At 68.9% G+C, this 110,599-nt stretch carries 106 protein-coding genes (1 of these 106 cut by a window edge); 59 read left to right on the forward strand and 47 right to left on the reverse strand.

Translation table 11 applies throughout. The features are described 5' to 3' along the window. The first annotated feature begins 114 nt into the window (after nt 1–114). Nucleotides 115–1,917: a carboxypeptidase regulatory-like domain-containing protein gene (locus D3H34_RS11330; RefSeq protein WP_286185629.1), complete on the forward strand. Its 1,803-nt coding sequence runs from the start codon at nt 115–117 to the stop codon at nt 1,915–1,917. A 172-nt stretch (nt 1,918–2,089) separates the two neighbouring features. Here the strand turns inward: D3H34_RS11330 and D3H34_RS11335 are convergent, their stop codons facing one another. After that, on the reverse strand, nt 2,090–3,064 hold the full coding sequence (locus D3H34_RS11335) for a tripartite tricarboxylate transporter substrate-binding protein (RefSeq protein ID WP_119553562.1): 975 nt from the start codon (nt 3,062–3,064) through the stop codon (nt 2,090–2,092). A 203-nt stretch (nt 3,065–3,267) separates the two neighbouring features. Here D3H34_RS11335 and D3H34_RS11340 point away from each other — a divergent pair, with 203 nt between their 5' ends. Continuing rightward, the gene (locus tag D3H34_RS11340; RefSeq protein ID WP_119553563.1) at nt 3,268–4,452 is read left to right on the forward strand and encodes a M48 family metalloprotease; all 1,185 of its coding nucleotides are present in this window, start codon (nt 3,268–3,270) and stop codon (nt 4,450–4,452) included. A gap of 59 nt (nt 4,453–4,511) precedes the next feature. Further along, complete coding sequence (locus D3H34_RS11345; protein ID WP_286185631.1) at nt 4,512–5,435, forward strand: hypothetical protein; 924 nt, start codon at nt 4,512–4,514, stop codon at nt 5,433–5,435. Here D3H34_RS11345 and D3H34_RS11350 read toward each other — a convergent pair. The 7 genes from D3H34_RS11350 to D3H34_RS11380 form a co-directional block, all read right to left on the reverse strand. Then, nucleotides 5,426–6,673: a phenylacetate--CoA ligase family protein gene (locus D3H34_RS11350; RefSeq protein WP_119553564.1), complete on the reverse strand. Its 1,248-nt coding sequence runs from the start codon at nt 6,671–6,673 to the stop codon at nt 5,426–5,428. The genes D3H34_RS11345 and D3H34_RS11350 overlap by 10 nt on opposite strands. A gap of 46 nt (nt 6,674–6,719) precedes the next feature. Continuing rightward, the gene (locus tag D3H34_RS11355; RefSeq protein ID WP_119553565.1) at nt 6,720–7,532 is read right to left on the reverse strand and encodes an ABC transporter ATP-binding protein; all 813 of its coding nucleotides are present in this window, start codon (nt 7,530–7,532) and stop codon (nt 6,720–6,722) included. 97 nt (nt 7,533–7,629) lie between these two features. Continuing rightward, complete coding sequence (locus D3H34_RS11360; protein WP_119553566.1) at nt 7,630–8,961, reverse strand: ABC transporter substrate-binding protein; 1,332 nt, start codon at nt 8,959–8,961, stop codon at nt 7,630–7,632. Nucleotides 8,962–9,027: 66 nt separating this feature from the next. Next, nucleotides 9,028–10,092, reverse strand: coding sequence for a branched-chain amino acid ABC transporter permease (locus D3H34_RS11365; protein WP_119553567.1), 1,065 nt, complete (start codon nt 10,090–10,092; stop codon nt 9,028–9,030). A 3-nt stretch (nt 10,093–10,095) separates the two neighbouring features. Beyond that, a complete protein-coding gene (locus D3H34_RS11370) occupies nt 10,096–11,025 on the reverse strand; it encodes a branched-chain amino acid ABC transporter permease (protein WP_119553568.1) in 930 nt (309 codons plus the stop codon). A gap of 15 nt (nt 11,026–11,040) precedes the next feature. Continuing rightward, nucleotides 11,041–11,826 (reverse strand): ABC transporter ATP-binding protein, encoded by a 786-nt coding sequence (locus D3H34_RS11375; RefSeq protein WP_119553569.1) that lies wholly within the window; start codon nt 11,824–11,826, stop codon nt 11,041–11,043. After that, entirely contained in the window at nt 11,823–13,787 is a 1,965-nt protein-coding gene (locus D3H34_RS11380) for an AMP-dependent synthetase/ligase (RefSeq protein ID WP_119553570.1), read from the reverse strand. The genes D3H34_RS11375 and D3H34_RS11380 overlap by 4 nt, the downstream gene beginning before the upstream one ends. A gap of 84 nt (nt 13,788–13,871) precedes the next feature. Between D3H34_RS11380 and D3H34_RS11385 the strand changes: the two genes are divergently transcribed. The 4 genes from D3H34_RS11385 to D3H34_RS11400 all read left to right on the forward strand — a co-directional run bounded on the left by D3H34_RS11385 (nt 13,872) and on the right by D3H34_RS11400 (nt 16,239). After that, nucleotides 13,872–14,636: a Crp/Fnr family transcriptional regulator gene (locus tag D3H34_RS11385; protein ID WP_119553571.1), complete on the forward strand. Its 765-nt coding sequence runs from the start codon at nt 13,872–13,874 to the stop codon at nt 14,634–14,636. 10 nt (nt 14,637–14,646) lie between these two features. Beyond that, nucleotides 14,647–15,120: a hypothetical protein gene (locus tag D3H34_RS11390; protein ID WP_119553572.1), complete on the forward strand. Its 474-nt coding sequence runs from the start codon at nt 14,647–14,649 to the stop codon at nt 15,118–15,120. Between the two features lie 72 nt (nt 15,121–15,192). Next, nucleotides 15,193–15,966 (forward strand): SDR family NAD(P)-dependent oxidoreductase, encoded by a 774-nt coding sequence (locus tag D3H34_RS11395; protein WP_119553573.1) that lies wholly within the window; start codon nt 15,193–15,195, stop codon nt 15,964–15,966. A gap of 15 nt (nt 15,967–15,981) precedes the next feature. Continuing rightward, entirely contained in the window at nt 15,982–16,239 is a 258-nt protein-coding gene (locus D3H34_RS11400) for a hypothetical protein (RefSeq protein ID WP_119553574.1), read from the forward strand. A 110-nt stretch (nt 16,240–16,349) separates the two neighbouring features. Here the strand turns inward: D3H34_RS11400 and D3H34_RS11410 are convergent, their stop codons facing one another. Further along, nucleotides 16,350–17,339: a Bug family tripartite tricarboxylate transporter substrate binding protein gene (locus D3H34_RS11410; RefSeq protein WP_119553575.1), complete on the reverse strand. Its 990-nt coding sequence runs from the start codon at nt 17,337–17,339 to the stop codon at nt 16,350–16,352. Between the two features lie 251 nt (nt 17,340–17,590). Here D3H34_RS11410 and D3H34_RS11415 point away from each other — a divergent pair, with 251 nt between their 5' ends. After that, on the forward strand, nt 17,591–17,968 hold the full coding sequence (locus D3H34_RS11415) for a VOC family protein (RefSeq protein WP_119553576.1): 378 nt from the start codon (nt 17,591–17,593) through the stop codon (nt 17,966–17,968). A 102-nt stretch (nt 17,969–18,070) separates the two neighbouring features. After that, nucleotides 18,071–20,641 (forward strand): hypothetical protein, encoded by a 2,571-nt coding sequence (locus tag D3H34_RS11420; RefSeq protein WP_119553577.1) that lies wholly within the window; start codon nt 18,071–18,073, stop codon nt 20,639–20,641. 56 nt (nt 20,642–20,697) lie between these two features. Here D3H34_RS11420 and D3H34_RS11425 read toward each other — a convergent pair whose 3' ends face one another. The 5 genes from D3H34_RS11425 to D3H34_RS11445 form a co-directional block, all read right to left on the reverse strand. Next, nucleotides 20,698–21,279: a superoxide dismutase gene (locus D3H34_RS11425; protein WP_119553578.1), complete on the reverse strand. Its 582-nt coding sequence runs from the start codon at nt 21,277–21,279 to the stop codon at nt 20,698–20,700. A gap of 62 nt (nt 21,280–21,341) precedes the next feature. Further along, nucleotides 21,342–22,010, reverse strand: coding sequence for a helix-turn-helix transcriptional regulator (locus D3H34_RS11430; RefSeq protein WP_119553687.1), 669 nt, complete (start codon nt 22,008–22,010; stop codon nt 21,342–21,344). Nucleotides 22,011–22,048: 38 nt separating this feature from the next. Continuing rightward, nucleotides 22,049–23,500 (reverse strand): efflux transporter outer membrane subunit, encoded by a 1,452-nt coding sequence (locus tag D3H34_RS11435; RefSeq protein ID WP_119553579.1) that lies wholly within the window; start codon nt 23,498–23,500, stop codon nt 22,049–22,051. A 13-nt stretch (nt 23,501–23,513) separates the two neighbouring features. Then, a complete protein-coding gene (locus D3H34_RS11440) occupies nt 23,514–26,612 on the reverse strand; it encodes a MexW/MexI family multidrug efflux RND transporter permease subunit (RefSeq protein WP_119553580.1) in 3,099 nt (1,032 codons plus the stop codon). Further along, nucleotides 26,609–27,715: an efflux RND transporter periplasmic adaptor subunit gene (locus tag D3H34_RS11445; protein ID WP_119553581.1), complete on the reverse strand. Its 1,107-nt coding sequence runs from the start codon at nt 27,713–27,715 to the stop codon at nt 26,609–26,611. Before D3H34_RS11445 ends, D3H34_RS11440 begins: the two co-directional genes overlap by 4 nt. 286 nt (nt 27,716–28,001) lie before the next feature. Between D3H34_RS11445 and D3H34_RS11450 the strand changes: the two genes are divergently transcribed. Next, nucleotides 28,002–28,328 (forward strand): ArsR/SmtB family transcription factor, encoded by a 327-nt coding sequence (locus D3H34_RS11450; protein ID WP_119553688.1) that lies wholly within the window; start codon nt 28,002–28,004, stop codon nt 28,326–28,328. Between the two features lie 43 nt (nt 28,329–28,371). Here the strand turns inward: D3H34_RS11450 and D3H34_RS11455 are convergent, their stop codons facing one another. After that, nucleotides 28,372–28,785, reverse strand: coding sequence for a DsrE family protein (locus tag D3H34_RS11455; protein ID WP_119553582.1), 414 nt, complete (start codon nt 28,783–28,785; stop codon nt 28,372–28,374). Nucleotides 28,786–28,941: 156 nt separating this feature from the next. Here D3H34_RS11455 and D3H34_RS11460 point away from each other — a divergent pair, with 156 nt between their 5' ends. The 22 genes from D3H34_RS11460 to kdpE all read left to right on the forward strand — a co-directional run bounded on the left by D3H34_RS11460 (nt 28,942) and on the right by kdpE (nt 49,057). Continuing rightward, nucleotides 28,942–29,856, forward strand: a complete 915-nt coding sequence (locus D3H34_RS11460) for an MBL fold metallo-hydrolase (protein ID WP_286185648.1) — start codon at nt 28,942–28,944, stop codon at nt 29,854–29,856. Then, entirely contained in the window at nt 29,853–30,323 is a 471-nt protein-coding gene (locus tag D3H34_RS11465; RefSeq protein WP_119553584.1) for a thioredoxin fold domain-containing protein, read from the forward strand. Before D3H34_RS11460 ends, D3H34_RS11465 begins: the two co-directional genes overlap by 4 nt. 198 nt (nt 30,324–30,521) lie before the next feature. Then, nucleotides 30,522–30,797: a c-type cytochrome gene (locus D3H34_RS11470; RefSeq protein ID WP_286185649.1), complete on the forward strand. Its 276-nt coding sequence runs from the start codon at nt 30,522–30,524 to the stop codon at nt 30,795–30,797. Nucleotides 30,798–30,815: 18 nt separating this feature from the next. Further along, on the forward strand, nt 30,816–32,180 hold the full coding sequence (gene soxC, locus D3H34_RS11475; protein ID WP_119553585.1) for a sulfite dehydrogenase: 1,365 nt from the start codon (nt 30,816–30,818) through the stop codon (nt 32,178–32,180). Next, the gene (locus D3H34_RS11480; RefSeq protein WP_119553586.1) at nt 32,164–33,213 is read left to right on the forward strand and encodes a c-type cytochrome; all 1,050 of its coding nucleotides are present in this window, start codon (nt 32,164–32,166) and stop codon (nt 33,211–33,213) included. The genes soxC and D3H34_RS11480 overlap by 17 nt, the downstream gene beginning before the upstream one ends. A 19-nt stretch (nt 33,214–33,232) precedes the next feature. Beyond that, complete coding sequence (gene soxY / locus D3H34_RS11485) at nt 33,233–33,691, forward strand: thiosulfate oxidation carrier protein SoxY (RefSeq protein WP_119553587.1); 459 nt, start codon at nt 33,233–33,235, stop codon at nt 33,689–33,691. Between the two features lie 52 nt (nt 33,692–33,743). Beyond that, nucleotides 33,744–34,055, forward strand: a complete 312-nt coding sequence (gene soxZ, locus D3H34_RS11490; protein WP_172438442.1) for a thiosulfate oxidation carrier complex protein SoxZ — start codon at nt 33,744–33,746, stop codon at nt 34,053–34,055. Between the two features lie 71 nt (nt 34,056–34,126). After that, nucleotides 34,127–34,936 carry a sulfur oxidation c-type cytochrome SoxA gene (gene soxA, locus D3H34_RS11495; RefSeq protein ID WP_119553588.1) on the forward strand — a complete coding sequence of 270 codons (810 nt, stop codon included), beginning with the start codon at nt 34,127–34,129 and terminating at the stop codon, nt 34,934–34,936. A gap of 168 nt (nt 34,937–35,104) precedes the next feature. Continuing rightward, nucleotides 35,105–35,758 (forward strand): sulfur oxidation c-type cytochrome SoxX, encoded by a 654-nt coding sequence (gene soxX, locus D3H34_RS11500; RefSeq protein ID WP_119553589.1) that lies wholly within the window; start codon nt 35,105–35,107, stop codon nt 35,756–35,758. Between the two features lie 19 nt (nt 35,759–35,777). Continuing rightward, nucleotides 35,778–37,502 (forward strand): thiosulfohydrolase SoxB, encoded by a 1,725-nt coding sequence (soxB, locus tag D3H34_RS11505; RefSeq protein ID WP_119553590.1) that lies wholly within the window; start codon nt 35,778–35,780, stop codon nt 37,500–37,502. A gap of 43 nt (nt 37,503–37,545) precedes the next feature. Continuing rightward, nucleotides 37,546–38,661 carry a YeeE/YedE family protein gene (locus D3H34_RS11510; protein WP_119553591.1) on the forward strand — a complete coding sequence of 372 codons (1,116 nt, stop codon included), beginning with the start codon at nt 37,546–37,548 and terminating at the stop codon, nt 38,659–38,661. A 184-nt stretch (nt 38,662–38,845) separates the two neighbouring features. Beyond that, the gene (locus D3H34_RS11515) at nt 38,846–39,841 is read left to right on the forward strand and encodes a DUF3829 domain-containing protein (RefSeq protein ID WP_167481175.1); all 996 of its coding nucleotides are present in this window, start codon (nt 38,846–38,848) and stop codon (nt 39,839–39,841) included. Nucleotides 39,842–39,849: 8 nt separating this feature from the next. Then, nucleotides 39,850–40,209, forward strand: a complete 360-nt coding sequence (locus tag D3H34_RS11520) for a hypothetical protein (protein WP_119553593.1) — start codon at nt 39,850–39,852, stop codon at nt 40,207–40,209. A 113-nt stretch (nt 40,210–40,322) separates the two neighbouring features. Continuing rightward, on the forward strand, nt 40,323–40,463 hold the full coding sequence (locus D3H34_RS34235) for a hypothetical protein (protein WP_167481176.1): 141 nt from the start codon (nt 40,323–40,325) through the stop codon (nt 40,461–40,463). Further along, nucleotides 40,460–40,558, forward strand: coding sequence for a K(+)-transporting ATPase subunit F (gene kdpF / locus D3H34_RS11525; protein WP_056576794.1), 99 nt, complete (start codon nt 40,460–40,462; stop codon nt 40,556–40,558). The genes D3H34_RS34235 and kdpF overlap by 4 nt, the downstream gene beginning before the upstream one ends. A gap of 1 nt (nt 40,559) precedes the next feature. After that, complete coding sequence (gene kdpA, locus D3H34_RS11530) at nt 40,560–42,359, forward strand: potassium-transporting ATPase subunit KdpA (RefSeq protein ID WP_119553594.1); 1,800 nt, start codon at nt 40,560–40,562, stop codon at nt 42,357–42,359. A gap of 10 nt (nt 42,360–42,369) precedes the next feature. Beyond that, nucleotides 42,370–44,469 (forward strand): potassium-transporting ATPase subunit KdpB, encoded by a 2,100-nt coding sequence (gene kdpB, locus D3H34_RS11535; RefSeq protein WP_119553595.1) that lies wholly within the window; start codon nt 42,370–42,372, stop codon nt 44,467–44,469. A 13-nt stretch (nt 44,470–44,482) separates the two neighbouring features. Further along, on the forward strand, nt 44,483–45,088 hold the full coding sequence (kdpC, locus tag D3H34_RS11540) for a potassium-transporting ATPase subunit KdpC (RefSeq protein WP_119553596.1): 606 nt from the start codon (nt 44,483–44,485) through the stop codon (nt 45,086–45,088). 16 nt (nt 45,089–45,104) lie between these two features. Further along, a complete protein-coding gene (locus D3H34_RS11545; RefSeq protein ID WP_119553597.1) occupies nt 45,105–45,458 on the forward strand; it encodes a hypothetical protein in 354 nt (117 codons plus the stop codon). Beyond that, on the forward strand, nt 45,448–45,582 hold the full coding sequence (locus tag D3H34_RS34655; protein ID WP_286185635.1) for a hypothetical protein: 135 nt from the start codon (nt 45,448–45,450) through the stop codon (nt 45,580–45,582). The genes D3H34_RS11545 and D3H34_RS34655 overlap by 11 nt, the downstream gene beginning before the upstream one ends. A 15-nt stretch (nt 45,583–45,597) precedes the next feature. After that, nucleotides 45,598–48,342, forward strand: a complete 2,745-nt coding sequence (locus D3H34_RS11550; protein ID WP_119553598.1) for a DUF4118 domain-containing protein — start codon at nt 45,598–45,600, stop codon at nt 48,340–48,342. A 13-nt stretch (nt 48,343–48,355) separates the two neighbouring features. After that, on the forward strand, nt 48,356–49,057 hold the full coding sequence (gene kdpE / locus D3H34_RS11555; RefSeq protein WP_119553599.1) for a two-component system response regulator KdpE: 702 nt from the start codon (nt 48,356–48,358) through the stop codon (nt 49,055–49,057). A 252-nt stretch (nt 49,058–49,309) separates the two neighbouring features. Here the strand turns inward: kdpE and D3H34_RS11565 are convergent, their stop codons facing one another. The 5 genes from D3H34_RS11565 to D3H34_RS11585 all read right to left on the reverse strand — a co-directional run bounded on the left by D3H34_RS11565 (nt 49,310) and on the right by D3H34_RS11585 (nt 54,844). Then, complete coding sequence (locus D3H34_RS11565) at nt 49,310–50,431, reverse strand: zinc-binding dehydrogenase (protein WP_119553601.1); 1,122 nt, start codon at nt 50,429–50,431, stop codon at nt 49,310–49,312. Between the two features lie 106 nt (nt 50,432–50,537). Then, nucleotides 50,538–51,032, reverse strand: a complete 495-nt coding sequence (locus D3H34_RS11570; RefSeq protein ID WP_119553602.1) for a hypothetical protein — start codon at nt 51,030–51,032, stop codon at nt 50,538–50,540. Beyond that, nucleotides 51,029–52,171, reverse strand: a complete 1,143-nt coding sequence (locus D3H34_RS11575; protein ID WP_119553603.1) for an MGDG synthase family glycosyltransferase — start codon at nt 52,169–52,171, stop codon at nt 51,029–51,031. The genes D3H34_RS11570 and D3H34_RS11575 overlap by 4 nt, the downstream gene beginning before the upstream one ends. A gap of 91 nt (nt 52,172–52,262) precedes the next feature. Beyond that, a complete protein-coding gene (locus D3H34_RS11580) occupies nt 52,263–53,708 on the reverse strand; it encodes a nicotinate phosphoribosyltransferase (protein WP_119553604.1) in 1,446 nt (481 codons plus the stop codon). Between the two features lie 65 nt (nt 53,709–53,773). Continuing rightward, complete coding sequence (locus D3H34_RS11585) at nt 53,774–54,844, reverse strand: bifunctional nicotinamide-nucleotide adenylyltransferase/Nudix hydroxylase (protein ID WP_119553605.1); 1,071 nt, start codon at nt 54,842–54,844, stop codon at nt 53,774–53,776. 81 nt (nt 54,845–54,925) lie between these two features. Here D3H34_RS11585 and D3H34_RS11590 point away from each other — a divergent pair, with 81 nt between their 5' ends. From D3H34_RS11590 to D3H34_RS11610, 5 genes are all read left to right on the forward strand, one after another. Continuing rightward, nucleotides 54,926–55,759 carry a pseudouridine synthase gene (locus D3H34_RS11590; RefSeq protein ID WP_119553606.1) on the forward strand — a complete coding sequence of 278 codons (834 nt, stop codon included), beginning with the start codon at nt 54,926–54,928 and terminating at the stop codon, nt 55,757–55,759. A gap of 10 nt (nt 55,760–55,769) precedes the next feature. Further along, on the forward strand, nt 55,770–56,879 hold the full coding sequence (locus D3H34_RS11595; protein WP_119553607.1) for a winged helix DNA-binding domain-containing protein: 1,110 nt from the start codon (nt 55,770–55,772) through the stop codon (nt 56,877–56,879). Nucleotides 56,880–56,976: 97 nt separating this feature from the next. Further along, complete coding sequence (locus D3H34_RS11600; protein ID WP_119553608.1) at nt 56,977–57,633, forward strand: response regulator; 657 nt, start codon at nt 56,977–56,979, stop codon at nt 57,631–57,633. Further along, nucleotides 57,630–58,988, forward strand: a complete 1,359-nt coding sequence (locus D3H34_RS11605; RefSeq protein ID WP_119553609.1) for a sensor histidine kinase — start codon at nt 57,630–57,632, stop codon at nt 58,986–58,988. Before D3H34_RS11600 ends, D3H34_RS11605 begins: the two co-directional genes overlap by 4 nt. A gap of 143 nt (nt 58,989–59,131) precedes the next feature. Then, the gene (locus D3H34_RS11610; RefSeq protein WP_119553610.1) at nt 59,132–59,470 is read left to right on the forward strand and encodes a hypothetical protein; all 339 of its coding nucleotides are present in this window, start codon (nt 59,132–59,134) and stop codon (nt 59,468–59,470) included. 22 nt (nt 59,471–59,492) lie between these two features. On the opposite strand, the gene aqpZ is transcribed toward D3H34_RS11610, so the two are convergent. Both aqpZ and D3H34_RS11620 read right to left on the reverse strand, forming a co-directional pair. Further along, nucleotides 59,493–60,197 (reverse strand): aquaporin Z, encoded by a 705-nt coding sequence (aqpZ, locus tag D3H34_RS11615; RefSeq protein ID WP_056576749.1) that lies wholly within the window; start codon nt 60,195–60,197, stop codon nt 59,493–59,495. A 163-nt stretch (nt 60,198–60,360) separates the two neighbouring features. After that, entirely contained in the window at nt 60,361–61,377 is a 1,017-nt protein-coding gene (locus tag D3H34_RS11620) for a zinc-dependent alcohol dehydrogenase family protein (RefSeq protein ID WP_119553611.1), read from the reverse strand. Nucleotides 61,378–61,477: 100 nt separating this feature from the next. On the opposite strand from D3H34_RS11620, the gene D3H34_RS11625 reads away from it, so the two are divergent. The 10 genes from D3H34_RS11625 to D3H34_RS11670 all read left to right on the forward strand — a co-directional run bounded on the left by D3H34_RS11625 (nt 61,478) and on the right by D3H34_RS11670 (nt 74,855). Then, nucleotides 61,478–62,386, forward strand: coding sequence for a LysR family transcriptional regulator (locus tag D3H34_RS11625; protein WP_119553612.1), 909 nt, complete (start codon nt 61,478–61,480; stop codon nt 62,384–62,386). Nucleotides 62,387–62,454: 68 nt separating this feature from the next. Then, complete coding sequence (locus D3H34_RS11630) at nt 62,455–63,504, forward strand: ABC transporter substrate-binding protein (RefSeq protein ID WP_119553613.1); 1,050 nt, start codon at nt 62,455–62,457, stop codon at nt 63,502–63,504. A 167-nt stretch (nt 63,505–63,671) separates the two neighbouring features. Beyond that, nucleotides 63,672–65,708: a molecular chaperone HtpG gene (gene htpG, locus D3H34_RS11635; protein ID WP_119553690.1), complete on the forward strand. Its 2,037-nt coding sequence runs from the start codon at nt 63,672–63,674 to the stop codon at nt 65,706–65,708. Then, entirely contained in the window at nt 65,705–66,244 is a 540-nt protein-coding gene (locus D3H34_RS11640) for a hypothetical protein (RefSeq protein ID WP_119553614.1), read from the forward strand. The genes htpG and D3H34_RS11640 overlap by 4 nt, the downstream gene beginning before the upstream one ends. 58 nt (nt 66,245–66,302) lie before the next feature. Further along, nucleotides 66,303–67,652, forward strand: a complete 1,350-nt coding sequence (locus tag D3H34_RS11645; RefSeq protein ID WP_119553615.1) for an SWIM zinc finger family protein — start codon at nt 66,303–66,305, stop codon at nt 67,650–67,652. Further along, entirely contained in the window at nt 67,649–69,211 is a 1,563-nt protein-coding gene (locus tag D3H34_RS11650) for a DUF5691 domain-containing protein (protein WP_119553616.1), read from the forward strand. The genes D3H34_RS11645 and D3H34_RS11650 overlap by 4 nt, the downstream gene beginning before the upstream one ends. Beyond that, nucleotides 69,208–70,287 (forward strand): AAA family ATPase, encoded by a 1,080-nt coding sequence (locus D3H34_RS11655; RefSeq protein ID WP_119553617.1) that lies wholly within the window; start codon nt 69,208–69,210, stop codon nt 70,285–70,287. The genes D3H34_RS11650 and D3H34_RS11655 overlap by 4 nt, the downstream gene beginning before the upstream one ends. Nucleotides 70,288–70,300: 13 nt before the next feature. Further along, complete coding sequence (locus D3H34_RS11660) at nt 70,301–72,658, forward strand: DUF5682 family protein (protein ID WP_119553618.1); 2,358 nt, start codon at nt 70,301–70,303, stop codon at nt 72,656–72,658. Next, nucleotides 72,655–73,860, forward strand: a complete 1,206-nt coding sequence (locus tag D3H34_RS11665; protein ID WP_119553619.1) for a VWA domain-containing protein — start codon at nt 72,655–72,657, stop codon at nt 73,858–73,860. Before D3H34_RS11660 ends, D3H34_RS11665 begins: the two co-directional genes overlap by 4 nt. An 86-nt stretch (nt 73,861–73,946) precedes the next feature. Next, entirely contained in the window at nt 73,947–74,855 is a 909-nt protein-coding gene (locus tag D3H34_RS11670) for a Bug family tripartite tricarboxylate transporter substrate binding protein (RefSeq protein ID WP_119553691.1), read from the forward strand. A gap of 6 nt (nt 74,856–74,861) precedes the next feature. Here the strand turns inward: D3H34_RS11670 and D3H34_RS11675 are convergent, their stop codons facing one another. The 5 genes from D3H34_RS11675 to D3H34_RS11695 are packed head-to-tail and all read right to left on the reverse strand — an operon-like array spanning nt 74,862 to nt 80,229. After that, entirely contained in the window at nt 74,862–76,013 is a 1,152-nt protein-coding gene (locus tag D3H34_RS11675; protein WP_119553620.1) for a CaiB/BaiF CoA transferase family protein, read from the reverse strand. Then, complete coding sequence (locus D3H34_RS11680) at nt 76,010–76,462, reverse strand: PaaI family thioesterase (protein WP_119553621.1); 453 nt, start codon at nt 76,460–76,462, stop codon at nt 76,010–76,012. The genes D3H34_RS11675 and D3H34_RS11680 overlap by 4 nt, the downstream gene beginning before the upstream one ends. 20 nt (nt 76,463–76,482) lie before the next feature. Next, nucleotides 76,483–77,442 carry a tripartite tricarboxylate transporter substrate binding protein gene (locus tag D3H34_RS11685; protein WP_119553622.1) on the reverse strand — a complete coding sequence of 320 codons (960 nt, stop codon included), beginning with the start codon at nt 77,440–77,442 and terminating at the stop codon, nt 76,483–76,485. Between the two features lie 31 nt (nt 77,443–77,473). After that, nucleotides 77,474–78,472, reverse strand: a complete 999-nt coding sequence (locus tag D3H34_RS11690; protein ID WP_119553623.1) for a Bug family tripartite tricarboxylate transporter substrate binding protein — start codon at nt 78,470–78,472, stop codon at nt 77,474–77,476. 38 nt (nt 78,473–78,510) lie between these two features. Beyond that, on the reverse strand, nt 78,511–80,229 hold the full coding sequence (locus D3H34_RS11695) for an acyl-CoA dehydrogenase family protein (protein WP_119553624.1): 1,719 nt from the start codon (nt 80,227–80,229) through the stop codon (nt 78,511–78,513). A 90-nt stretch (nt 80,230–80,319) separates the two neighbouring features. Here D3H34_RS11695 and D3H34_RS11700 point away from each other — a divergent pair, with 90 nt between their 5' ends. Beyond that, nucleotides 80,320–81,207, forward strand: coding sequence for a LysR family transcriptional regulator (locus tag D3H34_RS11700; RefSeq protein WP_119553625.1), 888 nt, complete (start codon nt 80,320–80,322; stop codon nt 81,205–81,207). A gap of 75 nt (nt 81,208–81,282) precedes the next feature. Beyond that, nucleotides 81,283–81,642, forward strand: a complete 360-nt coding sequence (locus D3H34_RS11705) for an SH3 domain-containing protein (RefSeq protein ID WP_119553626.1) — start codon at nt 81,283–81,285, stop codon at nt 81,640–81,642. An 18-nt stretch (nt 81,643–81,660) separates the two neighbouring features. On the opposite strand, the gene D3H34_RS11710 is transcribed toward D3H34_RS11705, so the two are convergent. From D3H34_RS11710 to D3H34_RS11745, 7 genes are all read right to left on the reverse strand, one after another. Beyond that, on the reverse strand, nt 81,661–82,704 hold the full coding sequence (locus tag D3H34_RS11710) for a serine/threonine protein kinase (protein WP_119553627.1): 1,044 nt from the start codon (nt 82,702–82,704) through the stop codon (nt 81,661–81,663). Between the two features lie 45 nt (nt 82,705–82,749). Further along, nucleotides 82,750–83,868 (reverse strand): DUF2855 family protein, encoded by a 1,119-nt coding sequence (locus D3H34_RS11715; RefSeq protein WP_119553628.1) that lies wholly within the window; start codon nt 83,866–83,868, stop codon nt 82,750–82,752. A 281-nt stretch (nt 83,869–84,149) separates the two neighbouring features. Then, nucleotides 84,150–84,575, reverse strand: coding sequence for an organic hydroperoxide resistance protein (locus tag D3H34_RS11720; RefSeq protein ID WP_119553629.1), 426 nt, complete (start codon nt 84,573–84,575; stop codon nt 84,150–84,152). 86 nt (nt 84,576–84,661) lie between these two features. After that, the gene (locus D3H34_RS11725) at nt 84,662–85,114 is read right to left on the reverse strand and encodes a MarR family winged helix-turn-helix transcriptional regulator (RefSeq protein ID WP_119553630.1); all 453 of its coding nucleotides are present in this window, start codon (nt 85,112–85,114) and stop codon (nt 84,662–84,664) included. Nucleotides 85,115–85,811: 697 nt separating this feature from the next. After that, nucleotides 85,812–86,642: an ABC transporter permease gene (locus D3H34_RS11735; RefSeq protein ID WP_119553631.1), complete on the reverse strand. Its 831-nt coding sequence runs from the start codon at nt 86,640–86,642 to the stop codon at nt 85,812–85,814. Nucleotides 86,643–86,653: 11 nt separating this feature from the next. Beyond that, the gene (locus D3H34_RS11740; protein ID WP_119553632.1) at nt 86,654–87,610 is read right to left on the reverse strand and encodes an ATP-binding cassette domain-containing protein; all 957 of its coding nucleotides are present in this window, start codon (nt 87,608–87,610) and stop codon (nt 86,654–86,656) included. A gap of 38 nt (nt 87,611–87,648) precedes the next feature. Further along, the gene (locus D3H34_RS11745) at nt 87,649–88,548 is read right to left on the reverse strand and encodes a LysR family transcriptional regulator (RefSeq protein ID WP_119553633.1); all 900 of its coding nucleotides are present in this window, start codon (nt 88,546–88,548) and stop codon (nt 87,649–87,651) included. Between the two features lie 105 nt (nt 88,549–88,653). On the opposite strand from D3H34_RS11745, the gene D3H34_RS11750 reads away from it, so the two are divergent. Next, nucleotides 88,654–89,304 carry a glutathione S-transferase family protein gene (locus D3H34_RS11750; protein WP_119553634.1) on the forward strand — a complete coding sequence of 217 codons (651 nt, stop codon included), beginning with the start codon at nt 88,654–88,656 and terminating at the stop codon, nt 89,302–89,304. After that, nucleotides 89,301–90,266, forward strand: a complete 966-nt coding sequence (locus D3H34_RS11755; RefSeq protein WP_119553635.1) for a pyridoxamine 5'-phosphate oxidase family protein — start codon at nt 89,301–89,303, stop codon at nt 90,264–90,266. Before D3H34_RS11750 ends, D3H34_RS11755 begins: the two co-directional genes overlap by 4 nt. Here the strand turns inward: D3H34_RS11755 and D3H34_RS11760 are convergent, their stop codons facing one another. Next, complete coding sequence (locus tag D3H34_RS11760) at nt 90,267–91,445, reverse strand: cytochrome P450 (protein WP_119553636.1); 1,179 nt, start codon at nt 91,443–91,445, stop codon at nt 90,267–90,269. A gap of 83 nt (nt 91,446–91,528) precedes the next feature. Between D3H34_RS11760 and D3H34_RS11765 the strand changes: the two genes are divergently transcribed. Then, complete coding sequence (locus tag D3H34_RS11765; RefSeq protein ID WP_119553637.1) at nt 91,529–92,224, forward strand: ArsR/SmtB family transcription factor; 696 nt, start codon at nt 91,529–91,531, stop codon at nt 92,222–92,224. A gap of 12 nt (nt 92,225–92,236) precedes the next feature. On the opposite strand, the gene D3H34_RS11770 is transcribed toward D3H34_RS11765, so the two are convergent. The 7 genes from D3H34_RS11770 to D3H34_RS11800 form a co-directional block, all read right to left on the reverse strand. Continuing rightward, nucleotides 92,237–93,262: a Bug family tripartite tricarboxylate transporter substrate binding protein gene (locus D3H34_RS11770; RefSeq protein ID WP_205736714.1), complete on the reverse strand. Its 1,026-nt coding sequence runs from the start codon at nt 93,260–93,262 to the stop codon at nt 92,237–92,239. A gap of 121 nt (nt 93,263–93,383) precedes the next feature. Next, the gene (locus tag D3H34_RS11775) at nt 93,384–94,901 is read right to left on the reverse strand and encodes an AMP nucleosidase (protein ID WP_119553638.1); all 1,518 of its coding nucleotides are present in this window, start codon (nt 94,899–94,901) and stop codon (nt 93,384–93,386) included. Nucleotides 94,902–95,061: 160 nt separating this feature from the next. Then, nucleotides 95,062–95,613, reverse strand: coding sequence for a TIGR00725 family protein (locus D3H34_RS11780; RefSeq protein WP_119553639.1), 552 nt, complete (start codon nt 95,611–95,613; stop codon nt 95,062–95,064). Next, nucleotides 95,564–96,385: an ABC transporter permease gene (locus tag D3H34_RS11785; protein WP_119553640.1), complete on the reverse strand. Its 822-nt coding sequence runs from the start codon at nt 96,383–96,385 to the stop codon at nt 95,564–95,566. The genes D3H34_RS11780 and D3H34_RS11785 overlap by 50 nt, the downstream gene beginning before the upstream one ends. A 6-nt stretch (nt 96,386–96,391) precedes the next feature. Next, nucleotides 96,392–97,468: an extracellular solute-binding protein gene (locus D3H34_RS11790; protein WP_119553641.1), complete on the reverse strand. Its 1,077-nt coding sequence runs from the start codon at nt 97,466–97,468 to the stop codon at nt 96,392–96,394. Between the two features lie 26 nt (nt 97,469–97,494). After that, the gene (locus D3H34_RS11795; protein WP_119553642.1) at nt 97,495–98,523 is read right to left on the reverse strand and encodes an ABC transporter ATP-binding protein; all 1,029 of its coding nucleotides are present in this window, start codon (nt 98,521–98,523) and stop codon (nt 97,495–97,497) included. A gap of 5 nt (nt 98,524–98,528) precedes the next feature. Next, nucleotides 98,529–99,329, reverse strand: a complete 801-nt coding sequence (locus D3H34_RS11800) for an ABC transporter permease (protein WP_119553643.1) — start codon at nt 99,327–99,329, stop codon at nt 98,529–98,531. A 153-nt stretch (nt 99,330–99,482) separates the two neighbouring features. Between D3H34_RS11800 and D3H34_RS11805 the strand changes: the two genes are divergently transcribed. After that, nucleotides 99,483–100,397, forward strand: coding sequence for a LysR substrate-binding domain-containing protein (locus D3H34_RS11805; protein WP_119553644.1), 915 nt, complete (start codon nt 99,483–99,485; stop codon nt 100,395–100,397). A gap of 52 nt (nt 100,398–100,449) precedes the next feature. Next, complete coding sequence (locus D3H34_RS11810; RefSeq protein ID WP_119553645.1) at nt 100,450–101,349, forward strand: ketopantoate reductase family protein; 900 nt, start codon at nt 100,450–100,452, stop codon at nt 101,347–101,349. A gap of 11 nt (nt 101,350–101,360) precedes the next feature. Here the strand turns inward: D3H34_RS11810 and gorA are convergent, their stop codons facing one another. Beyond that, entirely contained in the window at nt 101,361–102,719 is a 1,359-nt protein-coding gene (gene gorA, locus D3H34_RS11815; RefSeq protein WP_119553646.1) for a glutathione-disulfide reductase, read from the reverse strand. Nucleotides 102,720–102,942: 223 nt separating this feature from the next. On the opposite strand from gorA, the gene D3H34_RS11820 reads away from it, so the two are divergent. Together D3H34_RS11820 and D3H34_RS11825 are read left to right on the forward strand one after the other, a co-directional pair. Beyond that, nucleotides 102,943–103,236 (forward strand): double zinc ribbon domain-containing protein, encoded by a 294-nt coding sequence (locus tag D3H34_RS11820; RefSeq protein WP_350308477.1) that lies wholly within the window; start codon nt 102,943–102,945, stop codon nt 103,234–103,236. A gap of 63 nt (nt 103,237–103,299) precedes the next feature. Continuing rightward, nucleotides 103,300–105,336, forward strand: coding sequence for a PEP/pyruvate-binding domain-containing protein (locus D3H34_RS11825; RefSeq protein WP_119553648.1), 2,037 nt, complete (start codon nt 103,300–103,302; stop codon nt 105,334–105,336). Nucleotides 105,337–105,364: 28 nt separating this feature from the next. On the opposite strand, the gene D3H34_RS11830 is transcribed toward D3H34_RS11825, so the two are convergent. After that, complete coding sequence (locus tag D3H34_RS11830) at nt 105,365–106,264, reverse strand: MBL fold metallo-hydrolase (protein ID WP_119553649.1); 900 nt, start codon at nt 106,262–106,264, stop codon at nt 105,365–105,367. Between the two features lie 95 nt (nt 106,265–106,359). On the opposite strand from D3H34_RS11830, the gene D3H34_RS11835 reads away from it, so the two are divergent. From D3H34_RS11835 to D3H34_RS11845, 3 genes are read left to right on the forward strand one after another with little or no spacing between them, the layout of a single operon-like run. Next, the gene (locus tag D3H34_RS11835) at nt 106,360–106,683 is read left to right on the forward strand and encodes an ArsR/SmtB family transcription factor (RefSeq protein ID WP_119553650.1); all 324 of its coding nucleotides are present in this window, start codon (nt 106,360–106,362) and stop codon (nt 106,681–106,683) included. A 2-nt stretch (nt 106,684–106,685) separates the two neighbouring features. Further along, nucleotides 106,686–107,123: a YeeE/YedE family protein gene (locus D3H34_RS11840; protein WP_119553651.1), complete on the forward strand. Its 438-nt coding sequence runs from the start codon at nt 106,686–106,688 to the stop codon at nt 107,121–107,123. A gap of 15 nt (nt 107,124–107,138) precedes the next feature. Continuing rightward, nucleotides 107,139–107,555, forward strand: coding sequence for a DUF6691 family protein (locus tag D3H34_RS11845; protein ID WP_119553652.1), 417 nt, complete (start codon nt 107,139–107,141; stop codon nt 107,553–107,555). 22 nt (nt 107,556–107,577) lie between these two features. On the opposite strand, the gene D3H34_RS11850 is transcribed toward D3H34_RS11845, so the two are convergent. The 3 genes from D3H34_RS11850 to D3H34_RS11860 all read right to left on the reverse strand — a co-directional run. Then, nucleotides 107,578–109,560: a TRAP transporter large permease gene (locus D3H34_RS11850; RefSeq protein WP_119553653.1), complete on the reverse strand. Its 1,983-nt coding sequence runs from the start codon at nt 109,558–109,560 to the stop codon at nt 107,578–107,580. Next, a complete protein-coding gene (locus D3H34_RS11855) occupies nt 109,557–110,177 on the reverse strand; it encodes a TRAP transporter small permease subunit (protein WP_119553654.1) in 621 nt (206 codons plus the stop codon). The genes D3H34_RS11850 and D3H34_RS11855 overlap by 4 nt, the downstream gene beginning before the upstream one ends. A gap of 88 nt (nt 110,178–110,265) precedes the next feature. Continuing rightward, nucleotides 110,266–110,599, reverse strand: partial view of a TRAP transporter substrate-binding protein gene (locus D3H34_RS11860; RefSeq protein WP_119553655.1) — the 3' portion only. The gene runs 782 nt beyond the window's last position; the window shows 334 of its 1,116 coding nt (coding positions 783–1,116); its start codon lies beyond the right edge, outside the window; its stop codon occupies nt 110,266–110,268.

Below are 110,599 nucleotides of genomic sequence, written 5' to 3' on the forward strand. Positions count from 1 at the left end.
GCGCCAGGGCGAGGCCTCTCCCATGTCGCGCAGCACGTGCCACGGACCGTGGTGCGAGGGCGCCGCGCCGGGCGCCGGCACGAGGCGTAAAGGCCAGAGCAGCGCCTGCCGGAAATGCTGCACGACGACCTCACGCTCTACAGCACCACCGCGAGCGCCGCCGGCGGCACCACCAACGTCACGCCGCTGACCACCGTCGTCGTGGCGCAGCTCGCCCCGAACGGCGACCCCTCCAAGCTGGCTGCCGCGGTGCAGGCCGACGCGAACGCCGTCACCTCCGGCGCCATCAGCGACAAGGTCGCCCAGCTCGTGGCCGCGCTGAAGCCGCTGCTGGATGCGCTCAACACCAGCATCGACCCGATGAGCGGCGAGTTCCAGGCCAACGGCACCGGCCAGGACCGCATCCTCGACACGTTGAACGTCTCGGTGCGCCCCGACGGCACGGCGGCCAACATCGAGATCACCGTCAAGGCGCAGCCCGCCAGCGAAGACGCGGCGCCGGTGTCCATCGTCTTCCGCACCGACGAGAGCACCATCACGCCGCTGCCCGCGGTCGATGCCGCCGCCCTCGTGCAGCCGCCCACGCCGGCGATGGTGAAGGACCTGCTGGACCGCATCAACGCCTGCTACGCACTGCCGCTGAACCAGCGCGTGGACAGCACCATCGGCTCCGACGGCAATGCCTTCGGCGAAGCCGTCAACGTGATCGCGCCGGCCTGCCGCACGCTGTTCGTGGGGGACGACCCGGCCAACTTCGTCAACGCAGGCCTGCACGTCGGGCGCACCTCGAGTGGTCCGCGCCGCCCCTTCGAGAGCCTGTTCCGCGCGGGTCCCACCAACCTGAAGCACGACCGCGGCAACTTCGAATACTTCTATCCGAGCGGCGACATCGCGCTCACCTACCGCTGGACCGACGTCGTCGGCAACACCGACAACGACGTCTTCAACGCGAAGATCGTCGACGGCGCCCTGAAGCTCACCGGCAACAGCAACGCCTACCGCGCGGCGGTGCGCCCGGTGTCCGAGCAGAAGGACTTCCTGAAGCACGCGAACCTCATGTACAACGCCTCGGGCTACAACGTGTCGGTCGACAACGTGCTCGACGGCAACGGCAACTCGATCTTCTCGAAGGTGGTGGCCACCTCGACCGCGCTGCCGGGCCGCGAGCTGGTGCTGGTGCCGCGGGCCGGGCTGACCACCCTGGTGCTCACCACCGACGGGACGGCCAATGGCGCGGTGAACTCCTCCTTGTGGCGCATGGCCGCACGTTACGTGGACCCGGCGCAAGGCGGCAATCCGAGCAGCATCGAACCCGGCAACCTCTTCGCTTCGCCACAATTCGACGACACGCAACTGCGCGCCATCCCGGACCAGGCCACCTGGAAGCTCGAGTTCTTCCTGGCCGCCGGAGGGGCCAACCCGGTGCAGTACGCGCGCACCTTCTCGCGTGCGCCGACCGTGGCCGAGGCCGCGCAGATGCCGACCGTCGAAATGACGCCGGCCTTGCGTGCCGAGCTGCTGCCCGAAATCCAGGGCGTTCAGCGCGGCATCGTGTTCCCGGCGCCGGTGCCCTCCGACCCCAACGCGAACAACATCGACTTCAGCGCCGAAGGCAACCTCGACGGCTGGGCCGTGCCCAGCGGCGCCTACGCCCCGACCACCTTCCTGGTGGCCGGCCGCGGGCCCAACAACAACCGCTTCACCGACTCGATCACAGTGCGCACCTCGGCACGCAAGGCGGTCATCTATTGCCAGCCGGTGAACACGCCGAGCGACAACCACTGCACGAGCGTGGGCAACAACGCCTACCAGTACGCGCAGGGCTCGTCGGTCAGCAGCTTCATCTTCACGGCACGCACGCCACGCCAGCTCGATGTGCGCAAGAGCTTCGAGGCGTGGACTGTCTCGCTGCCCTGAGTCTTCGCACCGTCACCGCATGAAAAAAGCCGCCGACCCGTGAGGGCCGGCGGCTTTTTCAATGCAATTCCAGGAACACCGAGGAACCGGCTTTGCCGGGCCTCAGGTGTTGCCCCCGGTAGGGGGTTGGCGCAGCGACACGAAGTGCGCGCAGCCTGGGGGCGAGCAACAATCAGTCTGCGTAGACGCCTGCGGCCTTGATGATCGGGCCCCACTTGGCGATTTCGGCCGTGACGAACTTCTTGTGCTCGGCGGGCTCGACGCGCTTGTCGGTGATGATCACGGCGCCCAGGCCTTCCTGGCGCTTGATGAAGGCCGGGTCCTTCATGGCGGCCTTGATGGCCTCGTTGACCTTCTTCAGCACCGGTGCGGGCGTGCCCTTCGGTGCGTACACGCCGTGCCAGATCGACACTTCGAAGCCCTTCAGGCCCGACTCGTCGAGCGTGGGCAGGTCTTTCAGCGCGGGCGTGGTCAGGCGCTTGCTGGTGGTCACGGCGTAGGCCTTGACCTTCTTGGCCTCGATCTGCGACGTGGTGTTGGTGGTCTGGTCGCACAGCAGGTCGATCTGGCCGCCCAGCAGGTCGGCGATGGCCGGCGCGGTGCCCTTGTACGGCACGGGCGTCATCTCGACCTTGAGCGCGCTCTGGAACAGCAGGCCGCACAGGTGCGAGGCAGCGCCCAGTCCGGCGTTGCCCAGGTTGATCTTGCCCTTGTTGGCGTTGATCCAGGTCGCCAGTTCCTTGTAGTTGTTGGCGGGCAGGCCGGGCTTGCCGATCAGCGTCATCGGCACTTCATTGACCATGCCGACGTACTCGAAGTCGTTCTCGACGCTGAACGGCAGCTTGCGGTACAGCGCGGGCATCGTCGACATGCCGATGTGGTTCAGCAGCAGCGTGTAGCCGTCGGGGTTGGCGCGCGCCACCTTGGCGGTGCCGATCGAGCTGCCGGCGCCGGCGGTGTTGTCCACGATGATCGTCGTGCCCAGCGTCTTCTGCAGCGATTCGGCCAGGTCGCGGGCCACGCGGTCGGTCGGGCCACCGGCCGAGAAAGGCACCACCAGCGTCACGGGCTTGCCTGCGGGGAAGTCCTGGGCATGTGCGCCGACGGCGGCAGCGGCAAGCGCCGCGAGGGCGAGCAGTTTCTTCATGATGTCTCCGACTGAGTTGGTAAATGGAAAGGGTCGCGATCTTATCGGCTGACCGGGGGCTGACCCATACCGAATAGCCCTTAGGAATGTCACCGTTTTCGCCCCATGCTGGGGCATGATCGGGCCCGTCCCGCGCACCCGCGCCGGGGCGACCACAACCACAACAGGCCTGCCCGCCGGGCGGCATCGAGGAGAAGAAACCAATGGATCCCTGGGTCTATCCGCGCGAGCGCTGGCTCGGCAAACTCACGCTCGTGCTGGGCCTGCTGGCCTGGGCATTGATCGTCGTGGGCACGGTGGGCATTGCGCTCGTCTATGTGCTGCTGGGCTTCATCGGCTACGTGTTCGCGCAGTCGGCGGTCATTGCCTGGATCAAGGGCACGGGCGTGCGCCTGTCGCCCGAGCAGCTGCCCGAGCTGCACGCGCGCTTCACCGACTGCTGCACCCGCCTGGGCATCGCGCAGCCGCCCGAGGCCTATCTGCTGCACGGCAACGGCATCTTCAATGCCTTCGCCACGCGCTTCTTCGGCCGCAACTTCGTGGTGCTGCTGTCCGACGTGGTCGACGCCATGGAGGCGCAGCCCGACGGCATCCACTTCTACATGGGCCACGAGCTGGGCCACATCCGGCGCGGCCACCTCACGGGCCACATCTGGCGCGCACCGGTGCTCTGGCTGCCGCTGCTGGGCGCGGCCTATGCGCGCGCCAAGGAATACACCTGCGACCTGCACGGCGCCGCCTGCTGCCGCGAGATCGACTCCGCGCCGCGCGCGCTGGTCGCGCTGGCCGCCGGCGCCCAACAGTGGCGCAACGTGAACCTGCAGCGCTACGCTGCCCAGTCGGTCGGCAACCGCGGCTTCTGGGGCTCGTTCCACGAACTGATCGGCGGCTACCCCTGGCTCACCAAGCGCGTCGCACGCGCCATCGACCCGGGCGTCAAGCTGCCCGAGCGCAACCCGGTGGCGTACCTGCTCGCGCTCTTCGTGCCCTATGCCGGCCGGGCCGGCGGCGGCGCGGCGGGGGTGCTGATCGTGGTGGCGGTCATCGGCGTGCTGGCGGCCGTGGCCATTCCGGCCTACCAGGACTACCAGACCCGCGCCGTCGTCGCGCAGGCCTGGGCCCAGGGCGCCCCGGTGCGCAATGCGCTCACGCGCCACTACGAAGAAAAATCCGAGATCCCCGACACCCTGGCTGAAGTCGGACTGCCGGGCACCTTGCCCAACGGTGCGACCCTCACGCTCGACCCCGACAGCATGGCGGTGGACGTGACCACGCCGAAGGGCACGCTGCGCATGGAGCCCTCGTCGACCGATCGGGGCATCGCGTGGCACTGCAGCGCGGGCGAGGGGTTGAAGGACAAGGCGTTGCCGGCCAGCTGCAAGAAGTGAGTGGGCGTTCGTTGGCTTCGGTGACGTCTCCCGCTTCGCCACCTGCCAACGCGTGGCGTTTGCCGCGAGACCTTGCGCTCATCACCGTGGCTGTGGAAGCGGCCATCGTGGTGGCCCACTTCGGCGGGCAGCTGTGGCCCGGCTCGGCGCACGAAGGCTATGCGCTGGAGACGTGGGTGGGCATGGTGGGCAACCTCGCGATGGCCTGGGTGTTGGCGGCGGCGCTGGCCTGGAGCCATGGCCGTCAGGCACTGGAAGTGCGCGGCATCACGAGCCTGTCGCTGTTGCGCCGCCCGCGTGTGCGCTACGCCGGGGTCTATCTCGTCGTGCGGGTGCTGGACTACTTCGTGCTGAGCCCGTGGCTCTACGGCCACGGGCTGCTCCCCATGCCGGGCGGCCGGCTGGTGCAGCTGGCGATGCTGGTGCTAGGCGTGTGGGTCGCGACTTGGGTCGTGCTGAGGCGAGGCGCCCGGTCGCCGGATGCGTCGCCGATCGAGGCGGGCGAGGCGGGCGACGCGGGCGAGGGCGCCACGGCATCGCCGGGCCGCGCCACGATGGCGTGGCTGATCGCAGCCGTGTCCGCCTCGGCGCAGATCTGGTGCGTCATGGCCACGGCCCCTTGGGACGAGGCCATGAGAACCCTGGATCACGTGGCGCCCTTCCTGAGCTGGGTCGTGCCGCCGTTGTGTGTCTTCGCCCTGGTGTTCTGGGGCGCATGGCTCGGCATCGGCCCGGGCCCGCTTCCCGCACGGGTCCGGCCGTTCCGCGCTGTGGCCGCATCGGTGCTGGCCTTCGTGCTCGTGCTGGCGGGCTGCGCAGCCGTCTTCCTCGCGGGGCTCGGAGTGCTGGAGCCGTCCCAGACCAGCATGGCCGGTGTCGGCGACCTGGTCATCCTGCTGATCGTGCTCGTGCCGATCTACCTCGCACTGACGGTGCTGCTCACGCGCACCGTCGTGCGCCGCCTGTACCGCGCCTACTTGTAGCTGCGCGCGTCCTCGATCACCTTGCCGTCGTTCGGCAGGCTGCCCGGTGCCACCAGCTCGATGGTGCCGCGCAGCTTGGTCACTTCGCGCACCGCGTCGGCGATGCGCGCGTCGAGCCCGGCCGGGGCGCCGGCGCACTCGAGCTTGAAGGTCATCTGGTCGTCGCCCATCTCGCCCGACACCACGAGGCGCGCGCGCACGATCTCGGGAAAGCGCCGCACGACCTCGGCGACCTGCGAGGGATGCACGAACATGCCGCGCACCTTGGTGGTCTGGTCGGCGCGGCCGAGCCAGCCCTTGATGCGCTTGTTGGTGCGGCCCGTGGGGCAGGTGCCCGCGAGCACGGCCGAGAGGTCGCCGGTGCCGAAGCGCACCAGCGGGTAGTCGGGATTGAAGGTGGTGACGACGATCTCGCCCACCTCGCCGTCGGGCACCGGGTCACCCGTGCCGGGGCGCACGATCTCGACCAGCACGCCTTCGTCGATCACCAGGCCCTGTCGCGCGCTGGTTTCATAGGCGATGAGGCCCAGGTCGGCGGTCGCGTAGCACTGGATGCCCTGCACGCCGTGCGCGGCGATCCAGTCGTGAAGGCTGGGCGGAAAGGCCTCGCCCGAAACCAGCGCCTTGGTGAACCACGGCAGCTTCTGGCCCTTTTCTTCGGCCTTTTCCAGCAGGATCTTCAGGAAGCTCGGCGTGCCCGCATAGCCGTCGGGCTTGAGGTCGACGATGGCTTCGAGCTGCTGCTCGGTCTGGCCGGTGCCGCCCGCGAAGATGGTGCAGCCCATGGCATGCGCGCCGCTTTCCATGATCGAACCGGCCGGCGTCATGTGGTAGCTGAAGCTGTTGTGGATCAGCTCGCCGCTGCGAAAGCCCGCCGCATGCAAGGCCCGCGCCGTGCGCCAGTAATCGCGTGCCTCGCCCTCGGGTTCGTAGATGGTGCCGGGGCTCGCGAAGATGCGCGGCATGCGCGGCCCGCGCACGATCGACGCAAAGCCGCCGAAGGGGTCGTCGGCGCGGCGCGCCTTCTGCAGCTCGAGCAGTTCCGACTTGCGCGTGACGGGCAGCTTCGCGAGCGCCTCGCGCGTCGTGACGTCGGCCGGCTTCACGCCGTCGAGGATCTTCGTGAACGCAGAGGTGGCGGTCTGGGCCTGGGCGATCTGCTTCGGCAGCGCGGCCAGCAGGTCACGTTCGCGTTCGGCGGGGTCGCGGATTTCTAGCTTGTCGTAGTGGTCGTTCATGTCCGTACCCTTCGTCTATCGATTCAGTCGCTGTGCGGTGGGTACTTCAGGCCAGCCACCTCTTGCGCCGCTTGTAGCTCTTCACATCACGGAAGCTCTTGCGGTCCGCGCCGCCCACGCCGAGGTAGAACTCCTTCACGTCCTCGTTCTCGCGCAGGCTCTTGGCTTCGCCGTCCATCACGATGCGGCCGTTCTCCAGGATGTAGCCGTAGTCGGCGTAGCGCAGCGCCATGTTGGTGTTCTGCTCGGCCAGCAGGAAGGTCACCTTCTCCTTGGTGTTGAGGTCTTTCACGATCTCGAACACCTCTTCCACGATCTGCGGCGCCAGGCCCATCGAGGGCTCGTCGAGCAGCACCATCGTCGGGTTGGCCATCAGCGCGCGGCCGATGGCGCACATCTGCTGCTCGCCGCCCGAGGTGTAGGCCGCCTGCGAGGTGCGACGCGTCTTCAGGCGCGGGAAATACGCGTACACCTTCTCCAGCGTCTCCTGCACCGCGGGCTTGCCGTCGGTGCGCGTGTAGGCGCCGGTCATCAGGTTCTCTTCGATGGTCAGGTGGGCGAAGCAGTGACGGCCTTCCATCACCTGGATCAGCCCGCGCTTGACCAGCTCGGCCGGCGACAGCGCCTCGATGCGCTCGCCGCGCAGCTCGATGGTGCCCTTGGTCACGGCGCCGCGTTCGCCCGCGAGCAGGTTGCTCACGGCGCGCAGCGTGGTCGTCTTGCCGGCGCCGTTGCCGCCGAGCAGCGCCACGATGCCGCTTTCAGGCACGGTCAGCGACACGCCCTTGAGCACGAGGATCACGTGGTTGTAGATGACCTCGATGCCGTTGACGTTGAGAAGGATCTTGGGTTCGCTCATGGTGTGGTCCGAAGCATTCGCAAGAACGGCACATCGCCGTCCTTGCGAATGGCGGCTCTCGCGAGCCGCCACGGCACTTTCGTTTCTTGTCAGTGCATCAGGATTGGCAGTCGGCCGCTTCGCGGCGGGTAATCTTCTTTTCGCCCGCGTACTTGTCGGCGGCAGCCTTCACCATCGGCTTGATGATCTGGCTGTCGGCCTCATACCAGTCGGACATGCCGCCCCACTTGGCGCCGTCCCACGTGTGCACGCGTGCCCAGCTCGAGCCCATGTGGTCCTGGCACGAAGTGCTCACCGGACGCATCACGCCCGAGAAGCCCAGTGCGTCCAGCTTCTTCTGGTCGAGTGCGAGGTTCTCCATGCCCCAGCGCACTTGTTCGCCGGTCATGACCTTGCCCTTGCCGAAGCGCTCCTGTGCGCGCCTGACGGCCTCGATGGTCAGCATCTGGATGATCACGCCGCGCGTGTAGAGCACCGAGCCCACTTCGTCCTTCGGACCCGTGCCCTGGCCCTTGTCGTGCACCTGCTTCAGGATGTCCTGGATCACCTTCGGCTGCGTGCCCGAGGTGTTCAATGCGAGTGCGTTGTAGCCCTTGGCGTTGGCACCGACGTCCTTCACGTCGGGTTCGGCGCCGGCCCACCACACGCCGTACATCTTCTCGCGCGGGTAGCCCGTGGCCACGGCTTCCTTCAGGGCGGTGGAGTTCATGACGCCCCAGCCCCACAGCAGCACGAAGTCAGGACGCGACTGGCGCACCTGCAGCCAGGCCGACTTCTGCTCCACACCGGGCGCGGTCACGGGAATCAGCGACAGCTCGAAGCCGTTCTGCTTGGCGCGTTCCTGCAGCAGCGGGATCGGTTCCTTGCCGAACGGCGAGTCGTGGTACACGAGGGCGATCTTCTTGCCCTTGAGCTTGTCCATGCCGCCTTCCTTCTTCCCGATGTGCTGGATCAGGATGTCGGCCGCGGTCCAGTAGGAGCCCATCAGCGGGAAGTTCCACTTGAACACGCCGCCGTCCTGCGAGGCCGAGAGGCCGTAGCCCAGCGTGATGAGCGGGATCTTGTCGGTGGGCACCTTGTCGGTCAGCGCGAAGGTGATGCCGGTGGCCTGCGGATCGAACAGGGCCACGCCCGGACGGCCCTTCAGGCGCTCGTAGCATTCCACGCCCTTGTCGGTCGCGTAGCCGGTTTCGCATTCCTCATAGGCGATCTTCACGCCGTTGATGCCGCCGGTGGCGTTGACCAGCTTGATGTAGTCCTGCTTGCCGTTGGCCCAGGGCGTGCCGTTGGGCGCGTAGGGGCCGGTGCGGTACACCAGCAGCGGGAAGAACTGTTCCTTGGCCTGGGCTTGCGCGAGCGACGGCGCCAGCGCCGTGCCCAGGGTGGTGGCCACCAGGGCGGCGGTCAGAGCGAGCGATTTCAGTGTCATGCCTGTCTCCTTTTGTGGGCACCTCGGTGCCGGGTTTTTGCGAACGGGAACTTCAAAAAATCGGGGTCAGTGAGGGAAGGGCCACAGCCGCAGTTTTTCCTTCGCCGTGGACCACAGCCGTGCCAGGCCGTGCGGCTCCACGATCAGGAAGAACACGATCAGCGCGCCGAAGATCATGGTCTCCAGGTGCGAGGCCAGTGCGGTCGAGATCGAGAAGCCCAGCCACGCGGGCAGCTGGTTCAGGAAGAGCGGCAGCAGCACGATGAACGCCGCACCGAAGAAGCTGCCCATGATCGAGCCGAGCCCGCCGATGATCACCATGAACAGCAACTGGAACGAGCGGTCGATGCTGAACGCCGCCGGCTCCCACGCGCCCAGGTGAATGAAGCCCCACAGCGCGCCGGCCACGCCGACGATGAAGCTGCTGACCGCAAAGGCCGTGAGCTTGGCGTACACCGGGCGGATGCCGATCACCGCCGCCGCCACGTCCATGTCGCGCATCGCCATCCACTCGCGGCCGATGGCGCTGCGCACCAGGTTCTTCGCGAGCAGCGCGAACACCACCACGAAGATCAGGCAGAACAGGTACTTCTGCACCGGCGATTCGATCGGCACGCCGAACACGTTCAGCCCCGCCACGCTCACCGAGCCCGACGACGAGTTGTTGGTGAACCACGTGATGCGCAGGAATGCCCAGTCGGTGAAGAACTGCGCGGCCAGCGTCGCCACCGCGAGGTACAGGCCCTTGATGCGCAGGCTCGGAATGCCGAAGAGCACGCCGATGACCGTGGCGCACAGCCCGCCCAGCAGCAGCGAGGCGATGAGCGGCATGCCTTCGATGCGCACCTGGAAGTTGTAGGCCGCATACGCACCCACCGCCATGAAGGCACCCGTGCCCAGCGAGATCTGGCCGCAGTAGCCCACCAGGATGTTCAGGCCGAGCGCCGCCAGCGACAGGATGAGGAAGGGCGTGAGGATGGCGCGCATCCAGTAGTCGGACACGCCCATTGGCACGACCACGAAGGCCACGAGCAGCAGCACCAGCATCGCCAGGCGATCCTGCGCGATCGGAAGAATCTGTTGGTCGGCGCGATAGCTCGACTTGAACTGGCCGTTTTCTCTGTAGAACATTGCTCAGACCCGATCGATGATTTTTTCGCCGAACAAGCCCTGGGGCCGCACGAGCAGGAAGACCAATGCCAACACATAGGCAAACCAGATCTCGATGCCGCCACCGAGCATGGGGCCGAGATAGATTTCGGACAGCTTCTCGCCGACCCCGATCAGGAGGCCGCCGATGATGGCGCCGGGGATCGAGGTCAGACCGCCCAGGATCACCACCGGCAGCGCCTTCAGCGCCACCAGCGAGAGCGAGAACTGCACGCCGAGCTTGGAGCCCCAGATGATCCCGGCCACCAGGGCCGAGAAGCCGGCCACCGACCACACGATCACCCAGATGCGCGACAGCGGAATGCCGATGGACTGCGCGGCCTGGTGGTCGTCGGCCACCGCGCGCAGTGCGCGGCCCGTGGCGGTCTTCTGGAAGAAGATGGCCAGCACCACCACCAGCGCGGCCGACACCGCCGCCGCCACCAGGTCTTCCTGGCTCAGCAGCAGGCCGCCCTGGAAGGTGCCTTCGAGCACCATCAGCGGTTCCTTGGGCATGCCGACATCGATCTTGTAGATGTCGTTGCCGAAGATCGTCTGGCCCACGCCATCCAGGAAGTAGGCGATGCCCAGCGTGGCCATCAGCAGCGTGATGCCTTCCTGGTTCACCAGCTTGCTCAGCGCGAGCCGTTCGATGAGCCAGGCCACGACGATCATCACCGCCATGGCGGCAATGAAGGCCAGGATGTTCGCCAGGATCTGGCTCTGGAAGCCGAACCACTGCGGGAACCATTCGGCGAAGCGCGCCATGGCCAGCGCGGCGAACAGCACCATCGCGCCCTGCGCGAAGTTGAAGACGCCGGAGGCCTTGTAGATCAGCACGAAGCCGATCGCGATCAGCGAATACAGCATGCCGACCATGAGGCCGCCGAAAAGGGTTTCGAGGAAAAAGCCCATCGTGTTCTTTCGTGATCAGTGCTCGACGCCAAGGTAGGCGCGGATCACGTCTTCGTTGTTGCGCACTTCGTCCGGCGTGCCGTCGCCGATCTTCTTGCCGTAGTCCAGCACCACGACGCGGTCGGAGATGTCCATCACCACGCCCATGTCGTGCTCGATGAGCACGATGGTGGCGCCGAACTCGTCGTTCACGTCCAGGATGAAGCGGCTCATGTCCTGCTTCTCTTCGACGTTCATGCCGGCCATCGGCTCGTCCAGCAGCAGCACCTGCGGCTCCATGGCCAGCGCGCGACCGAGGTCGACGCGCTTTTGCAGGCCATAGGGCAGGCGGCCCACCGGCGTCTTGCGGTGCGCCTGGATCTCCAGGAAGTCGATGATGTGCTCGACGAACTCGCGGTGCTGCAGTTCTTCGCGTTCGGCCGGGCCCCAGCGCAGCGCCTGTGCGAACAGGCCGCTCTTCATCTTGAGGTTGCGCCCGGTCATGATGTTGTCGAGCACGCTCATGCCCTTGAACAGCGCCAGGTTCTGGAAGGTGCGCGCCACGCCCATCTCGGCCACCTGGCGCGAGTTCATGTGCTTGAAGGTCTGGCCGCGGAAGGTGATGGAACCCTGCTGCGGCCAGTACACGCCGTTGATGCAGTTCAGCATCGAGCTCTTGCCCGCGCCGTTGGGGCCGATGATGGCCCGCACCTCGTGCTCGCGCACGTTGAAGCTGATGTCGGTCAGCGCTTTCACGCCGCCGAAGCTCAAGGAGATGTTCTGGACGTCGAGGATGACGTCGCCGGTCTTGCGATTGCTCATGCAGCGGCCTTCACGATGGGGAAGGTTTTGGCGTCGTTGATCTTCAGCGTGGCGCTGACGGCGCCCGTGCGTCCGTCCTCGAACTTGACCTGGGTCTCGATGAACTGCTCGGTCTTGCCGCCGTAGAGCGCGTCGACCAGCACGGCGTACTTCTCGGCGATGAAGCCGCGGCGCACCTTGCGCGTGCGGGTCAGCTCGTCGTCGTCGGGATCGAGTTCCTTGTGCAGCACGAGGAAGCGCGCGATCTGCGTCTCGCCCATGCCGTCCTCGGCGGCGAGGTCGGCGTTGACCTTGGCGATGCACTCGGCCACCAGCGTCAGCACCTCGGGCTTGCCGGCCAGGTCGACATAGCCGCCATAGGCCAGGCCGCGGCGCTCGGCCCAGTTGCCCACGGCCTCGAAGTCGATGTTGACGAAGGCGCAGACCTCGTCGCGGCCGTTGCCGAAGCACACGGCCTCCTTGATCTGCGGGAAGAACTTGAGCTTGTTCTCGATGTAGTTGGGCGCGAAGATCGCGCCGCTCACGAGGCGGCCCACGTCCTTGGCGCGATCGATGATGCGCAGGTGGCCTTCGCTGTCGAGCACGCCTGCGTCGCCGGTGTGGAAGTAGCCGTTGGCGTCGAGCACCTCGGCGGTGGCGTCGGGGCGCTTGTAGTACTCCTTGAGCACCGACACGCCGCGCACCAGCACCTCGCCGTCTTCGGCGATCTTGAGTTCGATGCCCGGCGCCGCCGTGCCCACGGTCTGCAGCTTGACCTTGCCGTCCTGCTGCAGGCACACGTAGGCACAGGTCTCGGTCTGGCCGTAGAACTGCTTGAGGTTCACGCCGATGGAGCGGTAGAAGCGGAACAGGTCGGGCCCGATGGCCGCGCCGGCCGTGTAGGCCACGCGGATGCGGCTCATGCCCAGCACGTTGCGCAGCGGGCCGTAGATCAGCAGGTTGCCCAGGCTGTACATGAGGCGGTCGCCGGTGCTCACGGATGCGCCGTTGAGGATGTCGGCGCCCACGCGCTGTGCCAGCGCCATGAACTTCGCGTACAGCCAGCGCTTGGGCGCGGCCGCGTCTTCCATGCGGATCGACACGGCCGTGAGCAGGCCTTCGAAGGTGCGCGGCGGGCCGAAGTAGTAGCTCGGGCCGATCTCGCGCATGTCGTTCATCACCGTCTCGGCCGACTCGGGGCAGTTGAGCGTGAAGCCGCCCACCAGCCACTGCGCCACCGAGAACAGGTGGTCGCCCACCCACGCCATCGGCAGGTAGCTCATGATGTTGTCGCCGGGGCCGAGCTTGTCGGTCTCGACGCCGCCGCGGCCTGCCGCGATGAAGCTGGCGTGCGTCTGGCACACGCCCTTGGGGCGGCCGGTGGTGCCCGAGGTGTAGAGGATCACGCCGACGTCGGTGGCCTCGCCGCTGGCGACGGCGCGGTCGTAGTAGCCGGCGTTGGCCTTGTCGAAGGCGCGGCCCAGTTCGCGCAACTGCTCGTAGCTCATGAGCCCCGGCTGGTCGTAGTGGCGCAGGCCCTTGGGGTCGTCGTAGATGATGTGGCGGATGCCTGCTGACTGGCCTTCCTGCCCTTGCTGGAGTTCGCGGCACTCGAGCAGCTTGTCGACCTGCTCCTGGTCTTCGACGATGACGAACTCGATGCCGGCGTCGTTCAGCATGAAGACCATCTCGCCGGCCACCGCATCCTGGTACAGCGGCACGGGCACGCCGCGCAGGCTTTGCGCGGCGAGCACCGCCATGTACAGGTGCGGCCGGTTGGCACCGACGATCGCCAGGTTGTCGAAGGCCTTGAAGCCAAGGCTTGCCAGACCGCAGGCCATCTCGCGCACTTCCTGCGCCACGGCGTGCCAGGTCCAGGTTTGCCAGATGCCAAGGTCTTTTTCGCGCACGGCGGGAGCCTCGGGACGGGCCTCGGCATGCGCGAGCAGCAGACGGGGGAAGGTGGGGGCGGTGGTTTGCACAGTGGCCGGATCGTAGGTCGCACTTTGACGCCCGGTTGTCGTTCCAACGACAATCCTAGGGACACTACTCCCCGGAGTTTCCCGATGCCTGCAGGCAACCTCAACCACCACAGCGTGCTCGGCGGTTCCATCAAGGACCGCGTGCGTCCCGCCAATGCCGCCGAGATGGAGGGCATTCCGTGGCTGCACACGCTCACGCCCACCGAGCGCCGCCGCGCCGAGGCCACGCTGGTGGTCGGCGAGGCCGAGCCGGGCGATCTCGTGTGCCGCGTGGGGCGCTCGCCCACCTACTGGTTCGGCGTGATCGAAGGCCTGCTGAAGATGAGCAACGACAACGCCGACGGCGGCTCGGTCACCTACACCGGCGTGCCGCCCGGCGGCTGGTTCGGCGAAGGCACGGTGATGAAGCGCGAGCCCTACCGCTACAACATCCAGGCGCTGCGCCGCAGCCTCGTGGCGGGGCTGCCGATCGAGAGTTTCCACTGGCTGCTCGACCACTCCATCGGCTTCAACCGCTTCGTGATGAACCAGCTCAACGAGCGGCTGGGCCAGTTCATCGCGGCGCTGGAGATCGACCGCCTGAACAACCCCGACGCGCGCGTGGCGCGCAACCTGGTGTCGCTGTTCAACCCGGTGCTCTACCCCGGCGTGGGCGAGGTCTTGCGCATCACGCAGCAGGAGCTGGCGTATCTTGTCGGCCTGTCGCGCCAGCGCGTGAACGAGGCGCTCAATGCGCTGTCGGCGCAGGGGTTGATCCGCGTCGAATACGGCGGCCTGCGCGTGCTCGACCTGCCGGGCCTGCGCGCCACCGCGATGACGAGCCGCAAGAACAACAACACATCGACCTGAAAGAAGAACCATGGCCCTGTCCGACCACCTGCAGATCGTGCCCGCCGACGCGCAGGCGAGCTTTCTCCCGCCGCCGCAGCAACAGGCCACGCAGGCCCGCAACGAGGAGGACGACGGTCCCACGCTCGAGGAAGCCATCGACCGCAACGAGGCCTTGAGCGCGCAGATCGATGCGCTCAACGAGGTGCTGGCGCGCCCGCTCAGGGACATCCTCGCGGACCGCGAGAAGTCCGAGGAAGCCGCGCTGGCCTGGGACCGCTTCGGCGCGATGTGGATGCTGTCGCAGCGCGCCATGCGCCGCGTCGCGCTCGACCTGGCGGCGCAGCTCGGCGTGAGCGAGGAAGAAGTGGTGGCGCGCGCCATGGCGAACGCCAACGCGGTGCTCAACGGCGCGGACGAGGTCGACCTCGGCGGCAGCGTGGCGCCCGCGCAGTTGCAGCACATCGCGCGTCACCGCAACTTCCTGCGCAAGCAATTCAAGTAGACCCCTGCGGGTTTCGCGAATCGTCTTAAGCTCGCGGCCTTCCCTTCATTCCCTACAAGAGACATCGCCTCCATGACCGCTTCTGCTTCTTCCCACCTCACCGTCATCACCGGCGCTTCGCGCGGCCTGGGCCGTGCCATGGCCGAACAGCTGCTGCAGGCCGGCCACACGGTGCTCGGCATCTCGCGCAAGCAGTCGCCCGAACTGGCCGCAGCTGCCAAGGCCGCTGGCGCCGAGCTGACGCAATGGGAGCAGGACCTGTCCGACCCGGTGGCCGCCGCGACGCGCCTGTCGGCCTGGCTGCACACGCTGGACGGCCAGCGCTTCGACAGCGTCACGCTCATCAACAACGCCGGCACGGTGGGCAACCCCGCGCCGCTGTCGCGCGCCGTGGAAGCCGAGCTGTCGCTGGCACTGCGCATCGGCCTCGAAGCGCCGATGCTGCTCACCGCCGCCTTCCTGGGCGCCACGCGCGAATGGCGCGGTGTGCGCAAGGTGCTGAACATCTCGTCGGGCCTGGGCCGCAACGCGATGGGCAGCCAGGCGCCTTACTGCGGCGCCAAGGCCGGCATGGACCACTTCTCGCGCTCGGTGGCGCTCGAGGAAGCGCAGGCACCGAACGGCGCGCGCATCGTGTCGCTGGCGCCCGGCATCATCGACACCGACATGCAGGTGCAGCTGCGCGGCGCCTCGGCCGACAAGTTCCCGGACCGCGTGCGTTTCGAGAAGATGAAGAGCGACGGCATGCTCGCCAGCCCCGAAGACGCGGCGCAGAAGGTGCTTGCCTACCTGGCGCGCGCGGACTTCGGCACGAACCCCGTGGCCGACGTGCGCGACCCGGCCTGAGGGGGCACGACGATCATGGCCACCGCCAAGTCCATCGACACGCTCGACTACAAGCTCTTCCCGTCGCCGAGGAACGTGCACCGCATCGTCTTCGCGCACCAGGTGTTCGTGCCGTACCCGTACACGCTGATCGTGATGGACGAGTTCTACTTCAAGGGCCGCTACAGCCTGTTCTCGGCCTGCCGCATGAGCGACGGGAAGATGGGGCAGGTGGCGACGTTCGAGGATGCGGGGGACGTGGAGATCTTCAACGCGAAGTTCGTGCCTGATTGAACTCGCCCCCAGGCTTCGCGCACTTCGTGTCGCTTCGCCAACCCCCTGCCGGGGGCAACACCTGCGGCCCGGCAAAGCCGGTTCCGCGGTGTTCCTGGTGAAAACCAGTCTTACTCGATCGTCGCCCCCGAGGCCTGCACGATCCCCTTCCACTTCTCGTAGTCGGTCTTCAGCAGCGCACCGAACTGCTCCGGTGACATGCTCTGCGGCTCGGCGCCCTGGGCGATGATGGCCGCCTTCATCTCAGGCGTGGCCAGCAGCTTGTTGACCGCCGCGTTCAGCGTGGTGACGATGTCCTTGGGCGTGCCGGCCGGCACGAAGACGCCGTACCAGGTGCTCACGTCGAAGTCCTTGTAGCCCAGCTCGGCCACGGTGGGCGTGTCGGGCAGCGAGGTGCTGCGCTTGGCGGAGGTGACGGCCAGCGGGCGCAGCTTGCCGGCCTTGATCTGCGCCATGGCCGAAGGCACCGACGACACCATCAGGTCGACGTTGCCCGCGAGCACGTCCATCATGGCCGCGTTGGAGCCCTTGTAGGGCACGTGGCGCATCTTGATCTTGGCCGCGCCGTTGAAGATTTCGCCGGCCAGGTGGATGGTGGTGCCGTTGCCGGGCGAGCCATAGGTGATGGTGTCGGGCGCGGCGCGCGCGGCCTTCAGCACGTCGTCGAGCGTCTTGAACTTCGAGTTGGCCTGCGTGACGATCACCACGGGCGTGTAGGCCACGTGGGCCACGGCCGTGAGGTCCTTCACCGGGTTGTAGCTCAGGCTCTTGTAGAGCCAGGGCGCGACGACCATGTTGTCCTTCTGGCCCATCACGATGTCGTAGCCCGTGGGTGTGGCGCGCGCGGCCTCGGCGATGCCGATGGTGCCGCCGGCGCCCGCGCGGTTGTCGGGCACCACGGTCCAGTGATTGGCCTCGGTGAGCTTCTGCGCCACCAGGCGCGCCAGGATGTCGGTGCCGCCGCCGGGCGGGAAGGGCACGACCATGCGGATGGGCTTGGCGGGGTAGGCGGCAGTCTGGGCATGCGCCGGGGCGGTGGCCGCCACGGCGGTGAAAGCCAGCGCGAAGGCCAGCGGACGGAGGAGTGTCGATCGGGTCATGGGGTGCATTGTCTCGTTCTGGGGGCAGGGGGGATGCAGTCTGCCGGAAGTGCCGGCGCGGGGTTTTCGCGGTTGGCGATGGCCCTCGTCTCGGCTGGCGGGGGCGGAAGCGGTCGCGGTGTGTACTTTCGAACGCATTGACAGCGCTCGGGGCGAGTCGAATACTCCACCAAATGGTTGAGTATTTCTGGCTCGCCCGGCGCTCGTTTTCCCGGCGCCGTTCCTCTCGTTCCTCTTTATGGGAGGCTCCCATGCTCGGACACATCAATGCAGTGGCCAACCTGGCGGTGAAAGACCTCGCCGCGGCCCGCCGCTTCTATGAAGACACGCTCGGTCTCACGCAGGTCGATGCGGAGGGCGACGAGGTCGTCGTCTACCGCAGCGGCAACACCCGGCTCAACGTCTACCGCTCGGCCTTCGCGGGCACCAACCAGGCCACGGCCGTGACCTGGTCGGTCGATGGCGACATCGAGCGCCTTGTGGCGGCGCTCAAGGCCAAGGGCGTGCGCTTCGAGCACTACGACATGCCCGACACCAGGCTCGAAGGCGACATTCACGTGATGGGCGACATGAAGGTGGCGTGGTTCAAGGACCCGGACGGGAACATCCTGAACCTGATCAACGACTGAGCCCCTGTCCGTCCGGCATCCCCCGTTTGGGGGAAGCCAAGGGCGGCGCGCTGCGGACAATCCCTGCTGCCATGCATCCGCCTGGCATGGAGGAGTCCGGACATGAGCGCACCGTCGTCGCCCGAGCAGCAACCATCCGCCCGTCCCGAGCGCGTCGCGGTCATCGCCATCCACGGCGTGGCCGACCAGAAGGCCGGCGACACGGCTCGCGCCATCGCGTCGCTGATGCTCAACAACCCCGGCAAGGGCGCCACGTATCGGCAGGCCGATTGCGACAGCCATCTCCTGCCGGTGCCGCCGCTGACCTCGATGGTGCAGCAGCGCACGGGGCATCCGAAGAAGTCCGCCGCGAAAGGCACCAACGCGCAGAAGCCGTACGTGCCGCCCGTGCGCAAGGCGATGCAGCAGTCGAAGACCTCCGACTTCAGCGCCGACGACTGGATCTCGACCTCGGAGACCGACGACGCGGGCGTGGTGCGCGCGGCCAAGGGGCGCGGACCGCTCACGCCCCGCGAGCTGAAGAGGAACCACCCCGACATCGCCTTCAGCGACTACCTGCTGTTCAAGTCGCAGCGCGCCGAGCCCGACCACGAGGCCTACGAGGCCACGCGCGTGCGCATGACGCGCGACGCGACCGGTGCCGACGGGCCGTCCGCGCAGCAGCAGATCGACGTGCACGAGATGTACTGGGCCGACCTGTCGCGCCTGCCGGGCTCGGTGGCGCGCATCGTGGCCGAGCTCTTCACCATCGTGTTCCGCCTCTCGCAGCTCGGGCGCGACGCGGTGGACCGGGCGGCCGAGGCGGCCGGCGTGAACCGGAAACCCCGGCCGCCGGGGGCGAAGCGCTGGGCCTGCCTGGCGTCGCTGCAGACCGCGCTCGACTGGGCCTTTGCCAACCTGCTGGCGAACCTCTTCCTGCAGCTGCTGATGGTCGGGCTGGTGATCGCGGGGCTCGGATGTCTGGTGCAACCCGAGCTGCAGCCGCAGGTGCTGTCCCATGCCGAACTGCTGCGCAGGGTGCTGGCCGTGGGCGTGCCGGTGGTGGGCCTGTGGTGGTACAGCTATGAAGGTGCCCCGGGCGTTTCCGGGCGGGTCGCGGTCGGGGCGTACGGCGTGCTGGCGGGCTGGTTGCTGTGGACACAGGTGCCGGCGCACTGGGTGGTCGGCGTGGCGTGGGTCGCGGTGCTGGCCGCACTGAGCGACCGCGCGCTGCGCATCGCGCGCGACCGCTTCCCGGCGGCGCGCACCTGGGGCCTGGCCCTGATGGCGCTGATCGTGGCGGCACTGCTGGTGCATGTGGCGATCAACGCCTCGGCGGCGGGCGGCACGGACGACCTGCGCCACTGGGTGCGCGCCGGCATGCGGGTGGTCGAGTACCTGTTGCTGGGTGTCGTGGCCTGGTGGGGCGTGGCCGGGGTGTTGCTGATCGCCTGGCTGCTGGCCGGGTACATGGTGCCGGGCAAGGACGAGGCCACACGCGCCAGCATCGCCACGGGGCGGCTGGGGCTGTTCGTGTCGGTGGCGGCGTTCGTGGCGTTGTCGATGGCGTTCTGGGCCGTGCTGACGAACCTCGTGGAGCTCGGCGCGAAGAACGTCGACTACGCGCCGTTCTGGTTCGGCAAGGGCATCTACTGGGCCGACGGCGCGAACTTCCTGCACAACCGCTACGAGAAGAGCACGCAGGCCTTCGCGCTGACGGCGGGCCTCACGCTGTCGCTGCTGGTCTACCTTGTCGCGGTGCTGGTGCCCAGCCTGCTCGCCGAGCTCAAGGTGGCCTTTGGCACGTCGCAGCGCCTGGGCCACTGGCTCGGCGCAGGCTACCGGCGGCTCGACCGTTTTGTCACCTTCCTCACCACCGCCAGCGTGATCGCCGCCTGCGCGGTGGCCGTGTTGCTGGTGCTGGCGCAATGCGGTGTGTCGCTCGGAGGCCGGATCGAGAATGCGCACGAGTGGGTGGCCAGGCTGTCCCAGAGCGGCCTCAAGCCGCTGATCTTCAGCGCCGCCACGCTGGGTGCTGCCGTCATGCTGCTCGGCGGCTTCCTGTCGCGCACCGTGCCGGGCCTGCGCATGCCGCTCGACGTGGCGCTGGACGTCGACGGCCACTTCCGCGAGTTTCCGCGCCGCGCCATCCCGCGTGCGCGCATCTTCTCGCGCTATGTGTCGCTGCTGGAGCACGTGGCGGCGCAGGGCTACGACCGCATCGTGATCGTGGCCCACAGCCAGGGCACGGTGATCTCGACGGAGCTGTTGCGCTACCTGCAGTTCCGCGCGGCGCAGAACGTCGATGCGCGGGTGACGCAGCTCTGGGCCGCGCTCAACAGGAGCAGGCTCCTGCTGCTCACGGCCGGCTGCCCGCTGCGCCAGCTCTACGCGGCGCGCTTTCCGCATCTCTATGGCTGGGTGACGGCGGAAGACGCGAACGGCGGCGGGCCCAGCGCCGCCAAGGTCGGCGTGGCCCGCTGGGTCAACCTCTACACCGCGGGCGATTACGTGGGGCGCTGGCTCTGGGGCGCCGACGACAAGGGCTACACGCCGGATCAGGCGCCACCGGCATGGCGCACGGAGGCCGAGCACGAGGAATGCCTCGGCCTCGGCGCCCACACCCACTACTTCGACCTCGACCAAGCGCACGTGGCGCGCTGGATCGACTGGATGGTGACGGCGCCGCGCTGATTCAGCACCCATGAAAAAACCGCCCGAAGGCGGTTCTTTCACGGGGCGATCCGGCTTCAGCCGAAGTTCTTGGCCGCGAAGTCCCAGTTGGCCAGCTTGGCCAGGAAGGTCTCGACGAACTTCGGACGCAGGTTGCGGTAGTCGATGTAGTACGCATGCTCCCACACGTCCACCGTCAGCAGCGCGGTGTCGGCGGTGGTCAGCGGCGTGCCGGCGGCGCCGGTGTTCACGATGTCCACCGAGCCGTCGGCCTTCTTCACGAGCCACGTCCAGCCCGAGCCGAAGTTGCCCACGGCCGACTTCACGAAGGCTTCCTTGAAGGCGTCGAAGCTGCCCCACTTGGCGTCGATGGCCTTGGCCAGTGCGCCCGTCGGTGCGCCGCCGCCTTGCGGCTTCATGCAGTTCCAGAAGAAGGTGTGGTTCCAGATCTGGGCGGCGTTGTTGTAGATGCCGCCGCTGGACTTCTTGACGATCTCTTCGAGCGTCATCGCTTCGAACTCGGTGCCCTTTTGCAGGTTGTTCAGGTTCACCACGTAGGCGTTGTGGTGCTTGCCGTGGTGGTACTCGAGCGTTTCCTTCGAGTACTCGGGGGCCAGTGCGTCGATGGCGTACGGCAGGGGGGGAAGGGTGTGTTCCATGTGGGTCTTTCTTTCTAGGTTGGTGGGGGAAAAGCAAAAAAAACGGAAAACGGTCCGGCACCTCAGGTGCGGGGCTTGGGCACGACGCGGTAGGCGCAGCGCCGCGCCCCCGCGAGCACGTGTTCGACGCGGCTCACGTCGGCCTCGGCGCCGAGCACCTCGTCGAACAGCTGCAGCTCGCTGCGGCAAAAGCCCGTGCAGGCCTGCGCCGCGGTGCAGATGGGGCAATGGTTCTCGATGAAGAGAAAACCCTCGTCCTCGGCCCGGTACTCGGCCATGTAGCCCTCGCGACTGCGGATGTTCGCGAGCCGCTCGAGCCGCGTCTCGAGGTCGTGCGCGCCGCGCATGGCCTCGGTGTAGGTGGCGCGCATGGTGGCTTCGCGCGCGCCGATGAGCTGGTCCATGCCCTTCTCGCCGAACACGCTGATCACGGCGCTGATCATCTGCACCGTCATCTCGGCGTGCGTGTCGGGAAAGCGCTTGTGGCCCTCGCCGGTGAGCCGCCAGATCTGCGTGGGCCGGCCGCGGCCGCTGGGGCGGCTCTCGGCGTCCACCAGCCCTTCGGCCTCGAGCTTGGACATCTGCTGGCGCACCGCCTCGACCGTCACGTTCAGCACCTTGGCGATGTCGGGAATGCCGAGCGCGCCACGGGTCTTCAGCGTGGAGAGGATTCGGTCTGCCGGCTGGTGCGGCAGCCAGGTGGGCTTGGTGGCATCGGGGGCGGCGGACATGGCGGCTTCGGTCGTGGGGAGGGAAAACAGCGTCATTGTCAGGTGGTTGGGCCTCCCCTCGCATCCGTGGGCGCTTCGGAGGGCGCTTGCCACCCGCCGCCGAGCGCTTTGTAAAGCGCCACGAGGCTGGTGAATGAGGCGGTTTCGGCCTCGGCCACGGCGTCCTGCGCGCGCAGCAGGGTGCGCTGCGCGTCGAGCACGCTCAGGTAGGGCGCGGCGCCTTCGCGGTAGCGCACCTGGGCCAGTTCGGCGGCGCGGCCGCTGCGGGCCGAGGCCTCCAGCAGCCGCTGCAGGCGCAGCTGGTTCTGGCCGTAGCCGGTGAGGGCGTTCTCCACATCCTCGATGGCGCGCAGCACGGTCTGTTCGTAGACGGCGCGTTCGCCGTCGGCGCGGGCCTCGGCGCCGCGCAGGCGGGCCTTGACCGAGCCCAGCCGCAGGGCAGGCCAGCTCACGCCGGGCGTGACGCTGAAGGCGCGGCTCGACGAACTGCCCAGGTCCGACCCGCGCAGCGCGATGAAACCCAGGAAGCCGCCGATGTCGAAGCGCGGGTACAGCTCGGCCGTGGCCGCGCCCACGTCGGCGGTGCTGGCGGCCAGGCCGCGCTCGGCGCGCAGCACGTCGGGCCGGCGGCGCAGCAGCTCGCCCAGGTCGCCGATGGGCAGGCGCTTGTCGAGCACCTGCAAGGGTTGCGGCTGCAGCATGGGTTCCAACTCGGCCGGACGCAGGCCGGCCAGCACGGCGACGCGATACGCCGCCTGGCGGCGCGTGGTTTCGAGCGCGGGCAGCTGGCTCTCGGTGCTGGCCAGGTTGGCCTGCGCGCTCGCCAGGTCGCCTTCGAGGCCGCGGCCGGTGCGCACCTGCGCCTCGGTCACGCGCAGGCTCTGGCGCAGGCTGTCGAGGGTGCGGTGCGTCACGGCCATGCGCTGTTCGGCGCCACGCATCTCGTAGTAGTTGCGCGCCAGTTCGGCCACGGCCACGATGCGCACCTGCTCGAGGTCGGCGACGCTGGCCTGGGCGCGCGCGGTGGCGGCCTCGTCCAGGCGCTGCAGGCGGCCGAAGAGGTCGATCTCCCAGCCGGCGTCGAAGCCCGCGCGGCTGCTCTGCGCCAGCGTGCGTGCATCGGCCGGCACGCCGTTGCCCTGGGCGATGCTGCGCGTCTTGCTGGCGCCCAGCGTCACCACGGGCAGGCGGTCGAGCTCGGCTTCGGTCTGCATCGCGCGGGCTTCGAGCAGCCGGGCCTGCGCGATGCGGATGTCGTGGTTGCCGGCCAGCGCGCGGTCGATGAGCGCATCGAGCTGCGGATCGTCGAGCTGGCGCCACCAGTCGCGCTGCACCGCGTCGGGTGCGAACAGCGCGCGCTCGGGCGCGGAGATGGCGACCGGCGCGTCGTTCGGCGCGGTGTAGGTCGGGCCGACCGCGCAACCGGCCAGCACCAGCACGCTGAGGGCGAACGGCGCGGCGTAAGAGAAGAGTCTTCTTGTCATGGTCATGCTCCCGGTGTCGTCAGGCGGGGTCGCCGGCGGGCTCGCGCGCCACGAGCGCTTCGAGTTCGGCGGCGCGCTGCGAGCGGCCCACCGTGCGGTGGTCGCGCGCCAGCAGCGTGTACATCGTGGGCAGCACGAACAGCGTGAACAGCGTGCCCACCAGCATGCCGACCACGATCACCAGGCCGATGCTGAAGCGGCTGTTGGCACCCGCGCCGCTGGCGAACAGCAACGGCACCAGGCCCACCACCATCGCGGCCGTGGTCATCAGGATCGGGCGCAGCCGGATGCGCGCGGCCTGCTCGATGGCGGCGCGGCGCGCCAGGTTCTGGCGTTCCTGGATCTCGTTGGCGAACTCCACCATCAGGATGCCGTGCTTGCTGATGAGCCCGATGAGCGTCACCAGCCCGATCTGCGTGTAGATGTTGATGGTGGCAAAGCCCAGCGCCAGCGGCACCAGCGCACCGCAGATCGACATCGGCACGCTGATCAGGATGATCAGCGGGTCGCGCAGGCTCTCGTATTGCGCGGCCAGCACCAGATAGATCACCACGATCGCGAACACGAAGGCCATCACCAGCGCCGAGCCTTCCTGCGTGAACTGGCGTGCGTCCGACTGCCAGTCGTAGCTGAAGCCGGCCGGCAGCTTCTTGGCCTCTTCGCTCAGGAACGCCACGGCGTCGCCCATGGTCACGCCCGGCATCTGGATGGCCTGGAAGGTCGCGGCGTTGAGCTGGTTGAACTGCGTGAGCTTGTTGGGCCCCACGCTGGTCGACAGCTGCACCAGGTTGCCCAGCGGCACGCTCTGCCCGCTCGCGCTCTTCACGAAGTAGCGCGACAGGGCCTCCGCCGTGAGCCGCTGGTCGCGCGGCGACTGCGGAATCACGTCGTACGAGCGGCCGTCCATGCCGAAGCGGTTGACGTAGTTCTCGCCCACCAACACCGCCAGCGTGTCGCCGATGGCCTTCATGGTCACGCCCATGCTGTTGGCCTTGGCGCGGTCCACGCGCACTTCGGTCACGGGGTTGTTGAACTCCAGGTCGCTGTCGACCACGGCGAACTTGCCGCTGTCGCGCGCCGACTTCTTCAGCGTTTCCATCGCCTCGAACACGCTGCGGTGGTCGCCCGCGCTGCGGATCACCATCTGCACCGGAAGCCCGCCGGTCGAGCCCGGCAGCGACGGCAACTGAAAGGCGAACACGCTGCTGCCCTCGACCTCGTTCATGCCGGCCTGCACCTCGCCCTGGATCTGGTCGGCATTGCGTTGGCGGTCCTTCCAGTCGGACAGCTGCACGCCGCCGATGCTGTTGGACACGCCGTCCGAGCCGTTGATGAGCCAGCGGCCGGTGTTCTCGGGCAACGCGGCCAGCGCCTCGTCCCACTTCTTGCCGAACTTCTCGACGTAGTCGATGTTGGCGTGCTGCGGCGACTTGATGACGGTCATCACCATCGCCTGGTCTTCACCGGGCGCCAGCTCGCGCTGCGCCGCGTTGTAGAGGAAGGGCAGGCTCACGAGCACGGCGGCCGCCAGCAGGCCCGTGACCCAGCGGTGGTGCAGCGACACGTCGAGCAGCCGGCCGTAGGCCGTGGCGAGCTTGTGGAAGAAGGTCTCGGCATAGCGCGCCATGCGGCCCGCCGTGGCGTCCTGCGGCAGCAGGAACGAGCTCATCACCGGCGACAGCGTGAGCGCGATCACGCCCGACACCACCACCGCGCCTGCCAGCGTGAAGGCGAACTCCTTGAAGAGCGAACCCGTGAGCCCGCCCATGAGTCCGATCGGCGCGTACACCGCGGCCAGCGTGAGCGTCATCGCGATCACCGGGCCGGCCACTTCGCGCGCACCGATCAGGGCGGCCTGCACGCGCGACTTGCCTTCCTCGATGTGACGGTGCACGTTCTCGACCACCACGATGGCGTCGTCCACCACCAGGCCGATGGCCAGCACCATCGCGAGCAACGTCAGCAGGTTGATGCTGAAGCCGAACAGCAGCATCAGCGCCGCCGCGCCGAGCATCGACAGCGGAATGGTCACCACCGGAATGAGCACCGCGCGCAGCGAGCCCAGGCACAGGAAAATCACCAGCACCACGATGGCGATGGCTTCGAGCAGCGTCTTCTGCACCTCGTCGATCGAGGCCTCGATGAAGCGCGCGAGTTCGAAGGGCAGTTGCACTTCCACGCCCGGCGGCAGGTTCTGCTTGATGCCGGGCAGCAGGTCGCGGATGCGCTTCACGATCACCAGCGGGTTGCCGTTGGGCGCGGCCTGCAGGCCGAGGTAGATGGCCTTGTCGCCGTCCATGGTGGCGCTGCTGTCGGCGCTGGCCGCGCCCAGTTCCACCGTGGCCACGTCGCCCAGGCGCACGATGGCTTCACCGTCACGCTTGATGACCATGTCGCGGAACTCGGCCACGTTCACCAGGTCGGTGTTCACGCGGATGTTCGACACCACGTACAGGCCCTTCACCTGCCCCGGTGCGGCCTGCACGTTGTTCTGGCGCAGCGCGTCGGCCAGCTCGCCGGCCGAGATGCCGCGCGCGGCCATGCGGTTGGCGTCGAGCCACACGCGCATCGCCAGCGTCTGCCCGCCCGACACCTCGACGCCCGAGACGCCGGGGATCGATGCGAACTGCGGCTGCACCACGCGCGAGAGGTAATCGGTGAGCTGCGGCACCGGCATCGTCTTGCTCGAGAAGCCCACGTACGCCACCGCCGTGGCCTCGCCCGAGGACTTGAGGATCACCGGGTCGAAGGCCTCGGCCGGCAGCCGGTACTTCACCTGGCTGACCTGCGCCATCGCCTGCGTGAGCGCCTGGTTGGCGTCGGCGTTGAGCTTCATGCGCACGCTGATCACGCTGCGGCCCAGCGTGGAGGACGACGAGAGGTAGTCGACGTTCTCGATGGTCGCCACCGCCTGGGCGATCGGTTGCGTGACGAAGCCCTGCATCAGCTCCGGCGAGGCGCCGGGGTACTGCGTGGTGATGGTGAGCGTGGTGCTCTCGGTCAGCGGGTACTGGCGCACCGGCAGGTCGCCCAGGGCACGCGCGCCCAGCAGGAGGATGAGCGTGCTCACCACCAGCGCCAGCACGGGCCGGCGCACGAAGAGGTCGGTGAATTTCATGACTTCGATTCCTGCAGCGCCAGCGTGTCCTTCGCGGCCGGGGCCACGGCCGCGCCGTTGTACAGGCGCTGCTGGCCCGAGGTGACGACCTGCTCGCCGGCCTTCAGGCCCTGCTCGACGACAACCAGGCCGTCTTGCCGCTCGCCGGTCTTCACGAACACCTGCTGCACCGAGAAGCCGTCGCCCTTTTCGCCGGGGCGCATCACGAACACCGAGTCGCCGTGCGTGCTGTAGGTGATGGCGGTTTCAGGCACGGCGATGGCATCGGAACGCGCCGGCAGCGCCACCTTGCCGTTGACGTACATGCCGGGCGTGAGCGCGCCGTCGGTGTTGTCCACCGTGGCCTGCAGCCGTACGGTGCGCGTGTCGCTGCCGATCTGGGGCTCGATGGCGCTGAGCCTGGACTGGAACACGCGGCCCGGGTACGCATCGACCGCGAGCGCCACCGCCTGGTTGCGCCGCAGCGCCGGCAGCGCGGTCTCGGGCAGCGTGAGGTTGGCGAACAGCGTGCGGCTGTCGGTGAGCGAGACCATCGCATCGCCCGCGCGCACGAACTGCCCGAGGTTGACCTTGCGGATGCCCAGCACGCCGTCGAAGGGCGCCTTGATGCGCTTCTGCTCGATGAGCGCCTGCACGCGCCGCAGCTCGCCGCTGGCCTGGTCGAACGCGGCCTGCGCCTGTTCCATCTGCTCCTGCGTGGCGGCCTGCTGCGGCAACAGGCGGCGCGTGCGTTCCAGCGCGGTGCGCGCGTTCGATTGCTGCGCGCGCAGCCGTTCGAGGTCGCCCTGTTCGGGCGCGTCGTTGAGCTGCACCAGCAGCTGGCCGGCCCGCACCTGCGCGCCGGGCGTGAAGAGGATCTGGGCGATGCGGCCCTCCACCTCGGCCGGCACCTCGACCTGACGGTTGGCCTCCAGCGTGCCGATGCCGCTGAGGAAGCGCGCCATCTCCGTCTGCTTTGCGGGAGCCACCGCGACCTTGGCCGGCGGCATGCCGCCGCCCTGTGCATGGGCCGGCTGGAACTTCGCCACGAGCCCGTAGCCCGCCGCGCCCAGCACCGCGACCGTGAGACCGGCGCCGAGCCAGGTCCTTGATTGTTTGTTCATACGCAACCTGCTTTTTTATCAAAGAAAGTGCTTTGATTATTAGATCGCGTCCGAACGCTGTCGAGAAGGACGTGGCAATGGCCCCGATAGGGCAGGGCTATCTTTGGCTGCGCGTGCATGCTGGGTGCTCCGGGTGGTTGAGCGGGGACATCCCCGCACCCCGAAGACGCAGCGGCGGTCGCTTTTGTGACGCGGCGCCTCGTCCAATGGCCGCAAGCCCACCGGGACATCGCTCGCCGCGCCAAGCGCCGATGTACATTGCGACCTGCTCATGAACCTTTTCAGCATGGCCACCAAACCCCGAAAGAAGTCCGCGGCTGTCACCGAGGACGAGGTCTTCGACATTGCCGCCGACCTGTTCCGGGCCATGGCCGCGCCCATGCGGCTGAAGATCGTGAGCCTGCTGTGCAACGGCGAGAAGAACGTGAGCGAGCTGCTGGCCGAGATCGACACCACGCAGCCGAACATGTCCCAGCACCTGAACACGCTCTACCAGGCGGGCGTGCTCGCAAGGCGCCGCGACGGCGTGAGCATCTACTACAGCATCGCGAACGAGACCGTGGTGGCGCTGTGCCGCAGCATCTGCGTGCAGATCGCCATCGAGCAGGAATAAGAAGAGAAGAAGGCCGACATCAGCCAGCCTTTACAGCGGCCCCTCAGGGCTTCAGGTAGACGTAGCCTTCCTTCGCCTGCAACCGCGCCACCTCGGCCACGCCCGAGGGCACCACCTTGGTTTCCATCAGCAGCTTGCCCGCATCGATGTTGCGCGTAGTGAGCGTGTTGTTGCACACCTTGAACTCCACGCCGCGCCCCGCCAGCGCGCTCACCGGGCCGCTGAACTCGCGGCCCCTGCTGTCCTTCGCATCGGTCAGCAGGAAGTCGATGCCGGGGCCGTGCGTGACCACCACGATCTTCGCCTTCGGGTCCGCGTTCAGGTGGTTCGTGATGTTCGCGAGGATCGCCGCGCTGCTCTCCACGCCGGTGTTGACGTGATAGACCACCTTGACGTCCTGCGCGTGCGCGAACGAAGCCACGAGGGCGAACAGGAAAGCGATGAATGCGTGTCTCATGGGGAAACCCTCTGGCTGTTGTCGTTGTGCGCAAAATATCATCTTCTGCTTATATTTACAGCCGGGCAAGCCCGCGGCCCTCGCCGCCGAGCCCGCAGGAGACGACCCACGATGTTCCCGTGCCGGCCCACCGCCGTTCGCGCGAAGGCGCTGTTGATGTGCGCCGCGCTCTGGCTTTGCGCGAACGCCGCATTCGCGGCGCCCGAGATCCGACCGCTGCAGGTCGCGCCCGATATCTACTACGTGCAGGGCATTCCCGCGCTGGGCTCGAAGGACAACCAGAACTTCATCTCCAACGCCGGATTCGTCATCACGCGCGACAGCGTCGTGATGATCGACGCGCTCGGTTCGCCCGCCGTCGCCGAGCGCATGGTGGCCGAGATCCGCAAGCTCACGCCCAAGCCGATCAGCCACGTCATCCTCACGCACTACCACGCGGACCACATCTACGGCCTGCAGGTGTTCAAGGCGCTGGGCGCGCAGATCGTGGCGCACACGCTGGGCAAGGCCTACCTCACCTCCGACACCGCGCGGCTGCGCCTGGAAGCCTCGCGCCAGGAGCTCGCACCGTGGATCGATGCGGGCACGAAGCTGGTGCCGGCCGATGTGTGGATCGATGCGCGCACCGAGCTGACCATCGGTGGCACGCGCTTCGTGATCCAGCCCGCCGGTCCCGCGCACACGCCCGAGGACCTGGCCATCTACCTGCCGAAGGAGAAGGTGCTGTTCACCGGAGACATCGTGTTCCGCAACCGCACGCCTTACGTCGGCTCGGCCGACAGCCGGCACTGGATCGCGGCGCTCGACGCGCTGCTCGCGCTCGATGCGCGCACCATCGTGCCGGGCCACGGCCCCGCCTCGGAAGACCCGGCGCAGGACCTGCGGCAGACGCGCGACTACCTCGTCTTCCTGCGCGAGGCGATGAAGAAGGCCGCCACCGAGATGACCCCCTTCGACGAAGCCTATGCCGCCACCGACTGGTCGCGCTTCGAGGCCTGGCCGCTGTTCAAGGTGGCCAACCGCATGAACGCCTACAACACCTACCTGCTGCTGGAGCAGGAGGCGCGATGAGCGGCGACCGCACGCGCCGGCAGCTCGTCGCAGGCCTTGCCGCGCTGTGCGTCGCACCGATGACCGTGCAGGCGGCTGACGCGCCACTGCCCGCGCCGGCTTCGCTGGCCGGCGCACTCGCCGCGGCGCTGGCGCGGTCGCAGCCGTTGGTCGTCATGGCCAGCCTGCAGGGCTGTCCCTTCTGCCAGATCGTGCGCACGCACTACCTCGTGCCCGAACTCGCCGCCGGCACGCCTGTGGTGCAGATCGACTTTCGCGACGCGCGCAGCGTGCGCGACTTCGACGGCATCGCGCGCACGCACGACGCGCTCATCAAGGCATGGCACGTGAGCGTCGCGCCGACGGTGCTCTTCTTCGGACGTAACGGTCGCGAAGTGGCCGAGCGGCTGACCGGCGGCGATTCGGATTTCTACGGCGCGTACCTCGAACAGCGACTGGCGCAGGCGCGCGCGGCCGTGCGCGCCTGACAACGCACCCTCGTTATGCACGCGCATGACGAGCGGGTTTTTCCCAAGTCCGAGGGTCTTCCCATTCGGACGATCGTTCATAAAATCAATACATAACGATTTACTTATTTAACGATGAAGCCGGGCCGCGTCGCCACGCGTTTCGAGGAGACTGATTTGAAGTTGCTGTTGCCGTCGCTCGCCGTTGCTGTCACCACGATGCTGTTGTCGACCCCGGCCCTTGCGAACAAGGAACTGGCCCAGAAGAACGCCTGCCTCGCCTGCCACGCGGTCGACAAGAAGCTGGTCGGCCCCGCCTACCTCGACGTCGCGAAGAAGTACACCGGCCAGGCCGACGCGCTCGCCGTGCTCACGGCCAGCATCCAGAAGGGCAGCACCGGCAAGTGGGGCGCCGTGCCGATGCCGGCGCAACCCGCGATGAGCGAAGCCGACGCCAAGGCGCTGGCCGCCTGGGTGCTGGGCGGCGCGAAGTAAGACCACGGGCCTGCCGCCATGAGCGCCAGCAACCATCCGACCGGCCAGGTGCGCAAGGCACCCGAGAACTTCCTCGATGCACAAGGTGTGCGCGCCGTCTTCGCCGAAGCCGGCAAGGGGCGGCGCGACTTCATCCGCAACGCCTTCGCCGCCGCCGTCGCCGGCACGGCCGCCACGTCGTCGGCCCTCGCGCAATCGCGCCCGGTTGTCGGCGATGGCGATCCCGCGATCCTGAATCTGCCCGCGCACAGCACGGGCCTCGGCCAGCCGGTCGTCACCGACGGCTACGGCAAGCCTTCGAAATACGAAGCCAACGTGCAGCGCCGCCAGAGCCCGGGGCTCACGCCGACCGCGCAGGCCTCGGTGTCCTTCGCGCCGCTGCAGTCGCTGTTCGGCATCGTCACGCCCAGCGGCCTGCACTTCGAGCGGCACCACCAGGGATGGTGGGACATCGACCCGTCGAAGCACCGGCTGATGGTCAACGGCATGGTGAAGGCGCCGAAGGTCTTCACGCTCGACGAGCTGATGCGGCTGCCGTCGGTGTCGCGCTTTCACTTCATCGAGTGCGGCGCCAACACCGGCATGGAGTGGGGCAACGTCGCGGTGCCTACGGCTCAGTACACGCACGGCATGCTGTCGTGCAGCGAGTTCACCGGCGTGCCGCTGATCACGCTGCTCGAGATGGCAGGTGCTGATTTGAAGGGCGAGCGCTTCGTGCTGGCCGAGGGCGCCGACGGTTCGTCGATGACGCGCACCATCCCCATGAGCCTCATCCGCTCGGGCGAGGTGCTTGTGGCCTACGGCCAGAACGGCGAGATGCTGCGCCCCGAGCAGGGCTACCCGCTGCGCCTCGTGGTGCCGGGTGTGCAGGGTGTGAGCTGGGTCAAGTACCTGCGCCGCATCGAGCTGGGCGACCAGCCCTACGGCACCAAGGACGAGAACGTGCACTACGTCGACCTGATGCCCGACGGCCAGCACCGCCAGTACACCAGCATCCAGGAATGCAAGAGCGTCGTGACCACGCCCTCGGGCGGGCAGATGCTGCTGGACAAGGGCTTCTACAACATCACCGGCCTTGCCTGGTCGGGGCGTGGCAAGGTCAAGCGCGTGGACGTGAGCGTGGACGGCGGGCGCAACTGGCGCACCGCGCGGCTCGAATCGCCGGTGCTCTCGAAGTGCCTCACGCGCTTCAACATCGACTGGGTGTGGGACGGTTCGCCCGCCATCATCCAGAGCCGCGCGATGGACGACACCGGCTACGTGCAGCCCAGCTACAAGCAGCTGCGCGCGGTGCGCGGCACGCGCTCGATCTATCACAACAACGCCATCCAGTCGTGGCAGGTGCAGGCAAACGGGGAGGTGGCGAATGTCCAGCTTTCCTAGTCGCGCGCTGCTCGTTCTGGTGCTCGCCTGCGGCGTGACCGCGGCGGTTGCACAACCGAAGGCGTCAGGCTACGCAGGCATCGGCCGCGACGCCACGCCCAAGGAAGTGGCCGCATGGGACATCGACGTGCGCCCCGACTTCAAGGGCCTGCCGCCCGGCTCGGGCTCGGTCACGCGCGGGCAGGACCTGTGGGAAGGCAAGTGCGCCTCGTGCCACGGCGTGTTCGGCGAATCGAACCAGGTGTTCAGCCCGATCGTCGGCGGCACCACGGCCGAGGACGTCAAGAGCGGCCACGTCGCGCGCCTCAAGGACCCCTCGTTCCCGGGCCGCACCACGCTGATGAAGGTCACGAGCCTGTCGACCGTGTGGGACTACGTGTACCGCGCCATGCCGTGGAACCAGCCCAAGTCGCTGACGCCGGACGACGTGTATGCCGTCACCGCCTACATGCTGAACCTCGGCGGCATCGTGTCCGACGACTTCACGCTGTCGGACAAGAACATCCGCGAGGTGCAGGCCCGCATGCCCAACCGCAACGGCGGCACCACCGCGCACGCGATGTGGCCCGGCAGCGAATTCGGCCGCGCGGCCAGGCCCGACGTGTCGGCCGTGGCCTGCATGCGCGACTGCGTGCCCGCCGCGGCGACGGTGGCTCAACTGCCGCCACATGCGCGTGGCAGCCACGGCAACCTCGCCGACCAGAACCGGCTGGTGGGCGCGCAGCGTGGCGTCGCCACCGCACCGCCCGCCGCCGTGAAGACCACCGCACCGGCCGCGGCCGCACCGAAGGCGCCCGTCGCCTTGCTCGAGAAGAACAGCTGCACCGCCTGCCACGGCATGACGCAGAAGCTCGTAGGCCCTGCGTTCTCCGACATCGCCAAGAAGTACCCCGGCCAGACCGACCACCTGCTGCAGAAGATCAAGGCAGGCAGCACCGGCGTCTGGGGGGCGATCCCGATGCCGCCGCAGACCCTGGGCGACGATGATGCCAAGGCCATCGCGCGCTGGCTCGCCGACAGCGCCGGACCATGATTCGACAGGAGACAACCCCATGAAAAACCGCAGACAGATGCTCACGCAGTCCGCCGCCCTCGCGGGCCTGGCGGCCACCGCCGGCTGGCTCCCCGCCACCGCCCTTGCGTATTCGAAAGACGCCTTCGACGCCAAGAGCGTGGCCGACGCGCTCAAGGCCGTGGGCGTCGCCGGCGCACCCGCCGAGAGCAAGGACGTCACCATCACCGGCCCCGACATCGCCGAGAACGGCGCCGTGGTGCCGTTGAGCGTGGCCACCACCTTGCCCGGCGTGAAGCAGCTCATGCTGCTGGTCGAGAAGAACCCGAACGCCGTGGTCGCGATCTTCAACACCTCGGAATTCGTCGAGCCCAACTTCACCACGCGCGCCAAGCTGGGCCAGTCGTCCGACGTGTACGCCATCGCGGTCATGAACGACGGCAAGGCGCTCTTCGCCAAGAAGGAAGTCAAGGTCACGCTCGGCGGCTGCGGCGGCTGAGCGAACGACGGCTTCACGCAAAAAAGAACACGACGAGAAGAAGGAGACCACCATGGCAGATCCCATGCGCATCCGGGCCCAGGCCGCGGGCGACAAGACGACCGTTCGCATCCTCATGGCGCACGAAATGGAAACCGGCCAGCGCAAGGACGCGGCCGGCAAGACGATTCCCGCCTGGTTCATTCAGGAAGTCACGGCCTCGCTCAACGGCAAGACCGTGCTCACGGCCGACTGGGGCCCGGCGGTGTCGAAGAACCCGTTCATGCAGTTCACGCTGAAGGGCGCGAAGGCCGGCGACAAGATCGCCGTGACCTGGAAGGACAACCGCGGCGACACCCGCACCGACGAAGCCACCGTCAGCTGACGTTTTCTTCGCGCACGTATCCGCCTGCGGATGCGTGCTTGCTGTTCCCCACGAGAAAAAAAGGCGGCCCCATGAGGACAACCACAAGCCTGAGCCTTGGCCTGCTGTTGCTGGCCGGCGGCATCGCGCTGCCCGCCGCGGCGCAGAAGACCACGGCCGAAGGCATCGCCGAGTACCGCGCGCTGCTGCAGGACGGCAACCCGGCCGAGCTGTTCGAGGCCAAGGGCGAAGATCTCTGGAAACAGAAGCGCGGCCCCAAGGCCGCGTCGATGGAGAAGTGCGACCTCGGCAAGGGCCCGGGCGTGGTGAAGGGCGCGTTCGCGGAACTGCCGCGCTACTTCCCAGACACCGGCCGCGTGCAGGACATGGAGTCGCGCCTGCTCACCTGCATGCAGACGCTGCAGGGCTTCGATGCCGCGGCCATCGCCAAGACGCCGTTCGGACAGGGCGAGCAGAAGAACATCGAGGGGCTGGTCGCGTGGATCTCGGCGGAGTCGAAAGGCATGCCGCTGAGCCTGCCGCAGTCGCACGCCACCGAGCGCCGCGCCTATGAAGTGGGCAAGCGCCTGTTCTTCCTGCGCGCGGGCCCGCACGACTTCGCCTGCGCCACCTGCCACGGCGCGGACGACAAGCGCATCCGCCTGCAGGACCTGCCCAACCTCACGAAGAGCCCCGGCGCGGGCGACGGCTTCGGCGCATGGCCGGCGTACCGCGTGTCCTCGGGCGAGCTGTGGGGCATGCAGCGGCGGCTCAACGACTGCTACCGCCAGCAGCGCTTTCCCTACCCGGGCTACGCCAGCGACGCGACCATCGCGCTGGCCGTCTACATGGGTGTCAACGGCAAGGGCGTGAAAACCACCGCCCCCGCCATCAAGCGCTAGTCATGACGCTCACCCCCAGTCTTCGCGCACTTCGTGTCGCTTCGCCAACCCCCTTGCAGGGGGCGATACCAGCGGCCCGGCAAAGCCGGTTCCGCGGTATCCCTGGCCGGGCCAACGCCCGTTTGCTTGCATCGCGCGCCGCGCGGTGAGTCACTGAAGGAAAACGAAATGAAATCCGATCATTTCTTCGGCCTGGTCGCCGTGGCCTGCGCGCTCACCGTGTTCGGCTGCGCGTCCGTCGACAGCGCCGCCGACCTCGACCGCTACACCGCCGAGGCGCTGAAGAGCTCGTTCCGCGACCAGGGCATCGCCAAGGTCGATCGCCTCGTGCAGGACCCGGCCAACCTCGCGTGCAGCGAAGCCGACGCCACCGGCAAGCCGCTGGACGACAAGGTGGCCAAGGAGATCGAGGCCGCCAACCTCAAGACCGTGCGCTGGCCCGCCGACGGCAAGTTCGTCGGCGACTGGCGCGAGGGCGAGAAGATCGCGCAAAACGGACGCGGTCTCACCTGGACCGACGCGGCCAATGCCGCCAACGGCGGCAATTGCTACAACTGCCACCAGATGTCGAAGGAAGAAATCTCCTTCGGCACGCTCGGCCCGAGCCTGTACCACTACGGCAAGCTGCGCGGCGTGGCCGACCCGGCCAGCGCCGCCGCCAAGCCCATCGTCGAATACACCTGGGGCAAGCTGTGGAATGCGCGTGCCTACAACGCCTGCTCCAACATGCCGCGCGTGGGCCACTCCGGCATCCTCAACGAGAAGCAGATCCGCGACGTGATGGGCCTGCTGCTCGACCCCCAGTCTCCCGTCAACCGCTGAACGCCTGGCTTCCTGCTTCATGAACCTTTCCAAGCGCGAGTTCGTCCAGATGCTCGGTGCCGGCGCTGTCGCCGGCCTGGGCCTGGCCCGCCACGGCGGCAGCGTGGCCGCCGGCCTCGACAGCATGTACACCGTGCCAGCCTTCGGCAACGTGTCGATGCTGCACATGACCGACTGCCACGCGCAGCTCAAGCCGCTGTACTTCCGCGAGCCGGGCGTCAACATCGGCGTGGGCGACATGCGCGGCAGGGTGCCGCACCTCGTGGGCGAGCATCTGCTGAAAGCCGCCGGCGTGAAGCCCGGCACGCGCATGGCGCATGCGCTCACCTACCTCGACTTCGACAAGGCCGCGCAGCGCTACGGCAAGGTCGGCGGCTTCGCGCACCTGGCCACGCTGGTCAAGCAACTCAAGGCCAGCCGCCCCGGCGCGCTGCTGCTCGACGGCGGCGACACCTGGCAGGGCTCGGCCACGTCGCTGTGGACCGACGCGCAGGACATGGTCGACGCTTGCAAGCTGCTCGGTGTCGACGTGATGACCGGGCATTGGGAGTTCACCTACGGCATGGCGCGGGTGCAGCAGATCATCGAGAAGGACTTTGCGGGCAAGGTCGAGTTCGTGGCGCAGAACGTCAAGACCGCCGACTTCGGCGACCCGGTGTTCAAGCCCTACGTCATGCGCGAGATCAACGGCGTGCCCTGCGCCATCATCGGCCAGGCCTTTCCTTACACGCCCATCGCCAACCCGCGCTACATGGTGGCCGACTGGACCTTCGGCATCCAGGACGACAACCTGCAGCGCGTGGTGAACGAGGCGCGCGGCAAGGGCGCGCAGGTGGTAGTGGTGCTCTCGCACAACGGCATGGACGTCGACCTCAAGATGGCCGGCCGCGTCACCGGCATCGACGCCATCCTCGGCGGCCACACGCACGACGGCACGCCCATGCCCACGCTGGTGAGCAACGCGGGCGGCAAGACCATCGTGGTCAACGGCGGCTCCAACGGCAAGTTCCTCGGCGTGATCGACTTCGACGTCAAGGGCAAGAAGGTGAGCGACTTCCGCTACCGCCTGCTGCCCGTGTTCTCCGACCTGATCCCGGCCGACAAGGAGATGGACGCGCTCATCACCCGCGTGCGCGCGCCCTACGAAGCCAAGCTCGCTGAAACCCTCGCCCACACCGACGGCGTGCTGTACCGGCGCGGCAACTTCAACGGCACCGGCGACCAGCTGCTGCTCGACGCGCTCATGGAAGTGCAGGACGCGCCCATCGCCTTCTCGCCCGGCTTCCGCTGGGGCACCTCGCTGCTGCCCGGCCAGCCGATCACGCGCGAATGGCTGATGGACATGACGGCTACCACGTACTCGTACGCGACCGTGACGCAGATGACCGGCGAGACGCTCAAGACCGTGCTCGAAGACGTCTGCGACAACCTCTTCAACCCCGACCCCTACTACCAGCAGGGCGGCGACATGGTGCGCGTGGGTGGGCTGCAGTACACCTGCGACCCGACCGCCGCCATGGGCCAGCGCATCCAGGACATGCGCCTGGGCGGCAAGCCCATCGACGCCAGCCGCAGCTACAAGGTGGCCGGCTGGGCGCCCGTGAGTGAGGAAGCGCGCACGGCCGGCAACAAGCCCGTGTGGGAAGTCATCGAGCCGTGGCTGAAGTCGCGCAAGGTGGTGTCCACGCGCCGGCTCGACGAGCCCGTGCTCAAGAACATCGCACCGAACCCCGGTCTGGCCTGAATTGAGTCGGTGCGCGCGCGAGGGCGCTCCCTAGAATCGGGGCATGTCCATCGAGCAGGTTTCCCTTCTCACCACGCTCGCGCTCGTGGCCGCCTTCGTGCTGTCGGCGGTGTTCGGCGCCGTCGCGCGCGCCACGCGCTTTTGCACCATGGGCGCGATCAGCGACGTGGTGGCGCTCGGCGACTGGACGCGCGTGAAGCAGTGGGCCGCGGCCGGCGGCATCGCGCTCATCGGTTTCTCGGCGCTCGTCTTCACGGGGCTCGTCGATGCCGACCGCACGCTCTATGCCTCGCACCAGATCCTCTGGCTGGCCGCGCTGGTCGGTGGACTGCTGTTCGGCGTCGGCATGGTGCTGTCCTCGGGCTGCGGCAACAAGACGCTGGTGCGCCTGGGTGGCGGCAACCTCAAGGCGCTGGTGGTGCTGGTGCTCATGGGCGTGTCGGCCTTCGCCACGCTGAAGGGCATCACCGCGGTGCTGCGCGTGGCGACCGTCGATGCGGTGCATGTCGACCTCGCGATGAACGCGTCGCTGCCTGAAGTGCTGGCCGCGTCTTTCCAACTCAACGCAGCTTCACTGCGCCTCGCGCTCGGCTTGGCGTTCGGCGGCGCGCTGCTCGTGTGGGCCGCATGGGGCCGCGAGACGCGCGACGTGCGCAGCCTTGTCGGCGGCGTGTTGATCGGTGCGCTCGTCGTTGCCGCGTGGTGGCTCAGCGGCCACTGGGCGGTGGTCGAAGAGCATCCGCTCACGCTCGAGCACGTGTTTCTTGCCACCAACTCCGGCCGCGCCGAAGCGTTGAGCTTCGTCACGCCGGTGGCCTACGCGCTCGACTGGCTCATGTTCTACAGCGACGCCAACAAGCGGCTCACGCTCGGCATCGTGTCGGTGGCCGGCGTGGTGGTGGGCGCCGCACTGCATGCGCTGTGGTCGCGCGAATTCCGCTGGGAAGGCTTTGCCGGCACCAGCGACCTGGCGCATCACGCGACGGGCGCGGTGCTCATGGGCATCGGCGGCGTCACTGCGATGGGCTGCACCATCGGGCAAGGCCTGAGCGCGTTGTCGACGCTGAGCATCGCGAGCCTGCCGGCCATCGCGGGCATCGTGATCGGCGCGGTGGTAAGCCTGAAGTACCAAGCTTGGCAGCTCGAGCGCGCGCTCTGATTTTTCAGGCTGTGTCTTGAAGCGAATCCTCACAATTTAGTGGGGTGCGCAGTGTGCTTTTCGTCCGTTCCGAACGGCCGAACACGGGAGCGCTGGCTATGATTTTCCGCACCCGACGCCGCTGCGAGCGATGGCCTTCATCGACGGGCGCGGCACCGAACAACCACAACCCAGGGAGAGCGCCATGACCGCGCACCACAACCGATCGGCGCGCACGCGCCTGTTTGCCTTGAGCCTGTGCTTCTGCGCCGTGCTCGCGGCCTGCAAGGACGACAACAAGCCGGCACCGGCGGCGGCCTCGCATTCGCCTTCCGCATCGGGCAAGACCCAGCCCGCCAAGGACCCGGCCCGCGTGCAGGCCGCGGCCCGCTCTGCGTACAGCAAGGGCTACAACGAACTCATCGACGACAACCGCAGCGTCGCCGCCGTGTACAAGAGCTACGTGCGGATGAACGTGAACGGCAAGTCGCCGAGCGAGTCGGCGTTCTATGGCGCTCCCTCCGACATGCGGTCCACCCTGGACGACCTGCAGAAGGCGCGCACCGACGGTTCAGGCGATGCAGCGCTCGACGCCGCCGTGGACGGTGTGGTGACCACGGGCGAGAAGCTCATCGCCGTCTGGACGCCGATGGACCCGTACTACAAGTCCAAGGGCTTCCTCGAGGACAAGTGGGTCAAGGCCCGCGCGGCCGATGTCGACATGAACGCCGCCTTCAAGGGCATGCTGGTCAGCATCGACAAGCTGGGCGACGAACTGGGTCGCGTGCAGGACGCGGCACGCGCCGAACGCATGGCCAAGCTCAAGGCAGAGGGCGACATGCTCAACTACCACATGCTGGCCTCGATGGCGGTGGCCAAGAAGTTCGTCAACAGTCTCGATCAGATCGACGGACTGAAGAACAAGGAAGCCGTCGCCAAGGTCGATGCATCGGCCAGCGAGCTGCAGGCTTCGCTGGAAGAATTCTCCAAGGCGCTGGAGGAAGCCAAGGCGAAGGCCAAAGCCAAGGGGGCAGACGGCAAAGCACCCCACTACAGCTATGAGTCGCTGCACAGCAGCCTGCTGAGCATGATCGGCCAATGGCGGACGTTCAAGGACAGCAAGTTCCCTTCGACGTTCCAGAACATCGTGAGCCACTACAACTCCGCCGTGGGCTACTACAACGGCGGCTTCGGCCGCTGACCCCCGCCATGGGCGCCGCGCGGCCTGCGCCGGGGACGACCCGGCCCTTTCTGCGCGGCAGCGTCGCGGCCCTGGCGGTCGTGGCGCTTCTCATTGCGGTGGGCTGCGGCACCGCCCGCGAGACACAGCAGATTCCCGTCGCCGAGTTCCGCAACTACGGCGCGTCGCCGCTGCAGCACACCTTCTACATCGGCTCCGACGCGCGGTTCCACCGCTTCCAATGGTCCAACGGCAAGCGCGGCGGCACCTGGCTGATCGCGCGCGGCGAGATGGACATCGTCAACGAAAAATCCATCGACGACCCAGGCGTTGCTCGCGCCGGCTACTTCGTCAGCCGGCGTGACGACGGCCGGTGGATGGTGCGCTGAGCCTGTCGCCGGACGGCGTTTTTACGCTTTCTTTACGCCCCCCCGCCCACTCTTTCCCCCGGTTTTACGCACGCCTGCCGAGACTCATCCCGTCTTGTTTGCAGGAGTGATGAATGGACATCGTCTGGTTGAGCGCCTTGCTGGCGCTATGGGTCGTGGTGGGGGCCATGGTCGTCGGGCTGAACCGGCTCGAAGGGCCGCGCAAGCCGTCCGAGGCTGCGGCAGATGCACGCACGCAGGGAGATGCGTCGTGATCGGTCTTGAAGTGCTCTATGGCTTCGGCGCGCTGGTCGCCGTGGTCCTGTTCGCGTACTTGGTGTTCGCGCTGATCTGCGCCGAGGAGTTCTGACATGGAAACCTCGGCCTGGGTCTTGCTGGCCCTTTTCCTCGGCGCATTGCTGGTGCTGGCCTGGCCGCTCGGCAAGCTGCTGGCCGCGCTGTGCGGCGAACGCATCCCGCGCTGGATGCAGCGCGTCGAAGCACCGCTGTACCGACTGGCGGGCACGAAGCCCGAGCAGTCGATGCACTGGCTGCGCTACGCGCTGGCCTTGCTGGCGTTCAACGCCATCGGCGCGATCTTTCTCTACGTCCTGCAGCGCCTGCAGGGCGCGCTGCCGTTCAACCCGGCCGGCATGGGCGCGGTGTCGCCCGATTCCGCTTTCAACACGGCGGTGAGCTTCGTGGCCAACACCAACTGGCAGGGCTACGGCGGCGAGTCGACGATGAGCTATCTCACGCAGATGCTCGGCCTGGCGGTGCAGAACTTCCTGTCGGCCGCCACGGGCATCGCGGTGGCTTTCGCGCTGGTGCGCGGTTTTGCGCGCCGTGGTGACGGCAAGGGCCTGGTCGGTAATTTCTGGGCCGACGTCACGCGCGTCACGCTGTGGGTGCTGCTGCCGATCTCGTTCGTGCTCGCACTGTGCCTCGCGGGGCAGGGCGTGATCCAGAACTTCGACGCCTACAAGACCGTGCAGACGGTCGAGGCCACGGCCTTCCAGCAGCCGAAGAACGGTGCCGACGGCCAGCCGCTGAAGGACGACAAGGGCGCGCCCGTGATGGAAGACGCCACCACCCAGACGCAGACGCTCGCCATGGGCCCGGTCGCTTCGCAGGAAGCGATCAAGATGCTCGGCACCAACGGCGGCGGCTTCTTCAATGCCAACTCGGCGCATCCGTACGAGAACCCGACGGCCTTCAGCAACCTGCTGGAGATGCTGGCGATCTTCCTGATCCCGGCGGCGCTGTGCTTTGCCTTCGGCCGCGTGGTCGGCGACCTGCGCCAGGGCTGGGCCGTGCTCGCGGCGATGACGGTGCTGTTCGTCGTTGCCGTGATCGCGGTCACGCCCGCCGAGCAGGCCGGCAACCCGCTGCTGGCGCCGCTGGGCGTGGACCAGATGGCGAGCGCGCTGCAAAGCGGCGGCAACATGGAAGGCAAGGAAGTGCGCTTCGGCATCGACGCCTCCGCGCTCTTCGCCGCCGTGACCACGGCCGCCTCGTGCGGCGCGGTGAACGCCATGCACGACTCGCTCACGCCGCTGGGCGGCATGGTGCCGATGGTGCTGATGCAGCTGGGCGAGGTCGTCTTCGGCGGCGTCGGCAGCGGCCTGTACGGCATGCTGGTGTTCGCGATGCTCGCGGTGTTCATCGCGGGCCTGATGATCGGCCGCACGCCCGAATACCTCGGCAAGAAGATCGAGGTGCGCGAGATGAAGCTGATCTCCATCGCCATCCTGGTCACGCCGATCCTGGTGCTGGCGGGCACGGCGCTGGCGGTGAGCGCGGGCGCGGGCAAGGTCGGCATCGCCAACCCTGGCGCGCACGGTTTCTCCGAAGTGCTGTACGCACTGACCTCGGCTGCCAACAACAACGGCAGCGCCTTCGCGGGCCTGTCGGCCAACACACCGTTCTACAACGGCCTGCTGGGCCTGGCGATGTGGCTCGGGCGCTTCGCGATGATCGTTCCGGTGCTCGCCATTGCCGGCGCGCTGGCCGCCAAGAAGCGCCTGCCCGTCACCAGCGGCACGCTGCCCACGCACGGCCCGCTGTTCGTCTTCCTGCTGATCGGCACCGTGCTGCTGGTCGGCTTGCTCAACTACGTGCCGGCGCTGGCCCTCGGGCCCATCGTCGAACACCTCGTGCTCTGGAAGTAAGGAGCGCACCATGACTGTCAAAACCAAAACCTCTCTCTCGCTGTTCGACGCGGCGCTGGTCAAGCCCGCGCTGTGGGGCGCCATCGCCAAGCTGAATCCGCGCACCCAGTGGCGCAACCCGGTGATGTTCATCGTCTACATCGGGAGCATCCTCACGACGCTGCTCTGGGTGCATGCGCTGAGCTTCCCCGGCGACACCGGCATGAAGCCCGCCTTCGTGCTGGCCGTGACCGTGTGGCTGTGGTTCACCGTGCTGTTCGCCAACTTCGCCGAAGCGCTGGCCGAAGGCCGCAGCAAGGCGCAGGCGGCATCGCTGCGCGGCCTGCGCAAGGACACCTGGGCCAAGAAGCTGCATGAGCCGCACCATGGTGCGCAGTGGCTGCCCGAGCAGGCACCCAACCTGCGCAAGGGCGACGTCGTGCTGGTCGAGGCCGGCGACGTGATCCCGCTCGACGGCGAGGTCATCGAAGGCGTGGCCTCGGTCGACGAGAGCGCCATCACCGGCGAATCGGCACCCGTGGTGCGCGAATCGGGCGGCGACTTCTCGGCCGTCACCGGCGGCACGCGCGTGCTGTCCGACTGGCTGGTGGTGTGCATCTCGGTGAACCCGGGCGAGTCCTTCCTGGACCGCATGATCGGCATGGTCGAAGCGGCCAAGCGCCACAAGACGCCGAACGAGACCGCGCTGACCATCCTGCTGGTGGCGCTGACGATCGTGTTCCTGATGGTCACCGTCACGCTGCTGCCGTTCTCGGTGTTCAGCGTCGAGGCGGCGGGTGCGGGCACCGTGGTGTCGCTCACCGCGCTGGTCGCACTGCTCGTGTGCCTGATCCCGACCACCATCGGCGGCCTGCTGTCGGCCGTCGGCGTGGCCGGCATGAGCCGCATGATGCAGGCCAACGTGATCGCGACCTCGGGCCGCGCCGTGGAAGCGGCCGGCGACGTCGACGTGCTGCTGCTCGACAAGACCGGCACCATCACGCACGGCAACCGCCAGGCCAGTGCCTTCCTGCCCGCACCCGGCGTGCCGAAGGGCCGCCTCGCACGCGCTGCCATGCTCGCCTCGCTGTCCGATGAAACGCCCGAGGGGCGCAGCATCGTCGAGCTGGCACGTCGCGACGGGCTGGAGGCAGCCTCTGTCGAAGTGCTGCGCTATGTGCCGTTCACCGCACAGACCCGCATGAGCGGTGTCGACCTGCCGGCCGCGCCCAACAGTCTGGACACCGACGCCATCTTGCTGCGCAAGGGCGCCGTCGATGCGGTGCGCCGCCATGTCGAATCGTTCGGCGGCACCATGCCGGCCGAGATGCTGCGCGCCGCCGAAGAAACGGCACGCCGCGGCAGCACGCCGCTGGCCGTGGCCGAAGGCAACCGCGTGCTCGGCGTGGTCGAGCTCAAGGACATCGTCAAGACCGGCATCCGCGACCGCTTTGCCGAGCTGCGCCGCATGGGCATCAAGACCGTGATGATCACGGGCGACAACAAACTCACGGCCGCCGCCATTGCCGCCGAAGCCGGCGTCGACGACTTCCTGGCCGAAGCCACGCCCGAGGACAAGCTCGCGCTGATCCGCAGGTACCAGTCCGAAGGCCGCCTCGTCGCCATGACCGGCGACGGCACCAACGACGCCCCCGCGCTCGCGCAAGCCGACGTGGCCGTGGCCATGGGCAGCGGCACGCAGGCCGCGAAGGAGGCCGGCAACATGGTCGACCTCGACTCCAACCCGACCAAGCTGCTCGAGGTGGTGGAAACCGGCAAGGCGCTGCTCATGACGCGCGGCTCGCTCACCACTTTTTCGATCGCGAACGACGTGGCGAAGTACTTCGCGATCATTCCGGCGATCTTCGTCTCGACCTACCCGCAGCTGGGTGCGCTCAACGTGATGCAGCTCGCGAGCCCGTCGTCGGCCATCCTGTCGGCGGTGATCTTCAATGCGCTGGTCATCGTGTTCCTGATTCCGCTGGCGCTCAAGGGCGTGCGCTACCGGCCCGTGGGCGCTGCCGCGCTGCTGCGCCGCAACCTCGCCATTTACGGCCTGGGCGGCCTGCTCGTTCCCTTCATCGGCATCAAGCTGATCGACTGGCTGCTGGTTGCAGTCCGTCTGGTCTGAGGAGTTCTTCATCATGAAAGACAGCAACAACAACGGCGGCATCGTGCGCCCCGCGCTCGTGCTCTTCGCGCTGCTGAGCGCGCTCACCGGCCTGATCTACCCCGCGGCCGTCACCGGCGCCGCGCAGGCGGTGTTCCCGGCGCAAGCAGCGGGCAGCCTGATCGTGCGCGACGGCAAGCCCATCGGCTCCACGCTCATCGGCCAGAACTTCAGCGACCCGAAGCACTTCTGGGGCCGCCCGTCGGCCACCGCGCCGCAGCCCTACAACGCGAGCGCCTCGGGCGGCTCGAACCAGGGGCCGCTCAACCCCACGCTGGCCGATGCGGTGAAGGCGCGCGTCGAAGCGCTGCGCGCAGCTGACCCGGGCAACACCGCGCCGGTGCCGGTCGACCTCGTCACGGCCTCGGCCAGCGGGCTCGACCCCGACATCAGCCCCGCCGCCGCGCACTACCAGGCCGCCCGTGTGGCGCGCGAACGCGGCGTGTCGCTCGACCAGGTGAATGCGCTGATCGTGCAGAACACGCAAAAGCCGCTGTGGGGCGTGCTGGGCGAAACGCGCGTCAACGTGCTGGCGCTGAACCTGGCGCTTGATGCTTCGACTGCTTCGACGGTGCGTTGAGGAGAAAGAAAAGACCATGGCCTATGCCGCTTACCGTGAACACCCCAGCGTGGTGCGAAGTCCGCTCGCGCCGCGCACGACGCAGTTCCATGTGCTCGACGTCACCGTCTGCTGCGCCGACGCGCTGCGCGTGCGCCGCAGCATCGCTGCCTGCGCCGAGGCCGGGGTGGTGCGCTGCGAGCCGCTGCTGCATGCCTGCAGCACGCAGGAAAGCGATGCACCCTGCGTGCGCCTGATGATCCGCTTTCCGACCGCCCGCTACGCCGAGGTGCTGCACTGCCTGATCGAGTGCGTGCCCTCGGGTGAGATCGGCCGACTCGTGAGCTGGCGCGAGCACCTCGCGCGCTGCGGCCTGCGCCATGGTCTCTGACCTGCTGCACGTGCTGCTGGCCATGGCGGCACTGTTCGTGCCGCTGGGCTTCGCGTGGTGGGTGCTGTCGCGCACCGCACGCCGACATGCGCGGCGCGACAAGAAAACGCCGCCGATGCGATAACCTGCACGCCTTCCCATGCCCGAGACCCGCCCCGACCCCGACGCCCTGCTGGCCCAGCTGCGCAGCGACGAGGCACGCGCGCTGCGCGGCAAGCTGCGCATCTACTTCGGCGCCAGCGCCGGGGTGGGCAAGACCTGGGCCATGCTCAGCGCCGCCCGGCGCGAGCGCGAGGCGGGGCGCGACGTGCTCATCGGCGTGGTCGAAACCCATGGCCGCAGCGAGACCGCCGCGCTGCTCGCGGGGCTCGACACGCTGCCGCTGCGCGAGCTGCCCTACCGCGGTCGCACGCTCGCCGAGTTCGACCTCGACGCGGCCCTCGCGCGCAAGCCCGCCGTGCTGCTGGTCGACGAGCTGGCCCACACCAACGCGCCCGGCTCGCGCCACGCCAAGCGCTGGCAGGACGTGCAGGAGCTGTTGGCCGCCGGCATCGAGGTGTGGTCGGCGCTCAACGTACAGCACCTCGAAAGCCTCAACGGCACTGTCGGCGCCATCACCGGCGTGCGCGTGCACGAGACCGTGCCCGACACCGTGCTCGACGAGGCCGACGAGGTGGTGCTGGTCGACGTCACGCCCGACGAACTCACGGCGCGGCTCGCCGCCGGCAAGGTCTACCTGCCACAACAGGCCGAGCGCGCCGCACAGAACTTCTTCCGCAAGGGCAACCTCATCGCGCTGCGCGAGATCGCCCTGCGCCGCACCGCCGAACACGTCGAGGACGATGTACGCGGCTGGCGCGTCGAGCAGTCGGGCCCCGGCGGCAACGGGCAGGGCGGCGCCGCGCTGCAGGCCTGGAACACCTCGGGCGCCATCCTGGCCTGCGTCGGCCCGCACGAGGGCGCCGCGCAGACCGTGCGCACGGCGGCGCGGCTCGCGGGCCAGCTCAACGTGCGCTGGCATGCGGCGTATGTCGAGACGCCGCGGCTGCAGCGCCTCGACGCGGCGGAGCGCGACCGCATCCTCGCCGTGCTCAAGCTGGCGGAAGAACTGGGCGCGGCCACCGCCGTGCTCACCGGCGCCGATGTGGCGGAGCAGCTGTCGGAGCAGGCGCGACGCCTCAACTGCGCGACGCTGGTCATCGGGCGCACCGAGCCCGTCACCGGCTGGCGGCGCTGGGCCAAGTCAGCAGTGCCACTGTCGAGTGCACTGGCGCAGCGGGCACCGGCACTCGACATCCTCGAGGTCGGCCGCGTCGACAGCGCACGCCGCCTGTCGCAGTCGCCGTTCGCGGCGTCGCGTGCCGACGACGAAGACGATGAGCGCGCGCATGCCCGTTGGCCCGGCTACGCCTGGGCGGCGGCGACCAGCATCGCGCTCACGCTGTTCTGCACGCCGCTGACCGGCGTGCTGGAGCTGTCCAACATCGTCATGCTGTTCCTGCTCGGCGTGGTGGGCGTGGCCATGCGCTTCGGGCGTGGGCCTTCGGCACTGGCCGCGATGCTCAACGTGGCGGCCTTCGACTTCTTCTTCGTCGCGCCGCGCCTCTCTTTTGCGGTCAGCGACGTGCAGTACCTGCTGACCTTCGCCGTGATGCTCGGCGTCGGCCTGCTGGTGGGCCAGCTCACGGCCGGATTGCGCTTCGCGGCCGGCGTGTCGACCAGCCGCGAGCGCCGCGCGCGCTCGCTGTTCGAGCTCACGCGCGAACTCTCCGCCGCGCTCGAAAGCACCCAGGTCGTCACGCTCGGCACTGCCGCCGTGCAGGCCCATTTCGGCGGCCATGCGCGCGTGCTGGTCACCGACGCGGCCGACCAGCTCGTGCCCCCCGCCGACCCGCCGCCCGGCTTCGACGCGCAGGTGGCCGACTGGGCCTTCCGCCACGGCCAGAGCGCCGGCCTGGCCACCGCCACGCTCGCGGCGCAGCCCTGGCACTACGTGCCGCTGCGCGCGCCGATGCGCGTGCGCGGCGTGCTCGCGCTGTGCCCGGCCCGCCCGCGCTGGCTGATGATTCCCGAGCAGGCGCAGCAGCTGGACACGCTGGCGCGCCAGATCGCCATCGCGCTGGAACGCGTGCACTACGTCGAGGTGGCGCAGCGCGCCGTGGTCGAGATGGAGTCGGAGCGCCTGCGCAACGCACTGCTCGGCGCCATCTCGCACGATGTGCGCACGCCGCTCACCGCGCTGATCGCGTTGGCCGAATCGCTGCAGACCCTGCCGCCCGAGGAACACGGCGAGGCCGCGCGCGCCATCGTCGCGCAGGCCCACGCGCTGCATGCGCTGGTCAGCAACCTGCTCGACATGGCCCGCCTCGAAAGCGGCGTGGCCGGCGGCACGGTGAACCTGCGGCGCGACTGGCAGTCGGTCGAGGAAGTGGTGGGCGCCGCGATCCGCGCCGCGCGCCCCGCGCTGCGTGGCATCGCCGTGCAGACCGCCTGGGACCCGGAGTTGCCGCTGGTCGAGTTCGACGCCGTGCTCATCGAGCGCGTGCTCGTCAACCTGCTGGAAAACGCCGCCAAGTACGGTGCCGCGCCCATCGAGGTGAGCGCGCGCGCCGAGCCCGCCGCGCTGGTGCTCACGGTGCGCGACCACGGTCCCGGCCTGCCGGCCGCGCTGCAGGGCCGCGAGCAGACGCTGTTCGACAAGTTCACGCGCGGCGAGGCCGAGTCCGCCACGCCCGGCGTCGGCCTCGGCCTGGCCATCTGCCGCGCGGTGGTGAGCGCGCACGGTGGCGAGATCACGGCGGCGAATGCGCGCGACGGCGGTGCAGAATTCACCGTCACCCTCCCGCGCCGCGAGCCACCCGAGCCCGCAGAAGCGCAACTCTGAACCCAGCCCACCCATGCCGTCCCCCACCGCCATCGTGATCGAAGACGAGCCGCAGATCCGCCGCTTCGTGCGCGGCGCGCTCGAGGCCGAAGGCTGGCAGGTGCACGAGGCCGGCACCCTGCGCGACGGACTCGCAGCCGCCGGCACGCGGCAACCCGATTTGCTGGTGCTCGACCTGGGCCTGCCCGACGGCGACGGCGTGTCGCTCATCCGCGATGTGCGCGGATGGTCGCAGGTGCCGATCATCGTGCTGTCGGCCCGCACCGACGAAGCCGACAAGATCGCCGCCCTCGACGCCGGCGCCGACGACTACCTCACCAAGCCCTTCGGCACCGGCGAGCTGCTGGCCCGCGTGCGCGCCAACCTGCGCCGCCCACGCGCCGCGAGCGGCAACGGCGACGAGCCCGCCGCCGAAGCCGTGTTCCGCTTCGGCGAGATCGAACTGGACCGCGCCGCACGCATCGTGCGCCGCGCGGGCGCGGAAGTGCACCTGACACCGACCGAGTACCGCCTGCTCTCCGTGCTGGTGGCCAATGCCGGCCGCGTGCTCACGCAACGGCAACTGCTGCGCGAGGTGTGGGGCCCATCGCACACGGACCAGAGCCACTACCTGCGCATCTACATGGGGCATCTGAGGCAGAAGCTGGAGGCCGATCCGGCGCAGCCGAAGCATCTGTTGACGGAGACGGCGGTGGGGTACCGGCTCGTCGTCTAAAAAAAAGCGAAACGAGGGGCGGGGCGTTCATTCACCCACAGAGCCCGGCAGGCGGTGCGGTGTGGGCGGCCCCTCTGTGCCGCCGAGGAGCGCAGTGTTTCGCGGATCAGGGCTCGCAGCTGTTTGAGCGCAGCGAGTTCTGCGAGACCCCGCGAAACGCGAGCACCGCAGGGGAGCCGCGAAGCGGCCGGCATAGTGGGGCCGACCGCGCCGTGCCGCCTGTCGGGCGCTCCCCAACAAGCGCGTGCCCGATCAGCCCTTGTTCGGATTCAGCAGGAATTTCTCCCCGGTCGCCTGCTTCCCATACACCCCGATCGCATCCAGCTGCAGCGCTTCGACCAGCGACACCTCCCGCGTGTAGTGACTCGCAAACGTCGTCTTCAGCTCCGCGATCACACGCGCCCGCAGCCGCTGCGTGCCCTCGTCGCCGAGCTTCTGCAGGAACGGGAACAGCAGCCATCCGCCCATGCCCCAGGCCATGCCGAAGTTGCGCACGAACTCGGTCGGGCTGCGGTCGAGGCCGCCGTAGATGTAGACCTGCTTGTGCGTGGTCGAGCCGTAGCGGCTGTATTCCTTGGCGGTGCGGTTCAGCGCCGCTTCCATGCAGCCGAGGATCTGGCCGGCGAGCTTGCCGCCGCCCGTGGCGTCGAAGGCCAGCGTGGCGCCGGTGGCGACCAGCGCATCGGTCAGCTGTTCGAGGAAGTCCGGCGAACTCGCGTTGCACACGTACTTCGCGCCGATGCCGCGCAGCAGCGCTTCCTGCTCGGGCTTGCGCACGATGTTGACGAGGTCGATGCCGTCCTTCTGGCAGATCTTGTTGAGCATCTGGCCGAGGTTGGATGCGGCTGCGGTGTGCACCAGCGCCTTGTGGCCTTCGCGCTTCATGGTCTCGACCATGCCCAGCGAGGTCAGCGGGTTCACGAAGCACGATGCGCCTTCGGCCGGCGTGGTGCCTGCCGGCAGTTCGAGGCACATCGGCACGGCCACCGCGCGGTACTGCGAATACATCGCGCCGCCGATGGCCGCCACGGTCTTGCCCAGCAGTGCCTGTGCGGCCGGCGACGAGCCGGCCTTCACCACCACGCCCGCACCTTCGTTGCCCACGGGCATCGACTGGTCGAGCCGTGCAGCCATCGAGGCGCGTGCGCGTTCGGGTACCGTGGCCGTGACGACCGGGCGATCGGCAGTGCCCGAGGCCACGGCCGTGCTCATGTCGGCGGCGCCGAACAAGAGGCCCAGGTCCGACGGATTCATCGGCGACGCCTCGACGCGGATCACCACCTCGTGGGCCTGCGGTTCGGGGATCGGATCGTCGTGCAGCGAGAGTTCGAGTTCGCCGTTGGAGCGAACGAGGGAGCGCAGTTGGAGTGCCATGGAGAGCTCCTGTGAAAGGTCGTTCGGAGATGGCCATCGGCCACGGGGCGGCCAGTATAGGAGCGGGTGTCGCAGGCTGCTGGCGCCTTGCGGACACCCCTTCGCGCTATCGGCGCGGCCAGTGCCGGCGCACCAGAATGAGCAACGCCACCGCGAGCCCGCCCCAGTAGTCCACCGGCGCGCCCCACAGCCAGTGCTTGTGCCAGAAGGCCTTGGTGGGATTGAAGTTTTCGAACCCGAACGCCGGGTTGATGAGGAACCACAGGAAGTCTTCGCAGACCCAGAACACGATCAGCCCCGCGAGCGCCAGCCCCCAGTCGCGCAGCGTCCAGCGCCCCTGGAAGGCCAGCGGCGAGAAGAACACCAGCATCATGAAGGTGAACACCCAGGCGTGGTACCCCGTCATCGCGCGGCCGCCCCAGAAGAGGTCGAGCCAGATGTTGTTCTCGATGCGCCACGTGGGCAGCGAGGTGGCCCAGCCGGCGCCGCCCTCGATCTGGATCTCGGCGTTGGCGAAGAAGAACGCCATCGTCACCACCCACGCGAGGTAGATCAGCGTGCGGCCGATGCCGGGTTGGGGCTCTGCGACGCCGCGGCTCATTCTTTCGCGCCCAGCACGCGCTGCAGCACCGCGCGCGCGGCCTGCGGCTTGCCCAGTGCGCGGCTGCGCGCGGCCATGGCCGCGAGCTTGGCGGGGTCGGCCATGAGGCGCGCGACCTTGTAGTCCAGGCCGATGGCATCGTAGGCCAGCCAGGCGGCGCTTTCTTCCATGAGGAAACCGGCGTTGTGCTCTTCCTGTCCCGGAATCGGCGAGATCAGCAGCATCGGCTTGCCCAGCGCCAGGCACTCCGACACCGTGAGGCCGCCGGGCTTGGTCACCACGAGGTCGGCGGCGGCCATCATCTTGTGCATCTCGTTCGTGAAGCCCACGGCCACCACGCGGCCCGGATGCCGCTGCGACAGCGCCTCGAGCCGTGCGTGGGCCTCCGCATTGCGGCCGGCCACGGCGATCACCTGGAAGGGCGTGTCGCCGCCGAGCGCCAGCACGCGCTCCACCATGCTCGGCAGATCGCCCACGCCGGCACCGCCGGAGGCCATCAGCAGCACGGGTCGTGCGGGGTCCAGCCCCAGCGCGCTCGCGCAGGCGGCGTGTGCGACTTCCGGCGCGTCGGGTTCGGAGAACGCGGGCATCACCGGAATGCCGGTGACATGGATGCGCTCCGGCGGAATGCCGCGCGCGCGCAGCCGGAAGGCGACCTCTTCCGTGGCTGCGAGGTAGCCCGTCATGCCCGGCACCAGCCACATGTTGTGCAGGTCGTAGTCGGTGATCTGCAGCCACACGGGGCACTCGAGGCGGCCCCGGTTGCGCTCGCGCATCAGCAGCTCGGCCGGCAGGAAGTGGGTGCAGATCACGGCGTCGGGCTTGGCGCGGCGGATCTCGCGCACCAGCGCGACGGTGCTCAGGCGCTCGATGCCGCGGCGCAGTCGCTGCGACGGCGCGTGGTGCGGCGTGACATCGGTGCGCTGGTGCAGGTACGACCACAGCTCGGGCGCGCGGTTGACCAGCTGCAGGTACCAGTCGGTGTACACCTTGCGAAAGCCCGCCGGCACATGGGCCATGGCGTCGACGTGGACCGCCGTGTGCGGCGCGAACGACTGGGCGAGGGTGGCTTCGAGTGCCTGGGCGGCGCGGACGTGGCCGTTGCCGGCGCTCACGCTGAGGATCAGGAGTTTGGTCATGGATTCGGCGGTTTGCGCGGATTATGGTCAAGCCCCGTGACAGCCGGCGCCCGCCGGCCGGGGCCGGCGTGACACATGTCTCGCTCCGGGGTCAAAGGGGCGCGCGCGAGGTGATGAGTTGCCTCGCGCCTTCGGCGGCCCGCTCGCGCACCGCCTCGAAGGTGGTGCTTTCGACGATGCGACCGTTTTCGTACACGGTGCGCAGCAGGTCGGGCTGGTCCGGTGCGCGCAGCTCCTCGCGCAGCGTCTGCACGCCGCCGTCTTCACCGCGAACCAGGGCGAGCCGGCCCTTCTTCGAGGCCTTGCCGCGGTCACCCACGGGCGACTTGTAGACGTCGCGCCATTCGCCGTTCACCTGCATGGCCGAGCACTTCATCGCCCATTGCATGGTGTCGCGGTGGACCTGCTGCAGCAGCCCGCCGCCCATGCCGAAGGAGATGTTCTCGGTCGAGAAACCGTTGTGATAGAAGTTCGACAGGCACAGCCGCAGCGAGTCGAGCGTCACGCCGTCGCCCTGGATGATGCGCACGTTGTTCAGCACGCGAAAGCCCTTGGCGTTGGTCGTGGTGCCGAAGCGATCGGCCAGGATCCGCGCCACCTGGAGCGTGGTCTCGGCGGGATCGCCCGAGTCGGGCCGCACCACCAGCGTGGCCCCCGAGGCCACCACCTTGGCCTTGAGTTCCTCGCCCCACAGGCGCGCGCAGGCGTTGAAGATGTCGTAGCTGTCGCTCACCACCGCGAAGGTCGCGCCGGGCTTGCCGAACTGGTCGACCATGTTGCCGTAGGCATCGGCCTCGTGCTCGCGGCCCCAGCCGGTGATGGTGCTGTGCTCGGCGGCGGGAATCGAGAAGCCCGCGACGTCGCAGTCGTAGTAGCGGCGCGCGGCCACCAGCGCGGCGAGCGTGTCGGTGCCCATGAAGTTCACCAGGTGCGCCAGGCCGCCCAGCGCGGCCGATTCGAGGCTCGACACGCCGCGCGCGCCGAAGTCGTGCAGCCGGAAGGCGATCTGCCCTTGCGGGTCGTCGCAGGTCGCCTCGAGGTAGCGCAGCAGCATCGTGCGCGCGGCCGCCGACAGCGTGGCCACGGTGGTGGGATACCAGATGGCGCGCAGCAGCTCGGTCTCGAGAAAGCTCGTGGCCCAGAAGAACTCGGGGTCGGTGTTCTCGATGGTGACGAGCACGTTGTGCACCGGCGTCACGCTGCCTTCGGGCACCGCGCGGATGCGCACGGGCATGAAGCCGCCGTGCTTCTCGATCAGGTGCAGCCAGCCCTCGCGGTTGAAGGGTTCGCCGTGCACCGCCATGAGGGCGGCGGCTTCCTCGACGTCGGCGTGCGTCACCGGCGTCTGCAGGTACTCGCGCAGGTAGGCCTGCAGGCCGAAGAAGAGCGAGTGGGTGAAGAGCCCGCCGCGCGACTCGATGTAGCTGTAGACGGTCTGCGTGCCGGGCGGATATTGCATCCAGTGCGACACCTTGTAGGAGTCGGTGCGCAGCAGCAGGTTGTTGCCCAGGGGCGTGGAGGTGAGATGGCGGTTCATGTGAAAGCTCCTTTCACTGTGGCACCCGTCAACCGGGGCCGTTCTTGCTGACATGGCCTGGTGGTTCAGTTCTTTCCCAGGCCTCCCAAAAAATGATTCGCGATGAAGTAGTGGTCTTCGTAGACGTGCTCCTGCATGCCCAGGAATTCGGCGATCGGCACCCAGCGGACCTCGGCTGCATCGTCGTCGGCGCGCACGTCCGACAGGCCGGTCCACTGGTTGTGCGCCAGCTCGAAGAAGAAGCCGTGCGTGATCGTGCGGCCGCGCTGCGAGCGGTCAGGGGCATCGAACACGTGGCTGGCCTTCATGCTGCCGTGGAGCACGGGCACGGGCACCTTCAGGCGGGTTTCTTCCCGCAGCTCGCGCACGGCCGCGTCCTGCAGCCGCTCGTGCTGGCCGACGAAGCCGCCGGGCAGCGCCCACGTGCCCTTGCCGGGATGGAACTTGCGCTGCACGAGCAGGATGTGGCCGGCCTCGACCACCACGGCATCGACCGTGGTGTAGATCGGCGGGAACTCGCTGCCCGCATAGCGGTACTTGTCGCGGTAGTCGACCAGGAACGCGCGTTCCTCGCACAGCGCGGCGTAGTCGGCGGTGTGGGTGAACTGCTCGAGGAAGGCGGCCGTGCCGTCGGGCAGGTCGGCGCGCGCGAGCTGCCCGCGGTGCTCGGGGTCGAAATAGAGGCTGCGCACGTCGGTGGCGTTGAGGCTCTCGACGTTGTGGTGGCCCACGAACTCCCAGTGCGGGAACAGCTTCAGGTAATAGCTCGAGGCGTCCTTCAGGTGCCCGACCAGCGCGACGCGGGCCTTGCCCGGCGCATGGCCGTCCTGCTGGATCAGGCGGTCGACGGCCGACTGGATCGACGCGATCCAGAGCTGGTCGTTGTAGGGGGAATCGCTCACGCCGACCACGCTCACGCGCATCTGCTCGGTGCCGCGCAGGCAGGCGCGCACCATGCGTTCGCGTTCGTCGAAGGTGAACGGGTCCTTGACGCTGCGGGGCTTGCGGTCGGAGCCGACCACCACGATGACCCGTTCGGCGGCGCGAAGGCCTTCTTCGATGAGTCGTTGGTGACCGAAATGGACGGGCTGAAAACGCCCGATGACGATGGCGTACGGGTACTTGCGTGTGCTCACTTGGGAATCCCCCAAAAATGACGCGATCAACTCGCGTCTGCGTTCAGGATAGCATCGCTCCCGCACATCGAGCAAGCAGCAATGACCGAGCCTTCTTCATCCCCCACCGGCGCCGTGCGCCTGAACAAACGCATGGCCGAACTCGGCCTGTGCTCGCGCCGCGAGGCCGACGACTGGATCGCGCAGGGCTGGGTGCGCGTCAACGGCAAGCCCGCCGAGATGGGCGTGAAGGTCACGCCCAACGACCGCATCGAGGTCGACAAGGCCGCCAAGGGCCAGCAGGCGAACCAGGTCACCATCCTCATCAACAAGCCCATCGGCTACGTGAGCGGGCAGGCCGAGGACGGGCACGACCCGGCGGTCATGCTGTTCACCCCGCAGAACCGCTGGGCGGAAGACAACGCGCGCTTCTTCTTCAGCCCGCAGCAGCTGCGCGGCCTGGCGCCGTGCGGGCGGCTGGACATCGACTCCACCGGCCTGCTCGTGATGACGCAGGACGGCCGCATCGCGCGCCAGCTCATCGGTGAAGACTCGGTGATGGACAAGGAATACCTCGTGCGCGTGGCTTATCACGGCCTGGGCGAGCCCGCGCCCACCGGCCAGCTGGTGCGTTTGGACGACGACGATCCGGTCACCACCAACGTGCAGGCGGTGTTTCCGCCCGCCATGCTCGCCCGGCTGCGGCACGGCCTGAGCCTGGACGGCCAGGCGCTCAAGCCGGCGCGTGTCGAGTGGCAGAACCCCGAGCAGCTGCGCTTCGTGCTCACCGAGGGCAAGAAGCGCCAGATCCGCCGCATGTGCGAGCTGGTCGGCCTCAAGGTGGTGGGCCTGAAGCGCGTGCGCATCGGCCGCGTGATGCTCGGCAACCTGCCGGTGGGGCAGTGGCGCTACCTGGCGCCGCACGAGAAGTTCTAAAGATCAACCCATGGCCGCGGTGCTGAGCCGTCGCGCGCTGAACCGGGCCACGCTGGCCCGGCAGATGCTGCTGGCGCGGCACAAGGCGACCGTCACGCAGGCCATCGGGAAGCTGGCCGGACTGCAGGCGCAGGCACCCAACCCGCCCTACATCGGCCTGTGGAGCCGGCTCGAAGGCTTTCGCCGCGAGCAGCTGACCGACGCGCTGAAGCAGCGCCGTATCGTGCGCATGTCGACACTGCGCGCGACCCTGCACCTGATGACCGCGGCGGATGCGTGGGCCTGGCGGCCGCTGCTCGAACCGGTGCACCAGCGCGGCCTGTCGGGCCTGCATGCGCGCGCCCTCGAAGGCATCGACCGCGCGGCCGTGGTGAAGGCGGGCCGTGCATTGCTGGGCGACGGGCCGCTCACCGGGACGGCCCTCGGTCAGGCGCTGGCCGAGCGCTGGAAAGACCGCGCACCGGCCTCGCTCGCCGCGCTCATCCGCAACAACGTGCCGCTGGTCCACCTGCCGCCCGCGGGCAGCTGGAACTCGCACCAGAACGCGCTGCTGCAGCCGCTCGGCGAGTGGCTCGGTGAATCCGTCGCAGGCATTGCTGCTGCCACGCAAGACGACCTGCTGTTGCGCTACCTCGCCGCCTTCGGCCCGGCAACGCTCGCCGATGCCGGCGCCTGGTCGGGCCTGACGGGCTGGAAGGCCGTGGCCGAACGGCTGAGGCCGCAGCTGCGCGTGTTCACCGGCGAGCAGGGCGAGGAACTGTTCGATCTGCCGCGCGCGCCGCGCCCCGACCCCGACACGCCCGCGCCGCCACGCCTGGTCGCCGAATGGGACAACCTGCTGCTGTCGCACGTCGACCGCAGCCGCGTGCTGGACGAGGCGCACCGCGCCCGCGTGTTCACCATCAACGGCATCGTGCGCGGCACGGTGTTGCTCGACGGCTTCGTGGCGGGCACCTGGAAGATCGAACGCACGAAGCACGCGGCCACCGTCGTGCTGGAACCCTTCACGCGCTGGTCCGCGGCCGACCGGCTGGGCGTGGAAGAAGAAGCCTTGCGGCTGCTGGCCTTTGCCGCGGACGGCGAGGGCGAGCGGCACACCATCCGCATCCTGCGGCCCTAAGCCCCACCTAAGACTTCGCGCCTACGCTGCGCCGCGGCGCAGGGCACTACCGGTCATCCCGATCACGTGCTACCTTGCGCGCGAAGGAGTCGCCGCGATGCGCGTGCTGCTGGTGGAAGATGACGAAATGATCGGGCGCAGCCTGAAGCAGGCGCTCGAGGGCGCGGGCTGGTCGGCCGACTGGGTGCGCGACGGCGAACTGGCCCAGAGTGCTCTCGGCGACGGCGGCTACACCTGCGTGCTGCTCGACCTGGGCCTGCCCCGGCAGGACGGCACCGAGGTGCTGCGCCGCGCCCGCGAACGCGGCGATGCCACGCCGGTGCTGGTGCTCACCGCGCGCGACGGCCTGGACGACCGCATCCACAGCCTGGACCTGGGCGCCGACGACTACCTGCTCAAGCCCTTCGAGTTTCGCGAACTGCTCGCGCGCATGCGGGCCGTGGTGCGCCGCCGCGACGGCGCGGCGCATTCGCTGATCGGCACCGCCGCGCTGCAGTTGGACCTCACGACGCGCGAGGTGGTGGTGAACGGCGTGCGCGAGGCGCTCACCGCGCGCGAGTTTTCGCTTCTGCATGCACTTCTGGAGCGGCCCGGCGCCATCCTCTCGCGCGAGCAGCTCGAGAACCGCATCTACGGCTGGGGCGACGAGGTGACCAGCAACGCCATCGATGTGCTGATTCACGGCATGCGTCGCAAGCTCGGCGCAGACGCCATCCGCAACGTGCGCGGCCTGGGCTGGCGAGTGGCTGCATGACCGGTGCCCGCCGCTGGTGGCGCCCGCGCTCGCTGCGCACCCAGCTGCTGCTGTGGCTCGTCACGCTGCACGTGGCGGCGGCGGTGCTCACGGCGTGGTTCTCGTTCCTCGCCTACGGCAACCTGGTCCACAACGCGTTGGACGACCAGATGCGGCTGGTCGCCGAGTCGTACACAGGCAACGACCCGCCCAAGACCCCGCGCCCGATGGACGGCGAGGCAGCGTTCTCGCGTGGCGCGTTCGTGGTGCAGCTCTGGAGCGCCGACGGCGCCGCCTTGCGCGCGAGTTCGTGGCCCGCGTTGTCGGTGCCGCTGCAGCCCGGCAGTGGCTTTCGCGACGTGCGCACCGACGGGCCCGCGCACACGCGCTGGCGCGTGTTCACCGCCGAGCCCGGTCCGCATGCCGATGCGCCGCGCGTGCAGGTGCTGCAGAACGAGGACTACCGCCACCGCCGCGCGCTGCGCCGTGCCTTGCTCGAAGGCCTGCCGATCGCGCTGCTGCTGCCGGTGGCGCTGTTGGTGCTGTGGCTCATCGTGTTGGCCGCCTCGCGTTCGCTGCGCGCCGTGGCACGCGACGTGGCCTCGCAGGACGAGCGCAGCCCGACCGAGTTGTCGCTGGCGCGCGTGCCCGACGAGATCACGCCGCTGGTGGGTGCCTTCAACCACCTGCTGTCGCGCGTGCGCAGCGCCTTCGCCACGCAGCGCCGCTTCGTGCAAGACGCAGCGCACGAACTGCGCACGCCGATGGCCGCCATCGGCCTGCAGATCGAGAACCTGCGTGCGCACGTGCCGGCCGGCGAAGCCACCGAGCGCTTCAACCAGCTCGAGGCGGGCGTGACGCGCGCGCAGCACCTGATCGAGCAGCTGCTGCAACTGTCGCGACAGGATGCGCCGCCGTCGGACGCGTCGGGCGAGCGCGTGGACATCGAGGTGCTGCTGCGCGACACCCTGGGCCAGCGCATGGTGCTGGCCGACGCGCGGCGCATCGACGTGGGCTTCGAAGGCCTCGCCGCCGCCGTGGTGACCGCGCCCGCGGCCGAGCTGCGCAGCGTGTTCGACAACCTGATCGACAACGCGCTGCGCTACGCGCCCGAAGGGGGCGTGGTCGATGTGCGGCTGCACCGGGTCGACGGGCAGGCGGTGGTCGACGTGCTGGACAACGGGCCGGGCATTCCGCCGGCCGCACTGGCGCGCGTGTTCGACCGCTTCTTTCGCGTGCCGGGCGCGGCGGCGGGCGGCAGCGGGCTGGGCCTGGCGATTGCGCGCACGGCGGCCGAGCGGCATGGCCTGCGCATCGAGCTGCGCAACCGCGACGACGGGCCGGGGTTGAGGGCGCGGGTGCTGCTGCCGGTGTAGACGGGGCGAAGGTGCTCACGCCCGGCTCATTCTTCGCTCACGCTGGTCTCAGTCTGGCTGCCTAGAGTGGCTGCAGGTCCTGCCGCGCGTGTCCCGCGCGACGGCACGCGACCGGAGACAACCTGCCCTCAGGAGAACACACCATGCGCACTTCGTTCCATCTTCTTGCCGTCGCTTCCTTCGCCGCGTTCGCGGCCCTGGGCACGGTCAATGCATCCGCCGAAACCACCGATGGTTCGGACTTCCATCCGCTGCAGATGAATTCGCCGGAGAACCCGGAGGTGCAGGCCGGCGCGATGGCGGCGGCACGTCCGAGCGGCACGGAGCCCATTGGGCAGTCGACCTCGGCGCCGGCGATCAGCGGGATGACCCCGGTGTCCGACATCCAGGCCGGCGCCTATGCGGCGTCGCACCCGACGGGCACCGAGCCCATCGGGCAATCGACTTCACTGCCGATGGTGAAGTCGGGCAGCGGAAGCTGAGCCAGCCTCCGCTGCGGAAAGCTCAGTCGTCGTTGCTGCTGAGCAGTGCGCGGTAGATCACCGCGCCGATGATCGCGCCCGCGATGGGCGCGACCCAGAACAGCCACAGTTCAGACACGGCGTACGACGGGCCGAACAGTGCGGGGCCGGTGCTGCGCGCCGGGTTCACCGAGGTGTTGGTCACAGGGATCGACACCAGGTGGATCAGCGTCAGGCACAGGCCGATGGCCATGCCCGCGAAGCCGGCTGCCGCGCGCTTGGCCGTGGCACCCAGGATCACGATCAGGAACACGGCGGTCATCACCACTTCGCTGATCAGTGCGGCCGTCATGCCGTACTTGCCGGGCGAGTGCTCGCCGTAGCCGTTGGTGGCGAAGCCGCCGATGTCCGCGCCCGGCTTGCCGGTGGCGATCAGGTACAGCACGCCGGCCGCCGCGATGGCGCCCAGCACCTGCGACACGATGTAGCCCGGCAGCTGCCCGGCCTTGAAGCGGCCTGCGGCTGCGAGGCCGATCGACACGGCCGGATTGAAGTGGCCGCCCGAGATCGGACCGAGCGCATAGGCGCCCGTGACGACCGTCAGGCCGAAGGCCAGCGAGACGCCGAGCAGGCCGATGCCGACGCCCGGAAAGGCTGCTGCCAGAACTGCGCTTCCGCAGCCTCCGAGCGTGAGCCAGAAAGTACCAATGAATTCTGCAGACCACTTTTTGTAGGTACTGTGTTCCATAACGCTCCATCCTGAAGTTGAGAAAGCACGCACGGCGGGAGCCGAACGCGGGCCGCATTCTAGGAACGGGAAATGGGAGCGTCGAGCAAACTGGCGCGCTTAGCGGCAACTGTTCACGATTGCTGTGAAATTGTGCAGTGCGGCATTTGCAGATGGTGCGCGGTCAGCCTTCCATCGTCACGATGACCTTGCCGAAGGCGCCACGCTCCAGGTGGTCGAGCGCGGCGGGCAATGCGTCGAAGCCGTAGCGCGCCGCGATCACCGGCTTCAGCGCATTGGCATCGACCGCGCGCACCAGCTCTTCGAGCGCGCGCCGGTGGCCCACGCCGATGCCTTGCACCGTCACGCGGCCGAGCACCATCGCGTAGAACGACGCGCTCAAGGTGTCACCGCCCAGCATTCCGATGATCGACACGCGCCCGCCCTGCTTCACGGCCTGCAGCGAGCGGTCGAGGTCGGGGCCGCTGGAGAGTTCGAGCACGTGGTCGGCACCGCGACCCTGCGTGAGCCGGCGCACCTCGGCGGGCCAGTCGCTGTCGCGCGCCAGCACGTGCGTGGCGCCGAGTGCGCGTGCGGCGGCCTGCTTGTCGGCGCTGCCCGTGACCACGATGGCCTGCGCACCGTGCAGCCGCGCCAGCTGCAGACCGAACAGCGCGACGCCGCCGGTGCCGTGGATCAGCACCGTCTCGCCCGCGCGCAGGGCGCCGGTTTCCACCAGCGCGAACCACGCCGTGAGGCCGGCGCAGGGCAGCGTGCTCGCTTCCTCGAGGCTCAGCGTGGCGGGCGCGGCCACCGCCCAGTCGGCATCGATGCACACGTGCGAGGCCAGCATGCCCGGCCCGGGACCGCCGAGCAGCGTGGTGTCGGCGTGCCAGTGGCTGTCGATCCAGCCGCCCCAGAAGGTGTTGATCACGCGGTCGCCCACGGCGAAGCGGCGCACGCCGGGGCCCACGGCCACCACGGTGCCCGCCATGTCCGAGCCGGGCGTGAAGGGCAGGTCGAGCGCCATGCCCATGCCGTCGCGCACCATCAGCAGGTCGCGGTAGTTGAGCGACACCGCCCCCACGCGCACGAGGATCTGGCCCGCGCCTAGCGAGGGCATCGGCGCTTCGGCCTGTTCGAGGTGGGCACGGCCCAGAGTCGGAAGCTGCCAGCGGCGCAGCACGTCGGGTTCTTGCATCGGAAAGGCTCCATCGGAAAAGATCGGCCTCGATGCTATTGACGATCAATGCGACGCAGTGGTGGATAATTTTCCGAAGAATGGTGCTTGAAAGTATCCAATGAGTCAGCGCCTGCAAGGCATCGAGGAATTCGTCGCGGCGGTGGAGGCGGGCAGCTTCGCGCTCGCCGCGCAGCGCCTGCACGTGACCCGTTCGGCCGTCGCCAAGAGCATCGCGCGGCTCGAGGCGCGGCTGGATACGCGCCTGTTCCTGCGCACCACGCGCAGCCAGAGCCTCACCGAGGAAGGGCACGGCTATTACGAGCGCTGCCGCCGCGCGCTGGCCGAGCTGGACGCGGCCGAGGCGCTCACCGACGCCGCGCGCCACACGGCGGCCGGCCTCGTGCGGCTGAGCATGCCGGCGATGCTGGGGCGGCTCAAGGTGGGGCCGCTGCTGCTGGCCCTGGCGCGCCAGCATCCGCAGCTGTCGCTCGAACTGGCCTTCAACGACCGGCGCGTCGACCTCGTGGAGGAGGGGCTCGACCTCGCCATCCGCAGCGGCGAGCTCGACGACAGCGCCGGCCTCGTGGCGCGGCCGGTCGGCGTGCAATGGATGCTGCTGTGCGCCGCGCCCGCGTACCTGGCCGAGCGCGGCCATCCGCGCGACGTGGGCGCGCTGGTCGCACCGCACGAGGCCGTGTACTACGCCCGCGACGGGCAGGTGTCGCCGTGGCGCTTTCACGCGGGTGGCACGACGGTGGAGGCCGCGCTGCCCTCGCGCCTGCGCTGCGACAGCGCCGAAGTGCTGCTGGAGGCCGCCATCGGCGGCATGGGCCTGGCGCGGCTGCCGGCCTGGCTGGCGGCCGACGCGCTCGCGGCCGGCACGCTGGTGCGCGTGTTCGACGAGCCGCAGCCCTTCGGCTTTCCGTTGCACGTGATCCGCACGCCGAGCCGCTACCTGCCGCTCAAGACGCGCGTGGTGATCGACTGGCTGGTCGAGCACCTCCCGCCGCTGCTGGCGACACGCTGAGCCCAGGAACCTGTGCGAGCGCTATCCTGCGCCTTCAAACCGACGTCGAACAACGAGGAGACCTGCGCATGCCTTCATTCGCCCCGCTGCACACCCTGAGTGCCCTTGCCACCGCCTGCATGGGCGCGGTGCTCCTGCTCGGGGCGCCACAGGCCGCCGCGCAGGGCACCGTCAACGCGCTGTGCAGCACCGACGCCGGCTGGTGCGAGGCGGCCGCCACGGCGTTCACGCGCGAGACCGGCATCAAGGTGCTGCAGGCCCACAAGGGCACGGGCGAGATCGGTGCGCAGCTGCGTGCGGAAGCCGCCAACCCCAAGACCGACATCTGGTGGGGCGGCACGGGCGATCCGTTCCTGCAGGCCGCCGAACAGGGCCTGCTCGAGCCGTATCGCCCGGCCTACATCAACGACCTGCACGACTGGTCGGTGCGCCAGTACGCCATGTCGCAGAACATGGTGGGCGGCTTCTACACGAGCGCGATGGGCTTCGGCTTCAACACCGACCTGCTGAAGAAAAAGAAGCTCGCCGAACCCAAGTGCTGGGCCGATCTCATCAAGCCCGAATACAAGGGCGAGATCGAGATCTCGCACCCCGCCACCAGCGGCACGGCCTACACCGTCATCGCGGGGCTGGTGCAGCAGATGGGGGAGGAGCCGGCGTTCGACTACCTGAAGAAGCTGCACAAGAACGTCACCAGCTACACCCGCAGCGGCCAGGCGCAGGCGCCCAACGTGGCCAAGGGCGAAGTGGCGATCGGCGTGAGCTTCATCTTCGGCTTCGAGCGCTGGCGGCACGACAAATTTCCGGTGAAGACCGCCGCGCCCTGCGAAGGCACGGGCTTCGAGATCGGCGGCATCGCGCTCGTGAAGGGCGCGCGCAACAAGGAGAACGCCAGGCGCTACTACGACTGGCTCATGAGCCCTGCGGGCCAGTCCATCGGCGCCAAGGCCGGCAGCCTGCAGTCTCCGGCCAACAAGACCTTCAAGCCTGACCCGCGCGTGCCTTCCATGGCCGACGTGAAGCTCATCAAGTACGACTTCGAGAAATACGGCAAGGCCGCCGAGCGCAAGCGGCTCATCGACCGCTGGACGCGTGAAGTGGAGTCCCAACCCCGCTGAACCTGCGGAAAGCGCGGCGCACAGCCGACAGCCATGTGACAAAGTTCGCGCGGCCTTGCTTCCGTTGTTTTTTGGCGCGACAACCCCAGTTCATGAAGTTGGCAAGGCCGCCGCCCGACGCGGGCGGCTCGCCTTAGAATTTTTTGGCTTCGATCTATTTCTTTCCCATGGCTGATTCTTCCAATACCAAACTCCCGTTCCAGGCTGAAGTCGCGCAACTGCTGCACCTCGTCACGCATGCGCTGTACTCCAACAAGGAAATCTTCCTGCGCGAGCTGATCTCCAACGCATCGGACGCCTGCGACAAGCTGCGCTTCGAGGCGCTGGACCACCCCGAGCTGTACGAAGACCAGCCCGAACTCGACGTGCGCCTGTCGTTCGACAAGGCCGCGCGCACCATCACCATCACCGACAAGGGCATCGGCCTGTCGCGCCAGGAAGCCATCGACAACCTCGGCACCATCGCCAAGAGTGGTACCAAAGACTTCATGAGCCGCCTCAGTGGCGACCAGAAGGCCGACGCACAGCTCATCGGCCAGTTCGGCGTGGGCTTCTACTCGGGCTTCATCGTGGCCGACAAGATCACCGTGGAATCACGCCGCGCGGGCCTGCCCGCCGACCAGGGCGTGCGCTGGGTGAGCGGCGGCGCCGGCGACTTCGAGGTGGCCGACATCACGCGCGCCGCGCGCGGCACGAGCATCACGCTGCACCTGCGCGACGATGCGGACGAATACCTCAACGCCTGGAAGCTCAAGCAGATCGTCGGCAAGTACTCCGACCACATCTCCCTGCCCATCCTGATGGAAAAGGAAGAGTGGAAGGACGGCGAGAACGACCAGCCCGGCGACATGGTGAAGACCGGCGAATGGGAAACCGTCAATAAGGCCAACGCCCTGTGGAGCCGTCCCAAGAAGGACATCACCGCCGAGCAGTACGAAGAGTTCTACAAGAGCATCAGCCACGACTTCGAGGCCCCGCTGGCCTGGAGCCACAACCGCGTCGAAGGCAGCACCGAGTACACGCAGCTGCTGTACATCCCGGCCAAGGCCCCGTTCGACCTGTGGAATCGCGACAAGAGCGCGGGCGTGAAGCTGTACGTCAAGCGCGTCTTCATCATGGACGACGCCGACGCGCTGCTGCCGAACTACCTGCGCTTCGTGAAGGGCGTGATCGACTCGGCCGACCTGCCGCTGAACGTGAGCCGCGAGCTGCTGCAGGAAAGCCGCGACGTGAAGGCCATCCGCGAAGGCAGCACCAAGCGCGTGCTGTCGATGCTCGAAGACCTGGCCAAGAAGCAGAAGACCGCGCCCGAGAGCGGCGAGGGCAAGACCGACGTGGGCTCCGGCGAATCGGTGCCGGCCCCCGAGCCGACCGAAGGCGTGACGGATGTGGTCGACAAGAACACGCCCACCGCTGCTGAAACGGCCGCCGCAGCCGCCGACGAATCGGGCAAGTACGCCAAGTTCTACGCCGAGTTCGGCGCGGTGCTGAAAGAAGGCCTGGGCGAGGACATGGGCAACCGCGACCGCATCGCCAAGCTGCTGCGCTTTGCCTCCACCACCAGCGACGTCGCGAGCGTGAGCTTTGCAGACTACAAGGCGCGCATGAAGGACGGCCAGGACGCCATCTACTACATCACCGCCGACAACCTCGCCGCCGCCAAGAACAGCCCGCAGCTCGAAGTCTTCAAGAAGAAGGGCATCGAGGTGCTGCTCATGACCGACCGCGTCGACGAGTGGGCGCTGAACTACCTCAACGAGTTCGACGGCACGCCGCTGCAGAGCGTGGCCAAGGGCGCTGTCGACCTGGGCAAGCTGCAGGACGAGGCCGAGAAGAAGGCCGCCGAGGAAGCCGCCGAATCGTTCAAGCCGCTGCTCGAAAAGCTGAAGGAAGCGCTCAAGGACAAGGCCGAAGACGTGCGCGTGACCACGCGCCTGGTCGACTCGCCCGCCTGCCTCGTGGTGGAAGACGGCGGCATGAGCACGCAGCTCGCGCGCATGCTCAAGCAGGCCGGCCAGCCCGCGCCCGACCTCAAGCCCGTGCTCGAGGTCAACGCCGAACATGCGCTGGTGAAGAAGCTCGAAGGCTCGGCGCACTTCGACGACCTCGCCCACATCCTGTTCGACCAGGCACTGCTGGCCGAAGGCGGCCTGCCGGCCGATCCGGCAGCCTACGTGAGGCGCGTCAACGCGCTGCTGGTGTGACGGCCCGGCCGCGCATCGTTCGTCGCGCAGCGGCTGCCACCTCGGCGCTGCTGTTGTTGCTTCTGGTGGGCGGCTGTTCGCACTATCACATCGGCATTCCGCTGGTGCCCGGGCTCTCGCTCGGGCTCGGTGCCACCAAGGACGGCAACTTCTCGGTCGGCCTCAACACCGGCTGGGGCCCGCTCGGCGCGGGCGTGGCGCTGCACGACAACGGCGCCGTGACCGGCTCGGCCAGCGTCGGTGTGGGCGTTGGCGTCGGACCGATCGGCACCGGCGTGGGCGTCGGCAAGAGCGTGGTGCTGCACAACCCGTACGAGACGGCACCCGCACCCGGGCAGGCGGTGCCTGTTGCGGGCGCACCTGCCGCGGTGCCGGCCACGCCCGTCACCGTCACCAAGGCCGGCGTCACGCGGCCCGCGGTGCCGTCGCCGACGGCTGCCCCCGTGCCGGCGGCACGCGTGTCCTACCGCACGCCGGCCCCGACAGCGGTCGTGGCCGGCGAAGCAGGCACGCCCGGCAACCCCATCGCGCCCTGATGGTCGCGCTCCTCCCATCCCTGACCGCGCCGCGGCCCGGCGCGAGGCTGCCCTTCCCATGAGTCTCAGTACCGAAGCCGTCCTCGCGCTCGCGCCGGACGACGCCTCCGCGAAGGCCGCCAAAGGCCTGCTCGCGCCCGCCAAGTGGCCCACGCTCGGGCATTCCGACGACGCCGTCTGGGGCGAATGCCAGGGCAGCGGCAGCAAGCCGTATCAAACGCAGGTCGACCTGTCGGGCCCGGTGTTCCGCTGCTCCTGCCCGAGCCGCAAGTTCCCCTGCAAGCACGGCCTGGCGCTGATGCTGCTGCGCGCGCAGAGCGAGGCCAGCTTCACCGCCGGCGCGCCGCCGCCGTGGGTGGCCGACTGGCTTGCCTCGCGCCGCGACAAGGCCGAGAAGAAAGAAGCCCGCGCCGCCGAACCGGCCGCCGCACCCGATCCCGCCGCGGCCGCCAAGCGCGACGCGCAGCGCTGGAAGCGCATCGAGGCCGGCGTGCAGGAACTCGCGCGCTGGCTCGACGACCAGACCCAGCGCGGCCTGGCCGCGCTCGGCAGCGAACAGACCGAAGGCTGGGCCGCCATGGCCGCGCGCATGGTCGATGCGCAGGCGCCGGGGCTCGGCCAGCGCATCATCCAGGCGGCCGAGCTGATCGGCGCCGGCGAAGGCTGGCCCGCACGGCTGCTCGACCGGCTGGGCCGGCTGCAGCTGATCGTCGACGCGGTGCCGCGCCGCGACAGCCTGTCGCCCGCCACGCGCGCCGACCTGCGCGCCGCGCTCGGCTGGCCGCAGGACCGCGAGGCGCTGCTCGCCGAGGGCGAACGCGTGAGCGACCACTGGCTCGTGCTGGGCCAGTGCCTCGACGAGCGCGACGCCAAACTGGTCGAGCGCCATGTGTGGCTGCAGGGGCGCGCAAGCGGACGCCGCGCGCTGCTGCTCGACTACTCGCACGGCGGACGCGGCTTCGAGACCGGCTGGGTCAGCGGCAGCGAACGCGCGGCCGTGCTGCGCTTCTATCCCGGTCACGCCTCGCAGCGCGCGGTGGTGGCTGAGCTTCCGGCCGAGGCTGCATCGACCGCGGCGCTTGTCGCAGTGAATGACGAGGCCGACGAATGGCAACGCATGGCGGCGCAGATCGCGGCCAACCCCTGGCAGCCGCTGCTGCCCCTGGTGTGGGCCGAGGCCGTGCCCGCGCGGCATGGTGACCAGTGGTGGCTGCGCCTGGGCGCCGCACCGCAGGCCTTGCCGATGCAACTGGCCGCGGCCGAAGCCTGGCAGCTGCTGGCGCATTCGGGCGGCGCGCCGCTGCGCGTCTTCGGCGAATGGGACGGCGAACAATTCGCGCCGCTCACGGCGTGGGCTGCCGAGGGCGCGGGCGCGCCTGTGTGGACCTTGAGCGGAGCGCGCGCATGAGCCATTGGAATACTCTGCTGCAGTCGGCCCTCGTCGGCACTGCGCGCCAACCCGTGCCCGCAGCCGACGGCATGGCCGGCGATTTCGGCGCGCTGCTTCAGGCGCTGCAACAACAACCGGCCGACGCCGCGCAGGGCCTGCTGCTGCGCGTCGCGGGCGCCGTGGCCGTGGGCCGTCGCGCGGGCTTCGTCGCGCCGGGCCTGCCTGCCGACGACGCACCGCCTGCCGCCCACGACACCAGCCCCGCGCTCGGCGACCCCGCCTTGCTCGCCGTGATCGCCGATGCGCTCGCCTCCGGACCGCAGCGCCTGCAGCACGAGGTGTTGACTGTGCTTGCCACCGCCGGCTGGCGCCTGCCGCCCAGCCTGCTGCCCGCCGCGCTCGACGCCGGTCGCCGCGACACCGCGCTGCGGTCCGCCGTCGGGGCCGCGCTCGGCGAGCGTGGGCGTTGGCTGGCCGCGCGCAACGACGACTGGCGCTACGCCGTCGGCGCCAGCGCACAGGCCGATGCGCAGACCCGCTGGGACGAAGGCAGCATCGACCAGCGCTGCGCCGTGCTCGTCGAGCAACGCCGCGACGACCCGGCTGGTGCGCGCGAACGCCTCGCCGCCGAGCTGCCGCAACTGCCCGCCAAGGAGCGCGCCGTGCTGCTTGGTGCATTGGCCGAAAACCTCGGCCCCGACGACGAAGCGCTGCTCGAAGCCCAGCTGAAAGACCGCGCGCGCGATGTGCGCCAGACCGTCGTCGAACTGTTGCAGCGCCTGCCCGCCAGCGCGCACGTGCGGCGCCTCGAGGCCTTCCTTGCGCCGCTGCTCTCGTCGCAAGGCGCGACGTGGCAACTGAACGCCCCCGAGGCCGCCGACCCGCGCTGGAAGGACGACGCCATCGACGCCGCGCGCCCCACGCACGACAGCCTCGGCGAGCGCGCGTGGTGGCTCTACCAGCTGGTGCGTCAGATGCCGCTCGCCTGGTGGACCACGCGCACCGGCATGACGCCCGCTGCGCTGCTCGACTGGGCCGCGACAGGCGACTGGCACGACGCGCTGCTGCGCGGCTGGAACGAGGCCGTGCTGGCCGCGCCCGACTTCGACTGGTGCGACGCACTGCTCGATCGCCCGCGCAACCACCGCGGCGGCGTGGGCCCGCTGCTGGCGCTGTTGCCGCGCGAACGCCGCGAGCGCCACTGGGCGACCCAGCTCGGCGATGCCGGCGAAGGCGTGCAGGACGTCGTCGCCTTCGCCGACCAGGCCTGCGCGCCCGGCGACACACCATCGGCCGCGCTGTCGCTGCGAATCGCGCAGGTGCTGCGCATGCGCGTCGAGCGCGGCGACCTCGTCAACGACTACGTGCTGCGCCAGGTGCTCGGCACCGCCGCCGCGCTGCTGCATCCCGATGCGCTGCCGCTGCTGGCCGACCTGCCGCGCGCGGCCGAGGAAAGCCCCGGCCTCGCCAACGCACTGGTCGACACCGCGCGCATCGTGCGCGCACGCCGGCTGGTCGTCACGCTTCCTTCGTCTTCTTCCTCTTCCATTTCCACTTCTTCCCAAGGCCGTCCATGAGCAATGTCCTGCGCCAGCATGCCGAACAGCAATTCGCCGAAGAACTCGATGCGCTCCAGAAGGTCGACGACCGCCAGCGCCCCGCCAACTGGAAGCTCTCGCCCTGGGCCGTGCTCACCTACCTGATGGGCGGCAAGCTGGCCAACGGCTTCGAGGTCAGCCCCAAGTACATCGGCAATTCGCGCCTGATGGAAATCGCCGTGTCCACGCTCGCCACCGACCGCGCGCTGCTGCTGTACGGCGTGCCGGGCACCGCCAAGTCGTGGGTGTCGGAGCACCTGGCCGCGGCCGTGAGCGGCGACTCGACGATGCTGATCCAGGGGACGGCCGGCACCAGCGAAGAGCAGCTGCGCTACGGCTGGAACTACGCCGAGCTGCTGGCGCACGGCCCTTCGGAAAAGGCGCTGGTGCCCAGCCCGCTGGTGCACGCCATGCGCCTGGGCAAGATCGCGCGCGTCGAAGAACTCACGCGCATCCCGGCCGATGTGCAGGACACGCTGATCACCGTGCTGTCGGAAAAGACCCTGCCCGTGCCCGAGCTGGGCACCGAGGTGCAGGCCACGCGTGGCTTCTCGGTGATCGCCACCGCAAACAACCGCGACAAGGGCGTGAATGAGCTGTCGAGCGCGCTCAAGCGCCGCTTCAACACCGTGGTGCTGCCGGTGCCGGCCAGCGAGGCCGAGGAAGTGCAGATCGTGGTCAAGCGCGTCGGCGAACTGGGCCGCGCGCTTGCGCTGCCGGCCGAGCCGCCCGCGCTGCAGGAAGTGCGCCGCGTGGTGCAGATCTTCCGCGAACTGCGCAACGGCCAGACCGAGGACGGCAAGACGCGCATCAAGTCGCCCACTTCCACGCTGTCGACCGCCGAGGCCATCTCGGTCATCAACAGCGGCATGGCGCTGGCCGGTCATTTCGGCGATGGCGTGCTGCGTTCGGCCGACGTGGCCTCGGGCCTGATCGGCGCGGTCATCAAGGACCCGGTGCAGGACCAGGTCGTGTGGAAGGAATACCTGGAAACCGTCGTCAAGGAACGGGCCGACTGGAAGGACCTCTATCGCGCCTGCCGCGAACAGCTTTGACACGGACAGGCGCATGAGCACGAGCGCGGCGCCTTCGCCGCTGCACTACTTTGGCATCCGCCACCACGGCCCCGGCTGTGCGCGCAGCCTGCTGCGCGCCTTCGAGTCGCTGCAGCCCGACTGCATCCTCGTCGAGGGCCCGCCCGAGGCGGAGCCGCTGCTGTCCTTTCTCGCGCATGCCGATCTGCAACCGCCGGTCGCGGTGCTGATCCATGCGAGCGAGGACACCGGCCTCGCTGCTTTCTATCCCTTCGCCGAGTTCTCGCCCGAGTGGCAGGCGCTGCGGTGGGGCGCCGCGCGCGGCGTGCCCACGCGCTTCATCGACCTGCCGCAGGCGCACCGCATGGCGATCGAGCAGGCGGCACGCGTCGCCGCCGAGGCCGACGAAGCCAAGGCGGAAGCGCTCGAGGAAACACCGCTCGACGATGACGAGACCGACACGGTGCCGGTCGTCGAGACGGTCGACGCGACCGAACAGGAACAGGCCGCGAACACGCTGCCCGACGACCCCTTCGACTGGCTCGCCCACGCCGCCGGCTATGCCGACGGCGAGAGCTGGTGGAACCACATGGTCGAGGAACGCGGCGATGGCGAGGACCTGTTCGGCGCCATCGCCGAGGCCATGACGGCCGTGCGCGCCGAGACGCCCGAAGACCGGCGCGGCGTGCGCGCGATGGAGCGCGAACAGCGGCGCGAAGCCTTCATGCGCCAGTCGATCCGCGAGGCCGTCAAGGCCGGCCACCAGCGCATCGCCGTGGTCTGCGGTGCGTGGCATGTGCCCGCGCTGCAGGGCACGGCCACCGCCAAGGCCGATGCCGCGCTGCTCAAGGGCCTGCCCAAGCTCAAGGTGCTGGCCACCTGGGTGCCGTGGACGTATCGCCACCTCACGAGCGCCAGCGGCTACGGCGCGGGCATCGATTCGCCGGGCTGGTACGAGCACCTGTGGCAGCAGGGGCACGAGGTGGCGGGGCGTACCACGGGCTGGCTCGCACGTGTCGCGCGGCTGCTGCGTGAACACGATCTCGACTGCTCTTCCGCCCACCTGATCGAAGCCACGCGCCTCGCGGAAACGCTGGCCGCGCTGCGCGAGCGCCCCGCGCCCGGCCTGCCCGAACTCGACGAGGCCGTGCGCAGCGTGATCTGCATGGGCGAGCAGGCACCGCTCACGCTCATTCGCGAGCGCCTCACGGTCGGCGACCGCATGGGCCAGGTGCCGGCCGATGTGCCGACCGTGCCGCTGCAGCGCGATCTCGAGCAGGCGCAGAAAAGCCTGCGCCTGAAGCCTGAGGCGACCGCGAAGACGCTCGACCTCGATCTGCGACAGCCCAACGACCTGGCGCGCAGCCACCTGCTGCACCGTCTGCGGCTGCTCGAGCTGCCCTGGGGCGAACCCGCCGCCGGTCAGCGCGCCAACCGCGGCACCTTCCGCGAGACCTGGCAGCTGCAATGGCAGCCCGAGTTCGCGCTGCGCGTGATCGAAGCCAGCCGCTTCGGCGCCACCGTGGCGCAGGCCGCCAGCGCGCGCGTGATGGAAGGACTCGCGAGCGAGACCTCGCTCGCCGCGCTGGCCGAGCAGGTCGACATCGTGCTGCTGGCCGACCTGCCGGTGGCCGTGCAGGCCGTGACCCGAGCGCTCGAAGACCGCGCCGCGCTCACCGGCGACGCCGTGCAGCTCATCGGCGCCGTGCCGCCGCTGGCCAACGTGTTCCGCTACGGCAGCGTGCGCCAGACCGACAGCGCGCTGCTCTCGCATGTGCTCGACAGCCTCATCGTTCGCGGCGCCATCGGCCTGCCGATCGCCTGCGGCGCGCTCGACGCCGAGGCGGCCGAGTCGCTGCGCACACGCCTCATCGCCGCGCACGATGCCGTGCGCCTGCGCGACGGCGAAGACACCACCACCGCCTGGCGCAACGCGCTGCGCGCCATCGCCTTCGGCGAAACCGGCGCGCCGCTGCTGCGCGGCGTGAGCTGCCGCCTGCTGCTGGACGACGCGCAGATCGACAGCGACGGCGCCTCGCAGCAACTGGCGCGCAACCTCTCGGCTGGCGCGCCGCCGACCGATGCGGCCGCGTGGCTCGAAGGCTTTCTCAACCGCAACGCGATGGTGCTGTTGCACGACGATGCCGTGTGGTCGCTGGTCGACGGCTGGCTCTCGGGGCTCGGCGAAGAGCACTTCGTGCAGGTGCTGCCGCTGGTGCGGCGCAGCTTCGCGGACTTCTCGGGCGCCGACCGGCGCGCGCTCGGCGAACGCGCCAAGCGCGGTGCGGTCGGCGGCACGCTGCCATCGGCCGTGGCCGCCACCGACTGGGACGAATCACGCGCGGTGCTCGCGCTGCCGCTGTTGCGGGAACTGCTGGGAGTGAAGGCATGAGTTCGAACCCGATCGACGAAGAAGCCCTGCCGCCGACCGATCGCCTGCAGCGCTGGCGTCTCGTGCTCGGCAGCGAAGCCAACGCCAGCTGCGGCGCCATCGAGGGCCGCGTGCGCGAGATCGACCAGGCGCTCGCCGCGCTTTACGAAGCCGATGGCCGGCGCGGCCTGGGCCAGGGCGGCCAGCGGGGCGGGCGTGGCGATTCGGCGCCCAGCGTGGCGCGCTGGCTCGGCGACATCCGCAAGTACTTCCCGAGCCAGGTGGTGCAGGTGATGCAGCGCGACGCGATGGAGCGGCTCAACCTGCGCCAGATGCTGCTGCAACCAGAGATGCTCGAGAACGCGCAGCCCGACGTGCACCTGGTCGCCAACCTCGTAGCGCTGGCGAGCGTGATTCCGGCCGGCACCAAGGACACGGCGCGCGCCGTGGTGCGCAAGGTGGTCGACGAGCTGATGAAGAAGCTGGAAGAGCCGATGCGCAGCGCCGTGAGCGGTGCGCTCAACCGCAGCCAGCGCAACCGCCGCCCGCGCCATTCGGAGATCGACTGGCACCGCACCATCCGCGCCAACCTGCGCCACTGGCAGCCCGAGTACCGCACGGTGGTGCCGCAGTCGCTCGTGGGCTACGGGCGCAAGGCGCGCCAACCGCAGCGCGAAGTGATTTTGTGCATCGACCAGAGCGGCTCCATGGCCGCGTCGGTGGTCTATTCGAGCATCTTCGGCGCCGTCATGGCGAGCCTGCCGGCGGTGTCGACCAAGCTCGTGGTGTTCGACACCGCCGTGGTCGACATGACCGAGCAGTTGCAGGACCCGGTCGACCTGCTGTTCGGCGTGCAGCTGGGCGGCGGCACCGACATCAACGGCGCGGTGGGCTACTGCCAGACGCTGGTGCGCGAGCCGCGCAACACCATCCTGATCCTGATCTCCGACCTGTACGAAGGCGGCGTGGAAGACGGCCTGCTGCGCCGCGCCCACCAGCTGGTGGAAGCCGGTGTGCAGTTCATCGCGCTGCTGGCGCTCAGCGACGAGGGCGCGCCGTCGTACGACCGCGACCTGGCCGCCAAGCTCGCGGCACTGGGCGTGCCCTCGTTCGCGTGCACGCCCGATGCGTTCCCGGGCCTCATGGCTGCCGCCATCAAGCGCGAGGACGTGTCGACCTGGGCCGCCGGCCAGGGCCTGAAGACGAGCAGGGCCACGCCGTGACCTGCCCGCCGGACGCGCGCCGGCGGCGGCTGAGCGCCTTCCTGTGCCTCGCCGCAGGCCTGGGCCGCGCGGCGCAGGCGCAGGAGATGGCGCTCGACTTTCCGACCCGGCCGGTCCGGTGGATCGTGCCGTACACCACGGGCGCGACCGCCGACCTCGTCGCGCGCGTGCTCGGCGCGCAGATCGCCATCGACGCCGGCCAGCCGGTCGCGATCGAGAACAAGGCCGGCGGCAACACCGCACTCGCCGCTGCCGAGGTCGCGCGTGCGACGGCCGATGGCTACACCGTGCTGTCGGCCGACAGCACGACGCTGGTGTTCAACCCCGCGCTGTACCGCACCCTGGGCTACAGCCCCTCGCGTGACTTCGCGCCGGTCGCATTGCTGGCCCGGCTGCCGATGGTGCTGCTGGTCGGGCCGTCCAGCGGCGTGCGCGACGCGCGGGCCTTCGTCGAGGATGCGCGTGCCTTTCCGGGCCGCTTCCATTTCGCGTCGGCCGGCAACGGCAGTCCGCAGCACCTCGCGATGGCACTGCTGGCGCAGGAGGCGCGGCTGGAGATGGTGCATGTGCCCTATCGCGGCATCGCGCAGGCGCTGGTCGACGTGGCCGGCGGCCAGGTGCCGGTCGCGATGGGCGAGCTGACGGTGGCGCGCCGCTTCATCGAGGGCGGGCGGCTGCGTCCGCTGGCGGTGGCGAGCGCGTCGCGCCTGGCGTCGCTGCCGGGCGTGCCGACCTTCGCGGAGCTGGGGCTGCCCCGGGTCGAGGCCTCGAACTTCCTGGGGCTCGTGGCGCCGGCCGGCACGCCGCCCGAGGTGGTGGCGCGGCTGCAGCGTGTGGCCTCCAACGCGGTCCACAACCCGGTGGTGCAGCGCCGCTTCACCGAGTACGCCATCGAGCCCATGGACGGCACGGCGGCCGAGTTCGCGGCGCTGCTGGCGCGCGAGTCGGCGCGCTGGCATCCGCTGATCCGCGCGCTGAACCTCGCGCTGGACTGACGCGGTTCAGCCCGGGGTCGCGTCGCCGTCCGTCGGCAGGAAGGCCTCGCCCGGCGTCAGCGGCGCATGGCGGTAGCTGGCCGGTGTGCGGCTGAGCTTCACGGGCGCGCCGATGCCGCGGTAGCCGCCTTCCATCTCCACCACCATCTCGCGGTGCAGCGTGTGCGGGTGCTGCAGCGCGGCAGCCACGGGCAGCACGGGTGCGGCAGGCACGCCGGCGGCCATCAGTTGATCGACCAGCACGCGGCCGTCGAAGGCGGCGAGCGCGGCCTCCAGTTGCTGCTTGAGGCCTTCGCGGTTAATGGAGCGCGCACCGGCCGTGGCGTAGAGCGGGTCGTCGGCGAGCGCCGGCAGGCCGATGCAGCGGCAGAAGGCGCCGAACTGGCGGTCGTTGCCCACGGCGACGAAGACCGGGTCGGTGCCCGTGGCCAGCGCGTCGTAGGGGTAGATGTTGGGGTGCGCGTTGCCGGTGCGGCGTGGCGCCGTGCCGTCCATGAACCAGTTGGCTGCGTGCGGATGCAGCAGCGACAGGCCGCTGTCGTACAGCGCCGCCTCGACGAACTGGCCGCGTCCGCTGCGGTTGCGTTCCTGCAGTGCGAGCAGCACGCCGATCACCGCGTTCAGGCCCGTCACCATGTCGACCACCGGCAGGCCCACGCGCAGCGGGCCGCCGTCGGCCTCGCCGTTGATGCTCATGATGCCGGTCATGGCCTGCACCGCGGCGTCGTAGCCGGGCAATGCGCCCAGCGGGCCGTCGGCGCCGAAGCCCGAGACGCGGCACCACACGAGGCGCGGAAAGCGCTGCGACAGCGTCTCGTAGCCGATGCCCCATCGCTCCATCGTGCCGGTCTTGAAGTTCTCGATCAGCACGTCGGCCTCGGCTACCAGTGCGAGCAGTGCCTCGCGGCCTTCCTCGGTGGCGAAGTCCAGGTGCTGGATGCGCTTGTTGCGGTTCAGCCCGTGGTAGTACGAGGCCACGCCGTCCTTGAAGGGCGGACCCCAGGTGCGGGTGTCGTCGCCCTGCGGCGGCTCCACCTTGAGCACATCGGCGCCGTGGTCGCCCAGGATCTGGCCGCAGTACGGGCCGCCGAGGATGCGCGAGATGTCGAGGACGCGGATGCCCGCGAGGGCGCCGGTCGAAATGGAGGCGGTGGTCATGGAGTGGACTCGGAAGAAGGTGAAGCGGTGCGTGGCACCAGCTTGAAGGTGCCCGTGGCCATCGCCAGCAGTTCGCCCTCGGCGTTGCGTGCTTCGCCGCGCGCGAAGCACATGGCACGGCCGCGTCGCTCGCACACGGCGGTGGCGATCACGTCGCCGGCGCACGGTGCGGTGTAGTGCACCGTGATGTCGACGGTGACCACGCCGAAGGCTTCGGGCGCGTGCGAGCGCACGGCGCTGGAGAGCGCGCAGTCGAACAGCACGGCGATCGCGCCGCCGTGCACGTCGCCGCGGCTGTTGGTGTGGTCGGCGCTGTAGGGCATGCGCACACGTGCGAGGTCGTCGCCGATGGCTTCGCCGCGCAGCGCGAAGCTGCGCGCCATCGGCATCGGCAGGCCGAAGAGAAGGCCCGGCTCTTCGGGCGGCCAGGTGGGCGTGTCGTGCGGCATGGTGCTTGCAGTCGTCAAGGTCAGTCGAGCAGGCCGCGCTGGCGCAGGCGCGCCACGCGGTCCTTCTCGCGCGCGGTCGTGGCCAGCGCGTAGCGGCGGTACTGCTCGGGGTCCATGGCGTTGGCCTGCTGGTTCAGCTGCTCCAGCACGCGCAGGCCGGCTGGCGAGGTGAGCGCCTTGAGGAAGGCGTCGTGCACGGTCTTCACGCGCGCCGGGTCCATGCCGGCGGGGCCTGCGATGCCGTAGGGCGAATCGATGACCGCATCGACGCCTTCGTCGCGCAGCGTGGGCACCTGCGGGTAGCGCTTCACGCGCTGCGGCGTGAGCATGACGAGGTAGCGCATCTTGCCGGCCTCGATGTGGGGCACAGCCACGCCCGAGAGCGGCGCGGCGTCGATGTGGCCGCCCAGGATGGCATTGGTGACTTCGGCGTCGCCCTTGAAAGGCACCATGTTGAGCTGGATCTTCGCCGCCTCGGCGGCCTCGTCCATCACGATGCGCGGCGTGCCCACCGCGCCGGTGGCGCCCACGTTGAGCTTGCCGGGCCGGCGCGCGGCGTCGGCCGCGAAGTCCTTCCAGGTCTTCCACGGCGCATCGGCCTTCACGGCGAGGCCGAAGGTGTAGTCGGACAGCATGACCACGTACGAGAAGCTGCGCGCCGGGTCGAAGGCCACCTTGTTGATGAAGGGCTCGCGGTACACCGAGGCCGGCAGCACGGCCAGCGTGTAGCCGTCGGGCGCGGCGCGCACCAGCGCGGCGGCGCCGTTGGTGCCGCTCGCGCCGGGGCGGTTGTCGAGCACCACGGGCTGGCCGAGGGCCTTGCCGGCCTCCTCGGCCACGGCACGCAGGTGCTGGTCGGTGGGGCCGCCCGCGGCGTAGGGAACGATCAGCGTCACGGGGCGCTGGGGATAGGTCTCGGCCATCGCCGGACCGGCTGCGAGCAGTGCGGTGGCGACGAACAGGTGTGACAGCTTCTTCATTTTTCTCTTGTCTCCTCTGGGTGGTTGAAATTCAGTCGAGCTGCGCGCCGGACTTCTTGACGACGTCCTTCCACTTCGCCGTCTCGCTCACGATGAACTGGCCGAGCTTCTGCGGCGAGCTGTCGGGCGTGGCCTCGAGGCCCTGCGCGCTGAACATCTGCTTGACCTTCGGCGAGTTCAGCACTTCGGCGAAGGCATGGTTGAGCTTGGCCACGCGGTCGGCGGGCGTGCCGGCGGGCGCGACGATGCCGAAGAACACGCTCACGTCGTAGCCCTTGTAGCCCTGCTCCGCGATGGTCGGCACGTCGGGCAGCGCCTGCGAGCGGTTGGCGGTGGCCACGCCCAGCGCGCGCAGCTTGTTCGTCTTGACGTAGGGCAGCGCGGTGAGGATGTCGGTGAAGGTCATGCTCACCTGGTTGCCCAGCAGGTCGTTGAGCGCTGGGCCCGTGCCCTTGTAGGGGATGTGCTGCAGGTCGGTGCCTGCGATCGAGTTGAACAGCACGCCCGCCAGGTGCGACGACGCGCCGTTGCCCGACGAGGCATAACTGAGCTTGCCGGGGTTGGCCTTGGCGTAGGCCACGAGTCCGGGCACGTCCTTCACCGGCAGGGCCGGGTTGACCACCAGGATGTTCGGCAGGTAGCCGACCTGGATCACGGGTGCGAAGCTTTTGACCGGGTCGTAAGGGATCTTGCGGTACAGGCTGCTGTTGATGGCCAGCGGACCGGAGGTGCCGAACAGCAGCGTGTGGCCGTCGGCTTCGGCGCGCGCGACGTAGTCGGCACCGATGTTGCCGCCGGCGCCCGCGCGGTTCTCCACGATCATGGGCTGGCCGAGCCGGTCTTTCATCTCGGCGGCGAGCGTGCGCGCCATCGCGTCGGTCGGCCCTCCGGGCGGGAAGGGCACGACCAGCATCAGCGGCTTGGTCGGGAAGGCGCCGGCAGCTTGCGCGTGCACGGCGGGCGCGGCCGTCATCAGCAGGGCGGCGCAGGCGGCGGCTGCGCTGCGCAGCAGGGTGAAGTGGTGTCGCATGGTGTGTCTCCGTCGTTCTTGGAAGAAAAGGAAAAGGTTCAGGCGGTGGTGGTGCGCACCACGGCGCTGTTCCAGTCCGCCGGCATCGCATCGGGCGCGAGCGGGTCGCGCGGCAGCACGCGGTGCAGCAGCACCAGCTGGGCCCAGCGCAGGCGGTCGTCGGAGCCGCCGGCCGAGGCCTCCCAGGCCATCGCGGCGGCGCTGGTGCAGTGGTACAGCGCCGAGGCGGCCTGGCGGGCCAGCACGTCGCCGCCTTCGCGCGCGGCGGTCTCGGTCAGTGCGCAGGCGCGGGCCAGCGCGTCGCGCAGCGCGGCGGCGAAGGCCGGGGCGAGCGTGGTCGCGGCGGCGATCAGTCCTTCGCAATGCGCGCGCAGCACGGGCAGCGAGCCTTCGCGCTTGACGGCGCGGATCACGTCCAGCGCCACGATGTTGCTGGTGCCTTCCCAGATCGAGCCCAGGTGCGCGTCGCGCACGAGGCGCGGATCGCTCCACTCCTCGATGTAGCCGCAGCCGCCGCGCACTTCCATCGCATCGCCCGTGACCTGGCGCGCGTCGCGGCAGGCGCGGAACTTGATGAGCGGCGTGAGGATGCGCAGCAGTGCGTAGGCGTCGGGTTCGCCGGCATCGGAGCTCGCCAGGGCCTGCGCGGTCTGGCAGACCATGGTGCGCGCCTGCTCGGCGGGCACGCGCAGCTTGTCGAGCTGGCGCTGCATCAGCGGCATCTGGTCGAGCGTGCGGCCGAAGGCGCGGCGTTCGGCGGCGATGTATTCGGCTTCGGCCACGGCGCGGCGCATCAGGCCGGCGGCGCGCACGCCGTTCGACAGGCGCGAGTTGTTGACCATGTCGGCCATCTGCTGGAAGCCGCGGCCTTCCTCGCCCACGAGGTAGGCGACGGCGCCGTCGAGGCGGATCTCGCCGCTGGCCATCGAGCGCGTGCCCAGCTTGTCCTTGAGGCGGATGATGCGGTAGTGGTTGAGGCTGCCGTCGTCCAGCCGGCGCGGCAGCAGGAACAGCGACACGCCCTTCATGCCCGTGGGGCCATCGTCGGCGCGCGCGAGCACCATCGCGAAGTCGGCGTCGGGGTTGGAGCAGAACCACTTGTCGCCGCGGATGCGCCAGCTGCCGTCGGCCTCGCGGTGCGCCAGCGTGGCGGTGGCGGCGATGTCGGAGCCGGCGGCCTGCTCGGTCATGAACATCGCGCCCTGCGCGAGTTCGTCGAAGTCCAGCGAGGTCAGGCGCGGCAGGAAGCGTTCGACCAGCTCGGGCGCGCCGAACTTCTTCAGCGTGCGCGTGAGCGAGTCGGTCATCGACACCGGGCAGCACAGGCCGAACTCGGCCTGCACGAAGAGGTAGGTCAGCACGTACTTGACCAGCGGCGGCATCTTGCCCTTCCAGCCCAGCGTCTCGTCGCGGTGCGAGATCGCGGCCAGGCCGAATTCGCTGAGCGCCAGACGCTCCATCTCGACATAGGCCGGGTGCTTGATGACCTTCTGCTCGTCGATGCCGGTGCGCGTGCGCTGCTTCAGCGTGGGCGGGTTGCGGTCGGCGGTGCCGGCCAGCTCGTCGAGCAGGCCGCCCGCCAGGCCGCCCAGGCGCTCGAAGTGCGGGCGCATGTGCGAGCGCAGCGCATCGGGCAGGTACAGCGCGAGAAGGGTGTGCAGCTCGCTGTCGGTGGTGAAGAGGTTCTGGCCGTGGCGATCGGGGATCGGGTGCGCGGTCTGGGGCGCGGCGGCAGCGGTGGCAGCGGATGTAGGCATGCGGGCGTCTCCTTGTTCGCCGCATTGTTGAATTGGCAATGATCTGTGTCTAATATTGAATTGGTCTTGTTCGATTCGATTTGCCTATTCATGGAACTGCGACACCTGCGCTACTTCTCCGTGCTCGCCGAAGAGCTGCACTTCGGGCGCGCCGCGCGGCGATTGGCGATCTCGCAGCCGCCGCTGTCGGTGGCGATCCGCCAGCTCGAGGACTCGGTGGGCGCGCGCCTGTTCGAGCGCAACAGCAAGGAGGTGCGGCTCACGCCGGCGGGCCAGGCACTGCGCGTGTCGGCGCGGCGCGTGCTGCAGCAGGCCGAGGAGGCCGCGCTGGAGGCGCGCGACGTGGCCAGCGGCTCGGCCGGGCGCCTGCGCATCGGCTTTGTCGGCGCCATGCTGTATCGCGGCCTGCCGCCCGCGCTGCGCGCGTTCCAGGCGCGGCATCCGGCGGTGCGCATCACGCTGAGCGAACTCAACTCCGGCGTGCAGATCGCCGAGCTGCTGCACGACCGGCTCGACCTGGGCTTCGTCCACACCAGCCGCATGCCGCCCGAGCTGCAGCACCGGCTGCTGCTGTCCGAGCCCTTCGTGGCCTGCCTGCCCGCCGGCCATGCGCTGGCGCGCAAGCGCGTGCTGGCACCGGCCGACCTGAAGGCCCAGCCCTTCGTGCTGTTCTCCCGCGAAGCCTCACCCGACTACCACGAGCGCATTCTTTCGATCTGCGTCGAGGCCGGCTTCCTGCCCGAGGTGCGCCACGAGGTGCGGCACTGGCTGGCCGTGGTGTCGCTGGTGTCGCAAGGCATGGGCGTTGCGCTGGTGCCGCAGGCGATGCGGCATTCGGCGCTGCGCGGCGCGGTGTTCCGCCCGCTCGACCGCGACGTGGCGCAGTCGGAGGCCTACGGCGTGTGGCGTGCGGGGCCGTCGAATGTGCTGGTGGAGCGCCTGCTGGAAGGCGTGGCACTGAGCCACGCTGCGGGCTGACCGGGCGCTGGTAAGGTCCCGGGATGTCGCTCGCGCCATGGCGGTCGCGACGAAACACCAGGAACCCGCAGCATCATGAGATACACAGCCGTTGCCCGGCATCGGAGCGAATATCCCCAGCCGATCACCTTCGTCAAAGGCACGCAGCTCACCATCGGCGAGAAGTACGAAGGGCCCGAAGCGTGGGACCACTGGTACCTTTGTCGCGCCGCCGGTCAGCAGGAAGGCTGGGTGCCGGGGCAGATCATCGAGCGCCTCGGGGCGGGGCACGGCCAGGCGCTGGAAGACTACACAGCCCGGGAGCTGGATGTCGATGAAGGCGACGTGCTGATCAGTTCCAGGACCTTGAATGGCTGGGCGTGGTGCGAGCGCCCCTCGGATGCCCGCAGCGGCTGGGTTCCCCTGGAAAGCCTGCAGGAAGCCCGCCGCGATTGACGCCGGGGCGCCCCGCTTTCAGGCGTACAGCGGCTCTTCCGCCATCTGCTCGCACTGGTCTTCCAGCACGAGGATCTGGCCCTTCCAGTAGTCGCTGGAGCCGAACCACGGGAAGTTGATCGGGAAGATCGGGTCTTCCCAGCGCCGCGCCAGCCAGGCGCTGTAGTGGATGAGCCGCAGCGTGCGCAGCGGCTCGATCAGCGCCAGCTCGCGGCGGTCGAATTCGCGGAACTGCTCGTAGCCGTCGAGCAGGCCCGACAGCTGCGCCGTGCGCTGCGCGCGGTCGCCCGACAGCAGCATCCACAGGTCCTGCACCGCGAAGCCGGTGCGCGCGTCGTCCAGGTCGACGAAGTGCGGGCCGCCGCCGGGGCGGTCGGTGGGCGTCCACAGGATGTTGCCGGGATGCACGTCGCCGTGCAGGCGCAGCTTGCGCGGCTGGAAATCGGAGGCCGGCGGCTGCAGCGCGAGGGCCGTGGCGCGGACCATGTCCAGCGCCTCGTTGCAGGTCTTTTCCCAGTCGCGCTGCATGTCGAGCGGGATCTTGTCGTTCTCCAGAAGCCAGTCGCGCGAGTCGAGGCCGAAGGTCTGCAGGTCGAGCGTGGGGCGGGCTGCGAAGGGCTGGGCGCTGCCCACGGTGTGGATGCGGGCCAGGAAGCGGCCGACCCATTCGAGCACCTCGAAGTTGTCGAGCTCGGGCGCGCGACCGCCGCGGTAAGGGCTCACGCTGAAGGCAAAGCCGGCGTGGTGGTGCAGCGTCTTGCCGTCGAAGGCCAGCGGCGGCACGGCCGGCACCTCGCCGGCGGCGAGTTCGAGCGAGAAGGCGTGCTCTTCGAGGATCTCGGCCTCGCTCCAGCGACCGGGGCGGTAGAACTTGACGACCACCGCCGGGTGAGGGTTCGGGTCCTCCAGGTAGACCTGGTAGACCCGGTTTTCATAGGAGTTCAGGCCGGTGAGCCGGCCGTCGCCGTGCAGGCCGAGTGTCGCGAGCGCGTCGAGCACCACGTCGGGCGTGAGGCTCTCGTAAGGATGGGTATTCGCGGGCGCGGCAGAAGAAAGGGTCATGCGGCGATTGTCGCCACACGGACCCTCACCGCGTCCGGCTCAGGGTCAGCGCCCGCCCGGCGTCTTGAAGAGCGAGAGGATATGACCCGTGCGCGGGTCGCCCTTGCCCGCCAGCACCTGCGCGTAGGCGGCCTGCACCGCCTCGCCGCCGTGGTGGTGCTCGGCATGCAGCCAGGGGTTGTTGGTGTCGGTCACTTTGGACAGGAACTGGTGCCAGGCCGCCACCATGCGCCGCCCGAACTCGTCGGCGCCCCATTCGGTTGTGCGCTTCTTGATCTGCGCGGGCGCGAAGAACAGCGTGGCGCGCGGGCCCGCCAGGCTCTTGCCCGCACCCTTGGACGCCAGTTGCTCCACGTGCGTACCGCCGATCGAGCTGCTGTACTTGAGGTTCGCGAAGCGCTCGTGGATCGCGGTGCGCAGTTCGCCGTTGCCGGCGAAGTCGATGTACACGCAGGGCGTGTCCGCCGCGATGCTGTCCAGCGCGTCGTAGGTCACCACGCGGTCGTAGCAGCCCAGGCTCTGGCAGAAGGCCACGTTGGCGGGCGAGGTCAGGCCGACGACCTCGATGCCTTCGCGCTGGTGCAGCTGGAAGGCCGTGCCGTAGGCCGTCTTGCTCGACGCGCTCGACAGCAGCATGGTGGTGGCGCCGAAGAAATCGTTGTCGGCCATGAAGTCGTCGATCAGCCACGAGGTGATGAACAGCGGGCGCAGCAGCGCCTGCAGGTCTTCGGTGTCGGTGGTGTACAGCGGATCGGCGTTGCAGCGGAAGTACTGGTTGTAGACCGCGGGCAGCTCGGCGCGATGCGGCGCCGCGTCGGTGAAGCGCGCGGGCGAGAGCCGGTCGGGGCTGAGCACCGCGCTCGTGGCCATCGGCCAGTAGCCGTAGAGCCGTTCGCCCACGGCCACGCCCGGGTGCAGCGACTGCACCACGCTCGCGAAGCCCCACACCGGGATGCTGCCCCAGCCTTCTTCCTCGGAGGGGAAGAACTGCCAGTAGCTCATCGCATCGCCGAAGGCGGCGTAGGTGATGTTGTTGGAGGTGAGCGCAAAGCTGTCGATGCGCACGCGCACCTGGCCGTCGGCCAGCGGCCGCTCGGTGGTGTCGGTGTGCAGGCGCGCGGTGGCGAGCTGGTCTTTGCGGATCAGGAGGTGGGTGGTGCTCATGGGTCGATCTCCACGGGTGTGCGTTGAGGACGGGGTGGGCGGGACGAGACGTGCGGCCACATTAGCCAAGCTTGGTGAAAGGCGCTATCGCGGCAGGCGTTTCGGCGTCACCCGTGAGACAGATAGCGCGACAGACAAAAAAAGCGCCCTGGCTTGTGGCCGGGGCGCTTTCTGGTTCCTTTCAAGGGAACACCGAGGAACCGGCTTTGCCGGGCCTCAGGTGTTGCCCCCGGTAGGGGGTTGGCGTAGCGACACGAAGTGCGCAAAGCCTGGGGGCGAGCTCAAACAATCGTGAGTTCCACGTCGATGTTGCCGCGCGTTGCGTTCGAGTAAGGGCAGACCTGGTGGGCGGTGTCGACCAGCAGCTTCTTCTGCTCGGCGTCGAGGCCGGGCAGCGTGATCGCCAGTTGCACCGAGATGCCGTAGGCCGCGCCGCCGTTCGTCGGGCCGAGGGAGACCTTCGAGTCGATGGCGACGTCTTCCGGCACCTTCACGCTGATCTTCGGGCCGACGGCCTTCATGGCGCCGATGAAGCAGGCGGCGTAGCCGACCGCGAACAGCTGCTCGGGGTTGGTGCCGGGCTTGCCCGAACCGGGCGAGCTCAGCTTGACGTCGATGGCGCCATCGCTGGACTTGCCGGCGCCGTCACGGCCGCCGACGGTGTGGGCTTCTGCGGTGTAGAGAACTTTGTCGAGCTTGGTGGTCATGGTGATTTCCTTTGGCTTGGGGTGGTGAAAGGGCTTCCTGGGGAGGCCGGGGAGAACTCTGAACGGTTTGTGTGTCTGTGTGCCTGTCAGGCGGCTTTGCGGATGCGGTCGCGCAGAGTCTGGATCTGCTGCGTGAGGGCGATCAGCTCGGGCACCGAGCATTCGGTGGCGGCCATCAGGCACTCGGGGACGTTGGCGGCGCGGGCCTTGAGCTTGCGGCCTGCCGCGGTGAGCGTGATGTGGACACGGCGCTCGTCTGCGACGTCGCGGACGCGGGCTACGTAGCCGTTGGCTTCGAGGCGCTTGAGCAGGGGGGTCAGCGTGCCGGAATCGAGCGAGAGGCGCTCGCCGAGGGCGGAGACGGTGGGGCCGTCTTGCTCCCAAAGAGAGAGCATGACGAGGTATTGGGGGTAGGTGAGCTGCAGCTTTTCGAGGAGCGGCTTGTAGAGGCGGGTCATTGCCAAGGAGGCGGAGTAGACGGCGAAGCAGAGCTGGTTGTCCAGCTTGAGCATCTCGTCTTGTTGGGGGTTCGTTGGCATGTGGGGAATTGTAGTTCGCAATTCAATTGTGTGCAATGTAGTTGTTTTGGGTGACTTGGGGTGGTGGTTGTTTTGTTTCCCGGGGCCGGGTCTCGCCCCGGCGGGCGACTTACTTTCTTTTGCTTCGCCAAAAGAAAGTAAGCAAAGAAAAGGCGACCCCACTGTCTGCGTCCCTCCGCTTCGCTACGGGCAACCTGCGGTGCTCGCATTTCGCGGGGTCTCGCAGAACTCGCTTCGCTCAAACAGCTGCGAGCCCTGATCCGCGAAACGCTGCGCTCCTCGGCGCAGCCAGAGGGGAGGGGCGGGGACGGCCCATCGCTGCGCTCGGGCCGAGACGGGCCTTCGCGTTGCTCGGCCCTGGATTCAGGGGGGAGAGCGCCAGGCCGAGCGAAGCGAAGGCCCGTGTGGTGTTGGAAGCCGAGCGCAGCGATGGCGAGTTCGGTTCCCTCATCCCTTCTGTATGCGCCGAGGAGCGCAGCGTTTCGCGGATCAGGGCTCGCCCTTGTCTGAGCGAAGCGAGTTTGGGCGAGACCCCGCGGAACGTGAGCACCGCAGGTTGCCCGTAGCGAAGCGAAGGGACGCAGACAGCAGGGTCGCTTTTCTTTTGCCTACGTTTCTTTGGCGAAGCAAAGAAAAGTAGGTCGCCCGCCGGGGCGAGACCCGGCCCCGGGAAGCAAACCGGGTCACGCCCAAAAAATCACCCCCGAAACCGTTTCCGAGTCAACGCCAACGCAATCCAGAAAGCCACAACCGCATACACAACCAAAACAGCCGCATGCACCCACCACCCCTCAGGCCACCGATCCATGAACAGCGGCCGCACCAACGCCACAGCATTCGTCAACGGCAGCCACGCCGCCACAGACCGCACAACAGAAGGCAGCTGTTCCAAAGGAAAAAACACCCCACTCAAGAACATCATCGGCGTCATGAACAGCGTGAAGTAGTAGGTAAAGAAGTCATACCCCTTCGCCAACGCATTGAAGATCAACGCCACCGAAGAAAACGTGATGCCACACCCGATCAACACCATCCACGCCACGATCAACTTCGGGCTGTGACTGATCCCGAGCCCAAGCATCACGAACAGGATCGCCGTCACCGTGAAGATCGACTTGAACGCCGCCCACAGCATCTCCGCCAGCACGATGTCGTCCAGCCCCACGGGCGCGTTCATGATCCCGTCCCACGTCTTCTGCACATGCATGCGCGAGAACGCCGAGTACAGTGCCTCGAAGCTCGCCGCGTTCATCGCGCTCATGCAGATGGAGCCGCTGGCCAGGAACAGGATGTAGGGCACCTGCGTGCCGTCCACCGTCACCTGCCCCACGAGCGCGCCCATGCCGTAGCCGAAGGCCACGAGCCAGATCAGCGGCTCGGCGATGTTGCCGATCAGGCTGGGCAAAGCGAGCTTGCGCCACACCAGCAGGTTGCGCAGGAACACCGGCCACCAGCGCATCGACAGTTCAGGCGCACGCCACACCGAGGGCGAGGAAGGTGGCACGGAAGAAGCAGTGGTTGTATTCATAGAAAGAAGGTCTACCCGTCCTGGCGAATCTGGCGGCCAGTGAGCTTGAGGAACAGGTCCTCCAGGTTGGCCGGCCGATGGAAGGTGCGCAAACCGCTGTGCTGCGTGAGCGCATCGAGCAGGCGCCGTGCGTCCTGCGTGTAGAAGAAGACGGTTTCGCCGCTCACCTCGACGCGCGCGGCCAGCGCCTGCAGTTCGGGCGAGCCGGCCAGCGACAGCGCGCCGTTGCCGTACACCTCGACCACGTCGGGCTCCAAGTGCTCGGCGATGAGATCGCGCGGGCGGCCTTCGGCGATCTTGCGGCCGTGGTCGAGCACCAGCAGGCGCGAGCACAGGCGCTCGGCCTCGTCCATGAAGTGCGTGGTCAGCAGGATCGACTTGCCCTGCTGCAGCAGCACCTGCAGGCGCTCCCACATCAGGTGGCGCGCCTGCGGGTCGAGGCCGGTGGTGGGCTCGTCGAGCAGCAGCAACTTGGGGTCGTTCACCAGCGCGCGCGCCAGTGACAGGCGCCGCCGCATGCCCCCCGACAGTTCGCCGGGCTTGGCGTCGGCCTTGTGCGAGAGCGCTGCGAACTCCAGCAGCTGCGGCACGCGCGCACGCACCTGGGCTTTGCTGAAGCCGAAGTAGCGGCCGTACACGACGAGGTTCTCGGCGCAGCTGAAGTCGGGGTCGAGCGTGTCGAACTGCGACACCACGCCCAGCTGCGCCTTGATGGCCAGCGCGTCGCGCGGCATCTGCAGGCCCAGCGCCTCGATGCTGCCGCCGTCGGGTGCGGTGAGGCCCAGGCACATGCGGATCGTGGTGGTCTTGCCCGCGCCGTTGGGCCCGATCACGCCCAGGCACTCGCCGGGTGCGATCTCGAACGAGAGGTCGTCGACGACCGTGGTCTCGCCGTAGCGCTTGCGCAGCGCACGGACCTGGAACAGCGGGGAGAAGGAAGGTGAAGAGGGAGTGGTGTGGGACGGCACGCGGCCATTCTGACGCAGCCGGCCAATCAGTGCACCGCCTACATGCGCAGGCCGCTGAACTCCTCTTTCATCCAGTCGATGAAGGCCCGCGTGCGCGCCGGCAGCAGCCGCGCGTTCGGGTAGATCACGCTCACGGGCCGGGGCGCGGGCTCGTAGTCTTCGAGCACCAGCTGCAACCGGCCCTGCGCCACGTGCGGCAGCACCTGGTAGGAGAAGAAGGTGCCGAAGCCCATGCCTGCGGCGCAGGCCTCGACGGCGGGCGCGAGGTGGTTGAACTCGAGGCGGTTGTCGGGCGTCACGTGCACGGTCTTGCCGCCGTCGCCGCCCTCGCGAAAAGTCCACTGCGGCGGCGCGTCGACGCGCCCGCGCACGCAGGGCATGCCCGCCAGATCGCGCGGATGGCGCGGCACGCCGTGCTGCGCCAGGAAGGCGGGGCTGGCCACGACCACACGCCGGATGCTGCCCAGCGTCTGCGCCACCAGCGACGAGTCTTCGAGCGGGCTGATGCGGATGCCGACATCGATGCCTTCTTCGAGCAGGTTGACCGTGCGGTCGTGCAGCCGCACGCTGCAGCGCACCTTCTCGTGGCGCTGCATGAAGCGCACGATGGCGGGCGCGACGTACATGTGGCCGAACAGCACCGGCGCGGTGATGACCAGCTGCCCGGCGGGCTCGCGCGCCTCGGCCTTCAGCGCCTGGTCGGCGGCGTCGGCCGCGAGCAGAACCTCGCGCGCGCTCGGCAGGTAGTGACGGCCTTCCTCGGTGAGCGACAGGCGCCGTGTGGTGCGGTGAAAAAGGCGCACGCCCAGGTGCGCCTCGAGCGCGGCCAGCGCGCGCACCACGGCGGGCAGCGAACTGCCGAGCGCCTCGGCGGCGCGGGTCAGGCTGCCCTGGTCGGCAATCTGCACGAAGGTCTGCATGGCCTTGAAGCGATCCATGACGCGATTAAACCGGAAAACGCAGCAGTCAAATCCACCAAAAGCTATTCATTCATTTGTCGGAAGAGAGAAGAATTCGAGACATACCCACCTGAAGGACTCCCCATGGCCGACAACAAGCCCGCTCAATCGATCAAGCTCTACGGCAGTGCCATCTCGGGCCACGTGCACCGCGTGCGCCTGTTCCTCACGCTGCTCGACCTGCCCTTCGAGATCGTCGAACTCAACCTGCGCCAGCGCGAGCACCGCACGCCGGAGTTCCTGGCGCGCAACCCCTTCGGCCAGGTGCCGGTGATCGAGGACGGCGATGTCACGCTGGCCGATTCCAACGCCATCCTCGTGTACCTCAACGAACGCTACGCCCCCGATCCGGCGCGCTGGATGCCGCGCGACCCGGTGGGCGCGGCGCGTGTGCAGCGCTGGTTCTCGGTGGCGGCCGGCCCGCTGGCGTTCGGGCCTGCGGCCGCGCGCATCATGGTGCTGTTTGGCCTGGACGCCGACCGCACCGAGACCGTCAAGCGCTCGCACGCACTGCTCGCGGTGATGGAGACCTGCCTGTCCGACCAGCCCTTCCTCGCGGGCCCGTCGGCCACGCTGGCCGACATCGCGAACTACGCCTACGTGGCCCACGCGCCCGAAGGCAGCGTGTCGCTCGACGCCTACCCGCAGTTGCGTGCCTGGCTGGCGCGTGTGGAAGCCTTGCCCGGGTTCGTGCCGATGGTGCGTTCGCCGGTCGGGTTGGCGGTGGCGTCATGATCGCCGCGCCGTTCCACGCAGGAGAGCGCGCGCTGCAGTCGCTGGTGGGCGCGCGCGAGCAGATGGAGGCGATCGGGCCGCGCGTGATCCGCGACTACATGCCCGACCAGCACCGCGACTTCTTTGCGCTGCTGCCCTTCCTCGTCGTCGGCAGTCTCGATGCGGACCTGCAGCCGTGGGCCAGCATGCTCGCGGCACCGGCCGGCTTCGCGCACTCGCCCGATGCGACACACCTGCGCGTCGATGCGCTGCCGGGCGCGGGCGATCCGCTCACGGGTCAGCTCGAGCCGGGCGCCACGCTCGGGCTGCTGGGCATCCAGCCGCACACGCGGCGGCGCAACCGCATGAACGGCACGGTCGAGGCGCTCGATGGAGCAGGCTTCATGGTCGAGGTGCAGCAGAGCTTCGGCAACTGCCCGCGCTACATCCAGGCGCGCGAGCCGGTGTTCGCCACGCCGCCGGCTGATCTGCCGGCAGCGCAGTGGCTCGACACGCTCGACCTTGCCGCCGAGCGCCTCATCGGCGCCGCCGACACGCTGTTCATCGCCACCGCCTACCCTGATGCCGCCGCGGTGGGCGACGAGGCCGATGCGCGCTCGCACGGTGTCGACGTGTCGCACCGCGGCGGCCGGCCGGGCTTCGTGCGTGTCGATGCGGGCGGCGTGCTCACGGTGCCCGACTTCAATGGCAACCGTTTCTTCAACACGCTCGGCAATCTGCAGGCGCACCCGCGCGCGGGCCTGCTCTTCGTCGACTTCGACACCGGCGAGCTGCTGCACCTGAGCGCCACGGCGGAGATCGTCACGGAAGGCCCCGAAGTGGAGGCGTTCGAAGGCGCGGAGCGGCTGATGCGCTTTCACGTGACGCGCGCGCTGCGCCGTCCGGGTGCGCTGCCGTTGCGCTGGGGTGAAGCGGCACTGTCGCCGCACCTCGCGGGCACCGGCCGCTGGGCCGCGCATTGATCAGTCGAAGACGGGGATGCGCCCGTTGACCGATGGCCGGTAGTGCCAGCCGCTCGCGCCGAGTGCATGGAGGGCATCGGGAGCGGGCGTGCGCTGACGCAGCAGCGCTTCCAGACCCGCCGCGGCCAGCGTGCAGGCCAGCGCCTGGCCGGGGCAGGCGTGCATGCCATGGCCGAAGCCGAGCACGCGGCGCCGCGCACGCACGGGCATGAAGCGGTCGGGCTCGGGGTTGAACGCGGGGTCGCGGTGGGCCGAGGCCAGCAGCACCAGCACCGCATCGCCCGCCGCCAGCGAGGTGCCGGCGATCTCGACCGGCTCGATGGCAAAGCGGCGCGTGTTCTGCACCGATGGATCGTGGCGCGCCGTTTCTTCGACGATGGCGAGCAGTCCGTCGCGCGTGCGCGCCAGCGGGCGCAGCGCGGCCTCACGTGTCAGCGCAATGAGGCTGTTGCCCAGCAGGCCCGCCGTTGCATCGCAAGTTTGTGAGAGCAGGCCCACGAGGTTGGCCAGCAGCGCGCGTGAGAGCGGCGCGCTTGCGGCGCTCTCGGACAGCACCGCCGAGAGCAGCGTGCCGTCACGCGGCGAGGCATTCGCGGTCAGGACTTCGAAGCGGTTCATCAACTCGCCGGCTGCCGCGCTGGCCGCCTGCAGCTGGTCGGCATTCGACAGCGGCGAAAGGCAGGCGACGAAATCACGCATCCAGCGGTCCACCTGTGGCAGTGCCGTGTCATCGAAGCCCAGCAGGTGCGCCATCGCGCGCACAGGCAGCGAGAACAGCGCCTCGGACAGCGGCGCCTGCGCGGGCACCTGACGTGCGACCTCCAGCGCGGCTGCGTGCGCGGCATGCAGGTCGAGCCCGGCCAGCGCCCGCTGCAAGGCCGGCCGGTGCGCCTGGTGCGCCGGGCCGTCGTTCATGCGCACGAGGTGGCCGAATACCTCGCCGGCCGGGCTGCCCACGAGCGCGCGCGGCACGGGCTCGGCGGCGGGACGCACACGCAGCGCGCCGTGGGCCTGCAGCACCTGCGTGACGACGTCGGCGCGGCTGGCGACCCACACGCGCAAGCCCTCGTGCCAGGCGAGCGGCGGGCCGTCGCGCAGCGTGGCGTAGTAGGGGTACGGGTCGGCGTGCGTGGCGGCGGCGACCGGATCGGCGGGGTGGGTGAGCACAGCAGTAGTCATGGCGCGCAGTGTGCGTTCGGGGCCGCCGGCACACTTCGGTCGCGAACGAAGTGTGGGATGCGCCGTCGCCTTAGGATGGCCGCATGGACGACTCCACCGCTTCCGATTTCCAGCTCGCCCGCCTCGCCGGCGCCATCGCAGAACCCGCGCGCGCCCGCATGCTGAACTGCCTGATGGACGGCCACGCCCGCACCGCGACCGAACTCGCCACCGTGGCCGAAGTGGCCGCCTCGACCGCGAGTGCGCACCTGGCGCGCCTGAAGGACGAGCGGCTGGTCGAGGTACTGGTGCAAGGCAAGCACCGCTACTTTCGCCTGGCCAGCGACGACGTGGCCGCCGCGCTCGAAAGCCTCATGGTGGTGGCCGGCGCACCGCGTCCCGCCGCAGCCGCTTTCCAGCCCAACACGCCGAGCCGCCTGCGCAGCGCCCGCACCTGCTACGACCACATGGCCGGCACCGCCGGCGTGGCGCTGCACGACCGGCTGCATGCGCAGGGCTGGCTCAGCGGACTGGCGAGCGGCTCGTACGAACTCACGCCCGACGGCGCCATCGCGCTGGAGAGCCTGGGTGTCGAGGTCGATACCGTGCGCCGTTCGCGCCGCCGCTTCGCCTGTGCCTGCCTCGACTGGAGCGAGCGCCGCCCGCACCTGGGCGGCGCGCTCGGTGCCGCGTGGCTGCAGCTGTCGCTGCGGCGCGGCTGGGTGCGGCAGGAACTCGACGGGCGCGCGCTCACGCTGACGCCGAAGGCGCAGCGGGAGATGCCGGAACTGTTTGCCTGAAAGAGAGCGCGCTCAGGCCTTCAGCTTGAGCAGATAGATCAGCGGCCCGGCCATCGCCGTGTCGAGTTCGAGAAAGCTCTCGAAGTCCTTCCCCGCCATCCAGTATGGGTCCCAGTTGTTGCGCTTGATGGTCTTCTGCCAGAGGTCGTGCGTGGTGGCGCGTTGCACGGCTTCGAGCAGCTGGGCGCGGCGGTAGGGCGGCACCTTCTTGCCGGTCATCACGCCGCGCCAGTTGGCCAGGTCGGCGTCCACGCCCTGCTGGCGCACCGACGCAATGCCCTGGAACGGGTGCTTCGACGACACGCCGATGGCGCGCAGCTTGCCACTGGCGATGCTCTCTGCAAATTCGCTGTAGCCGGAGACGCCGGCCGCAGCCTTGCCCGTCTCGAGCGCTTCGACCACCTGCGCACCGCCGGGGTGCGGCTGGTAGTTCAGCGCGGCCGAGGCGCCGGCCACGCGCGCTAGCATGCCGGCGAACATGTGGTCCACGCCGCCGGCCGAGCCGCCCGCGATGACCGTGTTGGCGGCATCGGCGCGCAGCTGGGCGATCAGGTCCTTGGGGGTCTTGATGGGCGAGTCGGCTTTCACCGCCACCACCTCGTAGTCGCTGGTCAGCCGCGCCACGGGCGACACGTGCGCCAGCGTGATGGCGGGCTTCTGCAGCGCCACCGCGCCGACCATCACCATGCCGCTGACCAGCAGCGCCTCGGGGTCGGCGTCGTACTTCTCGACGTACTTGGCCAGCCCGATGGTGCCGCCCTTGCCGCCGATGTTCTCGTAGGTGACGTTGCCCACGGCGCCCGAGGCCAGCAGGGCGGCGCCCAGGGCGCGGCCGGTCTGGTCCCAGCCGCCGCCTTCGTTCGCGGGAATCACGATGCGCAGCTTGCTGCTGGCCGGCGCGTCGGCCGCCCGGGCGTTGCCGGCCCACAGCGCGGCCTGGCCCGCACCGGCAGCCGCGGCCGAGGCGGCCAGCCAGGAGCCGAAACGGCGGCGGGACAGGGGAAGAGCGGCGGCAGGCGGCAATGAAGACGGGCGCATCGTGTTTCCATTTGTGTGACACCTCGAATGATGTCCGGGAAACACGGCAATCCTGCGCATGCAGGCACAGGGAATAACCCTGAGGCGCGCAGCCGCCGGCCGCGCCGTTCTGCTACTGGGCCTACTGGAAAGCCACTTCCGCGAAGCTTCGCAGCTTTCGGCTGTGCAGCCGCGTGGTGCCTTCCGTGCGCAGGATCTCGATGGCCCGCATGCCGATGCGCAGGTGCTGCTCGACGCGCTCGCGGTAGAAGTGGTTGGCCATGCCGGGCAGCTTGATCTCGCCGTGCAGCGGCTTGTCGCTCACGCACAGCAAGGTGCCGTAGGGCACGCGGAAGCGGAAGCCGTTGGCCGCGATGGTCGCGCTTTCCATGTCCAGCGCCACCGCGCGGCTCTGGCTGAAGCGGCGCTGCGGCTGGTTGGCGGGCAGCAGCTCCCAGTTGCGGTTGTCGGTGCTGGCCACGGTGCCGGTGCGCATGATCTTCTTCAGGTCGGGGCCCTCGAAGCGGGTGACATCGGCCACCGCGCGCTCCAGCGCGAGCTGGATCTCCGACAGCGCCGGAATCGGCACCCACAGCGGCAGTTCCTCGTCGAGCACGTGGTCCTCGCGCACATAGGCGTGGGCCAGCACGTAGTCGCCCAGCTGCTGCGTGTTGCGCAGGCCGGCGCAGTGGCCCAGCATCATCCAGGCGTGCGGGCGCAGCACGGCGATGTGGTCGGTGATGGTCTTGGCGTTGGCCGGGCCGACGCCGATGTTCGTCATGGTGATGCCGCTGTAGTCCTCGCGCACGAGGTGGTAGGCCGGCATCTGCGGCAGGCGCGGCGGTGCGGTGCCCTGGCTGCCGTCCAGCAGGTGGGCGAAGGTGTCGCTGTGGCCGGCCGCCAGCCCGCGCCGGCGCGTGATCACGTTGCCGGGCTCGATGAAGGCGATGTACTCGCTGTTCTCGTCGGCCATGGCCTCGTGGCCCAGGCGCACGAACTCGTCGATGTAGAACTGGTAGTTGGTGAACAGCACGAAGTTCTGGAACCACTCGGGCGCCGTGCCCGTGTAGTGGCGCAGGCGGTGCAGCGAGTAGTCGACGCGCGCCGCCGTGAACAGCGACAGCGGCTGCGGCTCGCCCGGCAGCGCCTCGAAGGTGCCGTTGGCGATGCCGTCGTCCATGGCGCCCAGGTCGGGCAGGTCGAACACGTCGCGCATGAGGGCGCGGCGCTCGGCGCTCATGGTGCCTTCGATGTGGTCGTTCTCGGCGAACGAGAAGTGAATGGGAATGGGCTGCGTGCTGGTGCCCACCTCGATCTCGACCTGGTGGTTTTCGAGCAGCAGGCGGAACTGGTCGAGGTAGTAGCGCGAGAACAGGTCGGGCCGCGTCAGCGTGGTCTCGTAGCGGCCGGGGCCGGCCACGAAGCCGTAGCTCAGTCCGGCATTGGCCGGCGGCGTGTGGCGCGAGACGGTGTGGGTGTGCACCCGCACGAAGGGGTAGCAGGCGCGCACCCGGCCCGGCAGCGCCTCGCCGGCGACGAAGCGCAGCATCGACTCGCGCAGGTGGGCGAGGCCGCCCTGGTAGATGGCTTTGACCTGCTCGAGCGCCGCGGCGGCGTCGGTGAAGCGGGCGGGAGCGACGAAGGTGGGCATGTAGGGCATGCCGTCATTGTGCAATGCCGACGCCCCCGGAGATGCTTCGGCGGCAATCCGCCATTGCCCCTTCGCGGAACACCGCGGAACCGGCTTTGCCGGGCCGCAGGTGTTGCCCCCGGAAGGGGGTTGGCGCAGCGACACGAAGTGCGCGAAGCCTGGGGGAGAGCTACGGCCGCAGCAGGCAGGCCAATACCTTGGCCAGCATGTCGTCCACGCTGGCGGCCTGCACCGCGCCCGGCAGTGCGACGTCGCCGTGCATCACGAACACCGGCTTGCCCCATTTCAGGCCCATCGCCATCTCCGACAGCGTGCCCATGTTGCCGCCGATGGCGATCAGGCACACGCCGCTGCGCGCGATGATGCCGTTGCGCATCTCGCCCATGCCGGTGGGGATGGCCACGCTGAGCCATTCGTTGGCGTGGCGGTCGTCGTCCTCGGGCAGGATGCCCACGGCGATGCCGCCGGCTTCCACCGCGCCGCGCGAGGCCGCGGCCATCACGCCGCCACGCCCGCCGCAGACCACCGCCATGCCCGCGCCGGCCAGCGCATGCGCCACCGCATAGGCGGCCTCGCACTCGGCCGGCCCGCCGTCGCCGGGGCCGAGCATCGCCACCGGCTGGCGATGGCGCTGCGGCCCCCACTGCCGTTGCGCCAGGCGCGTCAGCGCCTCAGTGACCGGCGCCGACAGCACCGCGCTCGCGCCTTCGTGTAAAGACATCGCCCACTCCCATCACGACCACACACACCACCATCAGCACCAGCGACAGGGCCGCCGCCACCGCGAAATCGGAACCGCCGTCGCCCACCTGCGCGAGCAGCATCAGCGGCAGGATGTTCAGCTGCGTGCCCACCAGCGCCAGCGCCGTGCCGTAGGTGCCCATGGCAATCGCGGCCACCATGCAGGCGTTCGACAACACCGAGGGCAAGACCTCGGGCACCACCGTGTCCCAGAAGGCGCGCGCCTTCGAGGCGCCCAGCGTGCGCGCCGCCTGCGCCGGGCGCAGGTCGAGGTTGGCGAACACCGGGTACAGCGACAGCGCCACGCGCGGGATCAGGTAGTAGGCATAGGCGAAGCCCAGCCCCGACACGCTGTAGATCCAGCTGCCGATCACGGCCGGGTCGGCGCCCAGGCCCGCGAGCAGCTGTGTCACGAAGCCCGCGCGGCCGAAGGCGAGGATGAAGCCGTAGGCGATCACCAGGCCCGAGAACGCGAGCGGCAGGCCCAGCAGGGTCATCATCCATTGACGCCGGCCTTCGGGCTGGCGTGCGAGTTCGATGGCGATGCAGGTGCCCACCAGCGCCGAGATCGCGCCCGCCGCCAAGCCCAGGCCCAGCGTGTTGCGCAGCGCGCCGAAGAACAGCGGGTTGTCGAAGAGCCGACCGAAGGCGCTACCGCCCTCGCCGAAGGCCTCGGGCAGCAGCGCCGCCAGCGGCACCGCGAAGAAGAGCGCCATGAAGGCCCAGGCGGGCCAGGCGCCGAAGCGTCTCATCGCGGCCTACTTGCCCAGTGCTGCCAACGCCCAGAGCTTGTCGACCTCGGCCTTGCGCTCCGAGGCCTTCACCACGTCGAGCGGCCTGATCTGCGGCGCGGCGGGCATCTTCGCGGCCACGTCGGCGGACAGCGGCGTGCCCGGCACGGCCGGGCGCACGAAGCCCTGCGCGAACAGCGACTGGCCGGCCTCGCTCATGATGAAGTTGAGCCACAGCTTGCCGGCGTTGGGGTTCGGGCCGTTCTTCACGAGGCTGATGGCATACGGCGCGGCCACGCTGGCTTCCTTGGGGATCACGACCTCGACCGCGTCGCCCATGCCGTCGACATGCTTGGCTTTCAGGCCGTCGTTCTCGTAGCTGATCCACACCGGGATCTCGCCCTTCAGGAACTTGGCATACGGCGTGGTGCCTTCCACGCGCAGCACGTTGCCGGCCGCATGCAGTTTGCCCAGGTAGTCGGTGCCGGGCTGCACGTTGTCGACGCTGCCGCCGTTGGCGTACGCCGCGGCAAAGGTCAGCACCTGGCCGATGCCGGTGGAGCGCGGGTCGAGGTACACGACCGTGCTCTTGAACTCGGGCTTGAGCAGGTCGGCCCAGCCGGTGGGCACGTTCTTCACCAGCTTCTTGTTGACCAGGAAGGCGATGTTGAGCGTGTGGATGGTGAACCAGCGGCCCTCGGCCTCGCGGAACACCGGCGGCAGCCTGTCGAAGTTGACGGGCTTGAAGGGCGCGACCACGTCCTTCTTCGCGGCGTCGACGGCCGATGCGGCGAAGTAGTAGGCGGTGTCGGCCTGCGGACGGCGCTTCGTCTTTTCGAGCGCGACCACGGTGGCGGCCGAGCCGATGTCGTTGTAGGTCAGTTCGATCTCGGGGTAGCGCTTCTTGAAGTCGCGGAACAGCGACTTCCAGTTGGCCCACTCGGGGCCGGTGTCGAAGGAGACGCACAGGCCTTCCTTCTGCGCCTCCGCATAGAGTGCCTTCTCGCCCGCATAGAGCTCGGGGCCGTCGAAGGCGAAAGCGGTGCGTGCGAGCGCCAGCACGGGCAATGCGCCGGCGGCCTGGATCAGATGTCTGCGTTGCATGGTGGCTCCTTGGAGGAAAGGGCGGGTCAGTGGTCGAGTAAACGGAGGTGCTCGGGCGCAATGGCGATCGCTTCGGCGGCTGGCGCGGCCGACTCGGCAAGGAAGGGCTTGCCCGCGCCTGCCACGTCGAAGTCGTAGCGTGTGAGCGCGCCCAGGTAGCGCTGCGCGCCCGTGCGGCCGGCCAGGCGGTTCACGCTGTCCGGCGCCGGGTCGGGCTGGATGTGTTCGGGCCGCACCAGCACATGCACCGCGGTGCCGAAGGGGCGGGTGCCGGTCTCGGCGAAGAGTTCGGCAAAGCCCATGTCGAGCCGGCCTGGCGCTGCCACCTTGGCGGGCAGGATGGTCGAGAGCCCGACGAACTCGGCCACCGCGCGGCTCGCGGGGTGCTCGTAGATCTCGCGCGGGGTGGCGATCTGCAGCAGCCGGCCGTCTTTCAGCATCGCCACGCGGTCGGCCATCACCAGCGCTTCTTCCTGGTCGTGCGTGACCAGCAGCGTGGTCGCGTTGAAGCGCTGCTGGATCGAACGGATCTGGTCGCGCAGGTGGCCGCGCACGCTGGCGTCCAGTGCGGAGAGGGGTTCGTCGAGCAGCAGCGCACGCGGGTCGATGGCCAATGCGCGGGCCAGCGCCACGCGCTGCTGCTGGCCGCCCGAGAGCTGCGCGGTCGCGCGCTGCGCGAAGTCGCCCAAGCCGACGATGTCCAGCAGCTCCTGCGCACGCTGGCGGCGCTCGGCCGTGTCGACCTTGCGCAGCTTGAGCCCATAGGCCACGTTGTCGAGCACGCTCAGGTGCGGGAACAGCGCATAGCTCTGGAACACCATGCCGATGTGGCGCTGGTGCACCGGCGTGCGCGACATGTCGTCGCCGCCGAGCACGATGCGGCCCGTGTGGCCGGTCTCCAGGCCCGCCACCAGCTTGAGCAGCGTCGACTTGCCCGAGCCGCTGGGGCCGATCACCGCCACGAGTTCACCCGTGCGCACGTCGAGCGACACGTCGTGCAGGCCGTGCGTGCTGCCGGGGTAGTTGTAGCTGACGCTATCGAGGAGGAGGCTCATGAGGATTACGCGCGCTGCTTCACAAGGGAGGAAGAAAGAAGGGCCGACGCGCTCGCCAGCACGAGAAGGATCACCGTCGCCGCGCAGGCAAAGCCCGTCGCGCCGTAGAAGGCCTGCAGCAGCACCACCGGGTAGGTGCGGTTCTGGAAGCTGGTGAGCAGGTTCGACAGCCCGAACTCGCCCACCGAAATGGCCGCCACCATCACCAGCCCGCTGATCAGGCTCTGGCGCAGGCTCGGCAGCACGATGCCGATGAACTGCTGCCAGCCCGAGGCGCCGAGCGTGGCGGCCGCCTGTTCGAGCCGGCCGAGGTCCAGGTGGCGCAGGTCGGTCAGCAGCGTGTTCGTGAGATAGGGCAGCGTGAGGATCGCGTGGGCCGCGATCAGCAGCGGCATCGAGCCCAGCCAGGGGGCGAGGTCGGTGTTGAACACGATCATGTAGCCGAAGGCCAGCGTGATGGTCGGCACTGCGACCGGCGTGGCGCTCACGATGCGCGCCGCGAGGCTGCCGCCGCGCCGCGCGCCGTGGTACAGCGCATAGGCCAGCGGCAGCGCCAGCACCGTGTTGATCGCGCAGGCACTCATCGCCACCACCAGGCTGCTCACGAAGGCCTTGCGAAACGACGTGTCCAGCCACAGGTCGAGGTACCACTGCCCGGTGATGCCCGTGGGCAGCAGCGTGTTGGTCCAGTTGCCGCCGAAGCTGCCGATCATCAGCAGGGCGATGGGCAGCAGCAGGTACAGGCCGTAGACGAGCGAGATGCCGCGAATCAAGGGGTGTCTCCGAATGTCTTGTGCAACCGGCATACTTTCCGGATGCTCTACTTTCTGCGCACGGCGGATTGCCGCGTTCCAGAGAATTCTAGGAAGCACATGCACACTTATGGGTGAAAGTTGGATGACGACGCTTGAGCAATCGGAAAGTGTTTTTCACACGACTTTCATCAATCGGAGCCAGGCATGAAACGCGACTGCCCCACCATCCAGGAACTGCTGGCGTTCGACGCCGTGGCGCGCCAGCAGAGCATCACGCTCGCGGCGGGTGCCCTGTGCATCACCGTGAGCGCCGTCAGCAAGCAGATCGCGGGGCTCGAGGCATTCCTCGGCCGCGAGCTGTTGCAGAAGAACGGCCGCGGCGTGCAGCTCACTCCGCAGGGGCGCGTGTACTGGCAGAAGATCTCGGGCGGCCTGCGCGCCATCGAGACCGCGACCTTCGAGGCGCGCTCGGGCGATGCCGGCGCCGGCTTGCTCACGCTGGCGAGCGTGCCCACCTTTCTCACCAAGTGGCTCATTCCGCGCCTGCCGGCCTTCAGCCAGAAGAGCCGCCACGTGATGCTGAGCTTCAGCCGGCACCTGGAGCCCAGCGACGGCATCCCGGCCGGCGTGGATGCCGCCATCCGCTACGGCCCCGATGGCTGGCCCGGCGTGGTCTCCGAATACATCGCGGGGCGCGAGTTCGTGCTGATCGTGGCGCGTGCGCTGGTCGAGGGGCGGCACCGCATCGCGCAGCCCATCGACATCGTCGGCCACACGCTGCTGCACCACGAGGGCGCGCCCACCGCCTGGCGCCAGTGGGCCGCGCAGCACGGCGTGCCCGAAGTGCAGACCGTGGCCGGCCCGCGCTTCGCGCAGTACTCGGCGCTGATCCAGGCAGCGCTCAACGGCCTGGGCATCGGGCTCGTGCCGAAGCTGCTGGTGCAGGAAGAGCTGGCCGAAGGCGCGCTGCTGAGCCCTTGCGGCACGCCGGTGCGCGTGGACCAGGGCCACTATCTCTGCTACCGGCCCGACCGCCTCGACCTGCCGGCCTTCGCGGCGTTTCGCGAATGGATCATGGACGAAGGGCTGAAGTCGCGCGGCGTGGAGACCGAGGCATGAACCTGCGGTCTTCGCTACCCTCCGTCAACGGAACAACCAAGGAATCGAATCGATGAAAGTCGCAGTCATGGGAGCCGGCGCCGTCGGCTGTTACTACGGCGCCATGCTGGCGCGCGCGGGCCACGAGGTGGTGCTGATCGGGCGGCCTTCGCATGTGGAGGCGGTGCGCGCGAACGGGTTGCGGCTGGAGACGAAGACCTTCGACGTGCAGGTGCCGCTCGACGCCAGCACCGAAGCGAGTGCCGTGCAGGGTGCCGACCTGGTGCTGTTCTGCGTGAAGTCCACCGACAGCGAATCGGCCGCGGCGCAGATCAAGCCGCATCTCCTGCCCGATGCGTTGGTGCTCACGCTGCAGAACGGCGTCGACAACGACGAGCGCGTGCGCGCGGCGCTGCCCTCGCACGACGTGGCCGCCGCCGTGGTCTATGTGGCGACCGAGATGGCCGGCCCGGGCCATGTGAAGCACCACGGCCGCGGCGAGCTGGTGATTGCGCCGTCGCGCCGCAGCGAAGAGGTCGCGCAGGCATTGATCGCCGCCGGCGTGCCCACGCAGATTTCCGACAACGTGCGCGGTGCGCTGTGGGCCAAGCTGGTGCTCAACTGCGCCTACAACGCGCTGTCGGCCGTGTCGCAACTGCCGTACGGCGAACTCGTGCAGGGCACCGGCGTGACCGACGTGATCCGCGACGTGGTCGCCGAATGCCTGGCGGTGGCGAAGGCCGAGGGCGTCGTCATTCCGGGCGACGTCGATGCTGCCGTGCGCGCCATCGCGCAGACCATGCCCTCGCAGTACTCGTCGACCGCGCAGGACCTCGCACGCGGCAAGCGCAGCGAGATCGACCACCTCAACGGGCTGGTCGTTCGGCGTGGCGAGGCGCTGGGTGTGCCGACGCCGGCCAACCGGGTGCTGTTCGTGATGGTGAAGCTGCTCGAAGGCAAGCAGCAGAAGTAGCGAGACAGCGCTTAGCCGGGCATCGGCTCGCGCATCGTCACGAACTCTTCAGCCGCCGTCGGGTGGATGCCGATGGTGCTGTCGAAGATCGCCTTCGTCGCACCCGCACGCATCGCGACGGCAAAGCCCTGCACCACTTCACCCGCGTCCGCGCCCACCATGTGCAGGCCCACCACGCGGTCGCTCTTCTTGTCGACCACGAGCTTCATGAAGGTGCGCTCGCTGCGACCCGAGAGCGTGTGGCGCAGCGACTTGAACTCGCTCGAGAACACCGTCACGTCGCCGAACTTCGCGCGCGCGTCGAGCTCGGTGTAGCCGCAGGTGCCGATGTTGGGGTGGGTGAACACGGCGGTGGGGATGAACTCGTAGTCCATGCGGCGCTTGCCCTTGCCGAACAGCGCATCGACCACCACCATCGCCTCGGCCAGCGCCACGGGCGTGAGCTGCACGCGGGTCGACACGTCGCCCACCGCGTAGATCGACGGCACCGAGGTGCGGTAGTTCGCATCGACTGCGATCGCGCCCTTGTCGTCGACCTGCACGCCGGCCGCTTCGAGGCCCAGGCCCTTGGTGTTGGGCACGCGGCCCGTGGCGAAGAGCACCGTGTCGGCTTCGATCTGCTGCCCGCGCGCGAGCGTGACCGTGAGGCCGTCCGGTCCGCGCACGATGGAAGAGGCCTCGCAGTTCAGCCGCACATCGACGCCTGCCTTGCCCATCTCGTTCGCCAGGAACTGGCGCACGTCGTCGTCGAAGCCGGTGAGCAGGTGCGCGCGGCGGTGCAGCTGCGTCACCTTGGAACCCAGGCCGTTGAAGATCGACGCGAACTCGCAGGCGATGTAGCCGCCGCCCACCACCAGCAGGCGCTTCGGGAACGGATCGAGGTCGAACATCGCGTCGGAGGTCACGATGTGTTCGCGGCCGGGAATCTCGGGCACGAAGGGCGTGCCGCCGGTGGCCACGAGCAGGTGGCGCGCGGTGTGGCGCCTGCCTTCGATCTCCACCGTGTGGGCGTCGACCAGCTGGGCCCAGCCGGTGACGAGCGTGACGCCCGAGTTCTTCAGCAGCGAACCGTAGATGCCGTTGAGCCGGCTGATCTCTTTCGCGCGCTGGGTCTTGAGGTGGGCCCAGTCGAACTGGGGCGCCGACGGCAGCTTCCAGCCATAGCCTTCGGCTTCCTCGAAGGCCTCGGCATAGCCGGCGGCGTAGCTGTAGAGCTTCTTCGGGATGCAGCCCACGTTGACGCAGGTGCCGCCCAGCTCGGCGGCCTCGGCCAGCGCGACGCGCGCACCCGTTTGCGCTGCCATGCGCGCGGCGCGCACGCCACCGCTGCCGCCGCCGATGACGAAGAGGTCGAAGTCGAATGTGGACATGAGAGAACGCTCCTTGCGGCCGACTGTAGCGGCGGGTCGATGGCGGCGCTTCGGGCGGGGCCATGGCCTTGAAGCACCGCGGCCCGCGAGGGTCTTTGGCGAAGGGTGCTTGACCCTGAAGCTGCTTCAGGGAATCCACTGCAGTCAGGCCCGCGGGAATTCATCGCCACCGGCGACGTTGCCAACGGACCCGTTGCAAGACGCAAGGGAGAAACACATGGGCATGCTCGAACGACTCTTCGGTGGACATGGCGGCTCGCGCCACGGTGGCGGCGGCGGACACCACGGTTCGCGAGGCGGCTACGGGTACGGGCGAGACGCGCCACCAGCGCCCCCGCCCGGGGGCAGCGCCTGCCCGGTCTGCCGAGCGGTGAACGCCGCCGGTGCGCGCTTCTGCCAGCAATGCGGCACCTCGATGCTGCCCGCGGCCTGCAGGCAGTGCGGCACGGCGATGGCGCCCGGCGCGAAGTTCTGCGCGCAATGCGGCCAATCGACGGAGACGGCGTCGCGCGGTTGACGCGTCCAAGGGGCCGGCCGACAGCGAGAATTCGCAATTGTCGGCAACAAGAGAGGGAGCCCCATGAAGAACGATTCCAACAGGACGAGGAAGCTCGGCACGGCACCGGCGTGGCTGTCGGGCCTGGCGCTGTGCGTCGTGGCCGTCGCGCCCACACCGGTCGGCGCACAGCTGGCGCGCAAGCCGTCGTACTACCAGCAACAGAATCAGCCGCAGCCCGAAGGCCCGGCCGCGCAGCTGGTGCCGCGCCCCGCCGTGCCCGCGTCGATGCCGGCGCTGCGCAGCCAGGGCGACTTCGACACGCTGGCGCGCGTCTACGACGCCGGCACGCCGATGCAGCTGGCCCACGTGCTGTTCGCCATCGACCGGCAGGCGAAGCCGGCGCGCATGCACTACATCGACACGCCGCGCTTCCAGCTGCACGTGCGCTTCCTGCGCGACACGCGCCTGACGCCCAACACCATCAAGCGCGAGATCGACCGCAACTACCTCGTGCCCGACCGCCGCTTCTTGTTCGGCACGCTGAGCTGGCAGCAGAACATCGGCACCTTCACCTACGAGTTCTGGGAAGGCGACCGGCTCACCGTGCCGCTGCTGCGCGAAGCCGAGGCGCAGGTGAAGGCCAGCTTCTTCGCGCCGGTGAAGTTCAAGACCAACTCCACGCTGCACGAACGCATCGCGAAGGAGGCCGGCATCGACTTCGTGAGCCAGGAGGCGTTGATCCGCGAGCAGCCCTACCTGCCGATGAACCTCGGCACCGCCACGGGTCGCGTGCGCATCGTGAACGATGCTTTCGGCCTGAATGCGCTGCTGCCCGACGACATCGCCGTGCTGCGCGAGGTGCCGATCAACCTGCCGCCGGTGGCCGGCGTGCTGACCGAGCGGCCGTCCACGGCGTTGTCGCATGTCAACCTGCTGGCCAAGGGCTGGGGCATTCCGAACGCTTACGTGCGCGATGCCGCCACGGTGCTGAAGGCGCAGGCGGGCCAGTGGGTGGCGCTGAAGGTGGCGGCTTCGGGCTACCAGCTGCGCCGTCTCTCGCCAGAAGAAATCGCCGCGCTGCCGCCGCGCGCGGTGCGTGCGGCCGCTACCGGCGCACTACCGGGCAGCGGCAAGGCCGCGAAGCCTGACCTGCGCGAGACGCGCCTGCTGCCGCTGGCCTCGCTGCGTGCGCGCCACAGCGTGCAATGCGGATCGAAGGCGGCCAACCTCGGCGCCGTGCTGGCCGCGCGCATCCCCTCGACCACCGTGCCCGACGGCTTCTGCATTCCGTTCGCGCACTACGACCGCTTCATGCGGTCGAACGGGCTGGCCGAACGCATCGCGCGCATGCAGCAGCAACCCGGCTTCGCGGGCGACCCGCAGGTGCGGCAGAAGGCGCTGGCGCAACTGCGCGACGAGATCGTGCAGTGGCCGGTCGACGCGGCCACCGCGGCGGCCTGGCGCGCCGCATGGCAGTCGCAGCTGGGCGGTGGCGGCGTGTTCGTGCGCAGCTCGTCCAACTCGGAAGACCTGCCGGGCTTCAGCGGCGCGGGCCTTTACACCACGGTGCCCAACGTGAAGACCGGCGACGGGCTCGAACTCGCGGTGAAGAAGGTCTGGGCCTCGGTGTTCAACCCCGAGGCCTGGGAGGCGCGCAGCGCCGCGGGCTTCGGCGCCGAGTCGGTGCTGATGGGCGTGTTCGTGCAGACCGCCATCGATTCGACCAACGCCGGCGTGATGATCACCCGCGACCCCTTCGACGCGGGCCATCCGCACGTCACCTACATCTCGGCCAAGCGCGGCATCGGCATCCGCGTGGTCGAGGGCAAGCGCGTGGCGGAGCAGGTGATGTACTCGAGCTGGTCGAAGGCCATCCAGGTGCTCAGCCGCTCGGCCGAGGAGACGGCGCTGCAGCTGGACAAGGACGGCGGCGTGAAGGAAGTGCCCGTGGAAGTGGGCCGCCACGTGCTGACCGACGAGCTGGTGGTGCGGCTGGCGAACGTGGGCGCGGCGGTGAAGCGCACCTTCAACGCGGTCGATCAGGACATCGAGTGGGCGACCGTGGGCGACAAGATCGTGCTGCTGCAGGCGCGGCCGTATGTGGAGCGGCGGCGCTGACGCGAGAACAAGCCAACAAGCCGCGCTGTCAGCCCGGCGGGGTGCGCGGGCGATGGCCCGCCAGCGTGTTCAGCGGAATGCGCAGGTAGGCCACGCCGTTGTCGTCGGGCGGCGGCAACCGGCCGCCGCGCACGTTGACCTGGATCGACGGCAGGATCAGCGTCGGCACTTCGAGCGTGGCGTCGCGCGCGGTGCGCATGCGCACGAATTCGTCTTCGCCGATGCCGTCGCGCACGTGGATGTTGTGGGCGCGCTGCTGCGCCACGGTGCTCTGCCAGCGGGGCTCGCGCGTGGCGGGCGGGTAGTCGTGGCAGACGTACACGACGGTCTCGGGCGGCAGCGCGAGCAGACGGCGCATCGAGCGGTAGAGCTGGCGCGCGTCGCCGCCCGGAAAGTCGGCGCGCGCGCTGCCCAGGTCGGGCATGAACAGGGTGTCGCCGACGAAGACCGCGCCGTCGACGAGGTACGCCATGTCGGCCGGCGTGTGGCCGGGCACGCGCAGGGCCTGCGCTTCGATCTCGCCGATGCGAAAGCGCTCGCCGTCCTGGAAGAGGTGGTCGAACTGGCTGCCGTCGGGCAGGAAGTCGCGCTCCAGGTTGTAGAGGTTGCGGAAGGTGGCCTGCACCGTGCGGATGTGCTCGCCGATGGCGATGCGCCCGCCGGCCTGCGCCTGCACATGGCGCGCGCCCGAGAGGTGGTCGGCGTGCGCGTGGGTTTCCAGGATCCAGTCGACCTGCAAGGCCTGCGCGCGCACGTAGGCCAGCAGGCGGTCGGCCGAGACGGTGTCGGTGTGGCCGGAGCGGAAGTCGTAGTCGAGCACCGGATCGATGACGGCGGCGCGCTTCGTTGCGTGGTCCCAGACCACGTAGGACACCGTGCCCGTCGCGGGATCGAAGAACGCCTGGGTGGTGGCGCGGGGCGTGGTCATGGGTACTCCTTTCGCGAACGAGGTCTGACGCTCATTCAAGCGAATAATATTATATGGATTGATAGAATATAAATTCCCGAACTGACAGTGCCCTCATGAAGACCTCCACGCTCGTCATCGATCCGGCGCAACTGCGTGGCGCGGCCGGCCAGGCGGTCGCCGTGCTCAAGCTGCTGGCCAACGAAGACCGCTTGCTGCTGCTGTGCCAGCTCTCGCAGGGCGAGATGTGCGTGAGCGACCTCGAAAGTGCGCTGGGCATTCGCCAACCCACCTTGTCGCAGCAGCTCTCGGTGCTGCGCACCGAAGGCGTCGTGAACACGCGCCGCGAGGGCAAGAACATCCACTACAGCGTGGCCGACCCGGCCCTGCTCGAGATCCTCGCGGTGCTGTACCGCCTCTACTGTCCGAAGGAGAACTGAAGATGCCCACCATCGACTGGCTTCACTTCACGCCCTGGGCCGCACTGGCCGGCGGCGTGCTCATCGGTCTTTCCGCCGCGATGTTCGTGCTGCTCAACGGGCGCATCGCGGGCGTCAGCGGCGTGCTGGGCGGCCTGCTGCGCCCCATGAAGGGCGACGTGGTCTGGCGCGCGGCCTTCGTGCTCGGGCTGGTCGGCGCGCCGCTCGTGTACGGGCTGTTCGCCGTGCTGCCCGCGGCGCAGATCGACGCGGGCTACGGCACGCTCGCGCTGGCCGGTCTGTTGGTCGGCGTGGGCACGCGCTATGGCGCGGGCTGCACCAGCGGCCACGGCGTGTGCGGGCTGGCGCGGCGGTCGCCGCGCTCGCTGGCCGCCACGGTGGCATTCATCGCCGCAGGGGTCGCCACGGTGTTCGTGATGCGCCACCTGCTGAATCTGTGAACCGGGAGACCTGCCATGTGGACCCCCATCGCCTCTTTGCTCGCCGGCCTTGTCTTCGGGCTCGGCCTCATCGTCTCCGGCATGGCCAATCCGGCCAAGATCCTGGGCTTTCTCGACCTGGGCGGTGCCTGGGACCCATCGCTCGCCTTCGTGATGGCCGGCGCGGTGGCGGTGAGCTCCGTCGGCTTCCTGCTGGCGGGCCGTCGCAAGGACTCGCTGCTCGGCGGGCCGATCACGCTGCCCGGCGTGCGGCACATCGACCGCCGCCTGGTCGGCGGCAGCCTGCTGTTCGGCGTCGGCTGGGGCATCGCGGGCTTCTGCCCGGGACCCGCGCTGGTTTCGCTCGGCACGGGCGAGGTGAAGGCACTGGTCTTCGTGGGCGCGATGCTGCTGGGCATGGGCCTGTTCGAGCTGCTCGAGCGCCGCCGTTGAGCGCCCGGAGCCGATCGCTTGCCTACTTGTAGAGCAGCTGCGGCAGCCACAGCCCGATCTGCGGCCAGATGTACAGCAGCACGATCGCCAGCACCTGGATGCCCATGAACGGCAGCATGCCCAGGAAGATCTGGTTCAGCGTGACGTGCGACGGGCTCACGCCCTTCAGGTAGAAGGCCGCCATGGCCACCGGCGGCGACAGGAACGCCGTCTGCAGGTTCAGCGCCACCAGCAGTCCGAAGAACAGCGGGTCGACGCCGAAGTTGTCCAGCAGCGGAATGAAGATGGGCATGAAGATCACGATGATCTCGGTCCACTCCAGCGGCCAGCCCAGCAGGAAGATGATGACCTGGCTCAGGATCAGGAACTGAACCTTCGTGAGGTTCATGCTCAGGACCCACTCCTCCACGAGCGCCTGACCGCCCAGCAGCGCGAATGCCGCCGAGAAGATGGCCGAACCGACGAAGAGCCAGCACACCATCGCCGAGGTCTTGGCTGTCAGAAAGACCGACTCCTTCAGCACCGTGAGGTTGAGCCGCCGGTAGGCGGCGGCCAGCAGCATGCCGCCCAGCGCGCCCATGGCGGCGGCCTCGGTCGGTGTGGCCAGTCCCAGCACGATGGAGCCCAGCACCGAGAGGATCAGCAGCACCAGCGGGAAGAACGAGGCCAGCAGCATCTTGAAGATCTCGAGCCGCGCGAAACTCAGGAACAGGTAGAACAGCGTGACCATCGCACCGAAGACGGCGAAGGCGACCCACCACCAGGTCGGGGCGGGGCGCACCGAGGCGCCTTCCGATGCGGCCGAGGATGCGGAGGCCGGCGGTTCCGCGACGGCTGCTGCTGCCGGCGCCGCGGCTTCGGAGGCAGCACCGGGCGGTTCGGCCAGCGGGGCTGAAGAAGACGTGGCCGATGCCGGCGTTTCTTCCGAGGGAGGCTCTTGCAGCCCGCCTTCGGGGGGCGGCTCCTGCAGGCTGTCGTTCGACGGGGGCTCCTGCAAGCCGCCCGTGCTGCTTTGGCCACCGGCCGCTGCGGTCGCGCCGATCTCCTGGATCTCGTAGCGCGCCTGCGCTTCCACGGTGGTCACCGACTGGTAGCTCAGGCCCGCGGCCAGCAGGAAGAGCACGCCGGGCATCGCGACGATGCCCAGTTGCTTCAGCACGTGCGAGAACGGTACGTCGGCATTGCGGCGACCCTTCAGGAGCCCGATCAACGCGTGCGCGGCGGGGCTGTCGGCCAGCCGCTGCGACAGTGGCGGCAGGGGCACCATGCGCTCGGCCTGCGACAGCGGCGGCGCCCACTGCGGCTTCAGCCGCGCGATGATGATCACGTACACCACGTACAGCGACGCGAGCATCAGTCCTGGAAAGAACGCGCCCGCATACAACTGCACCACCGACACGCCCGCCGTCGCGCCGTACACGATCAGCAGCACCGAGGGCGGGATCAGGATGCCCAGGCAGCCGCCCGCCGTGATCGCACCCGCCGCCAGCGGCACGCTGTAGCCCGCGCGCAGCATGGCTGGCAGCGCCAGCAGGCCCATGAGCGTGACCACCGCACCCACGATGCCGGTGGCGGTCGCGAAGATGGTGCAGGTGACCAGCGTCGCCACGGCCAGCGCGCCCGGCAGCCGCGCGAGCGCCAGGTGCAGGCTCTTGAAGAGCGACTCGATGAGGTTGGCGCGCTCCACCAGGTAGCCCATGAAGACGAACAGCGGCACGGCGATCAGCACGTCGTTGGCCATCGTCTTGTAGGCCGACTGCACCATCAGGTCGAGCGTGCGGTGCCAGTCGCGGTCGTAGGCCAGCCAGGTGAAGAGCATGCCCATGCCCATCAGCGTGAACGCCGTGGGAAAGCCCAGCATGATCGCCACCACGACGAGCGAGAGCATCAAGAGGCCCAGGTGACCTTGGGTGATGGTGTCGGCGCTCAGCAGCATGGCTGCCGCGCCGACGACGATGATGGCCATGAACGACAGGCCGAACCAGAGTTCGCGACGGATCTTCATCGCGTGGCCTCCTTGGCCACCACCACGCGGTCGAGCGCGGCGATGTCTTCGTCCTTCACGTGCACCATCTCCTTGAGCTTTTCGACGTCGACTTCCTCGACGTCCTGTTCGCGCGAAGGCCAGGCGCCGGTGCGGATGCATTGCACGCAGCGGATGATCTCGACCACGCCCTGCAGCAGCAGCGTGAAACCGGCCAGCGGAATGATGTACTTGAACGGATACAGCGGCAGCGGCTCGGCCGAGAAGGTCTGCTCCCGGATGGCCAGCGACTCGCCCGCATACACCCAGCCGGCCCAGGTCAGCGCGACGATGCCGGGCAGGAAGAACAGAAAGTAGAGCACCAGGTCGACCAGCGCCTGCGTGCGGGGGCGGAAGAAACCGTAGAGCACGTCACCGCGTACATGGCCGTTCTTCGACAGCGTGTAGGCGCCGGCGGTCATGAACATGGCGCCGTACAGCATGATCTGGGCGTCGAGCACCCAGGCGTGCGGGCGGTTCAGCGCATAGCGCGAGAACACCTCCCAGCTGATGAGCAGCGTGAGCAGCAGCGCGCACCAGGAGAACGCCTTGCCGATCCAGGTCGAGAACCGGTCGACGGTCAACAGGAAAGATTGCATCGAAAGGGGCTCCTCGCTGCGGGCGATGCCGCGCGGACGGGCAAGAAAAGAGGGCACCGCGCGGGTGCCCTCGAGTCGGCGGATGACCTCAGGACTTCTTGGCCTTGGCGCCGAAGTAGTGGTTGTAGGCCATCTTGAAATCGACCGTGTAGTCGTTCTGCCATTGGCCTGCGCGCTCGGCAAAGGCCTTCTGCGAGTCGAGCACCTTCTTGAACATCGGGTTCTCGGCCGACTTCTTGGCCACCGTCTTGTCCCACGAAGCCAGTTGCGCACGAAGGATGGCGTCTGGCGTCTTGTAGAACTTGATGCCCGCCTTCTTGAGTTCGATGTAGTCCTGCGAGTTGCGCTGGATCGCCTTCCAGCTCATATCGGCGCTCGCGGCCTGCACCGCGTAGTCGATGATCGACTTGAGCTCGGTCGGC

The sequence above is a fragment of the Acidovorax cavernicola genome, from assembly GCF_003581445.1.

What these genes read in the sequence shown, in the direction of transcription:
- D3H34_RS11780 (WP_119553639.1), bottom strand. Translation starts at nt 95,613, where the DNA reads ATGTCTTTACACGAAGGCGCGAGCGCGGTGCTGTCGGCGCCGGTCACT.
- D3H34_RS11430 (WP_119553687.1), bottom strand. Translation starts at nt 22,010, where the DNA reads ATGTCCGCCGCCCCCGATGCCACCAAGCCCACCTGGCTGCCGCACCAG.
- D3H34_RS11830 (WP_119553649.1), bottom strand. Translation starts at nt 106,264, where the DNA reads ATGACCACGCCCCGCGCCACCACCCAGGCGTTCTTCGATCCCGCGACG.
- D3H34_RS11370 (WP_119553568.1), bottom strand. Translation starts at nt 11,025, where the DNA reads ATGGGCTTTTTCCTCGAAACCCTTTTCGGCGGCCTCATGGTCGGCATG.
- D3H34_RS34235 (WP_167481176.1), top strand. Translation starts at nt 40,323, where the DNA reads ATGGACATCGTCTGGTTGAGCGCCTTGCTGGCGCTATGGGTCGTGGTG.
- D3H34_RS11655 (WP_119553617.1), top strand. Translation starts at nt 69,208, where the DNA reads ATGAGCAATGTCCTGCGCCAGCATGCCGAACAGCAATTCGCCGAAGAA.
- D3H34_RS11470 (WP_286185649.1), top strand. Translation starts at nt 30,522, where the DNA reads ATGCTGTTGTCGACCCCGGCCCTTGCGAACAAGGAACTGGCCCAGAAG.
- D3H34_RS11355 (WP_119553565.1), bottom strand. Translation starts at nt 7,532, where the DNA reads ATGAGCGAACCCAAGATCCTTCTCAACGTCAACGGCATCGAGGTCATC.
- soxZ (WP_172438442.1), top strand. Translation starts at nt 33,744, where the DNA reads ATGGCAGATCCCATGCGCATCCGGGCCCAGGCCGCGGGCGACAAGACG.
- D3H34_RS11545 (WP_119553597.1), top strand. Translation starts at nt 45,105, where the DNA reads ATGGCCTATGCCGCTTACCGTGAACACCCCAGCGTGGTGCGAAGTCCG.
- D3H34_RS11840 (WP_119553651.1), top strand. Translation starts at nt 106,686, where the DNA reads ATGCCCACCATCGACTGGCTTCACTTCACGCCCTGGGCCGCACTGGCC.
- D3H34_RS11480 (WP_119553586.1), top strand. Translation starts at nt 32,164, where the DNA reads ATGTCCAGCTTTCCTAGTCGCGCGCTGCTCGTTCTGGTGCTCGCCTGC.
- D3H34_RS11750 (WP_119553634.1), top strand. Translation starts at nt 88,654, where the DNA reads ATGGCCGACAACAAGCCCGCTCAATCGATCAAGCTCTACGGCAGTGCC.
- D3H34_RS11825 (WP_119553648.1), top strand. Translation starts at nt 103,300, where the DNA reads ATGAAGAACGATTCCAACAGGACGAGGAAGCTCGGCACGGCACCGGCG.
- D3H34_RS11520 (WP_119553593.1), top strand. Translation starts at nt 39,850, where the DNA reads ATGGGCGCCGCGCGGCCTGCGCCGGGGACGACCCGGCCCTTTCTGCGC.
- D3H34_RS11340 (WP_119553563.1), top strand. Translation starts at nt 3,268, where the DNA reads ATGGATCCCTGGGTCTATCCGCGCGAGCGCTGGCTCGGCAAACTCACG.
- aqpZ (WP_056576749.1), bottom strand. Translation starts at nt 60,197, where the DNA reads ATGGAACACAGTACCTACAAAAAGTGGTCTGCAGAATTCATTGGTACT.
- D3H34_RS11715 (WP_119553628.1), bottom strand. Translation starts at nt 83,868, where the DNA reads ATGAGCACCACCCACCTCCTGATCCGCAAAGACCAGCTCGCCACCGCG.
- D3H34_RS11630 (WP_119553613.1), top strand. Translation starts at nt 62,455, where the DNA reads ATGCCTTCATTCGCCCCGCTGCACACCCTGAGTGCCCTTGCCACCGCC.
- D3H34_RS11620 (WP_119553611.1), bottom strand. Translation starts at nt 61,377, where the DNA reads ATGCAAGAACCCGACGTGCTGCGCCGCTGGCAGCTTCCGACTCTGGGC.
- kdpA (WP_119553594.1), top strand. Translation starts at nt 40,560, where the DNA reads ATGGAAACCTCGGCCTGGGTCTTGCTGGCCCTTTTCCTCGGCGCATTG.
- D3H34_RS11420 (WP_119553577.1), top strand. Translation starts at nt 18,071, where the DNA reads ATGAGCGCACCGTCGTCGCCCGAGCAGCAACCATCCGCCCGTCCCGAG.
- D3H34_RS11455 (WP_119553582.1), bottom strand. Translation starts at nt 28,785, where the DNA reads ATGAGACACGCATTCATCGCTTTCCTGTTCGCCCTCGTGGCTTCGTTC.
- D3H34_RS11680 (WP_119553621.1), bottom strand. Translation starts at nt 76,462, where the DNA reads ATGCCGCACGACACGCCCACCTGGCCGCCCGAAGAGCCGGGCCTTCTC.
- D3H34_RS11665 (WP_119553619.1), top strand. Translation starts at nt 72,655, where the DNA reads ATGAGTTCGAACCCGATCGACGAAGAAGCCCTGCCGCCGACCGATCGC.
- D3H34_RS11660 (WP_119553618.1), top strand. Translation starts at nt 70,301, where the DNA reads ATGAGCACGAGCGCGGCGCCTTCGCCGCTGCACTACTTTGGCATCCGC.
- D3H34_RS11700 (WP_119553625.1), top strand. Translation starts at nt 80,320, where the DNA reads ATGGAACTGCGACACCTGCGCTACTTCTCCGTGCTCGCCGAAGAGCTG.
- D3H34_RS11820 (WP_350308477.1), top strand. Translation starts at nt 102,943, where the DNA reads ATGCTCGAACGACTCTTCGGTGGACATGGCGGCTCGCGCCACGGTGGC.
- D3H34_RS11720 (WP_119553629.1), bottom strand. Translation starts at nt 84,575, where the DNA reads ATGACCACCAAGCTCGACAAAGTTCTCTACACCGCAGAAGCCCACACC.
- D3H34_RS11675 (WP_119553620.1), bottom strand. Translation starts at nt 76,013, where the DNA reads ATGACCACCGCCTCCATTTCGACCGGCGCCCTCGCGGGCATCCGCGTC.
- D3H34_RS11610 (WP_119553610.1), top strand. Translation starts at nt 59,132, where the DNA reads ATGCGCACTTCGTTCCATCTTCTTGCCGTCGCTTCCTTCGCCGCGTTC.
- D3H34_RS11845 (WP_119553652.1), top strand. Translation starts at nt 107,139, where the DNA reads ATGTGGACCCCCATCGCCTCTTTGCTCGCCGGCCTTGTCTTCGGGCTC.
- D3H34_RS11835 (WP_119553650.1), top strand. Translation starts at nt 106,360, where the DNA reads ATGAAGACCTCCACGCTCGTCATCGATCCGGCGCAACTGCGTGGCGCG.
- D3H34_RS11765 (WP_119553637.1), top strand. Translation starts at nt 91,529, where the DNA reads ATGGACGACTCCACCGCTTCCGATTTCCAGCTCGCCCGCCTCGCCGGC.
- D3H34_RS11685 (WP_119553622.1), bottom strand. Translation starts at nt 77,442, where the DNA reads ATGAAGAAGCTGTCACACCTGTTCGTCGCCACCGCACTGCTCGCAGCC.
- D3H34_RS11625 (WP_119553612.1), top strand. Translation starts at nt 61,478, where the DNA reads ATGAGTCAGCGCCTGCAAGGCATCGAGGAATTCGTCGCGGCGGTGGAG.
- D3H34_RS11690 (WP_119553623.1), bottom strand. Translation starts at nt 78,472, where the DNA reads ATGCGACACCACTTCACCCTGCTGCGCAGCGCAGCCGCCGCCTGCGCC.
- D3H34_RS11465 (WP_119553584.1), top strand. Translation starts at nt 29,853, where the DNA reads ATGAGCGGCGACCGCACGCGCCGGCAGCTCGTCGCAGGCCTTGCCGCG.
- D3H34_RS11460 (WP_286185648.1), top strand. Translation starts at nt 28,942, where the DNA reads ATGTGCGCCGCGCTCTGGCTTTGCGCGAACGCCGCATTCGCGGCGCCC.
- D3H34_RS11800 (WP_119553643.1), bottom strand. Translation starts at nt 99,329, where the DNA reads ATGCCGGTTGCACAAGACATTCGGAGACACCCCTTGATTCGCGGCATC.
- htpG (WP_119553690.1), top strand. Translation starts at nt 63,672, where the DNA reads ATGGCTGATTCTTCCAATACCAAACTCCCGTTCCAGGCTGAAGTCGCG.
- D3H34_RS11565 (WP_119553601.1), bottom strand. Translation starts at nt 50,431, where the DNA reads ATGGCACTCCAACTGCGCTCCCTCGTTCGCTCCAACGGCGAACTCGAA.
- D3H34_RS11705 (WP_119553626.1), top strand. Translation starts at nt 81,283, where the DNA reads ATGAGATACACAGCCGTTGCCCGGCATCGGAGCGAATATCCCCAGCCG.
- soxX (WP_119553589.1), top strand. Translation starts at nt 35,105, where the DNA reads ATGAAATCCGATCATTTCTTCGGCCTGGTCGCCGTGGCCTGCGCGCTC.
- D3H34_RS11425 (WP_119553578.1), bottom strand. Translation starts at nt 21,279, where the DNA reads ATGGAACACACCCTTCCCCCCCTGCCGTACGCCATCGACGCACTGGCC.
- D3H34_RS11375 (WP_119553569.1), bottom strand. Translation starts at nt 11,826, where the DNA reads ATGAGCAATCGCAAGACCGGCGACGTCATCCTCGACGTCCAGAACATC.
- D3H34_RS11600 (WP_119553608.1), top strand. Translation starts at nt 56,977, where the DNA reads ATGCGCGTGCTGCTGGTGGAAGATGACGAAATGATCGGGCGCAGCCTG.
- gorA (WP_119553646.1), bottom strand. Translation starts at nt 102,719, where the DNA reads ATGTCCACATTCGACTTCGACCTCTTCGTCATCGGCGGCGGCAGCGGT.
- D3H34_RS11695 (WP_119553624.1), bottom strand. Translation starts at nt 80,229, where the DNA reads ATGCCTACATCCGCTGCCACCGCTGCCGCCGCGCCCCAGACCGCGCAC.
- D3H34_RS11410 (WP_119553575.1), bottom strand. Translation starts at nt 17,339, where the DNA reads ATGACCCGATCGACACTCCTCCGTCCGCTGGCCTTCGCGCTGGCTTTC.
- D3H34_RS11785 (WP_119553640.1), bottom strand. Translation starts at nt 96,385, where the DNA reads ATGAGACGCTTCGGCGCCTGGCCCGCCTGGGCCTTCATGGCGCTCTTC.
- D3H34_RS11790 (WP_119553641.1), bottom strand. Translation starts at nt 97,468, where the DNA reads ATGCAACGCAGACATCTGATCCAGGCCGCCGGCGCATTGCCCGTGCTG.
- D3H34_RS11575 (WP_119553603.1), bottom strand. Translation starts at nt 52,171, where the DNA reads ATGACCAAACTCCTGATCCTCAGCGTGAGCGCCGGCAACGGCCACGTC.
- D3H34_RS11775 (WP_119553638.1), bottom strand. Translation starts at nt 94,901, where the DNA reads ATGCCCTACATGCCCACCTTCGTCGCTCCCGCCCGCTTCACCGACGCC.
- soxY (WP_119553587.1), top strand. Translation starts at nt 33,233, where the DNA reads ATGAAAAACCGCAGACAGATGCTCACGCAGTCCGCCGCCCTCGCGGGC.
- D3H34_RS11445 (WP_119553581.1), bottom strand. Translation starts at nt 27,715, where the DNA reads ATGAACAAACAATCAAGGACCTGGCTCGGCGCCGGTCTCACGGTCGCG.
- D3H34_RS11755 (WP_119553635.1), top strand. Translation starts at nt 89,301, where the DNA reads ATGATCGCCGCGCCGTTCCACGCAGGAGAGCGCGCGCTGCAGTCGCTG.
- D3H34_RS11810 (WP_119553645.1), top strand. Translation starts at nt 100,450, where the DNA reads ATGAAAGTCGCAGTCATGGGAGCCGGCGCCGTCGGCTGTTACTACGGC.
- D3H34_RS11570 (WP_119553602.1), bottom strand. Translation starts at nt 51,032, where the DNA reads ATGAGCCGCGGCGTCGCAGAGCCCCAACCCGGCATCGGCCGCACGCTG.
- soxC (WP_119553585.1), top strand. Translation starts at nt 30,816, where the DNA reads ATGAGCGCCAGCAACCATCCGACCGGCCAGGTGCGCAAGGCACCCGAG.
- D3H34_RS11855 (WP_119553654.1), bottom strand. Translation starts at nt 110,177, where the DNA reads ATGCAATCTTTCCTGTTGACCGTCGACCGGTTCTCGACCTGGATCGGC.
- D3H34_RS11510 (WP_119553591.1), top strand. Translation starts at nt 37,546, where the DNA reads ATGTCCATCGAGCAGGTTTCCCTTCTCACCACGCTCGCGCTCGTGGCC.
- soxA (WP_119553588.1), top strand. Translation starts at nt 34,127, where the DNA reads ATGAGGACAACCACAAGCCTGAGCCTTGGCCTGCTGTTGCTGGCCGGC.
- D3H34_RS11595 (WP_119553607.1), top strand. Translation starts at nt 55,770, where the DNA reads ATGGCCGCGGTGCTGAGCCGTCGCGCGCTGAACCGGGCCACGCTGGCC.
- D3H34_RS11440 (WP_119553580.1), bottom strand. Translation starts at nt 26,612, where the DNA reads ATGAAATTCACCGACCTCTTCGTGCGCCGGCCCGTGCTGGCGCTGGTG.
- D3H34_RS11450 (WP_119553688.1), top strand. Translation starts at nt 28,002, where the DNA reads ATGGCCACCAAACCCCGAAAGAAGTCCGCGGCTGTCACCGAGGACGAG.
- D3H34_RS34655 (WP_286185635.1), top strand. Translation starts at nt 45,448, where the DNA reads ATGGTCTCTGACCTGCTGCACGTGCTGCTGGCCATGGCGGCACTGTTC.
- D3H34_RS11760 (WP_119553636.1), bottom strand. Translation starts at nt 91,445, where the DNA reads ATGACTACTGCTGTGCTCACCCACCCCGCCGATCCGGTCGCCGCCGCC.
- D3H34_RS11390 (WP_119553572.1), top strand. Translation starts at nt 14,647, where the DNA reads ATGGCCCTGTCCGACCACCTGCAGATCGTGCCCGCCGACGCGCAGGCG.
- D3H34_RS11735 (WP_119553631.1), bottom strand. Translation starts at nt 86,642, where the DNA reads ATGAATACAACCACTGCTTCTTCCGTGCCACCTTCCTCGCCCTCGGTG.
- D3H34_RS11670 (WP_119553691.1), top strand. Translation starts at nt 73,947, where the DNA reads ATGGCGCTCGACTTTCCGACCCGGCCGGTCCGGTGGATCGTGCCGTAC.
- D3H34_RS11550 (WP_119553598.1), top strand. Translation starts at nt 45,598, where the DNA reads ATGCCCGAGACCCGCCCCGACCCCGACGCCCTGCTGGCCCAGCTGCGC.
- D3H34_RS11515 (WP_167481175.1), top strand. Translation starts at nt 38,846, where the DNA reads ATGACCGCGCACCACAACCGATCGGCGCGCACGCGCCTGTTTGCCTTG.
- D3H34_RS11645 (WP_119553615.1), top strand. Translation starts at nt 66,303, where the DNA reads ATGAGTCTCAGTACCGAAGCCGTCCTCGCGCTCGCGCCGGACGACGCC.
- D3H34_RS11415 (WP_119553576.1), top strand. Translation starts at nt 17,591, where the DNA reads ATGCTCGGACACATCAATGCAGTGGCCAACCTGGCGGTGAAAGACCTC.
- D3H34_RS11650 (WP_119553616.1), top strand. Translation starts at nt 67,649, where the DNA reads ATGAGCCATTGGAATACTCTGCTGCAGTCGGCCCTCGTCGGCACTGCG.
- D3H34_RS11710 (WP_119553627.1), bottom strand. Translation starts at nt 82,704, where the DNA reads ATGACCCTTTCTTCTGCCGCGCCCGCGAATACCCATCCTTACGAGAGC.
- D3H34_RS11805 (WP_119553644.1), top strand. Translation starts at nt 99,483, where the DNA reads ATGAAACGCGACTGCCCCACCATCCAGGAACTGCTGGCGTTCGACGCC.
- D3H34_RS11580 (WP_119553604.1), bottom strand. Translation starts at nt 53,708, where the DNA reads ATGAACCGCCATCTCACCTCCACGCCCCTGGGCAACAACCTGCTGCTG.
- D3H34_RS11385 (WP_119553571.1), top strand. Translation starts at nt 13,872, where the DNA reads ATGCCTGCAGGCAACCTCAACCACCACAGCGTGCTCGGCGGTTCCATC.
- D3H34_RS11795 (WP_119553642.1), bottom strand. Translation starts at nt 98,523, where the DNA reads ATGAGCCTCCTCCTCGATAGCGTCAGCTACAACTACCCCGGCAGCACG.
- D3H34_RS11335 (WP_119553562.1), bottom strand. Translation starts at nt 3,064, where the DNA reads ATGAAGAAACTGCTCGCCCTCGCGGCGCTTGCCGCTGCCGCCGTCGGC.
- D3H34_RS11745 (WP_119553633.1), bottom strand. Translation starts at nt 88,548, where the DNA reads ATGGATCGCTTCAAGGCCATGCAGACCTTCGTGCAGATTGCCGACCAG.
- D3H34_RS11590 (WP_119553606.1), top strand. Translation starts at nt 54,926, where the DNA reads ATGACCGAGCCTTCTTCATCCCCCACCGGCGCCGTGCGCCTGAACAAA.
- D3H34_RS11725 (WP_119553630.1), bottom strand. Translation starts at nt 85,114, where the DNA reads ATGCCAACGAACCCCCAACAAGACGAGATGCTCAAGCTGGACAACCAG.
- soxB (WP_119553590.1), top strand. Translation starts at nt 35,778, where the DNA reads ATGAACCTTTCCAAGCGCGAGTTCGTCCAGATGCTCGGTGCCGGCGCT.
- D3H34_RS11770 (WP_205736714.1), bottom strand. Translation starts at nt 93,262, where the DNA reads ATGCGCCCGTCTTCATTGCCGCCTGCCGCCGCTCTTCCCCTGTCCCGC.
- D3H34_RS11850 (WP_119553653.1), bottom strand. Translation starts at nt 109,560, where the DNA reads ATGAAGATCCGTCGCGAACTCTGGTTCGGCCTGTCGTTCATGGCCATC.
- kdpB (WP_119553595.1), top strand. Translation starts at nt 42,370, where the DNA reads ATGACTGTCAAAACCAAAACCTCTCTCTCGCTGTTCGACGCGGCGCTG.
- D3H34_RS11330 (WP_286185629.1), top strand. Translation starts at nt 115, where the DNA reads ATGCTGCACGACGACCTCACGCTCTACAGCACCACCGCGAGCGCCGCC.
- D3H34_RS11400 (WP_119553574.1), top strand. Translation starts at nt 15,982, where the DNA reads ATGGCCACCGCCAAGTCCATCGACACGCTCGACTACAAGCTCTTCCCG.
- D3H34_RS11435 (WP_119553579.1), bottom strand. Translation starts at nt 23,500, where the DNA reads ATGACCATGACAAGAAGACTCTTCTCTTACGCCGCGCCGTTCGCCCTC.
- D3H34_RS11350 (WP_119553564.1), bottom strand. Translation starts at nt 6,673, where the DNA reads ATGAACGACCACTACGACAAGCTAGAAATCCGCGACCCCGCCGAACGC.
- D3H34_RS11605 (WP_119553609.1), top strand. Translation starts at nt 57,630, where the DNA reads ATGACCGGTGCCCGCCGCTGGTGGCGCCCGCGCTCGCTGCGCACCCAG.
- kdpE (WP_119553599.1), top strand. Translation starts at nt 48,356, where the DNA reads ATGCCGTCCCCCACCGCCATCGTGATCGAAGACGAGCCGCAGATCCGC.
- D3H34_RS11365 (WP_119553567.1), bottom strand. Translation starts at nt 10,092, where the DNA reads ATGTTCTACAGAGAAAACGGCCAGTTCAAGTCGAGCTATCGCGCCGAC.
- kdpC (WP_119553596.1), top strand. Translation starts at nt 44,483, where the DNA reads ATGAAAGACAGCAACAACAACGGCGGCATCGTGCGCCCCGCGCTCGTG.
- D3H34_RS11395 (WP_119553573.1), top strand. Translation starts at nt 15,193, where the DNA reads ATGACCGCTTCTGCTTCTTCCCACCTCACCGTCATCACCGGCGCTTCG.
- D3H34_RS11360 (WP_119553566.1), bottom strand. Translation starts at nt 8,961, where the DNA reads ATGACACTGAAATCGCTCGCTCTGACCGCCGCCCTGGTGGCCACCACC.